We start from the raw sequence: 115,343 nt of genomic DNA on the forward strand, positions 1-115,343 counted from the left end.
GGATACCGCCCGTCGTCGTACCACCGGTTCTATGGATGCGCTGAAAGCCGCCGGATTCCCGGAAAAACAAATTTATCAAGTTCCTACCAAATCTAACGACATTCCAGGGGCGTTTGACGCCGCCAACTCTATGCTGGTTCAGCATCCTGAAGTTAAACACTGGTTGATCGTCGGTATGAACGACAGCACCGTGCTGGGTGGCGTACGCGCGACGGAAGGTCAGGGCTTTAAAGCCGCAGATATTATCGGTATCGGTATTAACGGTGTGGATGCGGTGAGTGAACTGTCAAAGGCACAGGCTACGGGTTTCTATGGTTCACTGCTGCCAAGCCCGGACGTTCATGGCTATAAATCCAGCGAAATGCTTTACAACTGGGTAGCAAAAGACGTTGAACCGCCAAAATTCACTGAAGTTACCGACGTGGTGCTGATCACGCGTGACAACTTTAAAGAAGAACTGGAGAAAAAAGGTTTAGGCGGTAAGTAATCTGCCGGAAAAATTCCCCTCTGCGTTATGCAGAGGGGGTGTAAAACGACCAGTGATTCACGGAGACGTTATGCAACAGTCTACCCCGTATCTCTCATTTCGCGGCATTGGTAAAACCTTTCCAGGCGTTAAGGCGCTTACGGATATCAGTTTTGACTGTTATGCCGGTCAGGTTCATGCGTTGATGGGTGAAAATGGCGCCGGAAAATCAACACTTTTAAAAATCCTTAGTGGAAACTATGCGCCAACCACGGGTTCTGTAGTGATTAATGGGCAGGAAATGTCCTTTTCCGATACCACCGCAGCACTGAATGCGGGTGTCGCGATTATTTACCAGGAACTGCATCTCGTGCCGGAAATGACCGTCGCGGAAAACATCTATCTCGGCCAGCTTCCTCATAAAGGCGGCATCGTGAATCGTTCACTGCTGAATTATGAAGCTGGGATACAGCTCAAACATCTGGGTATGGATATTGACCCGGATACGCCGCTGAAATATCTCTCCATCGGGCAATGGCAGATGGTTGAAATTGCCAAAGCTCTGGCACGTAACGCCAAAATTATCGCTTTTGATGAACCAACCAGCTCCTTATCCGCGCGTGAAATAGACAATCTGTTTCGCGTCATTCGTGAACTGCGAAAAGAGGGGCGGGTGATCTTATACGTTTCTCACCGTATGGAAGAAATTTTTGCGCTCAGCGATGCCATCACTGTTTTTAAAGATGGTCGTTACGTCAAAACCTTTACCGACATGCAGCAGGTAGATCATGACTCGCTGGTACAGGCAATGGTTGGTCGCGACATCGGCGATATCTACGGCTGGCAACCGCGCAACTATGGCGAGGAGCGCTTGCGTCTGGATGCGGTAAAGGCGCCAGGTGTGCGTACGCCAATAAGCCTGGCTGTTCGCAGTGGCGAAATCGTCGGCCTGTTTGGTCTGGTGGGGGCAGGGCGCAGCGAATTAATGAAAGGCATGTTTGGCGGTACGCAAATTACCGCTGGGCAGGTTTATATCGACCAACAGCCGATCGATATCCGTAAACCGGGCCACGCCATTGCCGCTGGCATGATGCTCTGCCCGGAAGATCGCAAAGCGGAGGGCATTATTCCAGTGCATTCGGTGCGCGACAATATCAACATCAGCGCTCGTCGCAAACATGTGCACGGCGGTTGCGTGATCAACAACGGCTGGGAAGCCAATAATGCCGATCACCACATTCGTTCTCTCAACATCAAAACGCCAGGTGCAGAGCAATTGATCATGAATCTTTCCGGCGGTAATCAGCAAAAAGCCATTTTGGGGCGTTGGTTATCCGAAGAGATGAAAGTCATTTTGCTTGATGAACCTACGCGCGGCATCGATGTGGGGGCTAAACATGAAATTTATAACGTGATTTATGCGCTGGCCGCGCAGGGCGTGGCGGTACTGTTTGCCTCCAGTGACCTGCCCGAAGTCCTTGGTGTCGCCGACCGGATCGTAGTTATGCGGGAAGGTGAAATCGCCGGTGAATTGCTACACGAGCAGGCAGATGAGCGTCAGGCACTAAGCCTTGCTATGCCTAAAGTCAGCCAGGCAGTTGCCTGAGTAAGGAGAATAAGATGTCTTCTGTTTCTACATCGGGTTCTGGCGCACCTAAGTCGTCATTCAGCCTCGGGCGTATCTGGGATCAGTACGGTATGCTGGTGGTGTTCGCAGTGCTTTTTATCGCCTGTGCCATCTTCGTGCCGAACTTTGCCACCTTTATTAATATGAAAGGGCTGGGACTGGCAATCTCCATGTCGGGGATGGTGGCTTGCGGTATGTTGTTTTGCCTGGCCTCAGGTGATTTTGACCTTTCTGTCGCCTCGGTGATTGCCTGCGCAGGTGTAACCACTGCGGTGGTTATTAACCTGACCGAAAGTTTGTGGATTGGCGTGGCGGCAGGTTTACTGCTGGGCGTTCTCTGCGGCCTGGTGAATGGCTTTGTTATCGCTAAATTGAAAATCAACGCCCTGATTACCACGCTGGCGACGATGCAGATTGTCCGTGGTCTGGCGTATATTATCTCTGACGGTAAAGCGGTGGGCATCGAAGATGAAAGCTTCTTTGCACTCGGTTACGCCAACTGGTTCGGCCTGCCTGCGCCAATCTGGCTCACTGTGGCTTGCCTGGTCGTCTTTGGTTTGCTGCTGAACAAAACCACGTTTGGTCGTAATACATTGGCAATTGGCGGTAACGAAGAGGCGGCACGCCTCGCGGGTGTACCGGTAGTCCGTACCAAAATTATTATCTTCGTTCTCTCTGGTCTCGTATCGGCGATTGCCGGGATCATTCTGGCTTCTCGTATGACCAGCGGCCAGCCAATGACGTCTATTGGTTATGAGCTGATTGTTATCTCTGCCTGCGTTTTAGGTGGCGTTTCTCTGAAAGGCGGCATCGGAAAAATCTCATATGTAGTGGCGGGTATCTTAATTTTAGGCACCGTGGAAAACGCCATGAACCTGCTTAATATTTCTCCGTTTGCACAGTATGTTGTTCGTGGCTTAATCCTGCTGGCTGCGGTGATCTTCGACCGTTATAAGCAAAAAGCGAAACGCACTGTTTAATGCTTCATCTGAACATTATTTAGTTCCAAAATCCTCCACAGCCAACCGCCACAACGGTTGGCTGTTCTTTTTGCCAATGGCGAGCCTCGTCACACTGTCTATACTTACATGTCTGTAAAGCGCGTTCTGCGCGAACAATAAAAAGATAAGGAGGAGTACCGGGTGACAGAACCGTTAACCGAACCCCCTGAACTATCCGCGAATTATGCCTGGTTTTTTGATCTCGATGGAACGCTGGCGGAAATCAAACCGCATCCCGATCAGGTCGTCGTACCTGAAAATATTCTGCAAGGACTCCAGCTGCTGGCAACCGCAAGTGATGGTGCATTGGCATTGATATCAGGGCGCTCAATGGTAGAGCTTGACGCGCTGGCGAAACCTTATCGCTTCCCGTTAGCGGGTGTGCATGGGGCGGAGCGCCGTGACATCAATGGTAAAACGCATATTGTTCATTTGCCGGAAGCGATTGCCCGGGATATTAGCGTTCAACTGCATACGGCTATCGCCAGGCTTCCCGGTGTAGAGGTTGAGGCTAAAGGGATGGCCTTTGCGCTGCATTATCGTCAGGCACCGCAGCATGAGGACGCCTTATTGACATTAGCGCAGCGCATTACCCAGATTTGGCCGCAAATGGAGTTACAACAGGGAAAGTGTGTCGTTGAGATAAAACCGAGACGTACCAGCAAAGGGGACGCGATTGCCGCATTTATGCAGGAAGTTCCCTTTATTGGCCGCAAGCCTATTTTTTTAGGCGATGACTTAACCGATGAATCTGGCTTCTCGGTCGTTAACAGGCTGGGCGGAATGTCAGTGAAAATTGGCACAGGCGCAACTCAGGCATCATGGCGGCTGGCGGGCGTGCCGGATGTCTGGCGCTGGCTTGAAATGATAACCAACGCATTACAACAACTAAAAAGAGACAATAACAGGAGTGATGACTATGAGCCGTTTAGTCGTAGTATCTAACCGGATTGCACCACCAGACGAGCACGCCGCCAGTGCCGGTGGCCTTGCTGTCGGTATACTGGGGGCGCTGAAAGCCGCAGGTGGACTGTGGTTTGGCTGGAGTGGCGAAACAGGGAATGAGGATCAGCCGCTAAAAAAGGTGAAAAAAGGAAATATCACCTGGGCCTCTTTTAACCTCAGTGAAAAGGATCTCGACGAATACTACAACCAATTCTCCAATGCTGTTCTCTGGCCCGCATTTCATTATCGACTCGATCTGGTGCAATTTCAGCGTTCCGCCTGGGAAGGCTATTTACGCGTGAATGCATTGCTGGCAGATAAATTACTGCCGTTGCTGGAAGACGATGACATTATTTGGATCCACGATTATCACCTGTTGCCATTTGCGCATGAACTCCGCAAACGTGGCGTGAATAATCGTATTGGTTTCTTCCTGCATATTCCTTTCCCGACGCCGGAAATTTTCAACGCGCTGCCGACTTATAACACGTTGCTTGAACAGCTTTGTGATTATGATTTGCTGGGGTTTCAGACAGAAAACGATCGCCTGGCGTTTCTGGATTGCCTTTCCAACCTGACGCGAGTCACGACGCGTAGTTCGCGCAATCATACGGCCTGGGGCAAGGCATTTCGCACCGAAGTTTACCCTATTGGTATTGAACCGGATGAAATAGCCAAACAGGCTGCCGGACCGCTGCCGCCCAAACTGGCGCAATTAAAAGCGGAGCTGAAAAGCGTACAAAATATCTTTTCTGTCGAACGACTGGATTATTCCAAAGGTCTGCCTGAGCGTTTTCTCGCCTATGAAGCCTTGCTGGAAAAATATCCGCAACATCATGGCAAAATACGTTATACCCAGATAGCGCCAACCTCGCGTGGTGATGTGCAGGCGTATCAGGATATTCGTCATCAGCTGGAAAATGAAGCTGGGAGAATTAACGGAAAATATGGGCAATTAGGCTGGACACCGCTTTATTATCTGAACCAGCATTTCGACCGTAAATTACTGATGAAAATCTTCCGCTATTCCGATGTCGGATTAGTGACGCCGCTGCGTGACGGGATGAATCTGGTGGCGAAAGAATATGTCGCCGCCCAGGATCCTGCCAATCCCGGTGTACTGGTACTTTCACAATTTGCGGGGGCGGCGAATGAACTGACGTCAGCGTTAATCGTTAACCCATACGATCGTGATGAAGTCGCGGCGGCGTTGAATCGGGCATTGACTATGTCGCTGGCAGAACGTATTTCCCGTCATGCAGAAATGTTGGAAATTATCGTGAAAAACGATATTAACCACTGGCAGGAGTGCTTTATTAGCGACCTAAAGCTGATAGTTCCGCGCAGCGCAGAAAGCCAGCAGCGCGATAAAGTTGCGACCTTTCCAAAGCTGGCGTAATTGCGCTTAATCTCCCTTAAGCGGAACCAACAGCACATCAACCTCACTTGAGGCAATCACACTTTTCGCAGAGCAGGATGCTCGCGAAAAGAAACTGTGATTATGATTACCGCAAATCACCAAATCGAATTTATGTTTACGGCATACCGCCAGAATATGTTCGCTCAACTCTCCGTAAGCTATAAACTTTTCTTCAACGGGATATCCAGCATCCTGAATTAATTTGTCCAGAAAGTTTTGTGTTTCTTCATGCATCACACTGCGTAAATCCTCAAGCATCGGCGCGGCTAATTGATTGTACATTTCTGGATCGGAAGCGAGGGTGATTAAACTGATACGCCCATTAACGGGACGGGCGATAGATACCGCTTTTGCTAACAGTTGCTGGCTTTCCGGTGAGACAGCAACGGCAACAAGAATATTGGCGTAACTCATAACCTGCTCCTTATTCTATGAACTTCAGGTGAGATCACAGCTTTACCCTGAATGAGCTATAGATGCAATAACAACTTTGTCAAAAACGCAAATATTAGCATGATCATTAATAAAGATAATTAATCAATATTGTAGTGTTACTATGTAGTCATGCGGGTGATGATGAGGAAGTGGAGAAATTGATTTCTCTCACTAAACAAATGGTTAATATTAATAAAACATCTTGTTAACATTGATATTGTTGGCAGCCTTAATTTTTTTTAAATGGCATATTATTATTTAATTGGCTGTTTTTTTAATGATTTACAGAGATCATAGATATTTATCCCATATCCGGGATATGGTTATTCACGGTGATTTATATTAACAGTGCGCAACATCTCAATTTTATCCCGCCACATCATTTTTGCTCACAGATAAGCTGAAAAACTTTTTAACAGAATGAAATATACGCAAAACAAAAGTATGACTTATACATCAATGTTAAGTAATTGAGTGTTTTGTGTGATCCGTGTCACACATTGTCGAAAATCGCAGCTCCGCTCCGTTGTATGTATGAGTGGTGACGAGTACAGTTGCGTCGAATTAGGAAAAATCTTAGATAAGTGTAAAAAGCATCACTCTGTGTAAGACGTGTTTCACCTCTTATGATGTCTGTGTGTTTTTTCGTTGATCGCTACTATTCCATTTTTATTTACTTTTTACCGGGATTTCCCGGCGACATCACGGGATGCGGTGATACCGCATAAAAAATAAAGTTAGTTATTCTGGGTGGGAATAATGCATACCTCCGAGTTGCTGAAACATATTTATGACATTAACTTGTCATATTTACTTCTTGCACAGCGTCTGATCGTTCAGGACAAAGCGTCCGCCATGTTTCGTCTCGGTATTAATGAAGAAATGGCTACAACGCTGGCGACGCTGACTCTTCCGCAAATGGTTAAACTGGCCGAAACCAATCAACTGATTTGTCAATTCCGCTTTGACAGCCACCAGACTATTAACCAACTGACGCAGGATTCCCGTGTTGACGATCTCCAGCAAATTCATACCGGCATTATGCTCTCCACGCGTTTATTGAATGATGTTAATCAGCCCGAAGAAGCACAACGTAAGAAAAGGGCCTGATCATGAGTGAAAAAAGCATTGTTCAGGAAGCCCGTGATATTCAACTCGCCATGGAGTTGATAACCCTGGGCGCTCGTTTGCAGATGCTGGAAAGTGAAACACAATTAAGTCGCGGACGCCTGATCAAGCTCTATAAAGAGCTGCGCGGAAGCCCGCCGCCGAAAGGGATGTTGCCGTTCTCTACCGACTGGTTTATGACCTGGGAACAAAATGTCCATGCGTCGATGTTCTGTAATGCATGGCAGTTTTTACTGAAAACCGGGTTATGTAATGGCGTCGATGCGGTAATCAAAGCCTATCGTTTATACCTTGAACAGTGCCCACAAGCCGAAAACGGACCACTGCTGGCGCTAACCCGCGCCTGGACTCTGGTGCGATTTGTCGAAAGCGATTTACTGCAACTTTCCAGCTGCAACTGCTGCGGCGGTAATTTTATCACTCATGCTCATCAACCTGTCGGCAGTTTTGCCTGCAGCTTATGTCAACCGCCATCGCGCGCCGTAAAAAGACGTAAACTTTCTCAGAACCCTGCCGATATTATCCCTCAACTGCTGGATGAACAGAGAATACAGGCTGTTTAACCCATACGGTGTGGCGAAACACTCCAGCAGCGGTAATTAATTGCCGCTGCTTATTTTTCTCCAGCCGTAAGGTAACGTCTGCCGACTGAACATCCTGTCATGGTCAACAGTGAAAGGATGATGTCGTGCTTATCTTATTAGGTTACCTGGTTGTTCTCGGTACAGTTTTCGGCGGTTATTTGATGACCGGTGGAAGCCTTGGAGCACTCTATCAACCCGCTGAACTGGTGATTATTGCCGGTGCAGGCATTGGGTCGTTTATCGTCGGCAATAATGGCAAAGCAATCAAAGGTACGCTTAAGGCGCTGCCATTGTTGTTTCGTCGCTCTAAATATACCAAAGCAATGTATATGGATTTGCTGGCGTTGCTTTACCGTCTGATGGCGAAATCGCGGCAAATGGGCATGTTCTCACTGGAACGCGATATTGAAAATCCACGAGAGAGCGAGATCTTCGCCAGTTATCCGCGCATCCTCGCGGATGCCGTTATGCTGGATTTTATCGTCGATTATCTGCGTCTGATTATCAGCGGCCACATGAATACCTTCGAAATTGAAGCCCTGATGGACGAAGAGATAGAAACGCACGAAAACGAGGCGGAAGTCCCGGCGAACAGCCTGGCGTTGGTCGGAGACTCTCTTCCTGCGTTTGGGATTGTTGCGGCCGTAATGGGAGTGGTGCACGCATTAGGATCAGCCGATCGTCCTGCTGCCGAATTGGGGGCGCTCATCGCACATGCGATGGTGGGGACTTTCCTCGGTATCTTATTGGCTTACGGATTTATTTCCCCGTTAGCGAGTGTTTTGCGCCAGAAAAGCGCCGAAACCAGCAAAATGATGCAGTGCGTCAAAGTTACACTGCTTTCTAATCTGAACGGTTACGCACCGCCTATCGCCGTTGAATTTGGTCGCAAAACGCTCTATTCCAGTGAACGTCCGTCGTTTGTTGAACTGGAAGAGCATGTGCGCGCGGTGAAAAATCCGCAACAACAGACGACAACCGAGGAAGCATGAAGAATCAAGCGCATCCGATTATTGTCGTCAAACGACGCAAAGCGAAATCCCACGGCGCAGCACATGGTTCGTGGAAGATTGCTTATGCTGACTTTATGACCGCGATGATGGCTTTTTTTCTGGTGATGTGGCTTATCTCCATCTCCAGCCCAAAAGAGCTGATTCAGATTGCGGAATACTTCCGTACGCCGCTGGCGACAGCGGTAACGGGCGGCGATCGAATTTCTAATAGCGAAAGCCCAATTCCCGGCGGCGGTGATGATTTCACCCAAAGCCAGGGGGAAGTGAATAAGCAGCCGAACATTGAAGAGCTGAAAAAACGCATGGAGCAAAGTCGGCTGCGGAAATTGCGTGGCGATCTCGACCAGCTTATTGAATCAGACCCGAAACTACGGGCGATGCGTCCACATCTCAAAATCGATCTGGTACAGGAAGGTTTACGTATCCAGATAATTGATAGCCAGAATCGCCCGATGTTTAAAACCGGTAGTGCTGATGTCGAGCCCTATATGCGCGACATTCTGCGCGCCATTGCGCCGGTGCTGAACGGTATTCCTAACCGTATCAGCCTTTCCGGTCATACCGATGATTTCCCTTACGCCAATGGTGAGAAAGGTTACAGCAACTGGGAGCTTTCCACTGAACGCGCCAATGCGTCGCGCCGTGAGCTAATGGTGGGAAGTCTGGCTGATGGCAAAATTTTACGCGTTGTCGGCATGGCGGCGACCATGCGCTTAAGCGATCGCGGCCCGGATGATGCCGTTAATCGTCGAATCAGTCTGTTGGTACTGAATAAACAAGCCGAACAGGCCATTTTGCATGAAAACGCCGAAAGTCAGAATGAGCCGGTAAGCGTCCTGGAAAAACCTGGGGTAACACCGCAGGTCAGTGTTTCCACAATGCCATCAGCCGAATCGAGGTGACAGCGTGAGCATGGATATAAGCGATTTTTACCAGACATTTTTTGATGAAGCGGACGAACTGTTGGCCGATATGGAGCAGCATCTGCTGAATTTACAGCCAGAAGCGCCAGATGCCGAACAATTGAATGCCATCTTTCGTGCGACCCACTCCATCAAAGGAGGGGCGGGAACCTTTGGCTTTAGCGTATTGCAGGAAACCACGCATCTGATGGAAAACCTGCTCGACGAAGCCAGACGCGGTGAAATGCTGCTTAACACCGACATTATCAATCTGTTTTTGGAAACGAAGGACATCATGCAGGAACAGCTCGACGCTTATAAACAGTCGCAAGAGCCGGATGCCGCCAGCTTTGACTATATCTGCCAGGCCTTACGTCAACTGGCAATAGAAGCGAAAGGCGAATCGACACCCGCCATGGCCCGGTTAAGTGTGGTTGCCAAAAGTGAACCGCAAGATGAACAGGGTAACAGTGAGTCGCCGCGACGAATTCTAATTTCGCGTCTGAAGGCGGGAGAAGTCGATCTACTGGAAGAAGAGCTGGGGCATCTGACAACGTTAACTGATGTGGTGAAGGGGGCGGATTCTCTCTCGGCAATATTACCGGGCGACATCGCCGAAGATGACATCAAAGCGGTGCTCTGTTTTGTGATTGAGGCCGATCAGATTACCTTCGAAAAAGTAGAGTCCGCGCCCAAAATATCCCCGCCACCGGTACTTAAACTGGCAGCCGAACAAGCACCAGCAGGGCGAGTGGAACGGGAAAAAACGTCGCGCGGCAGCGAATCTAGCAGCATCCGCGTGGCGGTTGAAAAGGTTGATCAGCTGATTAACCTCGTTGGCGAACTGGTGATTACTCAGTCGATGCTGGCCCAGCGCTCCAGTGAACTGGACCCGGTGAATCATGGGGATTTGATTACCAGCATGGGGCAGTTACAACGTAACGCCCGCGATTTGCAGGAATCAGTGATGTCGATTCGCATGATGCCAATGGAATATGTCTTTAGCCGCTATCCCCGGCTGGTGCGCGACCTGGCGGGTAAACTTGGCAAACAGGTGGAACTGACGCTGGTGGGCAGTTCCACCGAACTCGACAAGAGTCTGATAGAACGCATTATCGATCCTCTGACCCACCTGGTACGCAATAGCCTCGACCACGGTATTGAACTGCCAGAAAAACGACTCGCTGCGGGTAAAGATAGCGTTGGAAATTTAATCCTGTCTGCCGAACATCAGGGCGGCAACATCTGCATCGAAGTGACCGACGATGGCGCGGGGCTTAATCGAGAGCGGATTCTGGCAAAAGCCGCCTCGCAAGGTCTGAGCGTTAGCGACAACATGACTGACGACGAAGTGGCGATGTTGATATTCGCCCCTGGTTTTTCCACGGCGGAGCAGGTCACCGATGTCTCCGGGCGCGGCGTCGGCATGGATGTCGTCAAACGTAATATCCAGGAGATGGGGGGCCACGTTGAAATCCAGTCGAAGCAGGGCGTTGGCACCACAATCCGCATTTTACTGCCGCTAACGCTGGCGATCCTCGATGGCATGTCGGTACGCGTCGCTGACGAAGTTTTCATTCTGCCGCTGAACGCCGTCATGGAATCACTACAACCTCGTGAAGCCGATCTCCATCCACTGGCAGGCGGCGAGCGAGTACTGGAAGTGCGTGGTGAATATCTGCCCATCGTCGAACTGTGGAAAGTGTTCAACGTCGCAGGCGCGAAAACCGAAGCTACACAGGGGATTGTTGTCATTCTGCAAAGTGGCGGTCGCCGCTACGCCTTGCTGGTGGATCAGTTAATTGGTCAACATCAGGTGGTGGTTAAAAACCTTGAAAGTAACTATCGCAAAGTTCCTGGCATTTCTGCTGCAACCATTCTTGGCGACGGCAGCGTGGCACTGATTGTTGATGTCTCCGCCTTACAGGCGATAAACCGCGAACAACGTATGGCGAATACCGCCGCCTGATTGAGTAAAAAGGGAATAAATATGACCGGTATGACAAATGTAACAAAGCTGGCCAGCGAACCGTCAGGCCAGGAGTTTCTGGTATTTACCCTCGGTGACGAAGAGTACGGCATCGATATTCTGAAAGTGCAGGAGATCCGTGGCTACGATCAGGTTACGCGGATTGCCAATACACCCGCGTTTATCAAAGGCGTCACTAATCTGCGCGGCGTGATTGTGCCAATTATCGATTTGCGTATTAAGTTCAGCCAGGTGGATGTGGAGTACAACGATAACACGGTGGTTATCGTTCTGAACCTTGGGCAGCGGGTGGTCGGTATTGTGGTAGATGGCGTTTCAGATGTTCTTTCGTTGACGACGGAACAAATTCGCCCGGCACCGGAATTTGCTGTGACGCTTTCCACAGAATACCTCACCGGCCTGGGTGCGCTGGGCGATCGCATGCTAATTCTGGTTAATATCGAAAAACTTCTGAATAGCGAAGAGATGGCGCTGTTGGATAGCACGGCATCAGAAGTCGCATAATTTATCCAGCTGTACTCAAATGAAATGAGCCCGATGCCCTGCGCATTGGGTTTTTCATTTTAATATCGCCATGACTGGCATCAGAAATAAAGTTTCCCTCCTTCCTGCCGATAACGAAACCAACTTGTTTTCAGGAAGGTGCCTTATGATTAACCGTATCCGCGTAGTCACGCTGTTGGTAATGGTGCTGGGGGTATTCGCACTGTTACAGCTTATTTCCGGAAGTCTGTTTTTTTCTTCTCTTCACCATAGCCAGAAAAGTTTTGTGGTTTCCAATCAATTACGGGAACAACAAAGCGAGCTGACCTCAACCTGGGATTTAATGCTGCAAACGCGCATTAACCTGAGTCGTTCAGCGGTGCGGATGATGATGGATTCATCCAATCAACAAAGTAACGCTAAAGTTGAATTGCTTGATAGCGCCAGGAAAACATTGGCCCAGGCTGCAATCCATTATAAAAAATTCAAAATCATCGCACCGTTACCTGAAATGGTCGCTACCAGTCGTAATATCGACGAAAAATATAAAAACTATCACACAGCATTAACAGAACTGATTGATTATCTTGATTATGGCAATACCGGAGCCTATTTCGCTCAGCCAACCCAGGGAATGCAAAATGCGATGGGCGAAGCCTTTGCCCAGTACGCCCTCAGTAGTGAAAAACGGTATCAAGATATCGTCACTGACAACGCGGATGATTACCGATTTGCCCAGTGGCAACTGGCGGTTATCGCGCTGGTGGTGGTATTGATTCTGCTGGTGGCGTGGTACGGCATCCGCCGCATGCTACTTAACCCGTTAGCGAAGATCATTTCTCACATCCGGGAAATTGCTGGTGGCAATCTGGCGCATACCCTCAGCATTGCTGGACGCAGCGAAATGGGCGACCTGGCACAGAGCGTTTCACATATGCAACGCTCTCTGACTGACACGGTCAACCATGTGCGAGAAGGTTCAGACGCTATCTATGCTGGTACTCGTGAGATTGCTGCGGGGAATACCGATCTTTCCTCCCGTACTGAACAGCAGGCATCGGCGCTGGAAGAAACGGCCGCCAGCATGGAACAGCTCACAGCAACAGTGAAACAGAACGCCGATAACGCCCGTCAAGCCTCGCAACTGGCGCAAAGTGCCTCCGATACTGCTCAGCATGGTGGCAAAGTCGTGGACGGTGTGGTGAAAACCATGCACGAAATTGCCGACAGTTCGCAGAAAATTGCTGACATTATTAGCGTTATTGATGGCATTGCTTTCCAGACCAATATCCTGGCACTGAACGCGGCTGTTGAAGCCGCCCGAGCAGGGGAACAGGGGCGTGGTTTTGCCGTGGTGGCGGGCGAAGTGCGTAATCTCGCCAGTCGCAGCGCCCAGGCGGCAAAAGAGATCAAAGCGCTGATTGAAGATTCCGCCTCCCGCGTTGATACCGGTTCGGTGCTGGTAGAAAGTGCCGGGGAAACCATGACGAATATTGTCAATGCCGTCACCCGTGTTACCGACATTATGGGCGAGATTGCCTCTGCATCGGATGAACAGAGTCGCGGTATCGATCAAGTGGCGTTGGCAGTGTCGGAAATGGATCGCGTCACCCAACAAAACGCATCGCTGGTGCAGGAGTCTGCCGCGGCGGCGGCGGCCCTTGAAGAGCAGGCCAGCCGTTTAACGCAAGCAGTTTCCACATTCCGTCTGGCTGCAAGCTCGCAAACGATTAAACCACAATCCCGTCCAACCACTGAACAACCACCCGCACAGCCGCGACTGCGTATTACTGAACAAGATCCAAACTGGGAAACATTTTGATGAGTATTTACTCACTCGGTCATTTCAGCCAAATGGATCAGGTGATGCAACAAAACGTCGCACTGGCAGAAGAAGCGGCGGCAACGGCACAACGGGTGAATCAGTGGTTTCCTGAAGTGACTGAGAAGGCGCTATGACATCATCTCTGCCCTGCGGGCAAACGTCTTTATTGTTACAGATGACCGAGCGCCTGGCGCTTTCCGACGCGCATTTTCGGCGGATAAGTCAATTGATCTATCAACGTGCGGGGATAGTCCTGGCGGACCACAAACGCGACATGGTTTACAACCGCCTGGTGCGCCGTTTGCGCTCGCTGGGGCTTGCAGACTTCGGCCATTATCTGAATTTACTGGAATCTAATCAGCACAGCGGCGAGTGGCAGGCGTTTATTAATTCGCTGACCACAAACCTGACGGCATTTTTCCGCGAGGGGCATCATTTCCCATTGCTCGCGGAGCACGCCCGCCACAGCTCTGGCGAGTATCGCGTATGGAGTGCGGCGGCATCGACAGGTGAAGAACCCTACAGCATTGCGATGACGCTGGCGGATACGCTGGGCACCGCGCCCGGACGCTGGAAAGTATTCGCCAGCGATATCGACACCGAAGTGCTGGAGAAAGCCAGAAGCGGCATTTATCGCCATGAAGAGCTGAAAAACCTGACGCCGCAACAACTCCAGCGCTACTTCATGCGCGGTACGGGGCCGCATCAAGGGCTGGTGCGTGTGCGTAAGGCACTGGCGAACTACATCGATTTTTCCCCGCTGAATTTGCTGGCGAAACAGTACGCTGCGCCGGGGCCGTTCGATGCGATCTTCTGTCGTAACGTCATGATCTACTTCGATCAAGCGACCCAGCAGGAGATTTTGCGCCGCTTTGTACCGCTGCTTAAACCCGACGGATTATTGTTTGCGGGTCACTCTGAAAACTTTAGCCACCTTGAGCGCAGCTTCACATTGCGTGGACAGACGGTGTATGCGCTAAGTAAGGATTAACGATGAGCAAAATCAGGGTGTTGTCGGTCGATGACTCGGCACTGATGCGCCAGATAATGACAGAAATCATCAATAGTCATAGTGACATGGAAATGGTAGCGACGGCTCCCGATCCTCTGGTCGCGCGTGATTTGATTAAGAAATTCAATCCTGATGTGCTGACGCTGGACGTCGAAATGCCGCGTATGGACGGACTGGATTTCCTCGAAAAATTAATGCGTTTGCGACCGATGCCAGTAGTGATGGTTTCTTCTCTGACAGGCAAAGGTTCCGAAGTCACGCTGCGTGCTCTGGAGTTGGGGGCGATAGATTTTGTCACCAAACCGCAACTGGGGATCCGCGAAGGAATGCTGGCGTATAGCGAAATGATTGCCGAAAAGGTGCGTACGGCAGCAAGGGCAAGCCTTACTGCGCATAAACCGTTATCGGCACCGACAACGCTGAAGACCGGACCGCTCTTGAGTTCAGAAAAGCTGATTGCGATTGGCGCCTCAACGGGGGGAACTGAGGCGATTCGTCACGTATTGCAACCGTTGCCGCTTTCCAGCCCGGCACTGTTAATTACCCAGCATATGCCGCCCGGTTTTACCCGCTCTTTTGCCGACAGACTTAATAAGCTGTGCCAAATCGGCGTGAAAGAAGCCGAGGACGGAGAACGCGTCTTGCCGGGGCATGCCTATATCGCCCCGGGCGATCGGCATATGGAACTGGCGCGTAGCGGCGCGAATTATCAAATCAAAATTCACGATGGCCCGGCGGTTAATCGCCATCGGCCATCGGTAGATGTGTTGTTTCATTCTGTGGCCAAACAGGCGGGGCGTAATGCGGTTGGGGTGATTCTGACGGGCATGGGCAACGACGGCGCGACGGGAATGTTAGCAATGCGTCAGGCGGGGGCATGGACTCTTGCGCAAAATGAAGCAAGCAGCGTGGTGTTCGGCATGCCGCGCGAGGCCATCAATATGGGTGGCGTCTGCGAAGTGGTCGATCTTAGCCAGGTAAGCCAGCAAATGCTGGCAAAAATCAGTGCCGGACAGGCGATACGTATTTAAATCAGGAGTGTGAGATGGCGGATAAAGAGCTTAAATTTTTGGTTGTGGATGACTTTTCCACCATGCGACGCATCGTGCGTAACCTGCTGAAAGAGCTTGGATTTAATAATGTTGAGGAAGCGGAGGATGGCGCCGATGCTCTCAATAAGTTGCAGGCGGGAGGATATGGTTTTGTTATCTCCGACTGGAACATGCCCAACATGGACGGCCTTGAATTGCTGAAAACGATTCGTGCTGATGGCGCGATGTCAGCATTGCCGGTGTTAATGGTGACTGCAGAAGCGAAGAAAGAAAACATTATTGCCGCAGCACAAGCGGGGGCCAGTGGCTACGTGGTTAAGCCATTTACCGCCGCGACGCTGGAGGAAAAACTCAACAAAATCTTTGAGAAACTGGGCATGTGAGGATGCGACTATGATGCAACCATCAATTAAACCTGCTGATGAAAATTCTGCTGGCGATATCATTGCGCGCATCGGCAGCCTGACGCGTATGCTGCGCGATAGTCTGCGGGAGCTGGGGCTGGACCAGGCCATAGCAGAAGCGGCGGAAGCCATCCCCGATGCCCGCGATCGTTTGTACTACGTTGTGCAGATGACTGCCCAGGCTGCGGAAAGGGCGCTCAACAGTGTTGAAGCTTCACAACCGCATCAGGATCACATGGAGAAATTAGCAAAAGCGTTAACCCAACGCTGGGATGGCTGGTTTGCCGATCCCATTGATCTTGCCGACGCTCGCGAACTGGTGACCGATACACGGCAATTTCTGGCGGATGTGCCGACGCATACCAGTTTTACCAATGCGCAGTTGCTGGAAATCATGATGGCGCAGGATTTTCAGGACCTCACCGGGCAGGTCATTAAACGAATGATGGATGTCATTCAGGAGATTGAACGCCAGTTGCTAATGGTGCTGCTGGAAAATATCCCGGAACAGGATGCACGTCCGAAACGTGAAAGCCAGAGTTTGCTGAATGGACCACAGGTAGATACCAGCAAAGCCGGTGTGGTAGCCAGTCAGGACCAGGTCGACGATTTGTTGGATAGCCTTGGATTCTGATTTGTATTGCCTGATGTGACGCGGCCGCGTCACATCGATCTTCAAGGTTGGATAAGGCGTTTACGCCGTACCCGACAAACATGTCACCATGCCTGATGTGCTGTGGCAAAAGCCCTAAATCCCGCCTTTTTTACCCCTTACTCAAACCATTGAACGCTTTGCGCTCTGGCATCATTCACGCTTATTACTCTTTCCAGGATTGGCGACGTGTCTGACGAGAGCGACGACAAAACAGAAGCCCCCACACCTCACCGACTTGAAAAAGCGCGGGAAGAGGGGCAAATCCCGCGTTCCCGTGAATTAACGTCGCTGCTGATTTTGTTAGTGGGCGTGTGTGTTATCTGGTTTGGCGGTGTGTCGCTGGCTCGTCGATTGTCGGGCATGCTCTCCGCGGGATTGCATTTTGATCACAGTATTATCAATGACCCGAACCTGATCCTCGGGCAGATTATTTTGCTGATCAGAGAAGCCATGCTGGCGCTGCTGCCGCTGATTAGCGGCGTGGTGCTGGTGGCGCTCATTTCTCCGGTGATGCTGGGTGGGCTGGTATTTAGCGGCAAATCCTTGCAGCCGAAGTTTTCCAAACTCAACCCGCTACCGGGCATTAAACGGATGTTCTCGGCACAGACTGGCGCGGAGTTGCTGAAAGCGATACTGAAATCCATCCTGGTCGGCAGTGTGACGGGGTTTTATCTCTGGCACCACTGGCCGCAGATGATGCGCTTAATGGCCGAGTCTCCGATTACCGCCATGGGAAACGCCATGGATCTGGTTGGGCTATGCGCGTTGTTGGTGGTGCTTGGCGTTATTCCGATGGTGGGATTTGACGTCTTTTTCCAAATCTTCAGCCACCTGAAAAAGCTGCGTATGTCACGGCAGGATATTCGTGATGAGTTCAAACAAAGCGAAGGCGACCCTCATGTCAAAGGGCGAATCCGTCAGATGCAGCGAGCTGCGGCGCGGCGGCGGATGATGGCCGATGTGCCGAAAGCGGACGTTATCGTCAATAACCCAACTCACTACTCAGTGGCTTTGCAGTACGACGAAAACAAAATGAGTGCGCCAAAAGTCGTTGCCAAGGGCGCGGGGCTGGTGGCATTACGCATTCGTGAAATAGCCGCTGAAAATAACGTCCCGACCCTCGAAGCGCCTCCGCTGGCGCGTGCGCTGTATCGACATGCTGAAATCGGTCAACAAATACCTGGTCAACTCTATGCCGCCGTGGCGGAAGTGCTGGCCTGGGTCTGGCAACTGAAACGTTGGCGTCTGGCTGGTGGACAGCGCCCTGTACAACCAACTCATCTTCCGGTGCCGGAAGCCCTGGATTTTATTAACGAGAAACCGACCCATGAGTAATCTGGCCGCGATGCTGCGCCTGCCTGCAAATCTGAAATCGACACAATGGCAGATCCTTGCCGGACCGATTTTGATCTTGCTGATTTTGTCGATGATGGTGCTGCCATTGCCTGCATTCATTCTCGACCTGCTGTTTACCTTTAATATCGCGTTGTCGATCATGGTGTTGCTGGTGGCGATGTTTACCCAGCGTACGCTCGAGTTTGCCGCCTTTCCGACAATCCTGCTGTTCACCACGCTGTTGCGTCTGGCTCTTAACGTAGCTTCAACCCGTATTATTTTGATGGAAGGGCATACCGGCGCGGCGGCGGCTGGAAAGGTGGTCGAAGCGTTCGGTCACTTCCTCGTTGGTGGCAATTTCGCTATCGGTATCGTGGTGTTCGTCATTCTCGTGATCATCAACTTTATGGTCATTACCAAAGGTGCTGGGCGTATCGCGGAAGTGGGCGCGCGCTTTGTTCTCGATGGTATGCCGGGTAAGCAGATGGCGATTGACGCCGACCTTAACGCCGGATTGATTGGTGAAGATGAGGCGAAAAAACGCCGCTCCGAAGTGACTCAGGAAGCCGATTTTTACGGCTCAATGGACGGGGCAAGTAAGTTTGTTCGCGGCGATGCCATCGCCGGGATCCTCATCATGGTCATTAACGTTGTCGGCGGATTGCTGGTCGGTGTGCTGCAACATGGCATGAGCATGGGACACGCGGCGGAAAGTTATACGCTATTGACCATTGGCGACGGTCTGGTGGCTCAAATCCCGGCACTGGTGATTTCTACCGCCGCGGGGGTCATCGTTACGCGTGTCAGCACCGATCAGGATGTTGGCGAGCAGATGGTGAATCAGCTTTTCAGTAATCCAAGCGTTATGTTGTTAAGCGCCGCCGTGCTCGGTTTACTCGGGCTGGTGCCTGGAATGCCGAACCTGGTATTTTTGCTGTTCACGGCGGGATTGCTCGGGCTGGCCTGGTGGATCCGCGGACGCGATCAAAAAGCGCCTGCCGAACCAAAACCGGTAAAAATGGCAGAGAATAATGTTGTAGTCGAAGCAACGTGGAATGATGTGCAACTGGAAGATTCTTTGGGAATGGAAGTGGGCTATCGACTGATCCCGATGGTTGATTTCCAACAAGATGGCGAGTTGCTGGGCCGTATTCGTAGTATTCGTAAGAAATTTGCTCAGGAAATGGGCTTCCTGCCGCCAGTGGTGCACATTCGTGACAATATGGATCTGCAACCGGCCCGTTATCGCATTTTGATGAAAGGCGTAGAGATTGGCAGTGGCGATGCTTATCCGGGGCGCTGGCTGGCAATTAACCCGGGTACCGCTGCCGGGACGTTACCTGGTGAAGCGACCGTCGATCCGGCTTTTGGTCTGAACGCTATCTGGATCGAAAGTGCGCTAAAAGAACAGGCGCAGATTCAGGGGTACACCGTGGTTGAGGCCAGCACAGTGGTGGCAACGCATCTTAACCATCTCATTAGCCAGCACGCCGCAGAGTTGTTTGGTCGCCAGGAGGCGCAACAATTGCTGGATCGCGTCGCCCAGGAGATGCCAAAGCTGACGGAAGATCTCGTTCCTGGCGTCGTCACGCTCACCACGCTACATAAAGTGCTGCAAAATCTGCTCGATGAAAAAGTGCCGATTCGCGACATGCGTACCATTCTCGAAGCGCTGGCGGAGCATGCGCCCATTCAGAGCGATCCGCATGAATTAACCGCCGTCGTGCGCGTGGCGTTGGGGCGAGCGATTACCCAGCAGTGGTTCCCCGGCAAAGATGAAGTCCATGTTATTGGCCTCGATACACCGCTGGAACGTTTGTTACTACAGGCGTTGCAGGGCGGGGGCGGACTGGAGCCAGGGCTGGCGGATCGTTTACTGGCGCAAACTCAGGAAGCGCTATCCCGTCAGGAGATGTTGGGTGCGCCGCCTGTATTGTTGGTGAACCACGCGCTGCGACCATTATTGTCTCGCTTCCTGCGCCGCAGCTTGCCGCAGTTAGTGGTGCTGTCGAATCTGGAACTATCTGATAACCGACATATCCGCATGACGGCGACAATTGGCGGTAAATGATGAGAACCTTATTGGCTATGCTGTTATTTCCGGTGATTGCGCAAGCCGCCGGGGAGGGGATGTGGCAGGCAAGTAGTGTCGGAATTACGCTAAATCATCGCGGTGAGTCGATGTCTTCTGCGCCTCTTTCTTCGCGACAACCTGTTTCAGGATTGATGACGCTGGTGGCGTGGCGTTATCAGCTTATCGGTCCGACCCCCGCGGGACTGCGGGTACGTTTATGCTCACAATCTCATTGTGTCGAATTAGAGGGGCAGAGCGGAACCACCGTGGCCTTTTCCGGTATAGCGGCAGCAGAACCGTTGCGATTTATCTGGGAAGTGCCTGGCGGTGGGCGGTTAATTCCGCCACTGAAAGTACAACGTAATGAAGTGATTGTGAATTATCGGCGGTGATAAAAAAGCCGATGTCCGTAACTGCGACATCGGCCTTTGACACATAACGCGATTACATACGCTCTACAGTCTCAATACCCAGCGTATCCAGACCCAGCTTCAGCGTCTTCGCCGTCAGTTGTGCCAGTTTCAGACGGCTGTTACGCACTTCTTCGTTTTCTGCGCTGAGGATCGGGCAGTGCTCGTAGAAGCCAGAGAACAGACCAGCCAGATCGTACAGGTAAGCACACATCACGTGCGGCGTGCCTTCACGGGCAACCACGGTGAGGGTTTCTTCAAACTGCAGCAGACGAGCAGCCAGTTGCGCTTCACGATCTTCACGGATGATTACCGGAGCTGAAGCCAGTTGCTCTTCGTTAATTTCTGCTTTACGGAACACAGACAAAACACGCGTGTAAGCATACTGCATGTATGGCGCGGTATTACCCTCAAACGCCAGCATGTTGTCCCAGTCGAAGATGTAGTCGGTAGTACGGTTTTTGGAGAGATCCGCGTATTTCACCGCGCCGATACCCACCGCATTGGCCAGTTTTTCCAGCTCGTCAGCTGGCATATCCGGGTTCTTTTCTGCCACCAGACGACGTGCACGCTCCAGTGCTTCATCCAGCAGATCGGCCAGTTTCACCGTACCGCCCGCGCGGGTTTTGAACGGTTTGCCGTCTTTGCCCAGCATCATGCCGAACATGTGGTGTTCCAGCGGTACGGATTCCGGCACATAGCCTGCTTTGCGGACGATCGCCCATGCCTGCATCAGGTGTTGATGCTGACGGGAGTCGATGTAATACAGCACGCGATCGGCATGCAGTGTTTCATAACGATATTTCGCACAGGCGATATCAGTAGTGGTGTAAAGATAGCCGCCATCTTTCTTCTGAATGATCACGCCCATCGGTTCGCCTTCCTTGTTTTTGAACTCATCAAGGAATACGACGGTTGCGCCTTCGCTTTCTACTGCCAGACCTTTGGCTTTCAGGTCCGCTACGATACCCGGCAGCATCGGGTTGTAGAGGCTTTCGCCCATCACGTCATCGCGGGTCAGCGTCACGTTCAGACGATCGTAGGTGATCTGGTTCTGCGTCATGGTGATGTCGACCAGTTTGCGCCACATCTCGCGGAAGTATTCGTCACCGCTTTGCAGTTTTACCACGTAGTTACGTGCGCGCTCGGCGAACTCTTCATCTTCATCGTAATGCTTTTTCGCATCGCGGTAGAAACCTTCAAGGTCAGCCAGTTCCATTTCACCGGCGTTTTCCTGCTGCTGTTTTTCCAGCCACGCAATCAGCATACCGAACTGAGTACCCCAGTCGCCGACGTGGTTCGCGCGAATCACTTTATGACCGAGGAACTCCAGAGTACGCACTGCCGCGTCACCAATAATGGTAGAGCGCAGGTGACCGACGTGCATCTCTTTCGCCACGTTCGGTGCGGAGTAGTCAACCACAATGGTCTGTTTTTCTGGCGTAGCAACACCGAGACGATCGGACGCCAGCGCCTGCTGAACATGTTCAGCCAGGAATGCCGGATCAAGGAAAATGTTGATAAAGCCTGGACCGGCGATCTCAACTTTGCTGGCGATACCGTTAAGATCCAGATGAGTCAGCACCTGCTCTGCTAATTGTCGCGGTGCCATACCCAGTTTTTTAGCAACTGCCATCATGCCGTTAGCCTGATAGTCGCCGAACTGAACTTTTGCTGACTGACGAACCTGCGGTTCGCAATCCGCAGGCGCGCCTGCCGCAATCATGGCCTGACGGACTTTTTCTGAGAGAAGAGCCTGAATATTCACCGGAATACCTTACATTGATGAAGCGAGCAAAAATTGCCCGCACCAGTTAAAGAAATTAGGGCGGGAGTATACTGCAAATGGCTGTTTTCGTCAGCTACGTGCGCGCGGCGTATTGCCGTTTTCACTATTGCATCAGAAGCGGCGTGAAATCAGCGGTTGGTTGGCGCAGGGCAACAGGGTAAATTAACGCTTTTACTGAAAGACGAAGAGTGATTATGGCGAACTGGCAATCTATCGACGAGCTGCAGGATATTGCATCGGATTTACCGCGATTTACCCACGCATTAGATGAACTTTCCCGCCGTCTGGGATTGGATATCACTCCGCTGACTGCCGATCACATTTCTTTGCGTTGCCATCAAAACGCCACCGCTGAACGCTGGCGTCGCGGGTTTGAACAGTGCGGTGAACTCCTGTCAGAAAATATGATCAATGGCAGGCCGATTTGTCTGTTTAAATTGCATGAGCCGGTACAGGTTGCTCACTGGCAGTTTTCCATTGTTGAGCTACCGTGGCCCGGGGAAAAACGTTACCCGCACGAAGGTTGGGAACATATTGAAATCGTTCTGCCGGGCGAGCCAGAAACGCTGAATGCCCGTGCGCTGGCGTTGCTTTCTGATGAAGGACTCAGCCTGCCGGGGATCTCAGTTAAAACCAGTTCGCCAAAAGGTGAGCATGAGCGATTACCGAATCCGACGCTGGCGGTCACCGATGGCAGAACAACCATTAAGTTTCATCCGTGGTCCATTGAAGAGATCGTCGCCAGCGAGCAGTCGGCGTAATTAAGGAGCAAAAATGGCATTACTGGAAATTTGCTGTTACAGCATGGAGTGCGCACTAACGGCGCAGCAAAATGGCGCTGACAGAATTGAATTGTGTGCGGCACCGAAAGAAGGGGGCTTAACGCCGTCGCTGGGCGTGCTTAAATCCGTGCGCCAGCAGATAACGATTCCCGTACATCCGATCATCCGCCCGCGCGGTGGTGATTTTTGCTACAGTGACGGCGAGTTTGCCGCCATTCTTGAGGATGTTCGTACTGTCCGCGAATTAGGCTTTCCGGGACTGGTGACGGGCGTTCTCGATGTTGACGGTAATGTCGATATGCTACGAATGGAAAAAATAATGTCTGCTGCCGGTCCGTTGGCCGTTACTTTTCATCGTGCCTTCGATATGTGTGCTAACCCATTAAATACAATGAATAATCTTGCGCAATTGGGCATTGCCCGGGTACTGACTTCCGGGCAAAAATCAGACGCTCTGCAAGGTTTATCAAAAATTATGGAACTTATTGCCTATGGTGATACTCCAATCATCATGGCCGGAGCAGGAGTTCGCGCAGAAAACCTGCACCACTTCCTCGATGCCGGAGTGCTGGAAGTCCATAGCTCCGCGGGAGTGTGGCAAGCCTCACCGATGCGTTATCGTAATCAAGGATTGTCCATGTCATCAGATGCACACGCGGACGAGTATTCGCGTTATGTCGTAGACGGGGCGGCGGTTGCTGAAATGAAAGGAATCATTGAACGCCATCAGGCCAAATGATTTTTACCGTTGCATCATGTCGCCCAATATGATGCTTGCTCGTACCAGGCCCCTGCAATTTCAACAGGGGCCTTTTTTTATTCCCTGGCAGTATAAAAAACGAACGATTGCTGTGATGTGTAGAACGGGTGACAGTGCGCATAGCGTTGTGCTTAAAATGTTTTATATATTAACATTAATTATGTTATTTAAATTACTAAAACTGACAAATATATATTATAAATAACGGCTGGGTTATTCTTTCGCAATTAATGATTACATTGTAATAAATCATATTCTTTATCGATTATTTCAGGCAGTGTTGTGCCGAATTAAGCAAGTAGTCAATTCGTTGTGTATTTATTTATACAATGATTTCGGTGTCCTGGAATTTAATTAGAGGAATCTATGCGAGGGAAAAAACGCATTGGGTTATTTTTTCTGCTGATAGCGGTTGTGGTTGGTGGCGGCGGGTTATTGCTTGCGCAAAAAGCCTTACATAAAACGTCGGATACAGCATTTTGTCTTTCCTGCCACTCGATGAGTAAACCTTTTGAGGAATATCAGGGAACTGTCCACTTTGCGAACCAGAAAGGTATACGTGCGGAATGTGCCGATTGCCATATTCCAAAGTCAGGGATGGATTATTTATTTGCCAAATTAAAAGCATCTAAAGATATTTATCATGAATTTGTTAGCGGCAAAATAGACAGTGACGATAAGTTCGAAGCGCATCGTCAGGAAATGGCCGAAACAGTATGGAAAGAATTAAAAGCATCGGATTCTGCAACGTGCCGTAGTTGCCATTCTTTTGATGCGATGGATATTGCCTCGCAAAGTGAATCTGCGCAGAAAATGCATACCAAAGCGCAAAAGGAGGGTGAAACGTGTATTGATTGTCATAAAGGAATTGCCCATTTCCCGCCAGAAATAAAAATGGATGACAACGAGGCGCATGAACTGGAAAGTCAGGCTGCCACTTCTGTGACCAATGGCGCACATATTTATCCTTTCAAACCTTCCCACATAGGCGAACTGGCCACTGTGAATCCTGGTACCGATCTCACCGTCGTTGATGCCAGTGGCAAACAGCCGATCGTTCTGTTGCAGGGTTATCAAATGCAGGGCAGTGAAAACACGCTCTACCTGGCGGCAGGTCAACGTCTGGCGCTAGCCACATTAAGTGATGAAGGTATCAAGGCGATAACGGTAAACGGGGAATGGCAGGCTGACGAATACGGTAATCAATGGCGTCAGGCGTCATTACAAGGGGCGCTAATCGATCCCGTATTAGCGGATCGTAAACCGTTATGGCAATACGCTGAAAAACTCGATGACACCTATTGTGCTGGCTGCCATGCGCCTATTGCCGCTGACCATTACACCGTCAATGCCTGGCCCTCTATCGCCAAAGGAATGGGGGCGCGAACCAGCATGAGCGAAAACGAACTGGACATTTTGACGCGGTACTTCCAGTACAACGCCAAAGATATTACCGAAAAACAGTGATCCTCGTAGATTAGGGAGGAAGTTATGACATTAACAAGACGTGAGTTTATTAAACATAGCGGTATTGCTGCCGGGGCGCTGGTGGTGACATCGGCTACGCCGTTACCCGCATGGGCAGAAGAGAAGGGCGGAAAAATCCTCACCGCGGGTCGTTGGGGAGCGATGAACGTAGAAGTGAAGGACGGTAAGATTGTTTCTTCGACAGGCGCGCTGGCGAAGACTATCCCGAACTCGTTACAGTCTACGGCGGCGGATCAGGTACACACTACGGCGCGTATTCAGCATCCGATGGTGAGAAAAAGTTATCTCGACAATCCACTGCAACCGGCAAAAGGTCGTGGCGAAGACAGTTACGTTCAGGTGAGCTGGGAACAGGCATTAAAACTGATTCATGAGCAACACGATCGCATCCGCAAGGCCAACGGCCCTTCGGCCATTTTTGCAGGGTCTTACGGCTGGCGTTCATCAGGGGTGCTGCATAAAGCGCAAACGCTGATGCAACGTTATATGAATCTGGCGGGGGGATATTCCGGGCATAGTGGCGATTACTCTACCGGGGCTGCGCAGGTGATCATGCCGCACGTTGTCGGTTCTGTGGAGGTCTATGAACAGCAGACTTCCTGGTCGCTGATTCTGGAAAACAGTCAGCTGGTGGTGTTGTGGGGCATGAACCCGCTGAATACCTTAAAAATTGCCTGGAGCAGTACCGATGAACAAGGGCTGGAATACTTCCATCAGCTGAAAAAATCGGGCAAACCAGTGATTGCCATCGACCCTATCCGTTCCGAAACAATCGAGTTCTTTGGCGATAACGCGACCTGGATCGCGCCGAATATGGGGACCGACGTGGCGCTGATGTTAGGCATCGCGCATACCCTGATGACTCAAGGCAAACACGATAAAGCCTTCCTTGAGAAATACACCACCGGTTATCCGCAGTTTGAAGAGTATCTGACCGGCAAGAACGATAATACGCCGAAGAGTGCGGCCTGGGCGGCAGAAATTACTGGTGTACCGGAAGCGCAGATTGTCAAACTCGCTGAACTGATGGTGGCGAATCGCACGATGCTGATGGCTGGTTGGGGGATCCAACGCCAGCAATACGGCGAACAGAAACACTGGATGCTGGTGACGCTGGCGGCGATGTTAGGGCAAATTGGTACACCGGGCGGCGGTTTTGGTTTCTCTTATCATTACTCCAACGGTGGCAACCCTACGCGAGTTGGCGGCGTGCTGCCAGAAATGTCTGCGGCGATTGCCGGACAGGCAAGTGAGGAAGCTGATGATGGCGGAATGACCGCGATTCCGGTCGCCCGTATTGTCGATGCGCTGGAAAATCCTGGCGGCAAATATCAGCATAACGGTAAAGAACAAACGTATCCGAATATCAAAATGATCTGGTGGGCGGGTGGCGGTAACTTTACTCATCACCAGGATACTAATCGCCTGATTAAAGCTTGGCAGAAACCGGAGATGATCGTCGTTTCTGAATGCTACTGGACCGCAGCAGCCAAACACGCAGATATCGTATTACCGATCACCACATCGTTTGAGCGCAATGACCTGACGATGACCGGTGATTATAGCAACCAGCATATTGTGCCGATGAAGCAAGCTGTCGCTCCGCAATTTGAAGCGCGTAACGATTTTGACGTGTTTGCCGATCTTGCGGAATTACTGAAACCTGGCGGAAAAGAGATCTATACCGAAGGTAAAGATGAAATGGCGTGGCTGAAATTTTTCTATGATGCCGCCCAGAAAGGTGCGCGTGCGCAACGCGTGACTATGCCAATGTTTAATGCCTTCTGGCAGCAAAATAAACTGCTTGAAATGCACCGCAGCGAGAAGAACGAGCAATATGTTCGCTATGGCGATTTCCGCGCCGATCCGGTGAAAAACGCGCTGGGTACACCAAGTGGCAAAATTGAAATCTACTCAAAAACACTGGAAAAATTTGGCTATAAGGATTGCCCGGCACACCCGACCTGGCTGGCTCCTGATGAATGGAAAGGTACCGCCGACGAGAAGCAGTTGCAGCTTCTGACCGCGCATCCGGCACATCGTCTACACAGTCAGCTTAACTATGCGGAGCTGCGTAAAAAATATGCGGTTGCCGATCGTGAGCCGATCACAATTCACACCGAAGATGCAGCTCGGTTTGGTATTGCAAATGGCGATCTGGTCCGTGTCTGGAATAAACGTGGTCAGATCCTGACAGGCGCTGTGGTGACTGACGGGATCAAAAAAGGCGTTGTATGCGTGCATGAAGGTGCATGGCCGGATCTGGAAAATGGCTTGTGTAAAAACGGCAGTGCGAACGTGTTAACGGCGGATATCCCCAGCTCGCAGCTGGCGAATGCCTGTGCCGGTAACTCTGCGCTGGTGTATATCGAAAAATATACGGGCAATGCGCCGAAGTTAACGGCGTTTGATCAGCCAGCTATTCAGGCATAAGACGTGAAAAGCGCCCGGAAACGGGCGCTGAGGTTATGCAAACGCAAAACTGCCTGATGTGCTATGCTTATCAGGCCTACATAGTCCCTGCAATATACTGAATTAGCAAGACTTTGTAGGCCGGATAAGGCGTTCACGCCGCATCCGGCAGTATTACCAGACCTTTACGGCTTACGCGCAATTAGCACCGCGCGTTTAGGCGCAGGATAACCTTCTACCGTCTTACCCGGATCATGCGGGTCGAGAAAATCGGCCAGAGACTCGGTGACCATCCATTCAGTGCGTCGCTGCTCTTCTGTAGTGGTGACACTCACATCCGCAATGCGAATATCAACAAAACCACACTTCTTCAGCCAGTTTTTCAACGCCAGGGCCGACGGGATGAAATAAACATTACGCATTTGTGCGTAACGATCGCCTGGTACCAGCACCGTGTTTTCGTCGCCATCAATAACCAGTGTTTCAAGCACCAGTTCACCCTCATTCACCAGTTGATCTTTCAACTGCCACAGATGTTCCAGCGGTGAACGACGATGATAAAGCACGCCCATCGAAAAGACGGTATCAAAGGCTTTCAGTGCCGGAAGTTGTTCAATCCCTAACGGCAGCAGATGCGCCCGTTGGTCGTTACCCAACAGTTTACGCACTGCTTCAAACTGGCAGAGGAATAGTTGCGTAGGGTCGATACCCACCGCAAGGTGTGCGCCTGCGCCAATCATGCGCCACATGTGATAGCCGCTGCCGCAGCCGACATCAAGAATGGTGCGCCCGGTTAAATCAGAAAGATGGGGCAGAACACGATCCCATTTCCAGTCGGAACGCCACTCGGTATCGATGTTGACGCCATACAGTGAGAACGGCCCTTTGCGCCACGGCATCAGGTTGCGCATCAGAGTCTCAATGCGCTTAATCTGCCCGGCGCTCAGTGGCTCTTCGCTTTCCGCCGTCACGCTACGCAGTAAATCAAGACGATACGGTTTAATTTCAGGCAGAAATTCCACCGCGTTGGACCACTGTTTAAACAGACCGTGCTGCTGCTCGCGCTGCCAGTTAGCAATCTGCGCGGGCAGCGTTTCGAGCCAGTGTGAAAGATGATTTTTGGCAATCAGAGAATAAAAGTTACCAAAGTCGATCATGCAGCGTCCTCTGCTTTTAATGCCACCAGTGAACCAAAATTAAAGCACTGGAACCACAGCTCGCTATGCTCAAAACCGGCTTTATGCAGGCGTGCCTTGTGGGTTTCCACGGAATCGGTCAGCATGACGTTTTCTAACATGCTGCGCTTCTGGCTGATTTCCAGCTCGCTGTAGCCGTTGGCACGTTTAAAATCGTGGTGCATGTTGAACAGCAGTTCACCAACTTTGGCATCTTCGAAACTAAATTTTTCCGAAAGCACCAGCGCGCCGCCCGGGTTTAGCCCTTGATAAATTTTATCCAGTAACGCCTGGCGCTCGGAAGGTTCCAGGAATTGCAGGGTAAAATTCAGTACCACCATCGACGCGTTTTCAATGGCAATATCACGAATATCACCTTCAATAACATCAACAGGCGTAGGCGCTTTATAGGCGTCGATATGACGGCGGCAGCGTTCAATCATTGCCGGGGAATTGTCGATGGCGATAATTTTACAATTATCATGATGAATGTTGCGACGCACTGAGAGCGTCGCCGCGCCCAAAGAACAGCCCAGATCGTAAATCTGCGTACCCGGTTGAACGAAGCGTTCAGCTAACATACCAATCATTGAAATAATATTGGAGTAGCCGGGAACGGAACGTTGGATCATATCCGGGAAGACTTCAGCTACCCGTTCATCAAAGGTCCAGTCGCCCAGTCTGGCGATAGGGGCAGAAAATAGCGTGTCGCGGTGAGACATAACGTAAAAATCCGGGAAAAAGAAAGTGGCATATTGTGCGCTAACGTAGGGAGAAAACCAACTCCCAGGGCATATACCAAAGATTCGCCAGCACCATCAGCAATAGCGCACACCAGGTGGCGCTCATACCAGAACGTCGCCAGCGAAACAGACGGTGATGGAAACCGTAATAATGCATCAGACGACCAGCGAGCAAAACGAGGCCGCAAATATGCACCATCCAGGTTTCAGCACCATTCATTTCCATAAATAGCATCAATACAATCGCGATGGGAATATATTCCACCGCATTGCCATGAATACGAATAGCGCTTTGTAGTTCGCTAAAACCGCCGTCGCCATAGGCAACGCGATACTGCATTCGCAGGCGAACAACATCAAAAGAGAACTTCATTAATAACAACGCACCTAAAACGGCATACAGCGCGCTTACCATACAAACTCCCTTTAAAATGGCCGATGGCACTTGTCTATGATAGGTGGCAAATTCAGAAAAGAGAAGATTGCTGTGGAATAGCCGGGACTGCTCCGATCTCTGGAAGCATTTTACGTAAGTCTTCCCACAGTGTATGTACCAGCTCCGGTGCCTGGGCAATATCTGGCGTGTGCAGAAAAAGATAAGGCGTGGTGCTCTGCTGCCACTGCGCTAATTTCTGTAACCAGACCTGAAATAATTCCCTGTTTTGCGCCATATCATCGCTGCCGATAAAACGGATCAGCGGATTTGTCGCCGTTAGTACGGCATGTACCGGAACCTTCGGTTTCTTCCGTTGAGCGTCGCGTATGGCTTCATTATGCGGAGGTGCAGCATGAACTGGACGGCTATCTAAAATCACCCGATTAACGGCGCGCTGATGCAAACCGCGATTAAGCGTTTGTTCCGCTTCCCCTTTGGCGAAAAACAACGGATGACGCACTTCCACGCCATAGGGAAACTCGTCGGGAAGAGTATCGAGAAAATGCCAAAGCGCAGGCAAATCCTGTGGGCCGAAGGTGGCAGGCAGTTGCAGCCAGTATTGCCCAATGCGCGGAGCCAGCGGTGACATACGGGTCAAAAATTCACTGGTTAAATCATCGCAATGACGCAACGCTGCCTGATGCGAAATGGTCGCCGGAAACTTAAAACAGAAGCGGAAGTCATCTGTGGTCTGCTCCCGCCAGCGCAGGACAACCTCGGGTTTCGGCAGGGCGTATAGCGTGGTGTTGCCCTCCACGCAATTAAAGTAGCGGGCATACTCTTCCAGGCTGGTTATCCCCAACCGCACCCATTTAGGATGCGACCATTGTGGCAGACCGATATAAATCATAACGCGTTGAGGATCTCTTCCACGCTGCGCACACGGGCGATGCGTGGATAGATATGGTTGATGCTGTTATGGTGCTGCTCGGCACTGGCGGCGCTACAGGCATCTTCGGCAATCACCAGATTAAAACCGAGTTCCCAGGCATTGCGGGCGGTGGACTCAACGCCGATATTGGTCGAGATCCCACATAACACTATTGTATCGATACCTCGGCGGCGTAATTGCAACTCCAGATCCGTACCGTAAAACGCACCCCATTGACGTTTGATGATTTCGATATCGCTGTCGGTTGCACCTAATGCAGCAGGATGTTGCCACCAATTTTCGGGCAACACTTTGGCCGGTGAGGGCGCATCGACCGGCTGTTTCAATGCTTCAGCATAATCGGCAGACCAGCCAACACGCACCAGAAACACGGGCTGACCGCTCGCGCGAAATTTCGCCGCCAGTTTTCCTGCGCGATTCACCACGTCTTCGGCAGTATGCGGACCACCGGCAAAAGGCAAGATGCCTTCCTGTAAATCAATCACAACCAGCGCTGTGGTTTTGGCATTAAGTTCAAGCATGATCACTCCAGATAAAACAAAATTGTGCCTCTCACCTTAATGCGATTAGCCGATGGCGGAACGACAAATTTTGTTAATTTTTATGAGTTCGGGCAACACCTTTATAGCAAACTGGCGTAGAGTCTGATTTCAGGCCCGACATAAAGTGGTAACGAGGCGTTCCAGCGCGGGCCAGGCTCTTACGGTGCGGCAGAATTTCCAGTATAATAGCCGCCTTTTTTCATTCAGTTGTGACATACAGCTAACGCTGCGACTCAGGTCACCTGCACAGCAGGGGACATCCGCCAGCAGCTAAGTTAAGGGATATCTCATGCGTACAGAATATTGTGGACAGCTCCGTTTGTCCCACGTGGGGCAGCAGGTGACTCTGTGTGGTTGGGTCAACCGTCGTCGTGATCTTGGTAGCTTGATCTTTATCGATATGCGCGACCGCGAAGGTATCGTGCAGGTATTTTTCGATCCGGATCGTGCGGACGCGTTAAAGCTGGCCTCTGAACTGCGTAATGAGTTCTGCATTCAGGTCACGGGCACCGTACGTGCGCGTGACGAAAAAAATATCAACCGCGATATGGCGACTGGCGAAATCGAAGTGCTGGCTTCCTCGCTGACCATCATCAACCGCGCAGACGTTCTGCCGCTTGACTCCAACCACGTCAACACCGAAGAAGCGCGTCTGAAGTACCGCTATCTTGACCTGCGTCGCCCGGAAATGGCTCAGCGCCTGAAAACCCGTGCGAAAATCACCAGTCTGGTGCGTCGTTTTATGGACGACCACGGTTTCCTCGACATTGAAACTCCGATGCTGACTAAAGCCACGCCGGAAGGCGCGCGTGACTACCTGGTGCCTTCTCGTGTGCACAAAGGTAAATTCTACGCGCTGCCGCAATCCCCGCAGTTGTTCAAACAGCTGCTGATGATGTCCGGTTTTGACCGCTACTATCAGATCGTTAAATGCTTCCGTGACGAAGACCTGCGCGCTGATCGTCAGCCTGAATTTACTCAGATCGATGTGGAAACTTCTTTCATGACCGCGCCGCAAGTGCGTGAAGTGATGGAAGCGCTGGTGCGTCATTTGTGGCTGGAAGTGAAGGGCATTGATCTGGGCGATTTCCCGGTAATGACCTTTGCGGAAGCTGAACGCCGTTACGGCTCCGACAAACCGGACCTGCGTAACCCGATGGAACTGACCGACGTTGCCGATCTGCTGAAATCCGTTGAGTTTGCAGTATTTGCAGGTCCAGCGAACGATCCGAAAGGCCGAGTTGCCGCTCTGCGTGTTCCGGGTGGCGCATCGCTGACCCGTAAGCAGATCGACGAATACGGTAACTTCGTTAAAATCTACGGCGCGAAAGGTCTGGCTTACATCAAAGTTAACGAACGCGCGAAAGGTCTGGAAGGTATCAACAGCCCGGTAGCGAAGTTCCTTAATGCGGAAATCATCGAAGCCATCCTGGATCGTACTGCCGCGCAAGATGGCGATATGATTTTCTTCGGTGCCGACAACAAGAAAATTGTTGCCGACGCGATGGGCGCACTACGTCTGAAAGTGGGTAAAGACCTTGGCCTGACCGACGAAAGCAAATGGGCACCGCTGTGGGTTATCGACTTCCCGATGTTTGAAGACGACGGTGAAGGCGGCCTGACGGCAATGCACCATCCGTTCACCGCGCCGAAAGACATGACGGCGGCAGAACTGAAAGCTGCACCGGAAAATGCGGTGGCGAATGCTTACGATATGGTCATCAATGGTTACGAAGTGGGCGGTGGTTCAGTGCGTATCCATAATGGTGATATGCAGCAGACGGTGTTTGGCATTCTGGGGATAACCGAAGAGGAACAGCGCGAGAAATTCGGCTTCCTGCTCGACGCCCTGAAATACGGTACTCCGCCGCACGCAGGTCTGGCATTTGGTCTTGACCGTCTGACCATGCTGCTGACTGGCACCGACAACATTCGTGACGTTATCGCCTTCCCGAAAACCACGGCAGCAGCGTGCCTGATGACTGAAGCACCGAGCTTTGCTAACCCGACTGCACTGGCTGAGCTGAGCATTCAGGTTGTGAAGAAGGCTGAGAATAACTGATATGACTCAAATACACGAAATCATTCGCGTTGCATCGAGGCGGCAACTGAGTGAACTCCCATGAGCATAGATAACTATGTGAATGGGATGAGCGAAGGCAGTCAACGAAGAGGCAGCGTGAAGGTTAAAGTGTATAAGCGTCCCGTTTCGATCTTAGTGGTCATCTATGCACAAGATACGAAACGGGTGCTGATGTTGCAGCGGCGTGACGATCCCGATTTCTGGCAGTCGGTAACCGGCAGCGTGGAAGAGGGTGAAACCGCGCCGCAAGCTGCCATGCGCGAAGTAAAGGAAGAGGTCACCATCGATGTTGTCGCTGAACAACTGACCTTAATTGACTGTCAGCGCACGGTAGAGTTTGAAATTTTTTCACATTTACGTCATCGCTATGCGCCGGGCGTGACGCGCAATACGGAATCATGGTTCTGTCTTGCGCTCCCGCACGAGCGCCAGATTGTTTTCACTGAACATCTGGCTTACAAGTGGCTTGATGCGCCTGCTGCGGCGGCGCTCACTAAGTCATGGAGCAACCGGCAGGCGATTGAACAGTTTGTTATTAACGCTGCCTGAACAGGCAGGGCTATCTGGAGATATTTTTATGGCAGGTCATAGTAAATGGGCCAACACCAGACATCGTAAAGCTGCGCAGGATGCTAAGCGCGGTAAAATCTTCACTAAAATCATTCGTGAGCTGGTAACCGCGGCTAAGCTGGGCGGTGGCGATCCGGACGCTAACCCGCGTCTGCGTGCAGCAATTGATAAAGCACTGTCTAACAACATGACCCGTGACACCCTGAACCGCGCAATTGCACGTGGTGTGGGCGGTGATGATGATGCAAACATGGAAACCATCATCTACGAAGGTTACGGCCCTGGCGGCACGGCAATCATGATTGAATGTCTGTCTGACAACCGCAACCGTACCGTTGCTGAAGTGCGTCACGCATTCAGCAAATGTGGCGGTAACCTCGGTACTGACGGTTCCGTAGCCTATCTGTTCAGCAAAAAAGGCGTGATCTCCTTCGAGAAAGGCGACGAAGACACCATCATGGAAGCAGCACTGGAAGCAGGTGCTGAAGACGTTGTGACCTATGATGACGGCGCGATCGACGTCTACACTGCATGGGAAGAGATGGGTAAAGTACGCGACGCTCTGGAAGCGGCAGGTCTGAAAGCAGACAGCGCAGAAGTTTCCATGATCCCGTCAACCAAAGCCGATATGGATGCAGAAACTGCACCGAAACTGATGCGTCTGATCGATATGCTGGAAGACTGTGACGACGTGCAGGAAGTTTACCATAACGGTGAGATCTCTGATGAGGTTGCAGCGACCCTCTGATGAGGCCGGCTAAACAACAAAACGGAGACGCGTGATGTCTATTATTCTCGGTATTGACCCGGGTTCGCGCGTTACCGGCTACGGTGTTATCCGTCAGGTGGGCAGGCAACTGTCCTACTTGGGTAGCGGATGCATACGCACCAAAGTGGATGATTTACCGTCTCGTCTGAAACTGATCTATGCGGGCGTGACGGAAATCATCACCCAGTTCCAGCCCGATTATTTCGCAATCGAACAAGTCTTTATGGCGAAGAACGCTGACTCTGCCCTGAAACTGGGGCAGGCACGAGGCGTGGCGATTGTGGCAGCGGTGAATCAGGAATTGCCGGTGTTTGAATATGCTGCGCGTCAGGTGAAGCAAACAGTGGTGGGCATTGGTAGCGCCGAAAAAAGCCAGGTGCAGCATATGGTGCGTACCTTGCTGAAATTACCTGCTAATCCACAGGCGGATGCCGCCGATGCGCTGGCGATTGCCATCACCCACTGCCATGTCAGCCAGAATGCGATGCAGATGAGCGAATCGCGGCTGAACCTGGCGAGAGGGCGACTGCGCTAAATTATCACGCTTCAGTCAGTTCAGGCTGAGGCGTTTCTACTCCCTCCGCATGAATCAACATTAGACTCGGATGATGCCACAAACTCGCTGGCGTAACCGTTTTACGATCACACGGAATAGAACCTAAGAACCAGAATTTCCAGAAAGTGAGTTTTGCATTCGGATTGCTATTTAACAATTCTCCAAATGTCTCTATTTCACCCACCGGAATACATAGCGCCTCTTTATAAATATCAAAGACAAATTTTGAACAGAACTGGCGTGAAGATTCGTATTTAAAACCGGTGTGGTAGAGTTTGCGTAGCCGGGAGGGAACCTGTTCAACAATTCGTTGTTTTTGTTGTTCTGTTAGCCCTGCGTCTAATCGCTTTATAGCATAGCGTTGATTAGAAGAACGTTTAATAAAACGGGATAGCGTGGTGATGGTTGAAAGGGGAACCCGGCTTTCTGCAACCAGGAAGTCTTCACCGTTATGACCGATAATGATCCCGACGTGATTACTCCAGCAATTTGATGCTGCTGATATTTGACCAAATAAGGCAGCACCTATACATGTAAAGACGATATCACCAATTTCATATTCAGCAGGGTAATTAATATTCACGTTGTCATTCCATTGAAATAAATATGAATACACGTAATAACATAAAAAAGTTTATTTTTCAGGAGTCGAAATGTATATTTTTTTTACGCATTAACTCACTGAATATGTAATATTCAAATATTTGCTTCCAATATAACCTGTAGAATAAATTATACTGCGCCATTTTTCAGATCATCGGGACGCCTCGCAAGTTTTCTTCATCCTTCGCTGGATATCTATCCAGCATTTTTTTATCATACAGCATTATCTTTGATTCATTACGCAGGAGCGTCATGTGATAGGCAGACTCAGAGGCATCATCATTGAAAAACAACCCCCGCTGGTGTTAATTGAAGTGGGCGGCGTAGGCTATGAAGTGCATATGCCGATGACCTGTTTTTATGAGCTCCCTGAAGCGGGTCAGGAAGCGATCGTTTTCACCCACTTTGTGGTGCGTGAAGACGCGCAACTACTGTACGGTTTTAACAATAAACAAGAGCGCACGTTGTTCAAAGAGTTGATCAAAACCAACGGCGTCGGCCCCAAGTTGGCACTGGCGATCCTCTCCGGAATGTCAGCGCAGCAGTTCGTTAATGCCGTTGAACGTGAAGAAGTGGGAGCACTGGTGAAATTGCCGGGTATTGGCAAAAAAACCGCCGAGCGTTTAATTGTCGAAATGAAAGACCGATTTAAAGGTTTGCATGGCGATCTGTTTACGCCAGCCGCCGATCTGGTGCTCACGTCGCCTGCCAGCCCGGCAACCGATGATGCTGAACAGGAAGCGGTTGCTGCGCTGGTGGCACTGGGCTATAAACCACAAGAAGCCAGCCGGATGGTGAGCAAAATTGCTCGCCCTGACGCCAGCAGTGAAACATTAATTCGCGAAGCTCTGCGCGCCGCGTTATGAGGTAAAGGATGATTGAAGCAGACCGTCTAATTTCTGCCGGTACGACTTTGCCGGAAGATGTGGCAGATCGCGCCATTCGCCCCAAATTACTGGAAGAGTATGTTGGTCAGCCGCAGGTTCGTTCACAGATGGAGATTTTCATCAAAGCAGCGAAACTGCGCGGCGATGCCCTCGATCATCTGTTGATTTTTGGCCCTCCGGGTTTAGGTAAAACCACGCTTGCTAACATTGTCGCCAATGAAATGGGCGTTAATTTACGCACGACTTCCGGTCCGGTGCTGGAAAAGGCCGGCGATCTGGCAGCAATGCTCACTAACCTTGAACCGCATGACGTGCTGTTTATTGATGAGATCCACCGTCTTTCACCAGTGGTGGAAGAGGTGTTGTATCCGGCAATGGAAGACTACCAACTGGATATCATGATTGGTGAAGGTCCGGCGGCACGCTCCATTAAAATTGATTTGCCCCCGTTTACCCTGATTGGTGCAACCACGCGCGCAGGTTCGCTGACATCACCGTTGCGCGACCGTTTTGGTATTGTGCAACGTCTGGAGTTTTATCAGGTGCCAGATCTGCAATATATCGTCAGTCGTAGTGCGCGCTTTATGGGGCTCGAGATGAGTGACGATGGCGCGCTGGAAGTGGCGCGTCGGGCGCGTGGTACGCCACGTATTGCCAACCGCCTGCTGCGTCGAGTGCGTGATTTCGCCGAAGTGAAGCATGATGGTACCATCTCGGCAGATATCGCCGCCCAGGCGCTGGATATGCTGAATGTCGATGCTGAAGGTTTCGATTATATGGACCGCAAATTGTTGCTGGCGGTAATCGATAAATTCTTTGGTGGGCCTGTAGGTCTGGATAACCTGGCGGCGGCTATTGGCGAAGAACGTGAAACCATTGAGGATGTGCTGGAGCCTTATTTGATTCAGCAAGGCTTTTTGCAGCGTACACCACGCGGGCGTATGGCGACAGTGCGGGCGTGGAACCACTTCGGCATCACGCCGCCAGAAATGCCGTAGTTCAAATAAGGCGCTCGCGCCGCATCCGACACTGGCAATGTGCCTGATGCGACGCTGTTCGCGTTTTATCAGGTCTACCTGGTATAGCGAACCGTAGGTCAGATAAGGCGTTTGCGCCACATCCGACACTGGCAATGTGCCTGATGCGACGCTGTTCGCGTCTTATCAGGCCTGGCATGTATAACGAACCGTAGGTCGGATAAGGCGCTTGCGCCGCATCCGACAAATGTGTTCAGGCGAAATTAGCTGGCCTGTTTTTTCATCATACTCAAAATAAACAACAGAGCAGCACACAGCACCACGGACGGACCCGCAGGCGTATCGTAAAACGCTGAAAAAGTTAAACCACCGGTTACAGCAATCATCCCCACCAAAACAGCGACACCTGCCATCTGCTCCGGTGTACGGGCGAAACGACGTGCGGTAGCCGCCGGAATGATCAGCAGCGAGGTAATAATCAACGCCCCGACAAATTTCATTGCCACACCAATCGTCAATGCTGTTACCAGCATCAACAGCAATTTCACGCGCTGTAATTTCACGCCATCGACAAATGCCAGGTCCGGGCTAATGGTCATCGACAGTAAATTACGCCATTGCCAGAACAGAATTGCCACCACAATGACCACGCCAATGGCGATGGAGATGAGATCTTCCGGCGTCACTGCCAGCAAATCACCGAACAGGTATGCCATCAAGTCAACGCGAATGTTAGACATCAGACTGACAACGACCAGGCCCAGCGACAAGGCACTGTGCGCCATAATTCCCAATAACGTATCGATCGCCAGCTGTGGACGCTTCTCCAGCCATACCAGACCGCCCGCCAGCAGCAGCGTAACGGCAATCACTGCATAGAAGGGATTCACGTCCAGCAACAGACCAAAGGCCACTCCAAGTAAAGACGCATGGGCCAGCGTATCGCCGAAATAAGACATACGACGCCAGACAACAAAAGAACCCAAAGGACCTGCGGCACAGGCCAGCATAATCCCGGCTAACCAACCGGGAAATAATAATTCAATCATGAGCGATCACTTCCCCGACGCAGAACAATTCGCCCCTGTAAATCGTGGCGGTGATTATGATGATGGCGATAAATACCCAGCTGTTCAGCTCCACGAGGCCCGAACATCGAAATAAATTCCGGATGCAGGGAAACGACTTCTGGTGTGCCAGAACAACAGATGTGATGGTTAAGGCAAAGTACTTCATCGGTTTTTGCCATTACCAGATGCAGATCGTGAGACACCATTAAAACGCCACAATCCAGTTCGCGACGTAACTGGTCAATAAGGTCATATAACGCCACCTGACCATTCACATCCACGCCCTGGGTGGGTTCATCCAGAACTAATAACTGGGGCTGATTTAACAATGCGCGCGCGAGTAGTACACGCTGCGTTTCACCGCCAGAGAGCTTTTGCATTGGCGCGTCAATAAGATGCCCAGCCTGAACGCGTTTTAGTGCAGGCAGAATATCTTCCTTATGTGTTCTGGGGCGTAAGCGTAAAAAACGGTTTACGGTCAGTGGCAACGTGGTGTCGAGATACAGCTTCTGTGGCACATAACCAATGCGCAGTTTTCCGTGGCGCTTGATAACACCTTCATCTGGTGTTATCAGCCCGAGGACAACCCGAACCAATGTCGACTTACCTGCGCCGTTCGGCCCAAGTAAGGTCAAAATTTTACCAGGCTTGAGTTCCAGCGACACATCAGAGAGGACGCGGCGTTGGCCAAATGAAACCGAGACATTTTCCAGGGAAACCAGACTTGTCATGTTAATTTTAGTCTTGCAGTAGTCATGAAATGTTATAATATCACACTTCTTATATTCATTACGATGATTGGTCGCATTATGTTACATAAAAAAACGCTTCTTTTCGCAGCATTATCTGCTGCTCTCTGGGGCAGTGCAACTCAGGTAGCAGAAGCTGCCGTTGTCGCTTCGCTTAAACCTGTTGGATTCATCGCTTCCGCTATTGCTGATGGAGTAACAGAGACGGAGGTGTTACTTCCTGATGGGGCCTCTGAACATGATTATTCACTGCGTCCATCTGATGTAAAACGCTTACAGAACGCGGACTTAGTTGTCTGGGTTGGACCGGAAATGGAAGCGTTTATGCAAAAGCCCGTGAGTAAATTACCCGAAGCGAGGCAGGTAACCATTGCGCAGCTTGAGAGTGTAAAACCGCTGCTGATGAAAAGCATTCACGACGCTGATGATGATCATGACCACGCGGAAAAAAGTGACGAAGATCACCATCACGGCGATTTCAACATGCACGTTTGGCTTTCCCCAGAGATAGCGCGGGCTACAGCGGTTGCAATCCATGGAAAATTAGTGGAACTTATGCCGCAAAGTCGAGCCAAACTTGACGCCAACCTGATGGAATTTGAGGCACAATTAGCTTCAAGTAGGAAACAGGTTGGTAACGAGCTCGCGCCGCTCAAGGGAAAAGGTTATTTCGTTTTTCATGATGCTTACGGCTACTTCGAAAAACAATTCGGACTGACACCGCTTGGTCACTTTACCGTAAACCCAGAGATTCAACCTGGCGCGCAGCGTTTACATCAAATAAGAACACAGTTGGTTGAGCAAAAAGCAACTTGCGTTTTTGCTGAGCCACAGTTCAGGCCTGCGGTCGTTGAAAGCGTCGCACGAGGGACATCCGTTCGTATGGGAACGTTGGATCCCCTTGGGACGAATATCAAACTGGGCAAAACAAGCTATTCAGAATTCCTGAATCAATTAGCTAACCAGTACGCGAGCTGCCTGAAAGGAGATTAATGAGGAAGTGATTACGTGCAACAGATAGCCCGCTCTGTCGCCCTGGCGTTTAATAATTTACCGCGACCACACCGCGTTATGTTGGGGTCGCTCACCGTTCTTACACTGGCCGTCGCTGTCTGGCGGCCTTATGTTTACCACCGAGACGCCTCGCCTATTGTCAAAACCATTGAGCTTGAACAGAACGAAATTCGTTCTCTCTTACCTGAGGCCAGTGAGCCGATTGATCAAGCTGCGCAAGAAGATGAAGCCATTCCACAGGACGAACTGGACGACAAAATCGCTGGTGAAGCCGGCGTTCATGAATATGTCGTTTCTACGGGCGACACGTTAAGTAGCATCCTTAATCAATATGGTATTGAGATGGGTGATATCACCCAACTTGCTGCTGCTGATAAAGATCTGCGTAACCTGAAAATTGGTCAACAACTCTCCTGGACATTAACAGCTGATGGCGAGTTACAGCGTCTGACCTGGGAAGTGTCTCGCCGCGAAACTCGTACCTATGACCGCACCGCTGCTAATGGTTTTAAAATGACCAGCGAAATGCAGCAAGGGGAGTGGGTTAATAGTCTGTTGAAAGGAACCGTTGGGACAAGTTTTGTTGCCAGCGCCCAAAGTGCAGGTTTAACCAGCGCTGAAGTGAGCGCGGTGATTAAAGCAATGCAGTGGCAGATGGACTTCCGCAAAGTGAAAAAAGGTGACGAATTTGCGGTATTAATGTCACGTGAAATGCTTGATGGCAAACGTGAACAAAGCCAACTGTTGGGCGTGCGTTTGCGTTCAGAAGGCAAAGATTACTATGCTATTCGCGCTGAAGATGGCAAATTCTACGACCGCAACGGTACGGGCCTGGCGAAGGGATTCTTACGATTCCCGACGGCAAAACAGTTCCGCATTTCGTCTAACTTTAACCCGCGTCGTCTGAACCCGGTAACCGCTCGCATTGCGCCGCACAGAGGCGTTGATTTTGCGATGCCGCAGGGTACGCCGGTGCTTTCGGTGGGGGACGGTGAAGTGGTCGTTGCTAAACGCAGTGGCGCCGCTGGTTATTATGTCGCGATTCGTCATGGTCGCAGCTACACCACGCGTTATATGCATCTGCGTAAGATTCTGGTTAAACCGGGGCAGAAGGTGAAGCGTGGCGATCGTATCGCGCTTTCCGGTAACACCGGGCGTTCAACTGGGCCACATCTGCACTATGAAGTATGGATTAACCAACAGGCTGTGAACCCGTTGACAGCGAAACTGCCGCGTACTGAAGGGCTGACCGGTTCAGATCGTACCGATTTCCTGGCGAAGGCCAAGGAGATTGTACCGCAGCTACAGTTTGATTAATTAATACCCATTGGCAGCCGGTACGCAGTCAGTGCCGGCTTTTTTATTTGGTGCGGGGCAAGTTGCGCCGTTACACTACCACCAGATTGATTATTGCCTTATCCAAAACTGGAAAAGCATGGAAACGAAAAAAAATAATAGCGAATATATTCCTGAGTTTGATAAATCCTTTCGTCACCCTCGTTACTGGGGAGCCTGGTTGGGCGTGGCGGCAATGGCCGGTATTGCCTTAACACCAGCGAAATTCCGTGATCCCATCCTTGCGCGGTTGGGGCGTTTTGCCGGAAGACTGGGTAAAAGCTCACGTCGTCGGGCGTTGATCAATCTGTCTCTCTGCTTTCCAGAACGTAGCGAAGCCGAACGCGAAGCGATTGTTGATGAGATGTTTGCCACCGCGCCACAAGCGATGGCAATGATGGCTGAACTGGCGATACGTGGGCCGGAGAAAATCCAACCTCGCGTCGACTGGCAGGGGCTGGAGATCATCGAAGAGATGCGGCGTAACAACGAGAAAGTGATCTTTCTGGTACCGCACGGCTGGGCAGTTGATATCCCCGCTATGCTGATGGCCTCACAAGGGCAGAAAATGGCAGCGATGTTCCATAATCAGGGCAACCCGGTTTTTGATTATGTCTGGAACACGGTGCGTCGTCGTTTTGGCGGTCGTCTGCACGCGAGAAATGATGGTATTAAACCTTTCATCCAGTCGGTTCGTCAGGGCTACTGGGGCTATTATTTACCGGATCAGGATCATGGACCTGAACACAGCGAATTTGTTGATTTTTTCGCAACCTATAAAGCGACGCTGCCAGCAATTGGTCGCCTGATGAAAGTGTGTCGCGCGCGTGTCGTTCCGTTGTTCCCAATCTATGATGGCAAAACCCATCGTCTGACGATTCAGGTTCGTCCACCGATGGATGACCTGTTAGAGGCGGATGACGCTACCATTGCGCGGCGTATGAATGAAGAAGTTGAGATTTTTGTTGGTCCGCGACCAGAGCAGTACACCTGGATTTTAAAATTGCTGAAAACGCGCAAACCGGGCGAAATCCAGCCGTATAAGCGTAAAGATCTTTATCCCATCAAATAAAAAAAGCCTCTCGTGAGGAGAGGCTCTCGTCTAATGTTAAGTGCGCATTTATTCTATGCGCATGCCGGCCCTACAGGTTGATCGTAATTTATTGAATTATCACGGTCCTGTAGGCCGGATATGGCATTTATGCCGCATCCGGCAACTAACTTACTCTACCGTTAAAATACGCGTGGTATTCGTCGAACCCACGGTACTCATCACGTCGCCCTGGGTGACAATCACCAGATCACCAGACATCAGGTAGCCTTTATCGCGCAGCAGATTAACTGCTTCGCTGGCAGCAACCACGCCATCATTTGTACTGTCAAAATAGACCGGCGTAACACCACGATAAAGCGCAGTCAGGTTCAGCGTGCGTTCATGACGAGACATGGCGAAAATCGGCAGACCGGAGCTGATACGAGAAGTCATCAGCGCGGTACGACCAGATTCGGTCATGGTGATGATCGCGGTAACGCCTTTCAGGTGGTTAGCTGCGTACATTGCGGACATCGCGATAGCTTCTTCCACATTGTCGAACTGAACGTCCAGGCGGTGTTTAGACACATTGATGCTCGGGATTTTTTCGGCACCCAGGCAAACACGCGCCATTGCAGCAACGGTTTCAGATGGATATTGACCAGCGGCGGTTTCCGCAGACAACATTACGGCGTCAGTACCATCCAGAACGGCGTTCGCCACGTCCATGACTTCTGCACGCGTCGGCATTGGGTTGGTAATCATCGATTCCATCATCTGGGTAGCAGTAATGACTGCGCGGTTCAGCTGACGCGCGCGACGAATCAGCGCTTTCTGAATCCCAACCAGTTCGGGATCGCCAATCTCTACGCCGAGGTCGCCACGTGCGACCATCACCACGTCAGAAGCGAGGATGATGTCGTCCATTGCATCCTGGCTGCAAACGGCTTCCGCACGTTCAACTTTGGCGACAATTTTCGCATCACAACCTGCATCGCGCGCCAGGCGACGAGCATAATTCAGATCTTCGCCGCAGCGTGGGAAAGAGACAGCCAAATAATCTACGCCAATCAATGCCGCAGTTTTAATGTCTGCTTTGTCTTTCTCTGTCAGCGCTTCAGCCGACAGACCGCCGCCGAGTTTGTTGATCCCTTTATTGTTGGAGAGAGGGCCGCCGACGGTCACTTCGGTGAACACTTTCATGCCCTGAACTTCCAGCACTTTTAACTGTACGCGACCGTCGTCCAGCAGCAGAATGTCGCCAGGCACGACGTCAGAAGGCAGACCTTTATAGTCGATACCGACTTTTTCTTTATCGCCTTCACCTTTGCCCAGGTTGGCATCCAGCAGGAATTTATCCCCAATATTGAGGAAAACCTTACCTTCTTTAAAGGTAGATACGCGAATCTTTGGCCCCTGAAGGTCACCGAGAATAGCCACATGACGACCCAGTTTTGCGGCAATTTCACGAACTTTATCCGCGCGCATTTTATGGTCTTCAGGCGAGCCATGAGAAAAGTTCATTCGTACGACGTTTGCACCCGCTGCGATGACCTTTTCAAGGTTATTATCGCGATCGGTAGCCGGGCCTAACGTGGTAACGATTTTGGTTCTGCGAAGCCTTCTGGACATGTAATACTCCGTTGACTGAAACAACCAGGTGTTGCTTGAACATGAATTCGCATAAACTAAAACCATTATGGTTGTAATTTAAACACATGCGAATATCGTATAAAGATAGAACAGTGATAATCGATTTAGCGATCGTCACTCAATTTAAGTAACTGCTTATCAAAGCGCGATTCCTTGAGCGCTTCCTTGACCCGCTTCAAGTTATCTCTGAATTTTGTGCCGCGTCGCAAAGTAAATCCTGTTGCCAGCACATCTATCACGGTCAACTGCGCAAGTCGAGACACCATGGGCATATAAATGTCAGTATCTTCAGGTACGTCGAGGGTAATTGCCAGCGTTGCTTCCCGGGCGAGTGGCGTACCGGCGGAGGTGAGGGCAATTACCATCGCGTCGTTTTCCCGTGCTAACTGCGCCAGTTCAACCAGATTTTTGGTTCTTCCGGTGTGAGAAATCAGCACAACCACGTCTCCGTCGCTACAATTCATACAACTCATGCGTTGCAACACGATATCGTCGGAGTAAACCACTGGAACATTAAAGCGAAAAAACTTATTCATCGCATCGTGGGCGACGGCGGCAGAAGAGCCCAGACCGAAAAAGGCGATTTTTTTGGCCTGAGTCAGGAGATCGACGGCACGGTTGACAGCAGATTTGTCCAGCGAGTGACGGACGTGATCGAGCGTGGCCATTGCCGACTCAAATATTTTCCCCGTGTATGATTCAACGCTGTCATCTTCATTAACGTTGCGATTAACATAGGGCGTGCCATTTGCCAGGCTTTGTGCCAGATGAAGTTTAAAATCAGGAAAACCGCGGGTGTCCATGCTGCGACAGAAACGATTCACCGTTGGTTCGCTAACATTGGCCTCAAGCGCCAGAGCAGCAATACTCGAATGGATCGCGTTGTCAGGCGAAGCAAGAATGACCTCGGCGACTTTTCGTTCTGATTTGCTCAAATGTTCCAGTTGAGACTGGATTTTTTCCAGCATATTCATGATGTAAAGAGACTCACGGTAATGACGATTTCCACACTGAAAGAAATCGAAATGCAGTTTGGTCTGATATTACGCCTGTGTGTCGTATTAATGACAAAAGCGGATAAAAAAGTTGTCATTTTTTTTCATAACATGATCAGTGTCAGATTTTTACCCAATGGAAAACGATGATTTTTTTATCAGTTTTGTCGCACTTTGCGCGCTTTTGCCGTAATCGCACGGGTGGATAAGCGTTTACAGTTTTCGCAAGCTCGTAAAAGCAGTACAGTGCACCGTAAGAAAATTACAAGTATACCCAGGCTTAAGTACCGGGTTAGTTAACTTAAGGAGAATGACATGGCGGTAACGCAAACAGCCCAGGCTTGTGACCTGGTCATTTTCGGCGCGAAAGGCGACCTTGCGCGTCGTAAATTGCTGCCTTCCCTGTATCAACTGGAAAAAGCCGGTCAGCTCAACCCGGATACCCGTATTATCGGCGTAGGGCGTGCTGACTGGGATAAAGCGGCATATACCAAAGTAGTCCGCGAAGCGCTAGAAACCTTCATGAAAGAAACTATTGATGAAGGTTTATGGGACACCCTGAGTGCACGTCTGGATTTTTGTAATCTCGATGTCAATGACACCGCTGCATTCAGCCGTCTTGGTGCGATGCTGGATCAAAAAAATCGTATCACCATTAACTACTTTGCCATGCCGCCAGGCACTTTTGGCGCAATCTGCAAAGGGCTTGGTGAGGCGAAACTGAACGGCAAACCGGCGCGTGTGGTGATGGAAAAACCGCTGGGTACGTCGCTGGCGACCTCGCAGGAAATCAACGATCAGGTCGGTGAATATTTCGAGGAGTGCCAGGTATACCGTATCGACCATTACCTTGGTAAAGAAACGGTGCTGAACCTGTTGGCGCTGCGTTTTGCTAACTCTCTGTTTGTGAACAACTGGGACAACCGCACTATTGATCATGTTGAGATTACCGTGGCAGAAGAAGTGGGGATCGAAGGGCGCTGGGGCTATTTTGATAAAGCCGGTCAGATGCGCGACATGATCCAGAATCACCTGTTACAAATTCTCTGCATGATTGCGATGTCTCCGCCGTCTGATCTGAGCGCAGACAGCATCCGCGATGAAAAAGTGAAAGTACTGAAGTCTCTGCGCCGCATTGACCGCTCCAACGTACGCGAAAAAACCGTACGCGGGCAATACACTGCGGGCTTCGCCCAGGGCAAAAAAGTGCCGGGCTACCTGGAAGAAGAGGGCGCAAACAAAAGCAGTAACACGGAAACCTTCGTGGCTATCCGTGTCGATATCGACAACTGGCGCTGGGCTGGCGTACCGTTCTACCTGCGTACCGGTAAACGTTTGCCGACCAAATGCTCTGAAGTGGTGGTCTATTTCAAAACGCCAGAGCTCAATCTGTTTAAAGAGTCGTGGCAGGACCTGCCACAGAACAAACTGACTATCCGTCTGCAACCTGATGAAGGCGTGGATATTCAAGTGTTGAACAAGGTCCCGGGTCTGGATCACAAACATAACCTGCAAATCACCAAGCTGGATCTGAGCTATTCAGAAACCTTTAATCAGACGCATCTGGCAGATGCCTATGAACGCCTGCTGCTGGAAACCATGCGCGGTATTCAGGCACTGTTTGTACGTCGTGATGAAGTGGAAGAAGCGTGGAAATGGGTGGACTCCATTACTGAAGCATGGGCGATGGATAACGATGCGCCGAAACCATATCAGGCCGGAACCTGGGGACCGGTTGCTTCGGTGGCGATGATTACCCGTGATGGCCGTTCCTGGAATGAGTTTGAGTAATATTTGCACTCATCCTTTATGGTTATTTTACCGGTAACATGATCTTGCACAGATTGTAGAACAATTTTTACACTTTCAGGCCTCGCGTGGATTCACCCGCGAGGCTTTTTTTATTACACTGACTGAAACGTTTCTGCCCTATGAGCTCCGGTTACAGGCGTTTCACTCATAAATCCTCTGAATGAAACGCGTTGTGAATCATCCTGCTCTGACAACTCAATTTCAGGAGCCTTTATGAATCCACAATTGTTACGCGTAACAAATCGAATCATTGAACGTTCGCGCGAGACTCGCTCTGCTTACCTCGCCCGGATCGAACAAGCGAAAACTTCGACCGTTCATCGTTCGCAGTTGGCATGCGGTAACCTGGCTCACGGTTTCGCAGCTTGCCAGCCAGAAGACAAAGCCTCCCTGAAAAGCATGTTGCGTAACAATATCGCTATCATCACCTCCTACAACGACATGCTCTCCGCCCACCAGCCTTATGAACATTATCCAGAGATTATTCGTAAAGCACTGCATGAAGCTAATGCGGTTGGCCAGGTTGCGGGTGGTGTTCCGGCGATGTGTGATGGTGTCACCCAGGGGCAGGATGGTATGGAACTGTCGCTGTTAAGCCGTGAAGTGATTGCGATGTCTGCGGCGGTGGGGCTGTCCCATAACATGTTTGATGGCGCGCTGTTCCTCGGCGTGTGCGATAAGATTGTCCCAGGGCTGACGATGGCCGCGCTGTCGTTCGGTCATCTGCCTGCGGTATTTGTGCCGTCAGGTCCGATGGCAAGCGGGTTGCCAAATAAAGAAAAAGTGCGCATTCGCCAGCTTTATGCCGAAGGGAAGGTGGATCGAATGGCACTGCTGGAGTCAGAGGCTGCGTCTTATCATGCCCCTGGTACATGTACTTTCTACGGTACTGCCAACACCAACCAGATGGTGGTGGAGTTTATGGGGATGCAGTTGCCGGGCTCTTCTTTTGTTCATCCAGACTCCCCGTTACGTGATGCATTAACTGCAGCCGCTGCGCGCCAGGTTACACGCATGACTGGCAACGGTAATGAATGGATGCCGATCGGTAAGATGATCGACGAGAAAGTGGTGGTGAACGGTATTGTTGCGCTGCTGGCGACCGGTGGCTCCACTAACCACACGATGCACCTGGTGGCGATGGCGCGAGCGGCCGGTATTCAGATCAACTGGGATGACTTCTCTGATCTTTCTGATGTCGTACCTCTGATGGCACGTTTGTATCCAAACGGTCCGGCCGATATTAACCACTTCCAGGCGGCGGGTGGTGTACCGGTTCTGGTGCGTGAGCTGCTCAAGGCTGGCCTGTTGCATGAAGATGTCAATACGGTGGCGGGCTTTGGTCTTTCGCGCTATACCCTCGAACCATGGCTGAATAACGGCGAGCTGGACTGGCGCGAAGGTGCAGACAAATCGCTCGACAGCAATGTGATTGCTTCCTTTGAACAACCTTTCTCGCATCATGGCGGGACAAAAGTGTTAAGCGGCAACCTGGGCCGTGCCGTCATGAAAACCTCTGCAGTGCCGGTTGAAAACCAGGTGATTGAAGCGCCTGCTGTTGTTTTTGAGAGCCAGCATGACGTTATGCCTGCTTTTGAAGCGGGTATGCTGGACCGTGATTGTGTGGTTGTTGTCCGCCATCAGGGGCCAAAAGCGAACGGAATGCCAGAATTACATAAACTCATGCCGCCACTTGGTGTATTATTGGACCGGCGTTTCAAAATTGCGTTAGTTACCGATGGACGACTCTCTGGTGCTTCAGGTAAAGTGCCGTCAGCTATCCACGTAACACCAGAAGCCTACGATGGTGGGCTGCTGGCAAAAGTGCGCGATGGGGACATCATTCGTGTGAATGGACAGACAGGCGAACTGACGCTGCTGGTAGACGAAGCTGAACTGGCTGCTCGCGAACCGCACATTCCTGACCTGAGCGCGTCACGCGTGGGAACAGGACGTGAATTATTCAGCGCCTTGCGCGAAAAACTGTCCGGTGCCGAACAGGGCGCAACCTGTATCACTTTTTAAGACGACAAAATTTGTAATCAGGCGAGAGAAAACTCTGATGAAAAACTGGAAAACAAGTGCAGAATCAATCCTGACCACCGGCCCGGTTGTACCGGTTATCGTGGTAAATAAACTGGAACACGCGGTGCCAATGGCAAAAGCGTTGGTTGCTGGTGGGGTGCGCGTTCTGGAAGTGACTCTGCGTACGGCGTGTGCAGTTGATGCTATCCGCGCTATCGCCAAAGAAGTGCCGGAAGCGATTGTGGGTGCCGGTACGGTTCTGAATCCGCAGCAACTGGCAGAAGTAACTGAAGCGGGCGCACAGTTCGCAATCAGCCCAGGTCTGACTGAACCACTGCTGAAAGCGGCGACAGAAGGGACTATTCCTCTGATTCCAGGTATCAGCACTGTTTCCGAACTGATGCTGGGTATGGACTACGGCCTGAAAGAGTTCAAATTCTTCCCGGCAGAAGCTAATGGCGGCGTGAAAGCACTGCAGGCAATTGCGGGTCCGTTCTCTCAGGTTCGTTTCTGCCCGACTGGCGGTATTTCTCCGGCTAACTACCGTGATTACCTGGCGCTGAAAAGCGTACTGTGCATTGGTGGTTCCTGGCTGGTTCCGGCAGATGCGCTGGAAGCAGGCGATTACGACCGCATTACTAAGCTGGCGCGTGAAGCAGTAGAAGGCGCGAAGCTGTAACAGTCAAAATGCCCGATCGTGAATCGGGCATTTTTGTCGCGTTTTTGCCAGATTTAACCTTGTACTTTTACCTGTGCGGCGGCGTGCTTCGCGCGTTCAATCGCTTCATCAACACTTTCTGCTGTAGCCAGCGTAACCCCCAGACGACGGCTACCATCAATTTCCGGCTTACCAAATAAACGAATCTGCAAACCTGCGCCAACGGCCTCCTGCACGTTGTCAAACGTGACATTCTGGCTGGTCAGTTGCGGCAGGATAACGGCTGAAGCGGCAGGACCATACTGGCGAATCCCGCCCACCGGCAGTCCCAGGAAAGCACGCACATGCAGGGCAAACTCAGAAAGATCCTGAGAAATTAACGTCACCATCCCGGTGTCATGCGGGCGAGGGGAGACTTCACTAAAAATCACCTCATCACCACAGACAAACAACTCGACACCAAACAGACCATAACCACCCAGTGCAAGCACCACCTTGCGGGCAATCTCCTGCGCACGTTCGAGGGCCAGTGGGCTCATTTGCTGCGGTTGCCAGGATTCACGATAGTCACCATCTTCCTGGCGATGACCTACAGGCGCACAGAAATGAACACCATCCACCGCGCTGACGGTCAGCAGGGTAATTTCGAAATCAAACTTAACGACGCCTTCAACAATCACGCGACCCGCTCCGGCGCGACCACCTTGCTGGGCGTACTCCCATGCCTGAGCCAGTTGTTCGGCAGAGCGAATAAACGTCTGTCCCTTGCCGGAAGAACTCATCACCGGTTTAACAATGCAGGGATAGCCAATGGCGGCGACCGCATCGCGGAAAAGGTCTTCGCTATCAGCAAAACGATAAGTTGAAGTGGGAAGCTGAAGCTCTTCCGCCGCCAGACGACGGATACCTTCGCGGTTCATCGTCAATTGTGTTGCACGCGCGCAGGGGACAACATTTAGCCCTTCCTCTTCAAGCTGGATCAGCATATCGGTAGCAATAGCTTCGATCTCCGGCACGATATAATGTGGTTTTTCCAGTTCAACAACACGGCGCAATGCGTCGCCATCCAGCATATTAATGACATGGGCGCGATGCGCGACATGCATGGCGGGCGCGTCGGCATAGCGATCGACCGCAATCACCTCTACGCCGAGGCGTTGGCATTCGATAGCCACTTCTTTACCCAGTTCACCGGAGCCCAATAACATCACGCGAGTTGCTGCCGGACGCAGCGCAGTGCCTAATAACGTCATAACGAATATCCCCTGATTAATTCCGCGTGAAGTATAAACGAAAACGTTTGCGCGTGTCTTTATTGCTTGATTGCCTGCGTTGATTTCTCGACTGAAAAGAAATATACTGTATAAAATTACAGTTATGATGAGAGGCTGCAAATGGCGGTTGAAATTAAATACGTGGTCATTCGTGAGGGCGAAGAGAAGATGTCGTTTACCAGCAAAAAGGAAGCCGATGCTTATGACAAAATGCTCGATACAGCGGATCTACTCGACACATGGTTGGCGAATTCTCCGGTGACAATGGAAGACGAGCAGCGTGAGGCGCTTTCTTTGTGGTTGGCGGAACAGAAAGATGTGCTTAGTACCATTCTGAAAACCGGTAAATTACCTTCTCCTCAGGTGGTTGATACTGACACGGATGGGGAAGGTGAAACCCACGCCGCCTGAAGCAACTTGCGCTCCTGATAATTTGTACCATGCTTTCTCCTGAATCATTGTGCTATGGAGAAAAACATGAAAAAAAGAGGAGCGTTGTTGGGGCTGTTGTTGGTTTCCGCCTGTACATCAGTTTTCGCTGCCAATAACGAAACCAGCAAGTCGGTAACTTTCCCCAAATGTGAAGGTTTAGATGCAGCCGGAATCGCTGCGAGTGTAAAACGTGATTATCAGCAAAACCGCGTGGCGCGCTGGGCAGACGATCAAAAAATCGTCGGTCAGGCCGATCCGGTGGCGTGGGTTAGTTTGCAGGACATTCAGGGGAAAGATGATAAATGGTCGGTACCGCTGACCGTGCGTGGTAAAAGTGCCGATATTCATTATCTGGTTAATGTGGATTGTAAAGCGGGAATGGCGGAATATCAGCGGCGCTAATGGCTTCTGATAATTCGGCTGACCGTTGGCGGATGCGGCGCGAGCGCCTTATCCGCCCAACAATGTACCAGCCCCCACAAGCCTGATAAGAAGCGCCAGGTTCGCATCAGGCAATTACAATCAAATCTACAAGTTTCAAATTAATCACATCACCCGGCACCTTACATGACGTGAATTTCCTGTGAGGACTGCCTCCCGTCCCGCTTATTTGCGCATCTTTTGTCTCTATATACACTTTCTGACATCCTCATTCGCTATGCTGTTGCCATTAAAATAGTGAATCGAGGAGTAAATATGGCTAACTGGTTAAATCAACTGCAATCCCTTCTTGGGCAAAGCAGCGCTTCCTCTTCGTCTACAGATCAGGGATTGGGCAAACTTTTAGTACCCGGCGCATTAGGCGGGTTGGCAGGACTGCTGGTTGCCAATAAATCAGCACGTAAACTATTAACGAAATACGGTACAAACGCGTTGCTGGTTGGCGGCGGAGCGGTCGCTGGTACAGTACTGTGGAACAAATACAAAGATAAAATTCGTGCGGCGCATCAGAACGAACCGCAATACGGCACCCAAAGTACGCCGCTGGATGAACGTACAGAACGTTTAATCCTCGCCCTGGTTTTTGCTGCCAAAAGCGATGGTCATATCGATAGTAAAGAACGCGCGGCTATCGACCAGCAATTGCGTGAAGCTGGTGTTGAAGAGCAGGGGCGTGTACTTATCGAACAGGCAATCGAGCAACCATTGGATCCGCAGCGCCTGGCCCAGGGGGTTCGCAACGAAGAAGAGGCACTGGAGATCTATTTCCTGAGCTGTGCGGCTATTGATATTGACCATTTTATGGAGCGCAGTTACCTGAATGCACTGGGGGATGCGCTGAAAATTCCCCAGGAAGTCCGTGAAGGAATTGAACGCGATCTCGAACAGCAAAAACGCACTTTGTCTGAATAATATCTCACTCCGTATAGCCTGATATGCCTGTTTATCGGGCTATACAAAACCGCACAGCTATTTGAGCGAATTAATTTTCGCTGGCGACATCCTTTCGATTTTCACACCATTACCTGTCATCATCTATACAATGACCGCCCTGTTTCGCTTGCATCCCGGGTGAGTTTTGCCACCCTTATAAGATGTTTCAACCAGAAAGAACAATAACATGCTACCAAAAGCCGCCCGCATCCCCCATGCCATGACGCTTCATGGCGACACGCGCATCGATAATTACTACTGGCTGCGGGACGACACACGCTCGCAGCCGGAAGTGCTGGATTACCTGCAACAAGAAAATAGCTACGGTCATCAGGTCATGGCGTCGCAACAAGCTTTGCAGGATCGGATATTAAAAGAAATCATTGACCGCATACCGCAAAGAGAAGTCTCTGCACCTTACGTCAAAAATGGCTATCGCTACCGGCAAATTTATGAACCTGGTTGTGAATATGCAATCTACCAGCGTCAGTCGGCGTTCAGTGAAGAGTGGGACGAATGGGAGACTCTGCTCGATGCGAACAAACGGGCGGCGCACAGTGAATTTTATTCAATGGGCGGAATGGCGATTACGCCCGATAACACGATTATGGCACTTGCAGAAGATTTTCTTTCCCGACGCCAGTACGGTATCCGTTTTCGCAATCTGGAAACGGGCAACTGGTATCCCGAACTGTTGGATAACGTGGAACCCAGCTTTGTCTGGGCGAATGACTCCTGGACATTTTATTATGTTCGCAAGCATCCAGTGACGTTGTTGCCGTATCAGGTCTGGCGGCATGCCATTGGCACTCCAGCATCTGAAGACAAACTGATTTACGAAGAAAAAGACGATACCTTTTACGTCAGCCTACATAAAACGACGTCGAAACACTATGTGGTTATTCATCTTGCCAGCGCTACTACCAGTGAAGTTCGGCTGCTGGATGCAGAGCTGGCCGATGCCGAGCCGTTTGTCTTTTTACCGCGTCGCAAAGATCACGAATACAGTCTTGATCACTACCAGCATCGGTTTTATCTGCGCTCCAACCGCAACGGCAAAAATTTTGGCTTATACCGTACCCGTATGCGTGATGAGCAAGAGTGGGAAGAGTTAATCCCACCGCGCGATAACATCATGCTCGAAGGCTTTACGCTGTTTACTGACTGGTTGGTGGTTGAAGAGCGTCAGCGTGGGTTAACCAGTCTGCGGCAAATCAACCGCAAAACGCGGGAGGTTATCGGCATTGCCTTTGATGATCCGGCTTACGTTACCTGGATTGCCTATAACCCGGAACCTGAAACCTCACGATTGCGTTATGGCTATTCCTCCATGACTACGCCAGATACATTGTTTGAACTGGATATGGATACTGGAGAGCGTCGGGTATTAAAACAAACGGAAGTCCCCGGTTTCGATGCGGCGAATTACCGCAGCGAACACTTGTGGATCACTGCCCGTGATGGCGTCGAAGTGCCTGTTTCGCTGGTCTATCATCGCAAGCATTTCCAGAAAGGCCACAACCCGCTGCTGGTATATGGATATGGCTCTTACGGCGCAAGCATTGATGCCGATTTTAGTTTTAGCCGCCTGAGTTTGTTGGATCGCGGTTTTGTCTACGCCATTGTCCATGTCCGTGGTGGCGGCGAACTGGGGCAGCAATGGTACGAAGACGGTAAATTCCTGAAAAAGAAAAATACCTTTAATGACTATCTCGATGCCTGCGACGCATTGTTAAAACTGGGCTACGGTTCACCTTCACTCTGTTATGCGATGGGGGGCAGTGCTGGCGGTATGTTGATGGGCGTTGCAATTAATGAGCGCCCCGAGTTATTCCACGGCGTGATTGCCCAGGTACCGTTTGTTGATGTTGTAACAACGATGCTTGATGAGTCGATTCCTCTTACTACCGGCGAATTTGAAGAGTGGGGAAATCCGCAGGATCCGCAATATTATGAGTATATGAAAAGCTACAGCCCGTATGACAATGTCACGGCTCAGGCTTATCCGCATCTGCTGGTAACGACCGGATTACACGATTCACAGGTGCAATACTGGGAACCGGCAAAATGGGTGGCTAAGCTGCGCGAGCTTAAAACTGATAACCATCTATTATTGCTTTGTACCGACATGGATTCAGGGCATGGCGGTAAATCCGGACGTTTTAAATCCTACGAAGGTGTGGCGATGGAATATGCTTTTCTGATAGCCCTGGCGCAGGGGACATTACCAGGCCAATCAGCGGGTTAAACACTCTCCAGATAATGCTTCAAGGTTAAACGTAACTCCGGGCTCATACTGTCAAGGTTGTTAAACAACCAGCGCAGATAGCCCGGATCGCGCTTTGCAACGTCTGATACGGCTTTACCGCGATACTTGCCAAACGTGAACGTCGTCAACAACGACGGCCGCCCGGTGATATCCGCCATCTGCTCCGCCGTCCAGCCTGATGTGTTCATAATATCGATAAGCAGGGCTGCGGTAATATAGCAATCATACAGCGCGCGGTGGTGATGCAGACCCGATGGTGTCTGGACATTCAGCTTGCGCGATTTATACAGTGCCATATTGCTGTACTTGATTCCTGGCCACAAACGACGAGCCAGTTTCATGGTGCAAATCCACTCACCGGGCATTTCTGGCAATACCCGGCGGTCAAAACTGGCATTGTGGGCGACATACCATTCGCTACCGTAATAGTGCGGGATAACTTCTTCAATCCACGGTTTGTCGGCAACCATGGACTCTGTGATACGGTGAATCGCCATGGCTTGTGGACTGATGGGACGGTCGGGACGCACCAGGTGGCTCATAGGGTTGACGATTTTCCCGTTAACAACATCAACAGAGGCAATTTCAACGATCCCTCCCTGCAAACCGCAGGTTTCTGTATCGATAATGCGCAACATGGTCATGCTCCAGGAAGAAAACGCCTAGCGTAATGGAATGATATCGCCTTGCCAACCCTGCGAAGAGCGCTGACCAACCAACAAAAGAGAACCGCGATCGGCGCGGACAATAAGGCGGCCATGTTCATCCCATAGCGCGCTGTTCCCGCGGGCGTTCGCCATTAGCACAGCGATGGAGTATTGATGTGAGAAAAACTCTAAGCGTCGGGTCGATGCCAACAGGTCAGGTTCACCGATGCATTGCCCGGTTGTAAAGAGTGAACAACTCGGGTCCATATCAATACCTTCCGGTTGGCCATCCACTACAGTGATGGTTTCGGAACGTTGACCCAGGCATGCACCATGACTTTGATGATAAATTCCTGGCGTTTTCATCCAGGGGGCGAATACTGCAATACCGCGAATAAACCGCTCATTATATTCAACGGGAAGGCCAGCAATAATGGTCATTCGCGAGGTTGTTGCTGCATAACAAAGCGGGTCTAAAAGCGAGAGATCGGGCGGAGACGGAAGCGGACGACGTTTGTAATCGCATCCCAGTAGAGAAAGTGAGGGAAAAACCAACAGTTCGCACTGGTGCTTGGCGGCAGCCCTCACGAACTCCAGATGATGGGCTACCTGTTCAGTGAGTGAAGCATTACGAGGCTCATATTGTGCTGCTGCAACTTTCCAGTACGACATGATGACTTCCTTTTCATAGTGTCTGCGAATAATGGCGTGTATGAGAAAATACTTATAATTTAGCAGCCACCATGTAAGAAAGTGTAACTTAATATAAGGTTTATTTAAGTTTGGGCTCGTAAGGTAAACGTGACAGATTTACAGAGGCGAGACGGTGGGCGATAAGGCGCTCACGAAACCAGCCACGCAAGTGCTCCGGTTGTTCACGTTCAACCGCTTCAGCAATCACCGGCATATTGTACCGTTCTTTAAATGCCACTCCGGCAGCGGCCAGATCGACATTTACTTTATCCATTTCAGTTTGATCCAGTTTGGCCAGATTCTTCAGCATACGGTGTCTCCTCGTTAATTGCGGGCAAAAGTTACTAAGAGTCAGCCAGGATGGCAAGCCTGAATTGATGATCCTCGACTCTCTCATTAGACAAGGTTATGCTCTGTAAAAAACTCATTACAAAAAGGAATAGATAATATGGTTTCAACTGCGCGTTCTCTTCGTTATACACTGGCAATAATTGCCGGTTCGCTGGCGGCCCCTTCCGTCTGGGCTCATGCGCACCTGACTCACCAGTATCCTGCGGCGAATGCGGCGGTCACCGCTGCCCCACAGGCCATTACTTTAAATTTCTCTGAAGGTATTGAACCTGGATTCAGTGGGGCCAAAATCATCGGCCCGAAGAATGAAAATGTTAAAACATTACCCGCGAAACGTAATGAACAAGACAAAAAGCAATTGATCGTTCCGCTTGCCGATGCCCTGAATCCCGGAAGTTATACCGTTGACTGGCATGTTGTTTCGGTGGACGGACATAAAACCAAAGGGCAGTACACCTTTACAGTGAAATAAAGCATGCTAGCGCTTACCTGGGTCACACTGCGATTTATCCATTTTATCTCTCTGATGCTGGTTTTTGGCTTCGCGATGTACGGGGCATGGTTGGCACCAGTGACGATTCGTCGATTATTGACGAAGCGTTTTTTGCGTTTACAACAGCACGCAGCCGCATGGAGTTTGATCAGTGCCGCAGCGATGTTCGCCGTTCAGGGTGGGTTGATGGGGGCGGGATGGCCAGATGTCGTTTCGCTGAGCATCTGGCAGTCGGTGTTACAAACGCACTTCGGAGGCGTCTGGATCTGGCAAATCGTTCTCGCTCTCGTTACGTTGACCGTCGTTCTGATGCAACCACGGAATATGTTGCGGTTACTGTTCATGCTGACTACCGCGCAATTTATCCTGATGGCGGGTATGGGACACGCGACATTAAATGAAGGATTAACCGCAAAAATTCATCAGACCAATCATGCCGTACATCTTATCTGTGCTGCAGCATGGTTTGGAGGGCTACTGCCGGTTGTCTGGTGTATGCGGCTGGTGAAAGGGCGCTGGAGACGCCCGGCCATTCATGCGCTGATGCGTTTTTCCTGGTGCGGACATTTTGCTGTCATTGGCGTGCTAGTGAGTGGTGTGCTCAATGCATTACTCATCACGGGATTTCCCCCCACGCTTGCCTCTTACTGGGGCCAGCTCTTATTGCTCAAAGTCATACTGGTTATGATTATGGTGGTTATCGCGCTGGCAAATCGTTATGTTCTGGTCCCGAGAATGCGGCATGATGAAGTCCGGGCTGTTCCCTGGTTTGTATGGATGACTCAACTCGAATGGGCGATAGGCGCGGTGGTACTGGTGATTATCAGCCTGCTAGCGACTCTGGAACCGTTTTGATGGATTACGATAAATGATGAAAAAAAGTATATTGGCGTTTTTGTTGCTCACCAGTTCCACTGCGGCGCTGGCGGCTCCTCAGGTAATTACCGTCAGCCGTTTTGAAATTGGCAAAGACAAATGGGCGTTTAATCGCGAAGAAGTGATGTTGACATGCCGACCAGGTAATGCGCTGTATGTCATTAACCCCAGCACCCTGGTGCAATACCCTTTGAACGATGTTGCGCAAAAAGAGGTTTCCAGTGGGAAGACTAAGGCCCAGCCTATTTCAGTGATCCAGATTGAAGATCCCAACAAACCCGGTGAAAAAATGAGCCTGATGCCATTTATAGAACGAGCTGAAAAACTTTGCTGATTACCTGAATTAGTCTTTTGATTTGCCAAAAAAAACGCCCAGGATCTTTTATCAGATCGGGCGTTTTTTTACTTTTAAAACGATGATTAAGACGCTTTTTTCTGACCACTTTTCGTGTGGACTGGAAAACCTGGCGTCGTCATCTATTCTTAAAGGGCTAGGCAACTAAGCCTGCATTAATGCCAACTTTTAGCGCACGGCTCTCTCCCAAGAGCCATTTCCCTGGACCGAATACAGGAATCGTATTCGGTCTCTTTTTATCTATTAAGCCAGCGGATGAATACATCACTGTTTTCCCTGTGCTGACTTCACAATCAACCATAACACACACTCTACTGCTTCAGTCCAGCCTTTTTTAACATTTATGTTAAAATAATGTGACCTTCTGCGCGGGAGTAAAAAATTGATGAAAGAGGCAGGCCGCACCTATCAGAAAATTGATGGCAGCCATTGGCGACATATCTGGTTGGTGGGGGATATTCATGGCTGCCTTGGGCTACTGCGTATCAAATTATGGCATTGCCGTTTTGACCCGTGGCAAGACTTATTGATCTCGGTAGGTGATGTTATTGATCGTGGTCCGGAGAGTTTGCGTTGTCTTCAACTACTGGAGCAACGCTGGGTCAGAGCGGTAAGAGGCAATCATGAGCAGATGGCGATAGATGCACTGGCCGCGCAGCAGATGTCTTTATGGTATATGAACGGTGGCGACTGGTTTGCTGCGCTGGCAGATAAGCAACAGAAGCAAGCAGAAAGGGCGCTTAGCAAATGCCAGCATTTGCCTTTTATTCTTGAATTAAACAGTCGCACTGGCAAACACGTTATTGCCCATGCTGATTATCCTGACGACGTTTATCAATGGCAAAAGGACGTCGATTTGCACCAGGTATTGTGGAGTCGTTCGCGATTACGTGAAGGCCAAAAAGGGCAGGGAATTACCGGTGCTGACCATTTCTGGTTTGGTCATACGCCGTTACCTCATCGAGTAGATATTGGAAACTTGCATTATATAGACACTGGCGCCGTCTTCGGAGGGACACTCACCGTGGAACAACTCCAGTAATTAAAAGTCACTGTACTCCTGCGCGGGCCGCCAGAACCCATCAATAAAATCCTCAACAGGAAAGCAGCCGCCGTGGCGGATCCGTTGATCGTCCATTGAGTAGACGCACTGCTGTTCCGTGTTGTAAACATCAACAACAATATCTTCACAGCCAGCGTCCAGATAGCAAACAAAAAGTACCAGCGCGAACATTTCATCCTCGAAGTGTGGTGCCGTACCGTTAAGTTTAGGAGAGGATTTTACTTCGGGGAAATAACCAGAATAAATAACCCGTCATGCCGACGGGTTCTTTTTGGATCAGGCAAGACGCATAATCCAGGCATCAGACTTTTGATCGTAGCGGGTACGGTACAGGACAGAGTGTTCGCCGTTTAGTAGAGCTGGAATGCTGGTTTCGGCGTCCCAGGCATCAAGTTGCATACATAAATCGGGGTCAGATTTACAAGGAATTGTTAATGTTCGATCACCTGGCGATTCGCCGTGTAACTCGCCGTCATCGATTTCAAAAGCGCCTATGCGCACACTGGTTTTCATCTTCGTGCTCTCCATTTATCTGCCGGTTGTGGTACGACCAGTCCGATCGCACCATTTTTCAGCGTAGTTGAGGCAGGCGAATGTGCCAGTCAAAAAGTGCGCTTTTTTTGTGCGCTATCAGGCGTTACCGGTAAAAAGTTTCCCATCGCGCACCAGTTCACGCGGGTAACTGTTTTTCAGTCGCGAGCCAATACGTTTGGCTAAACCTATTGGCTGATGCTGGAAGGTTACCAGCACATCATCCGTAGTTGGCACGGTTTGCGGGTAAACATCGCGCCCGCGATACCACTCTTCCGCTTCCTGAGGCGTCAGTTCGAAAGCGTTCGTATGGTTGGGGGAGGCCAGGGCAATAACCGCTTCATGCTGCCAGCGATAACCTTTGTTATGCGTTTCAGCAAGCTTAATTCCCAGACGGGAAAATCGGACTTTACCGATCAGGGCTTCAATACCCGCAGGGAACAGCCAGAGTTCTTTATCGCGCTGCCAGAGGTGCAGATTTTCATCCCACTGTAAGCCAACGGCAGTCGCCGCCTGGCGAATTTGTGCGGCTTCGCGATCTTTGATTGGGCTAAACGGGAAATTACCCACTTTGTATTTCGGTGCGGGTAAGGCGGGAATCGACTGTGTTTTGCGTAACCGGGCAACGAAGAAGCCTTCGCAGTCGTAAATTTGCGGGAAAACGTGCAAAAAGCCTTCTTCGGTGAGTGCCTTGTCCGCACCAGGGAAGAGATCGCCCAGCGGTAAAAACTCTACTGCATCGGGGTAAGTCTCTTTCAGCCACAAGCAAACGGCTTCGTTTTCTTCCTTGTTTAAGGTACAGGTCGAGTAAACCAGCGTACCGCCAGGGCGTAATGCATGAAAGGCACTGTCGATCAGTTCCCGTTGGGTGGCAGCAATTTCCTGATTGCTTTCTGGTGACCAGTTTTTCAGTGCGTCGGGATCTTTACGCACCACCCCTTCGCCAGAGCAGGGGGCGTCCAGTAAAATGGCATCGAACATTTCTGGTAACGCCGCACCAAAGACGCGGCCATCAAAATGAGTCAGAGAGACGTTACGGATACCGCAGCGACTGATATTGGCATGTAACACTTTTACCCGGCTGGCGGAAAATTCATTGGCAAGAATCGCCCCTTCGTTATTCATGCGAGCGGCAATTTGTGTGGTTTTTGAACCAGGCGCGGCGGCGACATCCATCACCCGCTGTGGGGTATTATCGTCGGCAAACAATGCGGCAACGGGCAACATTGAACTGGCTTCCTGAATATAAAACAGGCCGCTTAAATGCTCGGCGGTACTGCCCAACGGCAAGGTTTCTTCATCATCGCGTTCAATCCAGAAACCTTCTTCACACCACGGAATCGGCGTTAGCGTCCAGCCGTAAGGGGCGGTTAATTGCAGGAAATCAGCAACGGAGATTTTCAGGGTATTTACGCGAATGCTGCGGCGCAACGGGCGCAGACAGGCGGCGAGAAAATCATCAAAAGAGAGCGTCGAAGGCATGGCTTCGCGCATTTGTGTCAGAAAGGCGTCCGGGAAATAAACGGTGTGTTGGGCCACGAGCATGTACCACTGGCAAAAAAACAGGCGCGCAGTTTAGCATAAACGCTCCGGCGCAGGCACGCCGGAGCAATGTGGCTTATCGGGGGAGTGCTGTTCCCCATTCACGCCACTCTTTCGGTTCACTTTCCTGCAACAGGAAGTGTTTGCCTTCCTGGGCTTTCGGTGCCAGCGGTGTACCTGGAGGCGTGGCGAAGGCGATACCCCCACGGATAAACTGGTTAAAGGTACCGGTTTTCACCACGCCGCCCGTCAGACCGAAGTCCAGACTGTAGCCCGAAGCTAGCCAGAAGACGGAATTGTTACGTACCAGGTGCTGGTAACGTTTACTGATGCGCATCGCAATCATCACGCGATCTGACAATGTCCCCAGCGTCATTCCGGTGACTGTACCTACTTCCAGACCACGGAACAGTACTGGCGTACCAACACCTAACGAACCGGCTTCCGGCGCTTCAACAATAATGCTTAAGCCATCAAGGTAACGCGAATCAGTAATGGTAGCTTCTTGCAATTCAAAGTCACGGCGAGGATTACCCCGACCTGGTTCGACGTTGATATACGGCTGGAGGATCGTATCAAGATGCTCAACGCCTGCTGCCGAAATTTGCGGTGTGACCACTGAGAAGCGTGTACCACCGCGCGCAAAGGTCTGGACATATTCAGGATAGAGCACCGCCTTTGCCTGTACTTCATTGCGCGCGGTGATCAGATCCAGAGTCTGGATTTGCCCGATATCAATACCGAGATAGCGAATTGGCATACCGACCGCCAGTTTTCCGGCATCGAAAGCGTGGAGCGTAATCTGCCCGCCAACCGCACGAGCCGCTGTTTCGGAAGCATACAAAATCCGCTTATCGCCTTTACGTTGGCTGGCGCTGGCACCGCTGAGATTATCGAAGCTGATGGCTCCCTTTAACGCCCGCGAAAGCGGTGACGCCTGAACGGTCAGGCCGCTGCCGTTAAGTTGAACTTTCGCGCCACCTTCAGCCCAGAACACGCTGTTGCTGGTCAGCAGGTTGCGATATTCCGGTTTAATGTGCAGATCGATATCGAACGCATTGGCCCGTGGACGTACGGTAATCACTTCACCGACCTCAAATTTACGGTACAGCACTACCGACCCTGCCTGCACATCCGGCAGTGTCTCCGCACTTAAACTCACGGTCGTGGTAGGTAAATCGCTAAGACTATTTTCGAGGGCTTTTTCCAGATTGGCGTACAGTGGGTAACTGGTTTTCATCTCACCTTTGTCGCCTGGCAGAATACGGATCCCGCCGTTGAGCCATTCTGAGGCGCTGGCACCGAGAAACTCGACACCATCCAGACCCACTTTCACGTCGACACGACTATTAACGACAAATTTGCTGTCGCCTTTTACCAGTTCGCGATGCTGGGGTTCGATAGCGACGGTAAATGTCACGCCTTTGCTGGTGAGTTTACGGTCGATAACCTGACCTACCTGTACGCCGTGAAGAATGAGCGGCTGACCGGCATCAATTCCATAGCTTTCTGGTGCTGTCAGGGTTAGCGTCAGAACATCGGGTTCATGCAGTAAAGCTTTCTCGCCAGGCACAACGACAAACTCTTTGCGTGGTTCGCCATCACCCGGTACCAGTTCGAACGTTTTGCCGGTCAGCAGGGCGCTGAGATTGGCATCGCTGAGGGATAACTTCGGGTTACGTAATTCGATGCGGGTGTTTTCACGAAGCAGAGTGACGACGCTGGGATCAACGGTCATTTCTCCGGTGACTTTGCCACCTGGGTTTAAATTCAGTTTGGTCAGTTGCCCGACTTCCAGTCCCTGGTACATGAGCGGCGTTGAATCGGCGTTTAATCCGGCTCCACCTGGTAGATCCAGCTTTATGATCACCCCACGCTGGCTGTGGGCGAGATCCTCATACAGACCAAAGGTATCTTCCGGATCGGCAGGTTTCGACTCTTCTGGTGAATCGAAGGCAATCGCACCGTTAACCAGGGCAGCCAGACTTTCCAGTTTTACCTTCGCGCCACTGATACTGACATTGGCATCAACGCCGGAAACGTTCCAGAAGCGGCTGCCTTTTTTCACCAAATCGGTGAAACGCCGCTCAATCAGGACATCAATCACCACGCCTTGCTTATTGGGATTGATTGCATAGTCATAGACGCGTCCCACCGGAATTTTACGGAAATAGACCAGCGAACCGCTGTTCAATGAACCGAGATCGGGGGCTTGCAGGTGGATCATCAGATCACCATTATCCAGCCGATACTTTGGCTGGGTATCGAGCGCCACAAAGTGATCCTGCTCTTTACCTTTACCCGGCATCATGCCGATATAGTTACCGCCGACCAGCGCATCCAGCCCGGAAACACCTGCCAGTGAGGCTTTCGGCGTCACCAGCCAGAACTGTGTCTCTTCGCGCAGGGCATCTTTCATATCGGACTTGATGCTGACCTTGACTTCAATCTTTCGTAGATCGTCGCTGAGGCTGACATCCTGCACCGTGCCGACTTCAACGCCCTGATAACGAACAGGCGTGCGACCCGGAACAATGCCGTCTGCCGACATAAAGTCGATGGTGACGGTATTGCCTCTATCCTGATAACTACCCCAAATCAGCCAACCGGCAATCATTAGCGCGATGAACGGCAACAGCCAGAAAGGTGAGATACGGCGTTTAGTTTTAATTTGCGCTTCAGTCGTCGAAGCGGGCGTTTCCTGACTCATGTGCATCCCAAAGTAAGCGACTGTCCAGCCATTCCACAGCAAGAATAGTCAAAATAACCGCTGCGCCGAAATAAAACGCAGCGGGTCCCATAGTAAAAGCGAGGATCTGATCGCGATTAATCAGCGACATGGTTAATGAAATGACAAACAGATCGAGCATCGACCAGCGGCCAATCCAGGTCACCATCCGCAATAGCAAAATCCGCGTGCGTAAGCCTTGCTGGCATTTAAAATGAATGCTTACCAGTAAAGTAAACATGACGATCACTTTGGTGAACGGCACCAGGATACTGGCGATAAAAACAATGCCGGCAACTGCAATATTGCTGTTCGCCAGCGACATAATTCCGGAAAGAATCGTATCTTCTTGTCGTCCACCGTTCAGGTAGATGATCGAAATAGGCAGCAGGTTGGCAGGTAACAACAAGACAATTGAAGCCAAAAGAGCAGCCCAGCATTTTTGAATACTATGATGGCGACGCAAGCGAAGTGGGATATGGCAACGGGGACAACGACCGCGCGGATCGGGATAGCCGGTAAAGTGACAACCCAGGCAAACGCGTAATTTCTCGTCCCTACGCGTGGCAGGGCGCTGCGGATAAAATCGCTCCCACAGCTGTTCAACATTAAGATGTGACAACGTCACCGTTGTTAAAATCACCAGCGCGAAAAAAGAGAATAGCCCGACGCCCGCCTGGATATGGGCGTAATCCTGTACCTTTATAGAAGCAACGCCAATGCCGACCAGATAGATATCCAGCATTACCCACTCTTTTAGTCGCTCCAGCATCAGCAACACCGGGCGTAAATTCATTCCCAGCCGATTGCCAAACCATAAATAAGCAATAGAGGTCACCAGTATGAGAGGTGCACCTATAACGCAGAAAAACACCATTGCGCCGGTTATCGCATCGCCCTGTTTGGTCATTTGCCAGATGCCTTGCATTACATTGGCGTCGATACGGATACCTAACAGCCAGATATGTAATAGAGGTTCGCCCCAGGCAAACGGCATAAGCAACAACATAGTAAAAGCCATTGCAGCCAGCCTTGTGAGCGACCAGTCACGCCCATCGCGAATTTTCGCCTGACAGCGCGGGCAATAGGCACTCTGGTGAGAATTTATCTCGGGCAGGCTAAACAGCATGTCACATTGCGGGCAACGCTGATAATCACCACGCGGTAGTTCCTCGCCAATTGCGCTCACTGTTATCTTTTTTGTCGGCGTAATTTGTGGGGTGTTAAGAGCCATGACATGCCAAATGTGATAAGAATTAACATTTATCTTAACCCATGATGGGAATGATCTTGAGCATTAACGCATTTAATGCTTATTTTAATAGGCTGGCAGTTCCAGGTAAGACAACTAAGTGATTATATAATGAACAAAACAGAATTTTACGCGGACTTAAACCGCGACTTTAATGCGTTGATGGCGGGAGAAACCAGTTTTCTGGCAACGCTGGCGAATACCAGTGCTTTGTTATACGAGCGTCTGACTGACGTAAACTGGGCTGGGTTTTATTTACTTGAGGACGATACGCTGGTACTCGGGCCGTTTCAGGGCAAAATTGCCTGCGTACGGATCCCGGTAGGGCGTGGCGTGTGTGGCACTGCAGTTGCCCGCAATGAAGTACAGCGAATCGAGGATGTTCACGCCTTTGATGGGCATATCGCCTGTGATGCGGCGAGTAATTCTGAAATCGTTCTGCCGTTGGTGGTGAAAAATCAGATTATTGGCGTTCTCGATATCGACAGTACTGTCTTCGGTCGCTTTACAGACGAGGACGAGCAAGGCTTACGTCAGCTTGTGGCACAGCTTGAAAAGGTGCTTGCAACGACGGATTACAAAAAATTCTTTGCGAGCGTCGCAGGATAATCAACGGATAACGTAGCATTTACTGATGACGTCATTATAATGACGCCTGTTCATGCCTGCGCTTGTTGGCTACGTCCGTTGTAATCAGGAAATTTCATGGAAAATCAACCTAAGTTGAATAGCAGTAAAGAAGTAATCGCGTTTCTGGCCGAACGTTTTCCCCACTGTTTCAGTGCGGAAGGTGAAGCGCGTCCGCTGAAAATCGGTATTTTTCAGGATTTGGTCGATCGCGTTGCTGGGGAAATGAACCTTAGCAAAACGCAACTGCGATCCGCTTTACGTCTCTACACTTCGAGCTGGCGCTATCTGTATGGCGTTAAACCAGGCGCGACGCGTGTCGATCTCGACGGCAACCCATGCGGTGAGCTGGACGAGCAGCATGTAGAACATGCTCGCAAGCAGCTTGAAGAAGCGAAAGCGCGCGTCCAGGCGCAGCGTGCCGAACAGCAGGCGAAAAAACGCGAAGCTGCCGCAGCTGCAGGTGAGAAAGAAGACGCACCACGCCGCGAACGCAAGCCACGTCCTGCCGCGCAACGCCGTAAAGAAGGCGCCGAGCGCAAACCTCGCGCGCAGAAACCGGCTGAGAAAGCGCCAAAAACAGTAAAAGCACCTCGCGAAGAACAGCACACCCCAGTTTCTGACATTTCAGCTCTGACTGTCGGACAAGCCCTGAAGGTGAAAGCTGGTCAAAATGCGATGGATGCCACCGTATTAGAAATCACCAAAGACGGCGTCCGCGTCCAGCTGAATTCGGGTATGTCTTTGATTGTGCGCGCAGAACACCTGGTGTTCTGAAACGGAGGCCGGGCCAGGCATGAACATGTTTTTTAGGCTTACCGCGTTAGCTGGCCTGCTTGCAATAGCAGGCCAGACCTTCGCAGTAGAAGATATTACGCGTGCTGATCAGATTCCGGTATTAAAGGAAGAGACGCAGCATGCGACGGTGAGTGAGCGCGTAACGTCGCGCTTTACCCGCTCCCATTATCGCCAGTTCGACCTCGATCAGGCATTCTCGGCCAAAATCTTTGACCGCTACCTGAACCTGCTTGATTACAGCCACAATGTGCTGCTGGCAAGCGATGTTGAACAGTTCGCGAAAAAGAAAAATGAGCTGGGCGATGAACTGCGCTCCGGTAAACTTGACGTTTTCTACGATCTTTACAATCTGGCGCAAAAACGCCGTTTTGAACGTTACCAGTACGCCTTATCGGTACTGGAAAAACCGATGGATTTTACCGGCAACGACACTTATAACCTGGACCGCAGCAAAGCGCCCTGGCCGAAAAACGAGGCCGAGTTGAACGCGCTGTGGGACAGCAAAGTCAAATTCGACGAGTTAAGTCTGAAGCTGACAGGAAAAACGGATAAAGAAATTCGTGAAACCCTGACTCGGCGCTACAAATTTGCCATTCGCCGACTGGCGCAAACTAACAGTGAAGATGTGTTCTCGCTGGCAATGACAGCGTTTGCGCGCGAAATTGATCCGCATACCAACTACCTTTCCCCGCGTAATACCGAACAGTTCAATACTGAAATGAGCTTGTCGTTGGAAGGTATTGGTGCGGTGCTGCAAATGGATGATGACTACACCGTTATCAATTCGATGGTGGCAGGTGGCCCGGCAGCGAAGAGTAAAGCTATCAGCGTTGGTGACAAAATTGTCGGTGTTGGTCAAACCGGCAAGCCGATGGTTGACGTGATTGGCTGGCGTCTTGATGATGTCGTCGCCTTAATCAAAGGGCCGAAAGGCAGTAAAGTTCGTTTAGAAATTTTACCTGCCGGTAAAGGGACTAAAACTCGTACGGTAACACTGACGCGTGAACGCATTCGTCTGGAAGACCGCGCAGTTAAAATGTCCGTGAAGACCGTCGGCAAAGAAAAAGTGGGCGTACTGGATATTCCAGGCTTCTATGTTGGCTTGACAGACGATGTCAAAGTTCAGTTGCAGAAGCTGGAAAAACAGAATGTCAGCAGCGTCGTCATCGACCTGCGTAGCAATGGCGGCGGGGCGCTGACCGAGGCAGTATCGCTCTCTGGTTTGTTCATTCCTTCCGGTCCGATTGTTCAGGTCCGTGATAACAATGGTAAAGTCCGCGAGGACAGTGATACCGACGGCCAGGTGTTCTATAAAGGCCCGCTGGTGGTATTGGTTGACCGATTCAGTGCTTCGGCTTCAGAAATCTTTGCCGCCGCGATGCAGGATTACGGTCGCGCGCTGGTTGTGGGCGAACCAACATTCGGCAAAGGCACTGTCCAGCAGTATCGTTCTCTGAATCGTATCTACGATCAGATGTTACGTCCTGAATGGCTGGCGCTGGGGTCAGTGCAGTATACAATCCAGAAATTCTATCGCGTTAACGGTGGCAGTACCCAACGTAAGGGGGTGACGCCTGATATCATCATGCCGACGGGCAATGAAGAGACGGAAACGGGAGAGAAATTCGAAGATAACGCGCTGCCGTGGGATAGCATTGATGCTGCAACCTATGTGAAATCAGGCGATTTATCGGCGTTTGAGCCGGAATTGCTGAAGGAACATAATGCGCGCATCGCGAAGGATCCTGAATTCCAGAACATCATGAAGGATATTGCTCGTTTCAATGCCATGAAGGACAAACGCAATATTGTTTCTCTGAATTACGCTGTGCGTGAGAAAGAGAACAATGAAGATGATGCGATGCGTCTGGCGCGCTTGAACGATCGCTTTAAACGCGAAGGCAAACCGGAGTTAAAGAAACTGGATGATTTGCCAAAAGATTACAAGGAGCCAGATCCGTATCTGGACGAGACAGTGAATATCGCACTCGATCTGGCGAAGCTGGAAAAATCCAGACCAGCGGAACAGCCCGCTCCCGTCAAGTAACATCAATCAGGCACAAGAAATTGTGCCTGATTTTTTAACAGTGGCAAGATGCCGTAAATCAGATGCTACAAAATGTAAAGTTGTGTCTTTCTGGTGACTTACGCTCTATCCAGACTTGAAAATAGTCGCGTAACCCATACGATGTGGGTATCGCATATTGCGTTTTGTTAAACTGAGGTAAAAAGAAAATTATGATGCGAATCGCGCTCTTCCTGCTAACGAACCTGGCCGTCATGGTCGTTTTCGGGCTGGTACTGAGCCTGACAGGGATACAGTCGAGCAGCGTTCAGGGGCTGATGATTATGGCCTTGCTGTTCGGTTTTGGTGGTTCCTTCGTTTCGCTTCTGATGTCCAAATGGATGGCATTACGATCTGTTGGCGGGGAAGTGATCGAGCAACCGCGTAACGAAAGGGAACGTTGGCTGGTCAATACTGTAGCAACCCAGGCCCGTCAGGCGGGGATTGCTATGCCGCAAGTAGCTATCTACCATGCGCCGGATATCAACGCCTTTGCGACAGGTGCTCGTCGTGATGCCTCTCTGGTTGCTGTCAGCACCGGTTTGCTGCAGAACATGAGCCCGGATGAAGCCGAGGCGGTAATTGCCCACGAAATTAGCCACATTGCGAATGGTGACATGGTTACCATGACGCTGATTCAGGGCGTGGTAAACACCTTCGTTATCTTTATTTCACGTATTCTGGCGCAGCTTGCCGCGGGCTTTATGGGCGGTAACCGTGATGAAGGTGAAGAGAGCAACGGCAACCCGCTGATCTACTTTGCGGTTGCGACGGTGCTGGAGCTGGTATTTGGTATTCTGGCGAGCATTATCACCATGTGGTTCTCGCGTCACCGTGAATTCCATGCCGATGCAGGTTCAGCCAAACTGGTTGGTCGTGAGAAAATGATTGCTGCGCTGCAGCGTCTGAAAACCAGCTATGAGCCGCAGGAAGCAACCAGCATGATGGCTTTTTGTATCAATGGTAAGTCCAAATCGCTGAGTGAGCTGTTCATGACTCACCCGCCGCTGGATAAACGTATTGAAGCCCTGCGTACCGGTGAATACCTGAAGTAATTTGCAGTAAATTATAAAAAAGCGCGTCCTGGTTGACGCGCTTTTTTTTAGCCTTGTGCGCGCGGTTGGGTAATGCGTAAACCACTGACACAGGCGGCGATCACTGCCAGAATAGCCGCAGCCGTCAGCGAGACGTGCGTACCATTATCACCAAACTGATTCAACATCAGCGCCACCAGAGCTGCACCGCTACTCTGACCAAGCAGACGCGCTGTACCCAACATTCCACTGGCACCACCGCTACGCTCACGCGGGGCGGAGGTAATAATGGTGTGATTATTGGGGGACTGGAATAACCCAAAGCCTGCACCGCATAAGATCATCGGCCAGATGATATTGATATCGGCAGGCGAAGCTGGCAACAGGACCAGAGAAAAAAGTCCCGCGGCCATGATGAACAGCCCTAAAGCACCAAGCAATCCTGCATGGACGCGCTCTATCAAATAACCTGCCAGCGGAGCCATTACCATCGTTGCCAACGGCCACGGGGTCAGGAGCAAACCTGTCTCAACTTCACTACGTCCAAGTACGGTTTGCAAATAAAAAGGCAGGGAAACCATCGCCAGCATTTGCGCGCAGAAAGAACAAATGGAGGTACAAATTGATAGTGTAAACAGCGGAATACGCAGTAAATCCACCGGTAGCAGTGGAACAGGAAGGGAAAGCTGGCGGCGAATAAAGAAAATACCAACAATAATCATTACCGCCAGTTCAGCACCGATCAGCGTCAGTGATTGCCCCTGAGCAAAACCACTCAATGCAGTAATAAGCAGGCCAAATGTCAGCGCATTCATCACGGCGCTGGGCAGGTCAAACCGCGGCTTACTGGCACGAGAACCATTTGGCGGCAGAAAACGCATTGCCAAGAGTAGGGCGATAATACCCAACGGTACGTTAATTAAAAATAACCACTTCCAGGACGCAATTGAAAGAATTGCGGCGGCGATCGTCGGCCCGGCAGCGGAGGAGACGGCGACGATAAAAGAGTTAATTCCCATCCCTCGCCCCAGAAAACGTTGTGGGTAGATTAAGCGGATGAGTGCAGTATTGACGCTCATTAACGCCGCGCCGCCAAAACCTTGTATTACACGCGCCAGGGTTAGCATTTGCAGTGAATCAGAAAGAGCGCAGAACAACGATGAGAGCAGAAAAACCACCAGACCGAATTTATAAATTCGTCGATAGCCAAACATATCGCCCAAAAAAGAGAACGAGAGTAAGGAGATAACAATCGCGATTTGGTAGGCATTCACCACCCAGATGGAACTGGCTGGTGTGGCGTGGAGATCGGTTGCAATGGTTGGCAAGGCGACATTAGCGATAGCGCCGTCGAGAACCGCCATCGAAATACCAATAATAATGGTTAATATTGCGCCGTACCGCTGAGGCAACGGCAGGCCATCGGCCTGAACTTTTGGCATAGGAATTTTATATCTTTTGGTAATAATCAACAGGGGTATGATTTTAGCACTGATATTCACGGTGAATGTCGCAGAATTGTAACTAACCGGCAAAAGATGGATTGCGACCACCCTGGCGCGAAATTATAATAAAAAACAGTTCTAATTTTTATAAAACACTCGCAATGAGGTGATAAATGGCTAACGCAGATCTGGATAAACAACCTGATTCTGTATCTTCCGTACTGAAGGTTTTTGGCATTTTGCAGGCGCTGGGCGAAGAGCGCGAAATAGGGATAACCGAGCTGTCACAGCGCGTCATGATGTCAAAAAGCACCGTTTATCGCTTTTTACAGACCATGAAAACCTTGGGCTATGTCGCGCAGGAAGGGGAGTCGGAGAAATACTCTCTGACCCTGAAATTATTTGAGCTGGGCGCTCGTGCGCTACAAAACGTCGATCTTATTCGCAGTGCTGATATCCAGATGCGTGAGATCTCCCGTTTGACCAAAGAAACCATTCATCTTGGCGCACTGGATGAAGACAGTATCGTTTACATCCACAAAATTGACTCTATGTACAATTTGCGCATGTATTCACGGATTGGCCGTCGTAATCCGCTGTACAGCACTGCGATTGGTAAGGTGCTGCTGGCATGGCGCGATCGCGATGAAGTGAAGCAAATTCTTGAGGGCGTGGAATATAAACGCAGCACCGATCGGACCATCACTAGCACAGAGGCGTTATTACCCGTGTTAGATCAGGTCCGTGAGCAGGGATACGGCGAAGATAACGAAGAGCAGGAAGAAGGGCTGCGCTGCATCGCCGTTCCGGTGTTTGACCGCTTTGGCGTGGTGATTGCCGGCTTGAGTATTTCCTTCCCGACGCTGCGTTTTTCTGAAGAACGTTTGCAGGAGTATGTGGCCATGTTGCATACGGCAGCGCGCAAAATATCCGCACAAATGGGGTATCACGACTATCCATTCTGATTAAAATAAGAACCTGTCTGCATAAAATTCAGACAGGTTCTTCATTTAGCGTGGATTAAATAATGTTAATAGTGATATCGTTCGAGCAGAAGATGAAAGTACTTTATATCCATTAGTTTTGATGTGGATATTTGTACCGTTATCTATCAATCATTATCGACGACGATATTGCTTTTACGTAGCAGCGGGCAATCTGTAATCCCCAAAAATCCACTTTTAGTATGAAGATATTGCACCGTGCTTGTGCTTCGGGCGGTGAGATATGTGCATTGCAGCCCTAACCCGGCAGCATTTTCCTTGCTTCCAATCAGAACGCCATATCCGCTGAGTAATAATCCTGTCCATACCAGTGCTATCAAGATAATTGTGCGAATGATGAATCGCATTACGACCTCTTCTCTTTTTGTTTGCTTAATCGTAGCGGCAATATGGACTGAAGCAAGCGTATCATTCCGAAAAAGCACGAATATCGACATGGTTAGACGTTGTTTAACTAACGCATGATAGTTTAAAGGCAGAAGATAGGTTAAACGGAGATTGGAGTGAAAAAGTTTCGATGGGTCGTTCTGGTTGCCGCTGTGCTGGCTTTCTTGCTGCTATGGATGCAGGTATTCAACATAATGTGCGATCAGGATGTGCAATTTTTCAGCGGAATTTGTGCCATCAATCAGTTCATCCCATGGTGATATCATTTTTTCATCAGTAGATTTCCTTCCTGCGTAGCAGTGGTAAAATGGCGCCTCTACTTAGAGGTGGTTAAATGAACGAAGTTGTAAATTCAGGCGTGATGAACATTGCGTCTTTGGTTGTATCGGTAGTAGTTCTTATTATTGGGCTCATCTTGTGGTTTTTCATCAACCGTGCCAGTTCCCGGACTAACGAACAGATTGAACTGCTTGAGGCATTGCTGGATCAGCAAAAACGGCAGAATGTACTGTTACGCCGCTTGTGCGAAGCTAACGAACCTGAAAAAGCCGATGAAAAGGTTACTGAGAACCAAAAAACGGGTGAAGATGAAGATATTATTCGTCTGGTAGCAGAACGGTAATCCTTCCTGCAATTTGAGTAACCCTGTGTTGATGGGTTACTCATCTCATCATTCTTACATGCACTATAATGATGCAATTGATTAAAATTAATCCTTTATTGGATTTTGATTATTTTCTCTGTTATTTATTCATTTATTTTGACATCAGAAAAAGTTATTTTTTGTACTTGCTGATTGGGATGTTTGCATCGGAATATTGATTAATTACAGCATTGTTTATAAGCGAAACGTTTCTCTTCTCATTTTTTATCATTCATCATTTTTTCTTATTTTACATTATTAATATGCTTTGAATATGGCATCGGCATTGCATCTATGTATGTTGTTAACTGACTGTTTTATGAGATAAAGTTATATAACACTTTATCATTACATAGTATAAAAAGTGATATCACACACATTGTGGAATTAAATTGTATTTCTGAACTGGAAGATTAGAACTTATTGAACTATGTTAGAAACCACATCAGTTCAGGCATCTGTTTGTACTGGTATGCTTAAGTGTCTCGATATATCGACACGCAGTTCGTTGCATAAATGTGCAAAAAAAGTGGAAGGCGCATCGAGATTTGTGCAGCTGATCGAGACATGTTTAAAAATGGCTTGCCATAATTAACGTTGTATGTGATAACAGCTTTGGGTTAAACGAGGTACAGTTCTGTTTATGTGTGGCATTTTCAGTAAAGAAGTCCTGAGTAAACACGTTGTCGTTGAATACCGCTTCTCTGCCGAACCTTATATTAGTGCCTCAAGCAGTAATGTGTCAGTTTTATCTCTGTAATGCCTGCGGGCGAAGAAAACAATCTAAGGAATTTTTCAAATGGCAAAGATTAAAGGTCAGGTTAAGTGGTTCAACGAGTCTAAAGGTTTTGGCTTCATTACTCCGGCTGATGGCAGCAAAGATGTGTTCGTACACTTCTCCGCTATCCAGGGTAATGGCTTCAAAACTCTGGCCGAAGGCCAGAACGTTGAGTTCGAAATTCAGGACGGCCAGAAAGGTCCGGCAGCTGTTAACGTAACCGCTATCTGATCGAATTCACTGATCTGAAGTGTTAACGCACTTCAATCTCGCTATAAAGCCTCGTCGAAAAAGCGAGGCTTTTTACTTTGTTTAATGCTCGCTTACGACCTTCGAATATTTGCCCGCAGCGCGATTCGCGCTACACTTGCGGCATTTAGTATCCCGCCGGAGTTTTCATGTCGTTTTCCTGTCCACTTTGCCATCAGCTTCTATCTCTTGAAAAAAATAGCTATATCTGTCCGCAGCGGCATCAATTTGATATGGCGAAAGAGGGATATGTCAATCTGCTACCCGTTCAATATAAACGATCCCGCGATCCGGGAGACAGCGCGGAAATGATGCAGGCGCGACGTGCGTTTTTAGATGCCGGTCATTACCAGCCGCTTCGTGATGCGATAGTCGCTCAATTGCGTGGATGTCTTAATGAGCACGCAACAGCGTTACTGGATATTGGCTGTGGGGAAGGGTATTACACTCATGCTTTTGCCGATGCCTTGCCAGTAGTGACAACCTTTGGTCTTGATGTCTCTAAGGTCGCAATTAAAGCTGCGGCGAAACGCTATAAGCAGGTTACCTTTTGTGTCGCTTCCAGCCACCGTCTGCCTTTTGCCGATGCCAGTATGGATGCCATTATTCGCATCTACGCGCCATGCAAAGCAGAAGAGTTAGCGCGTGTCGTCAAACCGGGAGGGTGGGTAATTACCGTTACTCCAGGGCCACGACATTTAATGGAGTTGAAAGGGCTGATTTACGACGAAGTACTTCTGCATGCCCCCCATACTGAACAACTGGAAGGTTTTGCATTACAGCAGAGCGATGAACTGCGGTATCCGATGCGTCTTCGCGGCGATGAAGCTGTTGCATTGTTGCAGATGACGCCGTTTGCCTGGCGTGCGAAGCCTGATGTCTGGCAAACGTTGGCGGCAAAAGAAGTATTCGACTGCCAGACGGACTTTAATATTCACCTCTGGCAGCGAACAAATTAACCGTGGTAGTGCGTCCAGAGGATCTGGACGCCGATGCCGATCAGTACCAGCCCGCCGAGAATTTCCGCTTTTTTCCCAATAATTGAGCCGATAAAGCGACCAACCATCATCCCTAATGTCGACATAATCAAGGTTGCACAACCAATGGCCAATGCGGTCGCGATAATGTTGACCTGCAGGAAGGCAAGACCTACACCAACAGCCATGGCATCCAGGCTGGTGGCAATCGCGGTGGTTACCAGTAGCCAGAAACCGTGTCGACGGCGCGGTTCTTCATCTTCATCATCTGCGCCACGAAAACCCTCAATAATCATTCGCCCGCCGAGGAATATCAGCAGCACAAACGCAATCCAGTGGTTCCATTCGAGGACAAAGCGGCTGGCTAACATGCCCATACCCCAGCCGATCAGCGGCGTCAGGGTTTCGACGGCACCAAAAATAAGGCCGGTTCGCAACGCTTCAGAAAATTTCGGTTTATGGAGGGTGGCACCTTTACCGATTGATGCAGCAAATGCATCCATCGACATACCAAACGCAAGAAGAACAGTAGCAGTGATATTCATGACAACGTCCTGACCGGGGTATCCATAAAACACATCTTCGCCCCCCGCAAACATGCACACATGAACGACAAGAGGCGCTCATGCAGGCATAGCGATTGATGTGCATATGGTCTCGCCTGACTGAAAATGTTCAGTCCGTACGTGCCACGTTTTGCAACGAGTATGTTGACACGTACATTTCCGGAGTCTGGAAATCGGCTACTCCCCAAATGAGGGCGCAACCTTAACATATTTTGAGAATATAAAACAACTGTTGGAATATATTATTTCATTACTTCATTGATAACGATTTTCATTTAGATTTATATATAAATGAAACGTTAAAATAAATAACAAATGATCGAAGAGATAATATAGCCTAAGCTATGTCTGGTTATTAAAAACACACTTAACATAGCTTTGGCTAAAGATATAACCTATTGAGTTGAAATAAGAAGTTTATAAATCTTTTCCAGATCGTCGATATTTCGAACGCGGATTAACAACCGACGCTGTTCTAATTGCATAACCAGGACACCATCTTCCGATAAGTTCATTGCTTTTATCCGGCTATATTCAATCCAGACATTGGCGAAGAAAAAACCTTTCTGTTTAAAGATGATCTTCGGAACGCGGATCCAGAATATATAAAAACCCATCAGCGCCAGAGCACTTAATAACCAGGTGGTAATTTGTGCGCCATGACTGGTCACATTATTGTAGATAAGAATGACAATCAGCCCGACGAAGATAACGCTGTCGATGCGACCGCGCCGCAGCAAAGGAATTGCCAGCAGGGTGGGGCCATTGCGGCGGGGCATAATGAACTGATCGTATATCGCAAAGGCAAGCAGTGCGGCGATGAACAGAATCAGCACCAGTTCCGTGATGGTCATTAATCCTCCAGATAAAAAAACGGGGCCAAAAGGCCCCGGTAGTGTACAACAGTCTTACAGTCCAAGCAGGCCGCAAGCGTAACCAGCGATACCGATGACGAAGAAGCCAACGATGATCCACAGCGGGTTCACTTTTTTGCGCAGCAGCCACATACAGGCGAAGGTCAGCAGCAGCGGTACCAGGCCCGGCATTAACTGGTCAAGAATGGTCTGTACAGTGGTAACGTGCTCTTTACCCGTCTGGTCAGTGATGCGTGAGACGACCAGCGGGATATTGACATGTGTCCACTTGTTAACCAATGCCCCCATGACAAACAGGCCGAGAATAGACGCCCCTTCCGTCAGTTTTTGCAGGAAGCCGCCGCCCATATCTTTAACGATATCGATGCCCTTGGAGTAACCATATGCTACGCCGTAGTAACGCGTTGCCAGACGCACCAGGTTAAACAGGATAAAGAACAGCAACGGACCTAACAGGCTGCCGCTCATCGCGATACCGGCGCCCAGCGCTGCAAATACCGGACGTACCGTACCCCAGAAGATTGGGTCGCCTACACCTGCCAGCGGACCCATCAGACCTACTTTGATACCGTTGATTGCACCATCGTCGATCTCTGCACCGTTAGCACGCTGTTCTTCCAGCGCCAGGGTTACGCCCAGAATTGGCGCCGCCACGAACGGTTGGGTGTTAAAGAATTCGAGGTGACGTTTAATCGCCTGTTTACGGGCATCGTTATTTTCCGGGTAGAGGCGACGAATCGCCGGCACCATAGAGAAGCAGAAGCCCAGCGCCTGCATACGCTCGAAGTTCCATGAACCCTGGAAGAGGTTAGAACGCAGGAAGACGCCACGAATATCACTCTTAGTGAGTTTTTTCTCAGTGGTAGTTTGAGTTGTATCAACCATTTCGCTCACCTGTTAGTCCAGTTCGTTGTCGAGATCGTTGTTACCAGCAGCCTGAACTGGCGCACCGGCGACACGGTTATATTTCGGGCTCAGCTGAATGTAGAGCACCGCCATAACGGTACCGATGACACCCAGAGCAACCAGGTTAAAGTTGGTGAATGCTGCGGTTACGAAGCCGAGGTAGAAGAACGGCATCAGGTAGCCAGCACGCATCATGTTGATAACCATCGCATAACCAACTACCACGATCATGCCACCGGCAATGTTCAGACCATTGGTCACCACTTCCGGAATGGCGTTCAGCATGTTTTGAACTTCACTGGTACCAACAGAAAGCGCAACGATAACGGCCGGAATAGCCACACGCATAGCTTGCAGGAACAGAGACGAAACGTGGATCCATGAAATCGCCGTCAGGTTACCGTTTTCAGCTGCTTTATCCGCAGCGTGCTGGAAGGCAACGGTAATAGTACGAACGATAATGGTAAGAACCTGGCCTGCTGCTGCCAGAGGGATTGCCAGCGCGATACCGGCACCGATGCTCTGATGACCAGCAATAACCAGAATGGTAGAAATAATAGAAGCCAGGGCGGCGTCAGGTGCAACAGCGGCACCGATGTTCATCCAACCCAGCGCGATCATTTCAAGGGTACCACCGATAATAATACCGGTTTTCATATCCCCAAGAACGATACCCACCAGGGTACACGCGATTAGCGGACGGTGAAACTGAAATTCATCGAGGATTGATCCCATACCTGCGATACAGGCTACGATAAATACCAGCACAATTTGAAGAGCGGTAATCTCCATTGTACTTCTCCTGTTTACGTAAGACTTAAGTGTGAAAACTGAGTGATAATCAACACAATACGTTACTTATCGATTTTGCTGATCAGATCCATCATTTTCAGTTTCTGGTCGGTGGAAACCTTACGGACTTCCAGCTCGATACCGCGCGCATTCAGTTTCTTGAACGCTTCGATATCTTTTTCATCAACCGAAACCGCGTTATTCACCTGAGTTTTGCCCTGACGGAATGCCATACCACCGACGTTGACTGAGGTGATTTTCACGCCGCCTTCAACGAGACGCTCAACATCTGTCGGGTTGGTAAATAACAGCATCACGCGTTCGCCCGCATATTTCGGGTTGTTGTAGACGCGAATCATTTTGGCGACATCAACTACATGCGCTGTTACGCCGGGAGGTGCAACCTGGGTGAGTAGTGTCTTACGAACGGTATCCGCAGCCACTTCGTCACTAACTACGATGATACGGGAGACATTAGTTTCTTTGGTCCAGCGGGTAGCAACCTGACCGTGAATCAAACGATCGTCGATACGCGCGAGGCCAATTACCATATAGTCGTTTGGTCCCATCGGTTTTGCCGGTGCAGGAGCCGCTTTCGGTGCCGCTGCGGCGGGGGCAGGTGCTGCTTTTTCAACTGGTTTCGCTTTCAGTGCTTTCACACCTTCGCGGCCTGTTTCTACGGCCAGTGCTACCAGTTCGTCAAAGCCTGGGTCATCATCACGAGCCATTAACGTTTCCACTAACATTGGAATGTTAACGCCTGCGATCACTTCATAATGCTCTTTGTCGACGACAATGCGGCTGGCAGCATTGAACGGACTGCCTCCCCATGTATCAACGAGAAACAGCACGCCTTTAGTGGTGTCGAGTTTTGCCAACTGAGCGTTGTACTTTTCGATTAGCGTTTCGGCATTTTCGCCAGGAACAAAATCGATCCAGCCAACGTTTTCCTGCTCGCCTAACAGCATCTCTGCCGTTTTAAGCAACTGCTCTGCAGCCCAACCATGTGTGCCTATAACAATAGCAATGGTCACTTGCTACCTCCTTATTATTGTTAACATCTCAACGTGCCAGATGTATTTTTGAATCGTCGTCCACAATCGAATCGATTCAGATAAGGGCTACAACCAGAAACCCCCTGTGCCTCGCGATTTATTTTAGATATCGAAAAAAATATTTTATGTGATGAAGATCCGTAAATTAACTTTGAATTGACAAAATTCCGAAAGAGTAAAAAATGTTGTCACATTCATTTGCAAAGGAAGGTAAATCTTTGCCAAATCAGAGATCTCTCTGATATGTTTAACTCCCGTTTAACAACCAAGGAGTATAGGGCTGCAGCCCGCAGTATGGATCGTCACCGACGTCACTTCAGCATCAGGCCATATAGCGCCTGCCTTCCTGGCATTTTTTGCCGTACCTTTTGTTTGTATTTTCTCGTTTCGCCTGCATTATTTCTGGCGCCGATTAGCTATTCCTTAAGCAGGAGCTTGTCATGGAATTCTTAATGGACCCCTCGATTTGGGCGGGGCTGCTCACGCTTGTCGTCCTTGAAATCGTGCTGGGTATCGATAACCTGGTTTTTATCGCCATCCTTGCCGATAAACTGCCGCCGAAACAACGTGATAAAGCGCGTTTGTTGGGGCTGTCACTGGCGTTGATTATGCGCCTGGGGCTGTTATCGCTGATTTCATGGATGGTCACGCTGACCAAACCACTATTTACCGTAATGGATTTTTCTTTCTCCGGGCGCGATCTGATTATGTTGTTCGGGGGGATATTCTTGCTGTTCAAAGCGACAACCGAGTTGCATGAGCGGCTGGAAAACCGCGATCATGACTCTGGTCACGGTAAAGGTTATGCCAGTTTCTGGGTGGTCGTCACACAGATTGTCATCCTTGACGCTGTCTTCTCGCTGGATGCAGTGATTACTGCCGTAGGGATGGTCAACCATCTACCGGTAATGATGGCTGCGGTAGTGATTGCGATGGCAGTTATGCTGCTGGCATCGAAACCGCTGACGCGATTCGTTAACCAGCATCCAACAGTTGTAGTGCTCTGTTTGAGCTTCCTGTTGATGATTGGTCTGAGCCTCGTAGCTGAAGGTTTTGGTTTCCATATTCCAAAAGGCTACCTGTATGCAGCAATTGGTTTCTCGATCATCATCGAAGTGTTTAACCAGATTGCGCGGCGTAATTTTATTCGCCATCAGTCGACTTTACCGCTGCGTGCGCGTACCGCCGATGCCATTCTGCGTTTGATGGGGGGTAAACGTCAGGCAAATATTCAACACGATGCTGATAACCCGGTGCCAATTCCGGTTCCAGAAGGTGCCTTTGCCGAAGAAGAGCGTTATATGATTAACGGCGTACTGACTTTGGCGTCACGCTCTCTGCGCGGCATTATGACGCCACGCGGTGAGATCAGTTGGGTAGATGCTAACCTTGGCGTTGATGAAATCCGCCAGCAACTGCTCTCTTCACCGCACAGCCTGTTTCCGGTGTGTCGTGGTGAGCTGGATGAAATCATCGGTATCGTGCGTGCCAAAGAACTGCTGGTGGCACTGGAAGTCGGTGTCGACGTGACGGCAATTGCTTCGGCTTCTCCGGCGATAATCGTTCCGGAAACCCTCGACCCGATCAACCTGCTGGGCGTGTTGCGTCGTGCTCGCGGTAGTTTTGTTATCGTCACCAACGAGTTTGGTGTGGTGCAAGGTCTGGTTACGCCGCTGGATGTACTGGAAGCCATTGCTGGTGAGTTCCCGGATGCAGATGAAACGCCGGAAATTGTTATCGATGGCGACGGTTGGCTGGTAAAAGGTGGTACAGACTTACATGCCTTGCAGCAGGCGCTTGATGTTGAGCACCTTACCGATGATGATGATATTGCGACGGTTGCAGGTCTGGTAATTTCGGCAAATGGTCACATTCCTCGCGCAGGCGACGTGATCGATGTTGGACCGCTGCATATCACCATCGTAGAAGCCAATGATTATCGTGTTGATCTGGTTCGCATTGTTAAAGAGCAACCGGCGCACGATGAAGACGAGTAAGCGTTAACGTAACGGTATAATGGGTGTGATGCGCCCATTATGCCGGGTGGGCGGCGGTTGGCTGCCCGCCAGCCATTTCGGGAAATCACGCAGCGGCATGGGTTGCGCGTACAAATACCCTTGTAAAATATGCACGCCATGACGGCGCAAATACTTCGCTTGTTCTTGCGTTTCCACACCTTCTGCCACCAGTTCAATATTCAGTCTTTGCCCCAGCGCGATGATGATATCGGTCACCGTTGAGTTAACCGCGTCAGAACCGATAGCTGCGGTAAATGACTTATCAATTTTCAGCACGTCAGGACGTAACGTTTCCAGCCAGGAAAACGAACTGTTGCCGGTGCCGAAGTCATCAATCGCCAGTTTGACGTTTTTACGATGCAGTTCGCGGGCAATCCGATAATCAACATCCAGTAAGGCATCGCGCTCGGTAATTTCGAGGATTAGTGGCTGAATCGGGTTAGCACTAAACCAGTAACGATTGAGATCTTTTAACAATACGCCACGGCGAAAATGGCTGGGGGCGACGTTAATGCCGATGTGGAACTGGCTGCTCATTGGAAAAACGTGGAGTTGACGGATGGTTTCCATCATCACATAACGGGTAAGTGGCACTATCAGGTGATGTTCTTCCGCAATGGGGATAAAAACATCCGGCGAGATCCATCCCTGACGCGGATTATTCCAGCGCAGCAATATCTCTACACCAATACATTGCTGCGAGCGCGCGTTGAGTAGAGGCTGACAAAATAACTCAAATTCGCGCTGCGCCAGCCCGAGATTTATCTCGCGTGAAAAGCTCATTCTATGGGCCGTGGCCAACCATGCGATGTACCCCACCAGTAAACTCAACAGTACCGCTAGTGGAAACTGGCTGGGAAGATATTGCAACGCCAGCGCTGTCGCACCAGGTCCACTAACGCTGATGATAAAAGGAAAATTCTGCGATGAAACCTGGTAACGTTCATTGCCATTAAGCGGAGGTAAAGAATCAACCAGACCATCATCATAGAGTAAATGGCGATCGGCTACCGTCAGGCTGGCCGTTCTTATTTGCGGTAATTGCGGCTCCAGCAACATTGCCATCAACAGGTCGATGTTGATCATCTCCATCACGCCATCTCGACCATTGCCCGGTAAAGGTGTCCACTGAATCAATACCGGGCTGTCTTTAATTAATACGCGGTCGGTAGTTAAGCGTAAAAGGGGCTGCGGCGCGGGTAAATCAGCCTGGATATCTTCAGCAGGAACATTGCGATAACCAAAAATGCTGGAACAATAAAGCGTGCCGTCTTGCACCAGGCCAATTGACCGTACAGTTTGCAGTTTTGCCGCCTGTTTGCGTAAGGGGAGATGGGCGACTGAGCAGGGGAGTCCAATCAGGGGAAGCAGTACGTTGTTACCCGCCTGAAGTGGAAGCAGGACTTTGTCTAATTCCTCAACGGCGTGATTGGCAAAGAGCACTACCCGCTGCTGATTTAAGTTCCGCTGTGAAATAAATCGCACGCTCAGTGTTGCCACAAACGTAAAGAGTGCGCAAATCGTACAAACAATCATTCGATTACGGCGATAGGTTTTAATGATCCGTTGTGCTTTTTGCATGCGGGCCACCCGGTAAGCGTATGGCGACAAACGCCTGACGCAACAGTGGAAGTGTAGTGGGGAAAATTACAGCAGACGAGAAAGCGAGGATAAATTCGCCCATCCGTTGCAGATGGGCGAGGATAAAGTATTAGTCACACTGGACTTTAATCGCCAGACCACCGCGTGAGGTTTCGCGATATTTAGCGTTCATATCCTTTCCTGTTTCGTACATCGTTTCGATGACTTTATCCAGTGAGACGCGTGGTGCACTAGTACGACGCAGAGCCATCCGCGCGGCGTTAATCGCCTTCACTGATGCAATAGCGTTACGTTCAATGCACGGAACCTGAACCTGACCCGCAACCGGGTCGCAAGTCAGACCAAGATTGTGTTCCATGCCAATTTCTGCCGCCACGCAAACCTGTTCAGGGCTACCGCCCAACAGTTCTGCAAGACCCGCCGCAGCCATTGAACAGGCAACGCCCACTTCGCCCTGGCAACCGACTTCCGCACCGGAAATAGACGCGTTCATTTTGTACAGTGCGCCAATCGCTCCGGCCGCCATAAAGTAGCGGGTATAAATATCAGGGCTGACCGATTCAATGAAGTGGTCATAGTATGCCAGCACTGCCGGAACGATGCCGCAAGCACCGTTAGTCGGTGCAGTTACCACACGCCCCCCCGCTGCGTTTTCTTCGTTAACTGCCAGCGCAAACATGTTTACCCAGTCGATGACATTCATCGGATCGTTAGACAGTTTATCGCTGGAAACCAGCATACGGCGCAGGGCAGACGCACGGCGCGGAACACGCAGCGGGCCAGGCAATACGCCTTCGGTGTTCATGCCGCGATCGATACATGCCTGCATGGTTTGCCAGACATGAGCGAAATACTCGTCGATCTCTTTCTTACTGTGCAGCGCCAGTTCGTTCTGCATTGCCAGACCGGAAAGGGAATAACCGGTTTCATTACAGTATGCCAGCAGCTCGGTGGCGGATTTAAACGGATACGGCACACTGACTTCGTTGGCGGCATCGTGACCAAAATGTTCTTCATCGACGATAAAACCGCCGCCGATGGAATAATAAGTTTTGCTGTAAACAACTGTATCGCCGTTATACGCGTGGATTTGCATGCCGTTTTCATGCAGCGGCAGGTTACCGTTATGAAAACGCATCCCGTTATCGCGTGGGAAATCCACTTCATGCCGTCCCTGTGCCAGCAGCAGACGTTCGCGCTCTTCTACGTCGCGAATAAAACCGGGAATACTGTCGATATCCACGGTGGCAGGTTCGTTACCTGCAAGGCCCATAATAATGGCGATATCGGTGTGGTGGCCTTTACCCGTCAGCGACAGTGAACCATAAACGTCCACGGCAACGCGGGTAACGCTATCCAGTAAGCCTTTTTCGACCAGATCATCGACGAACTGTTTACCCGCCTTCATAGGCCCTACAGTATGGGAAGATGAGGGACCAATCCCCACCTTAAACATGTCGAATAGACTAATCACGATAATACTCCTGACAAGGTGACTGGACTTCCAGTAACGAACGAATAACAGCGCATAGTGTAAGAGGGAACGCGGCGACAGGCTTAACTATTCACATGAATTAAACTAATCAAAAACCGCGATTTAACTAATATTGCGATGATTGTCTCAAGTAGTGTTTTGTAGATGTAAAGATAAGTATAGTCAGGGTTTCACACCAATTTGCAGCGCCAGTTCACGAATTATGCCTGCGGTCATTCCCCATACAAAATACTGTTCGTACCAGGAAAGCCATACCCGATGCGAATCGCCACGGCGGTAGATATCCAAAGGATGATAACGGCCCAAATGTAACGCCTGGGCGAGCGGCATTTCAAATACTGCGGAGACTTCATCTTCACTGGCGCGATACGGTAAATCAGGCGGGATAATGCCGACCACGGGAGTGACCTGGTAGCCCGTTACGCTATCGACAGGGGGTAACACGCCGATAACCTCAACGGCTGAAGGCGGTATGGCGACCTCTTCTTCGGCTTCACGCAGCGCAGCGGCGATAACTGACGCGTCCGTGTCATCGACTGCACCTCCAGGGAATGCGACTTGTCCAGCATGTTTGCGCAGATGAATGGAACGCTGAGTCAGCAGCAAGCCTGGTTGCGGTCGGCGGACAATGGGGATTAACACGGCAGCCTGACGATGATTTAAGGTTTCCCGGTTAATTTGCGGACGCAATAGTTGAAATCGCGATAAAAAATCATCAAGCGTCAGGCCACGGTATTCCACGTCTTACTTCTCCAGTTGCTTCAGGATACGATTAACTTTATCAAAAGTTTCCTGATATTCCGCTTCTTCCTGGCTATCAGCAACGATGCCGCCACCAGCGGAACAGTAAATCTGCCCGTTAACCGCCGTTAGCGTGCGGATGGTGATGCTGGTATCCATATTGCCGCAGAAACTTAAATAGCCAATGCTGCCGCACCAGGCATTGCGTCGCTGCGGTTCCAGTTCATCAATAATCTCCATTGCCCGCACTTTCGGCGCGCCAGTTATTGAACCACCAGGAAAAGCCGCGCGCAGCAGATCGCTGGCGTGTAACTGTTCTGGTAGTCGCGCCGTTATGGTGCTAACCAGATGATGCACGGCAGGGAAGGGTTCTACAACAAACAGTTCAGGCACTTTTACTGAGCCTGGTACGGCAACGCGACCGATGTCATTGCGCATTAAATCGACAATCATCAGGTTTTCGGCGCGATCTTTCGGTGAGTTCGCCAGTTTTTCAGCTTGTTTGCTATCTTCCTGAGGATCGGACAAGCGTGGGAGCGTGCCTTTAATCGGGCGGGTCTGGATCTCACCACCATCACAAAGAATGAACCGTTCTGGTGAAAGGCTTAAAATCACGCCTTGCTCCAGACGCAGGAAGGCACTGAACGGTGCGCGGTTGGCCTGATTAAGCTGAACGAACGCCTGCCATTCATCGCCAGAATAGGTCGCGTGAAAACGCTGGGCGAGATTCACCTGATAGCAATCGCCGCTGTGCAGATATTCCTGTACCTGGCGAAATTTCTCGCCATACTGCTCGCGGTTCATATTGGATTGCCAGGCGGATGTTAACTGGAAATCTTGCTGTGGTGCTATTTGCTGGCTGTCCAGCCACGCCAGACGAGCATTGATATCACGATGGCTGAGTAGCGAAATACGCTGGCGCTGGTGATCGACGATCAGCGCCCAGTCGTAGATACCAACCGCCATATCAGGCAGGTCGATATCTCTCAGCGCCACTTCCGGCAGTGACTCAAAACGGCGGCCCAGATCGTAGCCAAACAGCCCCAGTGCGCCGCCCTGAAATGGCAAATCACCATTATGCGACGGGTGAATGTTTGCTCGGTCCAGTGCCTGCTGGAGCGCTTTGAGCGGATCGTCAGTGGTCGTTGTGCTGATTTCTCCTTCACATACCACGGTTTCATTATCGTGAGTGGTTAAAGTGTAAACGGGGTCAGCCACCACAATATCAAAGCGACTATGCGGATGGTCGGCATAGCCGGAGTGCAACAACATCGCCCACGGCAGGTGACTTAAGCGGGAGAAATAAAATTCAGCGGCGTCCTGACGCCAGGGTAAAGTAATCACAGCGGGAGATAACGTCTTCATCAGTCCTGACTCTACTGGCTATGTGCCGGGTAGCATGAAATAATTAGCGCCAACAATTTAGCAGGAGTTAACAATGTTTGCAGGTTTACCTTCACTCACCCATGAACAGCAGCAAAAAGCCGTTGAGCGTATTCAGGAACTGATGGCACAGGGGATGAGCAGTGGTCAGGCCATCGCACTGGTAGCCGAAGAGCTGCGCGCCAACCATACCGGCGAGCAAATAGTGGCGCGTTTTGAGGATGAGGACGAGTAACACAAAATGATCCGTATCGATTTCGTCACGGATGACGTCCTGTATCTTGATACGGATAGCCTCATCGGCTGGGATTTTTCCGGCATGAACTTACATCGTGCCATTTTTGACGGTATGAGCCTGGACGGCGCGCGTTATGACAATGGTCCGCTGTGTTGAAACAAAAATCACGGGGCCATATCTGTTGATTAATTTTGGCTGTGTTTATGATGACGAGAAAAAAGGACGCTTTTTTGAGGACAATGAAAGCGTCCGGATTGATTTTTAAAGCTGGAGTTTTAACTCACACAAGGGCTTTAAGTTCTTCCTGCATATAAGACGAGAAGTATTCAGGGTTTTTAATCACCACGCGTTCGTCAGAATCCATCTTTTTTGCCCATCCCACCATTTTTTCCGTGAATCCAGGATTCCAGCCTTCCTGTTCAGCTCGCGCAGTAATATCGGCGGTACTCGCGGGGACTCCCAGGTCATGCAAATATTTAAATATTCCTTTCGCCGTACTTTCATTCATCGAGCTTGGTGTTGATGCTGATACATCCATGGCACTAATGAAATCCAGGGCTTTATCTATTGCAGCAGGCATATTCTTGTCCTTAAATTAACCACGTTTTTGATAAGGCTATATATGACCTTAAATTGCATCTAATATCAAAGGGATTATAACGATATCTCATTAGTTAACCTGTTGACATTCAGGTAGTTTAAAGGTAGCAGGTCATGGCGGGTTTTCTAGTGATATGGCAAAAAATTAACGGTAAATCGCCGCGCTCCAGCCAGATTGTTAAGGGCAGAAAAGTCAGAGTAAACGGCTCGGGGAGTTAACAGAATGGTTTAATTTGGGTGATTAATATCATTTTTGTATAGATGCAGTTGAAATCATAAAAATAAGTTACCTGACGGATTTCATTATTTATCTAAAGTATCCTCTTAAACACTGGCCGATTTGTTTATAACCGACCAGTATTTTCGAACAATTATCGTCTGATTTTTACTTTGATAGAATTCTTTTTCAGGAATTAAACCGCAGCGATAATCTTAATTTCAACCTTGTACTGCGGATTCATCAGCCCCGCCTGCACCGTGCAGCGCACCGGCGCGTGACCCGCTACAACCCAGGCATCCCATGCTTTATTCATTGCCGCAAAGTCGTTTTTATCGGCAAGGAAAATGGTGGCATCCAGAATGCTCGATTTATTGCTGCCCTGTTTTTCCAGCACGGCGTCAATTTGCGCCAGCGTGTTGGCGGTTTGTTCAAAAGCATCGGCATCGAGGTTTTCTGGTACGCCAGTGTAGTAGAGCGTGTTGTTGTGGATCACCACATCAGACCAGCGGGCTTCAGCGTCGATACGAACGATAGTCATCATTATGTCCTCATTAACTTTCCATTTTTGTGCTGCAAAGACTGCCACAATGTGAGGTTGCCGTCACCACTTCAACTGGCGAAAACCAGCCTGGCCTGACATAATCCCTGTTCAAATCAACAGGGGGTAGTGTGACGGACGATTTTGCACCAGACGGTCAACTGGCGAAAGCGATACCTGGTTTTAAGCCGCGTGAACCACAGCGACAGATGGCAGTCGCTGTGACCCAGGCGATTGAAAAAAGCCAGCCGCTGGTGGTGGAAGCGGGAACCGGTACGGGTAAAACCTATGCCTACCTTGCTCCTGCACTGCGGGCGAAAAAGAAAGTCATCATCTCAACTGGCTCAAAAGCGTTGCAGGATCAGCTCTACAGCCGCGATTTGCCGACGGTGGCAAAGGCGCTGAAATACACTGGCAACGTGGCGTTGCTGAAAGGGCGCTCAAACTACCTCTGCCTCGAACGACTGGGACAGCAGGCACTGGCGGGCGGAGATTTGCCAGTACAAACCTTAAGCGATGTGATCCTCCTGCGTTCATGGTCAAATCAGACGGTAGATGGCGATATCAGCACCTGCGTTAGCGTGGCGGAAGACTCGCAGGCGTGGCCGCTGGTCACCAGCACCAACGACAACTGTCTTGGCAGCGACTGCCCGATGTATAAAGATTGCTTTGTGGTCAAAGCGCGTAAAAAAGCGATGGATGCTGATGTGGTTGTGGTGAACCATCATCTGTTTCTGGCGGATATGGTGGTGAAAGAAAGTGGATTTGGCGAGTTGATCCCGGAAGCAAACGTGATGATCTTCGACGAAGCCCACCAGCTGCCGGACATTGCCAGCCAGTACTTTGGACAGTCGCTCTCCAGCCGACAACTGCTCGATCTGGCAAAAGACATCACCATCGCCTATCGCACCGAATTAAAAGACACTCAACAGTTACAAAAATGCGCCGACCGTCTTGCCCAGAGCGCGCAGGATTTTCGTCTGCAACTCGGCGAGCCAGGTTATCGCGGTAATCTGCGCGAACTGTTAGCCAACCCACAAATTCAGCGGGCGTTTTTACTGCTCGATGACACCCTTGAACTCTGTTACGACGTGGCGAAACTGTCTTTGGGGCGTTCCGCCTTGCTGGATGCGGCATTTGAACGCGCCACGTTATATCGTACACGTCTGAAGCGGCTGAAAGAGATCAACCAACCAGGCTACAGCTACTGGTACGAATGCACTTCGCGCCATTTTACTTTGGCGCTCACGCCGCTTAGCGTGGCGGATAAATTTAAAGAGCTAATGGCGCAAAAGCCCGGAAGCTGGATCTTTACCTCGGCAACGTTGTCGGTGAATGACGATCTGCATCATTTCACCTCGCGGCTTGGCATCGAACAGGCCGAGTCGTTGCTGTTACCCAGCCCCTTTGATTACAGCCGCCAGGCGTTACTCTGTGTGCCGCGCAACCTGCCGCAAACCAATCAACCAGGTTCCGCACGGCAACTGGCAGCAATGTTGCGACCGATCATCGAAGCCAACAACGGTCGTTGTTTTATGCTTTGTACCTCGCACGCCATGATGCGCGATCTGGCCGAGCAGTTCCGCGCTACCATGACGCTTCCCGTTTTGTTGCAGGGGGAAACCAGCAAAGGCCAACTGTTGCAGCAGTTTGTCAGTGCCGGTAACGCGCTTCTTGTGGCAACCAGCAGCTTCTGGGAAGGGGTGGACGTGCGTGGCGATACATTGTCATTGGTGATTATCGACAAATTGCCGTTTACCTCGCCGGATGACCCACTGTTAAAAGCGCGCATGGAAGATTGCCGTTTGCGTGGTGGTGACCCGTTCGATGAAGTACAACTACCAGATGCCGTCATTACTCTCAAACAGGGAGTAGGGCGACTGATTCGCGACGCCGACGATCGCGGCGTGCTGGTGATTTGCGACAATCGGTTGGTGATGCGCCCTTATGGCGCCACTTTCCTTGCCAGCCTGCCGCCCGCGCCGCGTACCCGTGATATTGCCCGTGCGGTTCGTTTCCTTGCGATACCATCCTCCAGGTAATTTGTGATGGAGTATGGTATGATGCGCGCCTTTTTATTGATCTAAGCACGAAGACCCATGCGAATTCTGGCTATCGATACCGCGACAGAGGCCTGCTCTGTCGCCCTGTGGAACGACGGTACTGTCAATGCTCATTTCGAGCTTTGCCCACGTGAACATACTCAACGAATCTTACCGATGGTGCAGGATATCCTGACCACCAGCGGAATCTCCCTGACTGACATTAACGCTCTGGCTTACGGGCGCGGCCCCGGTAGTTTCACCGGCGTACGCATCGGTATTGGCATCGCGCAAGGACTGGCACTTGGTGCGGAGCTACCGATGATTGGCGTCTCCACGCTAATGACGATGGCGCAAGGGGCGTGGCGCAAAAACGGCGCAACCCGCGTGCTGGCAGCCATTGACGCGCGAATGGGCGAAGTTTACTGGGCCGAATATCAGCGAGATGAAAACGGTGTCTGGCATGGTGAAGAAACCGAAGCCGTACTCAAACCAGAACTCGTTCATGAACGGATGCAACAGCTTTCCGGTGAATGGGCGACCGTGGGTACAGGCTGGCAAGCCTGGCCGGATCTCGGTAAAGAGAGCGGGCTGGTTTTGCGCGATGGCGAAGTGTTACTGCCCGCTGCAGAAGATATGCTGCCGATTGCCTGTCAGATGTTTGCCGAGGGTAAAACGGTGGCGGTGGAACATGCCGAGCCGGTTTATTTGCGTAACAACGTCGCGTGGAAGAAACTTCCGGGCAAAGAATGAATCTTAAGAGTATGCCCTGAGAAAAAAAGGAGTCGCATCATGGCGGTTCAAAACAATGTTATCAAAGGCATACTGGCAGGTACGTTTGCGCTAATACTGAGCGGTTGTGTCACTGTGCCGGACGCCATTAAAGGCAGTAGCCCAACGCCGCAACAAGATTTAGTTCGGGTGATGAATGTGCCGCAGCTGTACGTTGGTCAGGAAGCGCGATTTGGCGGTAAAGTGGTTGCGGTGCAAAACCAGCAAGGGAAAACCCGCCTGGAAATTGCCACTGTACCACTCGACAGCGGAGCAAGGCCGACGCTGGGAGAACCGTCGCGTGGGCGCATTTATGCCGATGTGAATGGTTTTCTTGATCCGGTCGATTTCCGAGGCCAGCTGGTGACAGTTGTCGGGCCAATCACCGGTACGGTTGACGGAAAAATCGGCAACACGCCATATAAATTTATGGTAATGCAGGCAACGGGTTACAAACGTTGGCATTTAACCCAGCAGGTGATTATGCCGCCACAGCCGATTGATCCTTGGTTTTATGGTGGGCGAGGCTGGCCCTATGGCTACGGCGGATGGGGCTGGTATAATCCCGGCCCCGCGAGAGTACAAACAGTTGTAACTGAATAATTGCTTGTTTTTAAAGAAAAAGAAACAGCGGCTGGTCCGCTGTTTCTGCATTCTTACGGTAAAGATAAAAATAAATAGTGACGCGCTTCGCAACCTTTTCGTTGGGTAATTATCAAGCTGGTAAGATGAGTTAATATTATGTTAACAACATGTTTATCACTTGGGGTTGCGATGACGACGAACACGCATTTTAGAGGTGAAGAATTGAAGAAGGTTTGGCTTAACCGTTATCCCGCGGACGTTCCGACGGAGATCAACCCTGACCGTTATCAATCTCTGGTAGATATGTTTGAGCAGTCGGTCACGCGCTACGCCGATCAGCCCGCGTTTATGAATATGGGGGAGGTAATGACCTTCCGCAAGCTGGAAGAACGCAGTCGCGCGTTTGCCGCTTATTTGCAACAAGGGTTGGGGCTGAAGAAAGGCGATCGCGTTGCGCTGATGATGCCTAACTTATTGCAATATCCAGTGGCGCTGTTCGGCATTTTGCGCGCCGGGATGATTGTCGTAAACGTCAACCCGTTGTATACCCCGCGCGAGCTTGAGCATCAGCTTAACGATAGTGGCGCATCGGCGATTGTTATCGTGTCTAACTTTGCTCACACCCTGGAAAAAGTGGTTGATAAAACTGCAGTCCAGCACGTTATTCTGACCCGTATGGGCGATCAACTTTCTACGGCAAAAGGCACGGTAGTCAATTTCGTTGTTAAATACATCAAGCGTCTGGTGCCGAAATACCATCTGCCAGATGCCATTTCATTTCGTAGCGCCCTGCATAACGGCTACCGGATGCAGTACGTCAAACCCGAACTGGTGCCGGAAGATTTAGCCTTCCTGCAATATACCGGCGGCACCACAGGCGTGGCGAAAGGCGCGATGCTGACTCACCGCAATATGCTGGCGAACCTGGAACAGGTCAACGCCACCTATGGGCCGTTGCTGCATCCAGGTAAAGAACTGGTAGTAACGGCACTGCCGCTCTATCACATTTTTGCACTGACCATTAACTGTCTGCTGTTTATTGAACTGGGCGGGCAGAACCTGCTTATTACTAACCCACGTGATATTCCGGGGCTGGTGAAAGAGCTGGCAAAATATCCGTTTACCGCTATCACCGGCGTAAACACCTTGTTCAATGCGTTGCTGAACAATAAAGAGTTCCAGCAACTGGATTTCTCCAGTCTGCACCTTTCCGCAGGCGGTGGGATGCCTGTTCAACAAGTGGTGGCAGAACGCTGGGTGAAACTGACCGGACAGTATCTGCTGGAAGGTTATGGCCTGACCGAGTGCGCGCCGCTGGTCAGCGTTAACCCGTATGATATTGATTATCATAGCGGTAGCATCGGTTTGCCGGTGCCATCGACGGAAGCCAAACTGGTGGATGACGACGACAACGAAGTACCACCGGGTCAACCGGGTGAGCTTTGTGTCAAAGGACCGCAGGTGATGCTGGGGTACTGGCAGCGTCCGGATGCTACCGATGAGATCATCAAAAATGGCTGGTTACACACTGGCGACATCGCGGTGATGGATGAAGAAGGATTCCTGCGCATTGTCGATCGTAAAAAAGACATGATTCTGGTTTCCGGTTTTAACGTTTATCCCAACGAGATTGAAGATGTCGTCATGCAGCACCCTGGCGTACAGGAAGTCGCGGCTGTTGGCGTACCTTCCAGCTCCAGTGGTGAAGCGGTGAAAATCTTCGTAGTGAAAAAAGATCCATCGCTTACCGAAGAGTCACTGGTGACCTTTTGTCGCCGTCAGCTCACGGGCTACAAAGTACCTAAGCTGGTGGAGTTTCGTGATGAGTTACCGAAATCTAACGTCGGAAAAATTTTGCGACGAGAATTACGTGACGAAGCGCGCGGCAAAGTGGACAATAAAGCCTGAGCGTTAAGTCAGTCGTCAGACGCCGGTTAATCCGGCGTTTTTTTTGACGCCCACTAAAGAGAATACAATTTGAATTACCAAATGATTACCACGGACGATGCGCTGGCTTCTTTGTGTGAAGCCGTCCGTGCCTTTCCGGCGATAGCCCTGGATACTGAATTTGTTCGTACGCGCACCTATTACCCGCAGCTGGGGTTGATTCAACTTTTCGATGGCGAGCATCTGGCGCTAATCGATCCGCTCGGGATCACCGACTGGTCACCGCTGAAAGCGATCCTGCGTGATCCGTCCATTACCAAATTTCTCCATGCGGGCAGTGAGGATCTGGAAGTGTTCCTCAATGTCTTTGGCGAATTACCACAACCCCTGATTGACACGCAAATCCTCGCTGCTTTCTGCGGACGCCCGATGTCGTGGGGATTTGCTTCCATGGTGGAAGAGTACACCGGCGTTACGCTCGACAAGAGTGAATCGCGCACCGACTGGGTGGCAAGACCGCTAACCGAACGTCAATGCGAATACGCGGCAGCGGACGTCTGGTATTTGTTACCGATCACCGCAAAGCTAATGGTAGAAACGGAAGCCTCTGGCTGGTTACCTGCGGCACTGGATGAATGCCGCCTGATGCAAATGCGTCGTCAGGAAGTCGTTGCGCCGGAAGATGCCTGGCGTGATATCACCAATGCCTGGCAGTTACGCACACGCCAACTGGCCTGTCTGCAACTGTTAGCCGACTGGCGCCTGCGTAAAGCGCGGGAGCGCGATCTGGCGGTTAACTTTGTCGTGCGTGAAGAGCATTTGTGGTCGGTGGCGCGTTATATGCCGGGGAGTTTGGGCGAGCTGGGCAGTCTGGGTTTATCCGGTAGCGAAATCCGCTTTCACGGTAAAACGCTGTTGGCGCTGGTGGAAAAAGCGCAGGCATTGCCGGAAGAGGCCTTACCGCAGCCGATGCTTAACCTGATGGATATGCCCGGTTATCGCAAAGCGTTTAAAGCGATTAAGTCGCTGATCACTGACGTGAGCGAAACACACAAGATCAGCGTCGAATTGCTGGCATCGCGTCGGCAAATCAACCAACTGCTGAACTGGCACTGGAAACTGAAACCGCAGAACAATTTGCCGGAGCTGATTTCCGGCTGGCGCGGTGAGCTGATGGCAGAAGCATTGCACAATTTATTGCAGGAATATCCGCAGTAAAACCTTCCTGAGCCGGACAGGTGCGTCCGGCTTCAGGCAAACTACAAATCCAACACCAGGCGTTTACCCTTCGCGCGTGAACAACAGATCAACATACTTTGCTGGCTGGCGCGTTCTTCATCGCTAAAATACTGGTCCCGATGGTCAGCTTCACCTTCCAGAATCGCCGTTTCGCAGGTTCCGCATACCCCTTCACGACATAAACATTCCACTTTTGCCGCTTTATTATTTTCAATAACCTGCAAAATGGTCATCTCTTCCGGCACCACAAACTCTTTACCGGAACGGGCGAGCACCAGTGTAAACGCATCGCCGGTTTTGTCTTCAATAGCAAACTGCTCAAAATGCAGCGTATCGGCGGCGATGTCCAGACGTGCAGCTTCACTTCTTACCGCTTCATTTAGCGCCTCGGGGCCACAGGTATAAACGTGTGTGCCAGGTTCGATATCCGCCAATAATCGCGCTAATTCAAGTCGCGTTCCGATCGATGAGTGATGAAAATGGATTTTATCAGTCTGCGGATGCTGGACTAGCTCATCACGAAATGCGCAACTTTCTGGATTTCGCGAGCAGTAATGTAGCTGCCAGTCGACGTCGCTGTGTTGCAACTCTGCCATATGCGACAGGAAAGGGGTGATACCAATACCGCCCGCGATAAACAGATGCTTTCTGGCCGAGGGAATTAGCGCAAACAGATTATTAGGCGTCGAAATGGTCAACAGATCGCCAGCTTTCACCTGCTGATGCAAAAAGCGCGAACCACCGCGCGAGTTTTCTTCCAGTCGAACGGCAATCTGATAATGAGTTGTATCGAGCGGCGAACTCAGCAGCGAATACGCATTGCTGTACTGGTTATCACCATCGCTCATCTGCACAATGACGTGACTTCCTCCGGTGAACGCAGGTAATGGTTTGCCATCGGTTGTCACCAGCGTGAAGCGTTTCACCCGTTCGGTAAGCGGTTCCACCTGACTCACCTGTACTTCAAACATTTGATAGTCTGACATTGCTGTACTCCATCAAAAATCAGCCCGGCGGCGGAATAGACCGCCGCCGATGTCATTAGTCCTTAAATACCTGCGCCAGCAGATTATGGAAATGGGCGATACCGTGTTCGGAAATCCCGCTACCGCTACTGTCGGCCATGATGCGCCCCTGACCACGATAGCCACGCGATTTCAGCCCTTTCTGTACGCTTTCAACCAGACGTAAATCCTCCGGACGGAACACATCGCGATACCACTCAATCAGCGATTTTTGCTCGTCGGTTAACTCTTCATTGGTGAAGTAAATATCGTAGTTTTGCAGGGTGGTTTCAGAATCCACCGGGAATTCATAAATGACCGTCATCATCCCTTTGATCGGTGTGACGTTCAGCATAGTGCACGGCCACAGCCAGAAACCGTGGAATGCCGCATCCGTACCCTCTTCAAATTTAAACGACTGTTCTGACGGTTTGGCGAAACCGTATTGCAGTGTCCAGTTGCCGTGCATGGTGTGCCAGTAACGATCAACCTGAACGGAGTCGGAGAAACCTGGATGCGCCGGACCACAGTGATAGCACTCGAGATAGTTATCGACAATGTTCTTCCAGTTGGCAGGCGTGCGGGTGGTAAAGCGGGCCGCCAGTTTCAGGTCGTGGACTTCCGGGCAGGCTTCCAGCACTTTCGCGCCCAGACCGGGTAACTGATCTTCAACGCTGGTGGCGTTGGGGTCCATGTTGATGAAGACGAATCCGGCATATTCTTCCAGACGCACCGGGACCAGTTGCGCTTTGTCGCTGTCGAAATTAGCGACGTTTTCACAGTTACGTGCGTGGGCCAGGTTGCCATCGAGTTTGAATGCCCATGCGTGATACGGACAGGTAATCACATTTTTTGCTTTTCCTTCACCGCTCAACAACTGATGACCACGGTGCGGACACACGTTATAGAACGCGCGCAAAACCTTATCACGACCGCGTACCAGAACAATGCTTTCGCCAATGATCTCACGCGTCACGTAATCATTCGCATTCGCCAGTTCGCTACTGTGGGCGACGCAAATCCAGCTTTTGGCGAAGACGTTCTCTTTTTCGTGTTCAAAGGCGTTCTGATCGGTATAGAAACGGGCCGGAATAGTCCATGCCTCTTGCGGGTTAGCGCAAAAATTTTCGGGTAGTACTAAGTCAGGGCTCAGATTGCTCATAGGGATACCTTTATCGTTAGGATGATGGCGTTCAGTTGTCGCCTTTGAATACCGTTCCTGCCGGGATCAGCGGATCTTTTTCCGATGCTTCTACCGGTGTCTGCGGGAGATAATGTTCAACTTGATGAGCCGGAATGTCGGCGTAATCCTGTTTCAGCCAGCGAAGAAATCCGCCGACTTTCACCAGTAAAATGACGAGGAAGGGAAGGGCTGTGAGCACGACGGTGGTTTTCATCGTTTCCAGCGACGCGCCGGTGAACAGAATTGAAAGCGGGATCAGTGTGATCACCACGCACCAGAAAAGACGCAGCCCACGGTCAGGATCGTCACCTTCCTGGAGATTTCGCGTACTGGTCGCCGCCATGGTGTAGGCCACCGCATCCATATGCGAGGCAAGGAAAATAATCATCACGCCCAGGTATGCGGCGAGGAACAATTTACCGGCTGGCAACGACATCAGAACTTGTTGAACGGCAGTTTCACCGCCCAGTGTTTCCAGCACCTGTGGGACGTTGATTACGCCATTGATAAACTGATGAATGGCATAGCTTTCCATTACACCGAAGAAGAACCAGCAACCGACGGTGCTGCCGAGGATCAAGCCCCAGATAACTTCTTTAATCTTACGACCGCGCGAAACGCGGGTGACAAACATTGCCACACCGGGCGTGTATGAGATCCACCACAGCCAGTAGAAAACGGTCCAGTTGCGGGTAAATGAACCATCGCCAAGCGGATCGGTAAATAAGCTCATTTGCAGGAAGTTTTGCGTGGTCAGGCCGATGGCATTGATGATGCTGTTGGTAATAAATTCGGTTGGGCCGACAATCAGAACCAGCAATGGCAGCAGGAAGGCGCCCCAGCCAACCATTTTGCTCAGACGTTGCAAACCGTTGTTGATACCAATCCACGAGCTAAGGCAAAAAATGCCGCCGGAAAGCAGGATCACAAATGCCTGCACGGTGAAGTTATCCGGTAAACCGGTCAGCGCGGAAAGCCCACGGGTAAAGGTTGCGGCGGTGACGACCAGGGAAATGGTCAGTGCGCCGACAGTGGCGATCAGGAACATCAAATCGACCAGTTTTCCCCACGGACCTTGCGGGCGAACGCCGGTAATAGCAGCAATAATGCCGGAAAGGCTCAGCCCTTTATTTTTCCGCACATGAAAGTGGTAAGCCATGATTAATGAGGCCAGCGTATAAGTTGCCCAGGCGCTGATGCCCCAATGGAAGAAGGAGTAGGGAACGCTAAATTCGAGTGCCTGTTGTGAACGCGGCGCGATATTTAAACCAGGCGTTTGATAATAATAGGCCCACTCAGCAACCCCCCAATAAAGCGTAGAAGAACCTAAACCGGCACAAATAAACATAAACAGCCAGGAGAGCGTGCTGTATTCCGGTTTTCCTTCGCCAAGACGAATATTGCCGTATTTACTGGTGGCTAAATAAATCACCAGTCCCATTGCCAGCAAAACCAATACCTGTACGGCGGAACCTAACGTACGCGTGACAAAAGTGAATATTGCGTTGGCCGCGTCGGCCGATTGTTGTGGGAAAAGGCTTAATGCAGCTGCGATGAAAAGAATGGCCACCAGGCTGATGCTTATCAGCGGCACATCTTTTTTCTTAACATTGCTCATCATGAGTCATCTCCTAGGCATAAAAGCCCGTCTCTGGCTTTTGCCAGTTGTAATTATGTGCAGGGTAATGAATTGCATGTTGTGTTTAACAAATTGATTATTTGCATGTTACATAAATTAAACAATTAAGAATACGGAAAGCCATAAAACACGAAACGGAAACAATAAAAGGTGAAATGACGCAGGTTATTTACTGAAGAGAATGAATAAAAAAACCGCGTCAGTGACGCGGTTCAAATAAACTGGTTTGACCTTAACGCAAAATAATTTTGCAAATCGCGTCGGCAACCTGTGGCGTGGTGGCATTGCCTTTCATATCGGGTGTTTTCGGCCCGTGAGCAATCACTTCTTCAATCGCTGCCAGAATAGCGTTATGCGCTTGCTGGAAACGCTCATCGCCATTGCCGAGGAAATCGAGCATCATTGCACCGGCCCAAATCGTGGCGATAGGGTTAGCAATATTTTTCCCGTAGATATCCGGCGCAGAACCGTGGACAGGCTCGAAGAGCGACGGGAAAGTACGTTCCGGATTCAGGTTGGCGGATGGGGCAATGCCGATGGTGCCGGTGCAGGCCGGGCCAAGGTCGGAAAGGATATCGCCAAACAAATTGGATGCCACCACCACGTCAAAACGTTCTGGTTGCATCACAAAGCGAGCGCAGAGAATATCAATATGCTGCTTGTCCCAGCGGATCGCCGGGTAATTTTCTGCCATTGCTTCCACGCGTTCGTCCCAGTACGGCATGCTGATGGCTAAACCGTTCGATTTAGTGGCAGAAGTTAGCGTCTTACGTGGGCGGCTTTGTGCAAGTTCAAAGGCATAACGCAAAATACGGTCGACGCCACGGCGGGTAAATACCGATTCCTGGATGACAACCTCATGCTCCGTTCCTTCGTTTAGCCGTCCACCCAGAGACGAGTATTCGCCTTCCGTGTTCTCGCGCACTACGTAAAAATCGATATCGCCAGGTTGTTTCCCCGCCAGTGGGCAAGGTACGCCAGGAAAGAGGCGGACCGGACGCAGGTTAACGTATTGGTCAAATTCACGGCGAAATTTCAGCAGCGATCCCCATAACGAAATATGGTCCGGAACGGTATCTGGCCAGCCGACGGCACCAAAGTAGATAGCGTCGAAACTGCTGAGTTGTTCATGCCAGTCGTCCGGCATCATTTTGCCGTGATGGCTGTAATATTCGCAACTTGCCCATTCCATCTGCTCAAAGCTTAAGGCAAAGCCCCAGCGTTCAGCGGCAGCCTGTAACACACGAATCCCTTCAGGAAGGACTTCTTTGCCGATTCCATCCCCGGGTATTGCAGCGATCCGAAACGTTTTCATCATTGGGTTCTCACTTCCTGACCATCAAAATTGACAATACCCTCATCCTATAATTGACTGAAAAGGAATTAATCCCCGCAACTGGTGAAACATAAAACACGAATCATGAATAATTTACCGCTGCTGAACGATTTGCGCGTCTTTATGCTGGTGGCTCGCCGGGCTGGTTTTGCTGCTGTAGCAGAAGAAATGGGTGTTTCTCCGGCTTTCGTTAGCAAGCGTATCGCCTTACTGGAACAAACGCTGAACGTGGTGTTATTACACCGCACCACTCGTCGCGTGACGATCACCGAAGAAGGTGAGCGGATTTATGAGTGGGCGCAGCGCATATTGCAGGATGTCGGGCAGATGATGGATGAACTCTCCGACGTGCGCCTCGTGCCACAAGGGATGTTGCGTGTTATCAGTAGTTTTGGGTTTGGACGGCGAGTTGTAGCTCCGGCATTATCGGCGCTGGCAAAGGCTTATCCGCAACTGGAATTACGCTTTGACGTGGAAGACAGACTGGTCGACCTGGTCAATGAAGGCGTCGATCTCGATATTCGTATTGGTGATGACATTGCACCTAACTTAATCGCCCGCAAACTGGCGACCAATTACCGTATCCTCTGCGCGTCGCCGGAATTTATTGCACAACATGGTGCGCCGAAACATTTCACGGACCTTTCAGCGTTACCTTGTCTGGTTATAAAAGAGCGCGATCATCCATTTGGCGTCTGGCAATTGCGCAATAAAGAAGGAAACCACGCCATTAAAGTCACTGGCCCGCTAGCGTCTAATCATGGTGAAATAGTGCATCAATGGTGTCTCGATGGTCAGGGTATTGCGCTGCGCTCCTGGTGGGATGTCAGCGAAAATATTGCCAGTGGCCATTTGGTGCAGGTACTACCGGAGTATTATCAGCCCGCGAATGTCTGGGCGGTGTATGTATCCAGGCTGGCAACATCAGCGAAGGTGCGGATAACGGTAGAGTTTTTACGCCAGTATTTTGCCGAGCACTACCCGAATTTTTCACTGGATCACGCCTGATTAATGATTCAATTATCGGGTTATTATCAGGTTAAAACCTGATTTTCTCCTTTCTAAGCCACTACAGATTGGTTAGCATATTCACCTTTAATCGCGCATTTCCCAAAGAAAATTAAAGAGGTTAACGTGTTCGCTGAATATGGGGTTCTGAATTACTGGACCTATCTGGTTGGGGCCATTTTTATCGTGCTGGTGCCTGGGCCGAATACTTTGTTTGTGCTTAAAAATAGCGTCAGCAGTGGAGTGAAAGGTGGTTATCTTGCAGCCTGCGGCGTATTTATTGGTGATGCGGTATTAATGTTTCTGGCGTGGGCAGGTGTGGCAACGTTGATTAAGACCACACCGATATTATTCAACATCGTACGTTATCTTGGCGCGTTTTATTTGCTCTATCTTGGGGGTAAAATTCTTTACGCCACCCTGAAGGGCAACAATAGCGAGGCCAAATCGGATGAACCGCAATATGGCGCTATTTTCAAGCGCGCACTAATATTGAGCCTGACCAACCCGAAAGCTATTTTATTCTACGTGTCATTTTTCGTGCAATTTATCGACGTTAATGCGCCACATACGGGTATTTCGTTCTTTATTCTGGCGATGACACTTGAGATAGTCAGCTTCTGTTATTTGAGCTTCCTGATTATTTCCGGCGCCTTTGTCACGCAGTACATTCGCACTAAAAAGAAACTGGCAGAACTAGGCAACTCTCTGATTGGTTTGATGTTTGTCGGTTTTGCCGCTCGACTAGCGACGCTGCAATCTTAATGCTTTCCGCCCGCGATGCCGCGGGCTTCCCTCCTGAACGCTACCGCGACTGGGCGTTGACGCAGTGCTAAAAAGTAACCAATAAATGGTATTTAAAATGCAAATTATCAGGCGTACCCTGAAACGGCTGGAATAAACGGTTTTCAGCGCATTTACCGAAGGAGGGAGAAGGATGCTACAAATCCCACAGAATTACATTCATACACGCTCAACACCTTTCTGGAATAAACAAACCGCACCTGCCGGAATATTCGAACGTCATCTTGATAAAGGAACTCGTCCCGGGGTTTACCCTCGATTGTCCGTTATGCATGGGGCGGTCAAATATCTCGGCTATGCTGATGAACACAGCACAGAACCTGATCAGGTGATCCTTATCGAAGCGGGGCAATTTGCGGTGTTCCCGCCGGAAAAATGGCACAACATTGAAGCCATGACTGACGATACTTATTTCAACATCGACTTCTTCGTTGCCCCTGAAGTCCTGATGGAAGGCGCAAAACAACGGAAAGTCATTCATACCGGGAGATGAATTATGGGCAAAGCAACGTATACCGTAACCGTCACCAATAACAGTAATGGTGTCTCTGTTGATTACGAAACAGAGACACCGATGACATTGCTGGTGCCAGAAGTTGCGGCGGAAGTGTTAAAAGATCTTGTTAACACGGTGCGCTCTTATGACACAGAAAACGAACATGATGTTTGTGGCTGGTAATTTTACCTGATAGAAAAATTCGCCATTTTATGCGCCATCGCAAAAAAAATATGCGTGATGCTCATCACAATTTTTACTTCTTTGATGTTGTGCTATGCTTTTTATTAGCGACCAACTCGCTAATACAAAACAGATAAGGAAGGATAAAATGGGCATTCTGTCATGGATTATTTTTGGGCTTATTGCTGGTATTCTGGCTAAGTGGATTATGCCAGGTAAAGATGGTGGTGGATTCTTCATGACTATCCTGTTGGGGATTGTCGGCGCCGTGGTCGGCGGATGGATCAGTACACTGTTTGGTTTTGGTAAAGTCGATGGCTTTAACTTTGGCAGCTTCGTGGTTGCGGTGATCGGTGCGCTTGTCGTGCTGTTTATCTACAGAAAAGTCAAAAGCTAACGCTCAAATAAAACAAAGGCTGCTTTTTCGCAGCCTTTGCTATTTTTACAGATGCAGTGTTACCACCATCCTAACTCGGTACCAAGGACGACAATAATCGCAACACCCATCATAATAATCGTTGTTTTTTTCATCTTTATGCTCCCGGGGCAGCATAGCCGCCAATAAAAAACCACGCTAAAAATACGACTGCCGTAATAAAGATTACGACAGGGAAAATAATACCGATTCGCATGTTATCACCAATCAAAAGGATGTGAATACGCCTCAGGAATCCAGAGCTGAATGCGCGACAAAAGGTTTTTTCTCTTTGTGTTTTTTCTCCTGGTACATTGCGATATCTGCGGCATGCAGGGCGCTGTCGGCATCAGTTGTTTCAGGATCCACTTCAATAATGCCGAGGCTGGCGCCAGGATAAAACAAGTCAACATCACCTAAGTGATATTCACCGCGTATTTGCTGCTGAATACGCTCACGCAATGACGGGATATCGGCATTTTCATCGGCCAGCGACGCGACCAAAAATTCATCACCGCCGAGACGACCAATAATCTCGCTATTCTGATGTAGTGTGTTAAGGCGCTGGCCAACCTGAATAAGAAACAGATCGCCGCTATTATGACCAAAACGGTCATTGATTAATTTGAAGTTATCCAGATCGATAAAGGCAATAATTGCTTTACGTTTCAGATGCCGCGCGAGAGAAAACAGTGTCGTCAGATTATCGAAAATTGCCCTTCGATTCGGCAGTCCCGTCAAAGAGTCAGTATAAGATTGCGCAATCAACGCCGCATTAGCTTCACGCAGTTGCTCAACCAGCGCCTCTTTTTGGATGTATTGTGTAATAAGCCCGGCGAATAACTGCAAAACTTGCTCCGCGCGTTCGCTCCACGGGCGTTTCTCGCTGCTGGCGGCGCAAAGCGTGCCGTAGAATGAGCCATCCGGTAAGTGAATCGGCGTGCTCAGAAATGTCGTGATCCCAAGATTGCGTGCCGCAATGCAGTCGCCCCAACGGTCAGGGACTTCATCGCTGAAAAAACAGTTCTCATCAATTGCGCGTTTGCACAATGAGTGATCCCAGGAAACGGTAAAATTCTCCGGGATGTGCATTTTCTGGCTATTACGGGCATACAAAATGTGTTGCAGGTGCGCGTCAATATCCACTTTTGTCAGATACGTCGACTCCATGTCGGTAACCATTTCTAGCATCTCCAGAAGTTGCCGGACCAGACTTTCCAGAGACTGTTCCGAGGCGAGTGACTGCGAGACGCGGGCAATGATCTGATCTGACACGAAAGAACTCCAGGTGGTGGTAGGTAAAATGCTGAATATTTAATCTTTACAGGCATGATAAAACATCATCAACAAAGATGAAACCAGACGTAATATATTTCGAATGAATGTAAAAGAAATAGTGCTGCAAAACATAACGATACCGCGATACTCTAAAGTGTAGATAAACGAGTGAGATCACTATATGAAAATTATCCGTTTTGCTTTGCCTTGCCTGTTAGTCCTGGCGGGGTGTTCAACTGCTTCTCAACCCGAAGCGCCTAAACCGCCACATGTTGGAATGGCTAATCCTGCATCGGTATACTGCCAGCAAAAGGGAGGTACGCTTATTCCGGTACAAACAGCGCAAGGGGTCAGCAACAATTGCAAATTACCGGGCGGCGAAACGATTGATGAATGGGCATTATGGCGCAGGGATCATCCGGCTGATAGAAAATAACAACCGGATGCTGGGCGAGAATTACAAACTGCGTAGCCAATCGGCCAGCACCAGAGCATGGTTTTGCGTGGTATTTTTTGCCGAATAGAGTAGGGTTAGTGTCTGCTGGCGGGCAATATCCGCCAGTCGTTTCCCTTCTTGCTCATGCTGCGCCAGTTCTGCAAGATATTGTTCGCGAAAGGTTTCAAAATCGATCACTTCGCCGTGAAAGGCTTTGCGTAATTCCGTTGAAGGCGTGATGGTTTTGTCCCATTCATCAAGTGCTAAATCTGTTTTTTTGATACCACGCGGCCAGAGACGATCGACCAGTACGCGATAACCATCGCCTTGTTCAGCCGGATCATAGACGCGTTTACACTGAATATTCATCGTGTTTGTTCTCCCTTTCACGCAACATTGCCACGCCACTATAGCACTTTGTTTTTATGCTTATGGCGGCTGCGGCAAAAACTACTGCTTACCAATAATCAGCGAAACCAGGCCAGCAGCAATAAGCGGGCCGACGGGCACACCGCGAAAAAGCGCTACGCCTAAAACCGTACCCATCAGCAATCCGGCTACCAGTTGTGGCTGACTACCCATTAACGTGACGCCGCGTCCGCCAAGCCAGGAAACAATCACGCCTACGGCAATAGCGACTAATGATTTCCAGTTCAGAAACGAGTGAACAAGTGTTGATGGTGGCAGCGTCCCGCTGGCGATTGGCGCCATAACACCGATGGTGAGAATAATTATCCCGATACTCAACCCTTGTTTTTCAATCCAGGGGAAAAAGGTGCTCAACGGTGTGACGCGGACAATGATCAACACCAGAATTGAAACGGCGACAGTGGTGTTGTGGCTGACAAAGCCCAGCGCAGCTAATCCGAGGAGGATTAACAAAGTGACATCAAACATCGTGGTTTCCTTGCCAAAAAATAATTATCCCTCGTACTTTACGCTTGCTGAGGGCAGGAATCAGACATTAATTACACTTTTTGCATAAAAAATAGGGAGAATTGTCATCAAACTGCCATTTGCGTACGCTAACAATAACGTGAAAACAGTTATCTCCAGGGGTAAAACCATGAACGATCAAATGTTCATTGAGACACTGATTATCACGTCATCGTTTTTTGCCATTGCGGTTGTGCTGGTACTGTCAGTTTTGCTACTTGAACGGACCAGCTAGTTATACAGTACGGCGGAAATGGACCAGCTCTGGTTGCGCAATGCGTAAATAATCTGCGGTGTTAAGAATAACTGATTTATCCAGCATGCCTGCGTTGAAGGCAATTTCATCGAATCGCTCGAAGAGTAGTGGGTCAGCGACCAGTTTGAGTTTGGGGTGGAAGCTGAAAGGCGGGATGGCGCCAAAAACGCAGCCCGTGAGTTCATCGACCTCCGCCGGGCTGGCAAGCGAGGCGCGTAACCCGCCAATGTGACTGGCGAGTTGGCTCAGATCGGCCTGTTGATCGGCAGGAAGTATCGCTAATACATGTTGATTAACGCCATTACCTTTGACTTTACATACCAGCGCCTTAGCGCCCTGACCTAAAGCGGTGCCGCGAATTTCTGACACCGCTTCACATTTGCCCACCGCTTCATGGGTGACGATGCGGAAGTTAGCGCCTTCTTGTGATAATAAAGCGATTAAGCGCTGATGCGTCACGCTTCCTTTAGCCATTTCAGTCATTTCACGCTCCTGGATTTATAACTAAACAACCACAGAAGATTATCATGAACTGCTGTTTTTGTTCTGTTTATTGACATACAGACGTTCGTCGGACGCTTTATAAGCATCGTGAATCGTATCGGTTTCTTTCATCGCGTAAATACCGGAAGAGAAGCCGATCTCTTTTTGCGGCGCGATATGTTGCAGGCGTTTTTCGATACGGTCAGGCAATTGCGCAGCAATTTGTGGCGTCGAATCGACCAGGATAATGCAAAATTCATCACCGCCGAGACGGATAGCATAATCGCTTTTACGAATCGACTGTTTAATCGCCTGTGCCAATAAAGTAATCGCTAAATCACCTTCCTGGTGGCCGAGTGTGTCATTAATTTGCTTTAACTTGTCCATGTCAATAGCAATAAACATGACTGCAGAACCTGCCTGAACCAGGCGCTGCAAGCGTTGCTGCAACTCAGGAGTCAATATTTTGCGGTTATACAATCCGGTCATCGCATCGCTAATATTTTCGCGAGTCACGTTTTGGTACAAGCGGAAGTGCATGCGCACCATATTCAGTAATATCAATGCCGTCAGCAGCCAGAAGACAACGCTTTTCCATGAAGATGTAATAAAGTAAAGAATATCAATGGATAATGTAACGCGAATTCCGCCAGGTAAGTCATGGACGTAACTGACATACTGAAACAGATTGTCTTCACTCTGGTTGATAATAATGTCCCGACCCGAATCTACATCGGTAAGCGTAACATTGAGAAAACGCCAGAGGAGAGGGCGGTCATGAGTGTAAAAGATATTCCGCAGGTTGTTTTTATTGATATCCAGCAGCACTATCCCTTTAAGTTGACCTGCGAGATAAACCGGCGTCAGCAGGCTCATCACATTCTGTTTGGTACGCTGATCCTGGTAAATGCTCGATAACACGGTGCGACCGGTAAACACCTTTTCAATATCTTTACGGTTAATGCCAATGCTTCCTGATTGCAAAAACGACCAGTTATTCATGGCGAAGTATTCAACATTGACCGGCTCATAAAAATAGACATAGCGGTCATTGAGATCGAGATAATAGTGAAATTTCTCTTCAGCCATCCCAAGACCGGAACCATATTCATCTTGATGGCGATTGCCTTCCACCGCTTGATCAAATGCGGGTAATAGCGCCGCTGCTTCCACAATTGTGTCACAGTCATCGGATGCGCTCTGTAATGTCCCGCGCAAGCCAGAATAAGTATGGGCCGTCAGATTTAATCCATGAGTATTATTGGCCGTTTCAAAAGCCTCGCAGATAGCACGTCGCTGTTCTGGCGACACCTCTGACTGCTCAGCAGCAAGTGCGCGCATGACATGTGCGGCAATACTCTGATTTTGATACTTATCATAGAGAAAGGAGGAATCCGCTTTCTGGACGATATAGCGCAAGTAGGCGCTCATCGCTCTGTCGCTGGCGACAAGTTCAAAAATAAGGAAGGAAGATGTCAGCACAATGACACTTGCGGCGATAAAATGCCGGAGCATTCTATGGTGCAATTTCATGATAAATGGCACTCCTTCGGTTAGTGAAATGAGAAAACCAGTTAAAGTTCGATTGCGGCCTGGCACAGGGGCGCTAATTATACTCATCTCTGTGCCGTTGGGGAGGAGAAATTTAGTGGTATTAGATATTAATTGTATGCAAAAGCCACGCAAAAAGCATGGCTGTGAATATTTTTGCACTCAAAGACGATGAATAATCACTTTGTTGCCTCCCTCGCTTTTCGCCTCACGTAAGGCTTTATCTGCTTCTGTCATGACAAGTGAAAGATTGTGCGTATCTCCGGTGGAAAAAACACTGCCAATGCTGATAGTCATTGGTTCAGGAACAGCATACCTGTTACTAAAGCCGGTCAGGAGTTCGACATTTTTACGCACACGTTCAGCAATAATTTTTGCCTGGGCAGCATTGAGTTCGGTAAATAGCAGGCCAAATACTTCCCCCTCAAGACGGGCTAAAATGTCATCGGGGCGGATACTTTGCTGGATAATATCGACAATTGAAACCAGCACTTTATCACCCACATGATGCCCCCATTGGTCATTGATGCGTTTGAACTGGTTAATATCTACCAGCATGATACAAAAATCCTTCACAACAGGTCGCGACAATAATGACTCTACGCTGTTGAAAAAGTAACGGCGATTATAAATATTGGTCAACACATCATGAACTGCCAGTTTGCTGGAGAGTTGCAGTTCCTGAAAAATGTTATAAATCAGAAAAGCAACAACAAACAGTTTGCTGGAAACTTCGATACCACGACTGATGTACCAAATGGTGTAATTGTATTCATCCAGAGTCAGCAGAAGTAAGTTACAGCAGAGCGATGCCAGACATAATAACGCTATTGACGGCCAAAGTTCGCTTGCTAGTCGTGTGCGCATGATAATAAAGAACAGCAAAAATGCCCACAGACAAACCAAAATTTTTGTGTAGTTAATTCCCCAGCTCGCAGAATGGCTATCCGGACAGTAATCTACGACGTATAAGGAATAGTCAGGATTATAACTGCTCAGGTTGTGTGCCAGTAAGGGAAACAACATGAAAGGTATCAGCGCCAACAACAGGATGCAGGTTTTTTTCTTGTTGTTCGTTAGAATACTGTTTCGGTCATAACAGAAGAGAGCTAACGCTGTTAAGCAAATGAAACTTAGCTGGCGAAACAGATATAATATGGAAACATCATTTGATTTAGCCTGAATAAGCGTACTGTCACTGATAGGTTTATGAATAATGACAATGGTTTCAGTTAAATAGAAAATGCCACTTAAAAATGCAAGGCTTAAAATGAGTGTTGGTAAAATTTCACGGTTAGTGAAATATTTCATTAGCATGAATAGAAAAATGACGGCGTTAAGGAAAAACAAAGCCACAACAACCATCAGGTAATTCATCTGCGGGATGAGTTTTACATTGGTGTTTTCGTTATATAAGGTGGTGATGCAAAATAAAATCAATGTCAGCAGTAAACTGAAAATAAAAAAGCTTTGTGCTTTTAGCTTTTGTGTACACATAGAAATCATAAAAAGGAGAGCAATGTGAGTGCTGGATTTTATTGATGCTCGAGATATATAGTTTTGACCAGGATCAATTTTCACTATCAATAAAAAATAATTAAAGAATAACCCCGGGAAAATACGTGTTAACCGAATCATTTTTCCGAATGATTGTTTTCTGGAACTAAATTGTGTAAAGGTTGCGCTGTCATATTTAAAGCAATTGTAAGCTAACGTATGTAGTAAATTAAATAATTTATAGCAAGCTAAAAATCAGCCAGGTAATAATGACCTGGCTGATGGTATTAGTCTTTAGTAGTTGCGTTTTGCTTATGAAACAGTTCACGGAATACCGGATAAATATCATCCTGATCGCGGATATGCTGCATCGCAAAGTTTTCGAAAGTAGATTGCAGGTGCTCATATTCTCGCCACAATGTCTGATGCGCACGACGGGTAATTTCGATATAGCTGTAATAACGAACAACTGGCAGTAATTTCTTCGCCAGTATCTCATGGCACAGCGGAGAGTCATCAGCCCAGTTGTCGCCGTCCGATGCTTGCGCAGCATAGATATTCCACTGCGCCGGGTTATAACGCTCTTTTACCACATCATCCATCAGTTTCAGTGCGCTGGAAACAATGGTGCCGCCCGTTTCCTGTGAGTAGAAAAACTCATGTTCATCAACTTCTTTCGCCTGGGTATGATGGCGAATGTAAACGACTTCTACGTTCTTGTATGTTCTGCTCAGGAACAGATACAGAAGAATGTAAAAACGTTTGGCCATATCTTTGGTGGACTGATCCATCGAGCCAGAAACGTCCATCAGGCAGAACATTACTGCCTGGCTGGAGGGATCGGGCCGTTTCTCATAATTTTTGTAGCGTAAATCGAAAGTGTCGATGAAAGGAACACGTTCAATTTTAGCTCGCAGTTCGGCAATTTCTTTGCGCAAGCGTTCCTCTTCCAGCAGTTGCGCAGGTTCAGTATTGCTGATTATCGCTAAATCTTCTTCCAGCGCGTGCAGTTCCCGCCGCTTGCCCGCGGTCATCGCGGTACGTCGCGCCAGCGAATTTTGCAATGAGCGTACCACGCTAATATTGGCCGGAACGCCGTTAGCGGTATAACCCGCGCGATGCGTTTTAAATTCGGTCAACTGGCGTTGCTGGTTTTGTTTCAGATTTGGTAAAGCCAAATCTTCAAACAGCAGATCGAGATACTCATCTTTCGAAATCTGAAAGACGAATTCATCCTGACCTTCACCGTCCTGGCTGGGCTGGCCCTGACCGCTACCAGAACCACCGCCGCCGCCTTGAGGCCGCTCAATACGGTCGTTCTGTACGAAATGGTCGTTGCCCGGATGAACGCGATGGCGCAAGCCGCCACGCCCCTGATGAAACAGTGGTTCGCTGATATCTTCCGTTGGAATGGAAACGGACTCGCCGCTGTCGACATCGGTCACCGAACGCTTATTAATGGCCTCGGAGATCGACTGTTTAATTTGCGCTTTATAACGGCGTAAAAAACGCTGGCGATTCACCATGCTTTTATTTTTGCCGTTCAGACGCCGGTCAATAAACCAGGTCATATGCCCCCCGTACTGCATTTGCCAACTGTATGCTACGCCTGTGTTGCCGCCTGTCTGGCCCACGGTTCGCTGTCGTTGTAGGCCCGGCGCATGCGCACCGGGCCGTTGTTGTTAAGACGATTTACGTACGCGCAAATACCATTCGCACAGTAAACGTACCTGTTTACGGGTGTAGCCTTTTTCCATCATACGGTCGACAAAATCGTCGTGTTTCTTCTGCTCGTCGGTTGAGGTTTTGGCGTTAAACGAAATGACCGGCAACAACTCTTCGGTATTGGAGAACATTTTCTTCTCAATGACCGTGCGCAGTTTTTCGTAACTGGTCCAGTTCGGATTGCGTCCACTGTTATTCGCTCTGGCACGCAGTACAAAGTTGACGATCTCGTTACGGAAATCTTTCGGATTGCTGATCCCCGCCGGTTTTTCGATTTTCTCCAGCTCGGCGTTCAGCGACTCGCGATCAAACAATTGACCAGTATCCGGGTCGCGATACTCCTGATCCTGAATCCAGAAATCCGCATAGGTGACATAACGGTCGAAAATGTTCTGCCCATATTCAGAATAGGATTCAAGGTAGGCCGTCTGAATCTCTTTGCCGATAAACTCGGCATATTTCGGGATCAGATAGCCTTTCAGGAACTCCAGATAGCGTTCGGCCTGTTCTTGCGGGAACTGCTCGCGTTCAATCTGCTGTTCAAGAACGTAGAACAGATGAACCGGGTTAGCCGCCACTTCCACGTGATCGAAGTTGAACACGCGGGAGAGGATCTTAAACGCGAAACGCGTAGACAGACCGTTCATCCCTTCATCGACGCCCGCGTAATCACGATATTCCTGATATGACTTGGCTTTCGGATCGGTATCTTTCAGGCTTTCGCCATCATAAACGCGCATCTTCGAATAAATGCTGGAGTTTTCTGGCTCTTTCAGGCGCGAAAGAATGGAAAAACGTGACAATGTTTCCAGCGTGCCTGGCGCGCATGGCGCGTGGGTCAATTCACTATGATTAAGTAATTTCTCGTAGATTTTGATCTCTTCGGAAATACGCAAGCAATATGGCACCTTCACGATATAGACACGGTCGAGGAAGGCTTCGTTGTTTTTATTATTACGGAAAGTCACCCATTCAGATTCGTTCGAGTGGGCGAGAATAATCCCGTTGAACGGCAGGGCGGAGATACCTTCCGTCCCGTTGTAGTTACCTTCCTGAGTGGCGGTTAATAGGGGATGCAGCACTTTAATCGGTGCTTTGAACATCTCAACAAATTCCATGATCCCCTGGTTGGCTCGGCACAGCGCACCGGAATAGCCGTAGGCATCCGGATCGTTCTGGGCGTGGTGTTCGAGTTTACGAATATCCACTTTCCCCACCAGCGCGGAAATATCCTGGTTGTTCTCATCGCCCGGTTCAGTTTTGGCAATGGCAATCTGTTGCAGAATAGACGGCCACACTTTGACCACGCGGAATTTAGTGATGTCGCCACCAAATTCATGCAGACGTTTTGCCGCCCACGGCGACATAATGGTGCCAAGGTAGCGGCGAGGAATGCCGTACTCTTTTTCAAGGATCTGCGCATCTTCCTGTGGATTGAACAGACAGAACGGATGATCGTTAACCGGGCTTCGCTCACCGTTGGCGCTCAATACATAAATAGGCACGCGTTGCATTAATGATTTCAGTCGTTCAGCAAGTGACGACTTACCCCCACCCACAGGCCCCAGCAGATACAGGATTTGTTTCTTCTCTTCCAGCCCCTGAGCCGCGTGTTTCAGATAAGAGACAATCTGTTCAATCGCGTCTTCCATGCCGTAAAACTCTTCAAATGCCGGATAACGTGCGATGACCCGGTTAGAAAAGAGTCGAGAAAGTCTGGGCTCCTGGGCTGTATCGACCATGACAGGCTCACCAATAGCCATCAATAGCCGCTCTGCCGCGTTGGCATAAGCACTGCGATCTTGCCGACAAATGGTAAGAAACTCCTGCAGTGTGAACTCTTCGTCCTTGGCAGCTTCATATCGCTGGCGATAGTGATCGAATATATTCATGGTATGCCGTCCTTTCGTTTTTTAGCACAGGTTAAGAGCCGTTCATATGAATAGTAGAGGCTCCCGGAAGAGGTAAACTGAACGACGTCTCTTGCTAAAACACAGCAACTCTCATGCCATCCTGCCGACCATGAGAACAACGTGCCCGGTGATACACCTTCAAAATTAAGCGTAGATGGCAATTGAGAAACTTGCCTGCACGGCTTTCTGAATTTCAATGGCATATCAACAACTCATCCATAAAAATTGCATAACTAATGTAAAGAATAATGCCTCCATTAACGCAAAATTCATTCAGCTGTAAGCGCCGCGTCATCAGCGTCAGGAAAATTAAACAGTTACCTTTTGAAATGAAAACGCAAAAAGTTTGGGTTTCGTTGTATTGACGGGTAAACTTTGTCGCCCGCTAAACATTTGTTTAAGGAATAATTAATTGTGACCAAACTCAAACTTCTGGCACTTGGAGTGCTTATCGCAACGTCTGCAGGCGTAGCACACGCTGAAGGTAATTTTTCCCTGGGCGCAGGCGTAGGTGTCGTTGAACACCCTTATAAAGATTACGATACCGATGTTTACCCAGTACCAGTAATCAACTACGAAGGCGATAACTTCTGGTTCCGTGGCTTAGGTGGTGGTTACTACCTGTGGAATGATGCAACGGATAAACTTTCGATTACCGCTTACTGGTCGCCGCTCTACTTCAAAGCCAAAGACAGTGGCGATCACCAAATGCGTCACCTGGATGACCGTAAGAGCACCATGATGGCAGGTCTGTCTTACGCTCACTTTACCCAGTATGGTTACCTGCGTACCACCCTGGCTGGCGATACCCTGGATAACAGCAACGGCATTGTCTGGGATACTGCCTGGTTATACCGTTACACCAATGGTGGTCTGACTCTGACCCCGGGTATCGGTGTTCAGTGGAACAGCGAAAACCATAACGAATACTATTATGGCGTATCGCGTAAAGAGTCCGCTCGCAGCGGCCTGCGTGGCTATAACCCGAATGACAGCTGGAGCCCGTATCTGGAGCTGAGCGCCAGCTACAACTTCCTCGGCGACTGGAACGTTTATGGCACCGCGCGCTATACCCGCCTGTCTGACGAAGTTACCGACAGCCCGATGGTGGATAAATCCTGGACTGGCCTGATTTCTACCGGGATCACCTACAAATTCTGATAATGCATCTTTCCAGGGCATTTTGTGCAT

General features: G+C 50.0%; 119 protein-coding genes and 1 pseudogene (1 of these 120 only partly in view). 72 read left to right on the forward strand and 48 right to left on the reverse strand.

Translation table 11 applies throughout. From position 1 onward, the window contains the following. The 5 genes from araF to otsA all read left to right on the forward strand — a co-directional run. Positions 1–487 carry the 3' end of an arabinose ABC transporter substrate-binding protein AraF gene (gene araF / locus FEK43_RS12135; RefSeq protein WP_130208541.1) on the forward strand. The gene continues 503 nt to the left of window position 1, outside the view, so 487 of the gene's 990 nt are visible here — the last part of the coding sequence; the start codon falls outside the window, past its left edge; the stop codon is at positions 485–487. Between the two features lie 70 nt (positions 488–557). Then, positions 558–2,072, forward strand: coding sequence for an arabinose ABC transporter ATP-binding protein AraG (araG, locus tag FEK43_RS12140; RefSeq protein ID WP_130259923.1), 1,515 nt, complete (start codon positions 558–560; stop codon positions 2,070–2,072). Between the two features lie 14 nt (positions 2,073–2,086). Next, positions 2,087–3,073 (forward strand): arabinose ABC transporter permease AraH, encoded by a 987-nt coding sequence (gene araH / locus FEK43_RS12145; RefSeq protein ID WP_130208537.1) that lies wholly within the window; start codon positions 2,087–2,089, stop codon positions 3,071–3,073. Positions 3,074–3,235: 162 nt separating this feature from the next. Beyond that, positions 3,236–4,039, forward strand: a complete 804-nt coding sequence (otsB, locus tag FEK43_RS12150; RefSeq protein WP_135407086.1) for a trehalose-phosphatase — start codon at positions 3,236–3,238, stop codon at positions 4,037–4,039. Continuing rightward, on the forward strand, positions 4,014–5,438 hold the full coding sequence (gene otsA / locus FEK43_RS12155; RefSeq protein WP_130208533.1) for an alpha,alpha-trehalose-phosphate synthase: 1,425 nt from the start codon (positions 4,014–4,016) through the stop codon (positions 5,436–5,438). Before otsB ends, otsA begins: the two co-directional genes overlap by 26 nt. A gap of 6 nt (positions 5,439–5,444) precedes the next feature. Here otsA and uspC read toward each other — a convergent pair whose 3' ends face one another. After that, positions 5,445–5,873: a universal stress protein UspC gene (uspC, locus tag FEK43_RS12160; RefSeq protein WP_130208531.1), complete on the reverse strand. Its 429-nt coding sequence runs from the start codon at positions 5,871–5,873 to the stop codon at positions 5,445–5,447. 780 nt (positions 5,874–6,653) lie between these two features. On the opposite strand from uspC, the gene flhD reads away from it, so the two are divergent. The 15 genes from flhD (at position 6,654) to flhe (ending at position 20,743) form a co-directional block, all read left to right on the forward strand. After that, positions 6,654–7,004 carry a flagellar transcriptional regulator FlhD gene (gene flhD, locus FEK43_RS12165; protein WP_130208529.1) on the forward strand — a complete coding sequence of 117 codons (351 nt, stop codon included), beginning with the start codon at positions 6,654–6,656 and terminating at the stop codon, positions 7,002–7,004. 2 nt (positions 7,005–7,006) lie between these two features. Further along, positions 7,007–7,585 (forward strand): flagellar transcriptional regulator FlhC, encoded by a 579-nt coding sequence (gene flhC, locus FEK43_RS12170; RefSeq protein ID WP_064529301.1) that lies wholly within the window; start codon positions 7,007–7,009, stop codon positions 7,583–7,585. Between the two features lie 125 nt (positions 7,586–7,710). Next, positions 7,711–8,598, forward strand: coding sequence for a flagellar motor stator protein MotA (gene motA, locus FEK43_RS12175; protein ID WP_130208527.1), 888 nt, complete (start codon positions 7,711–7,713; stop codon positions 8,596–8,598). Beyond that, a complete protein-coding gene (gene motB / locus FEK43_RS12180) occupies positions 8,595–9,521 on the forward strand; it encodes a flagellar motor protein MotB (RefSeq protein ID WP_131161115.1) in 927 nt (308 codons plus the stop codon). The genes motA and motB overlap by 4 nt, the downstream gene beginning before the upstream one ends. A gap of 4 nt (positions 9,522–9,525) precedes the next feature. Next, a complete protein-coding gene (gene cheA, locus FEK43_RS12185; RefSeq protein ID WP_138158561.1) occupies positions 9,526–11,490 on the forward strand; it encodes a chemotaxis protein CheA in 1,965 nt (654 codons plus the stop codon). A 21-nt stretch (positions 11,491–11,511) separates the two neighbouring features. Continuing rightward, positions 11,512–12,015, forward strand: a complete 504-nt coding sequence (gene cheW, locus FEK43_RS12190; RefSeq protein WP_130218676.1) for a chemotaxis protein CheW — start codon at positions 11,512–11,514, stop codon at positions 12,013–12,015. 145 nt (positions 12,016–12,160) lie between these two features. Next, positions 12,161–13,816 (forward strand): methyl-accepting chemotaxis protein II, encoded by a 1,656-nt coding sequence (tar, locus tag FEK43_RS12195; RefSeq protein WP_135407084.1) that lies wholly within the window; start codon positions 12,161–12,163, stop codon positions 13,814–13,816. Then, a complete protein-coding gene (locus FEK43_RS22835; RefSeq protein WP_165383289.1) occupies positions 13,816–13,953 on the forward strand; it encodes a hypothetical protein in 138 nt (45 codons plus the stop codon). Before tar ends, FEK43_RS22835 begins: the two co-directional genes overlap by 1 nt. Beyond that, entirely contained in the window at positions 13,950–14,810 is an 861-nt protein-coding gene (gene cheR, locus FEK43_RS12200) for a protein-glutamate O-methyltransferase CheR (protein ID WP_130208517.1), read from the forward strand. The genes FEK43_RS22835 and cheR overlap by 4 nt, the downstream gene beginning before the upstream one ends. Positions 14,811–14,812: 2 nt before the next feature. After that, on the forward strand, positions 14,813–15,862 hold the full coding sequence (cheB, locus tag FEK43_RS12205; RefSeq protein WP_130208515.1) for a protein-glutamate methylesterase/protein glutamine deamidase: 1,050 nt from the start codon (positions 14,813–14,815) through the stop codon (positions 15,860–15,862). A 14-nt stretch (positions 15,863–15,876) separates the two neighbouring features. Beyond that, complete coding sequence (gene cheY / locus FEK43_RS12210) at positions 15,877–16,266, forward strand: chemotaxis response regulator CheY (RefSeq protein ID WP_000763855.1); 390 nt, start codon at positions 15,877–15,879, stop codon at positions 16,264–16,266. Positions 16,267–16,276: 10 nt separating this feature from the next. Next, a complete protein-coding gene (gene cheZ / locus FEK43_RS12215; protein WP_135407081.1) occupies positions 16,277–16,921 on the forward strand; it encodes a protein phosphatase CheZ in 645 nt (214 codons plus the stop codon). A gap of 207 nt (positions 16,922–17,128) precedes the next feature. Beyond that, positions 17,129–18,277: a flagellar biosynthesis protein FlhB gene (flhB, locus tag FEK43_RS12220; protein ID WP_130208511.1), complete on the forward strand. Its 1,149-nt coding sequence runs from the start codon at positions 17,129–17,131 to the stop codon at positions 18,275–18,277. Beyond that, complete coding sequence (gene flhA / locus FEK43_RS12225) at positions 18,270–20,348, forward strand: flagellar biosynthesis protein FlhA (protein ID WP_138158563.1); 2,079 nt, start codon at positions 18,270–18,272, stop codon at positions 20,346–20,348. Before flhB ends, flhA begins: the two co-directional genes overlap by 8 nt. Next, positions 20,348–20,743, forward strand: a complete 396-nt coding sequence (flhe, locus tag FEK43_RS12230) for a flagellar protein FlhE (RefSeq protein ID WP_167850475.1) — start codon at positions 20,348–20,350, stop codon at positions 20,741–20,743. Before flhA ends, flhe begins: the two co-directional genes overlap by 1 nt. A 52-nt stretch (positions 20,744–20,795) precedes the next feature. On the opposite strand, the gene argS is transcribed toward flhe, so the two are convergent. Next, positions 20,796–22,529: an arginine--tRNA ligase gene (gene argS, locus FEK43_RS12235; protein ID WP_130208507.1), complete on the reverse strand. Its 1,734-nt coding sequence runs from the start codon at positions 22,527–22,529 to the stop codon at positions 20,796–20,798. Between the two features lie 215 nt (positions 22,530–22,744). Between argS and FEK43_RS12240 the strand changes: the two genes are divergently transcribed. From FEK43_RS12240 to torZ, 4 genes are all read left to right on the forward strand, one after another. Further along, positions 22,745–23,311, forward strand: a complete 567-nt coding sequence (locus FEK43_RS12240; RefSeq protein ID WP_130208505.1) for a VOC family protein — start codon at positions 22,745–22,747, stop codon at positions 23,309–23,311. Positions 23,312–23,324: 13 nt separating this feature from the next. Next, entirely contained in the window at positions 23,325–24,071 is a 747-nt protein-coding gene (gene cutC / locus FEK43_RS12245; RefSeq protein WP_135407076.1) for a copper homeostasis protein CutC, read from the forward strand. Between the two features lie 387 nt (positions 24,072–24,458). Further along, positions 24,459–25,559, forward strand: a complete 1,101-nt coding sequence (locus FEK43_RS12250) for a NapC/NirT family cytochrome c (RefSeq protein ID WP_138158565.1) — start codon at positions 24,459–24,461, stop codon at positions 25,557–25,559. A 24-nt stretch (positions 25,560–25,583) separates the two neighbouring features. After that, positions 25,584–28,013 carry a trimethylamine N-oxide reductase TorZ gene (gene torZ, locus FEK43_RS12255; RefSeq protein ID WP_135407074.1) on the forward strand — a complete coding sequence of 810 codons (2,430 nt, stop codon included), beginning with the start codon at positions 25,584–25,586 and terminating at the stop codon, positions 28,011–28,013. Positions 28,014–28,177: 164 nt separating this feature from the next. Here the strand turns inward: torZ and cmoB are convergent, their stop codons facing one another. From cmoB to FEK43_RS12280, 5 genes are read right to left on the reverse strand one after another with little or no spacing between them, the layout of a single operon-like run. Beyond that, complete coding sequence (gene cmoB, locus FEK43_RS12260) at positions 28,178–29,149, reverse strand: tRNA 5-methoxyuridine(34)/uridine 5-oxyacetic acid(34) synthase CmoB (protein WP_135407071.1); 972 nt, start codon at positions 29,147–29,149, stop codon at positions 28,178–28,180. After that, on the reverse strand, positions 29,146–29,889 hold the full coding sequence (gene cmoA, locus FEK43_RS12265; protein ID WP_130208500.1) for a carboxy-S-adenosyl-L-methionine synthase CmoA: 744 nt from the start codon (positions 29,887–29,889) through the stop codon (positions 29,146–29,148). Before cmoA ends, cmoB begins: the two co-directional genes overlap by 4 nt. A gap of 40 nt (positions 29,890–29,929) precedes the next feature. Next, the gene (locus FEK43_RS12270) at positions 29,930–30,325 is read right to left on the reverse strand and encodes an MAPEG family protein (protein WP_130208499.1); all 396 of its coding nucleotides are present in this window, start codon (positions 30,323–30,325) and stop codon (positions 29,930–29,932) included. A gap of 52 nt (positions 30,326–30,377) precedes the next feature. Then, positions 30,378–31,196: a DUF72 domain-containing protein gene (locus FEK43_RS12275; protein WP_135407068.1), complete on the reverse strand. Its 819-nt coding sequence runs from the start codon at positions 31,194–31,196 to the stop codon at positions 30,378–30,380. Further along, positions 31,193–31,759, reverse strand: coding sequence for a hydrolase (locus tag FEK43_RS12280; protein ID WP_130259909.1), 567 nt, complete (start codon positions 31,757–31,759; stop codon positions 31,193–31,195). Before FEK43_RS12280 ends, FEK43_RS12275 begins: the two co-directional genes overlap by 4 nt. A gap of 310 nt (positions 31,760–32,069) precedes the next feature. Here FEK43_RS12280 and aspS point away from each other — a divergent pair, with 310 nt between their 5' ends. The 4 genes from aspS (at position 32,070) to ruvC (ending at position 35,737) form a co-directional block, all read left to right on the forward strand. Beyond that, the gene (aspS, locus tag FEK43_RS12285; RefSeq protein ID WP_130208496.1) at positions 32,070–33,842 is read left to right on the forward strand and encodes an aspartate--tRNA ligase; all 1,773 of its coding nucleotides are present in this window, start codon (positions 32,070–32,072) and stop codon (positions 33,840–33,842) included. A 117-nt stretch (positions 33,843–33,959) separates the two neighbouring features. Beyond that, positions 33,960–34,412, forward strand: coding sequence for a dihydroneopterin triphosphate diphosphatase (gene nudB, locus FEK43_RS12290; protein ID WP_131161209.1), 453 nt, complete (start codon positions 33,960–33,962; stop codon positions 34,410–34,412). Positions 34,413–34,440: 28 nt separating this feature from the next. Next, positions 34,441–35,181 carry a YebC/PmpR family DNA-binding transcriptional regulator gene (locus FEK43_RS12295; protein ID WP_000907234.1) on the forward strand — a complete coding sequence of 247 codons (741 nt, stop codon included), beginning with the start codon at positions 34,441–34,443 and terminating at the stop codon, positions 35,179–35,181. A gap of 34 nt (positions 35,182–35,215) precedes the next feature. Further along, the gene (gene ruvC, locus FEK43_RS12300; protein WP_010350951.1) at positions 35,216–35,737 is read left to right on the forward strand and encodes a crossover junction endodeoxyribonuclease RuvC; all 522 of its coding nucleotides are present in this window, start codon (positions 35,216–35,218) and stop codon (positions 35,735–35,737) included. 4 nt (positions 35,738–35,741) lie between these two features. On the opposite strand, the gene FEK43_RS12305 is transcribed toward ruvC, so the two are convergent. After that, the gene (locus FEK43_RS12305; protein ID WP_135407066.1) at positions 35,742–36,341 is read right to left on the reverse strand and encodes a YebB family permuted papain-like enzyme; all 600 of its coding nucleotides are present in this window, start codon (positions 36,339–36,341) and stop codon (positions 35,742–35,744) included. Positions 36,342–36,411: 70 nt separating this feature from the next. On the opposite strand from FEK43_RS12305, the pseudogene yobI reads away from it, so the two are divergent. From yobI to ruvB, 3 genes and pseudogenes are all read left to right on the forward strand, one after another. Beyond that, positions 36,412–36,477, forward strand: a pseudogene (gene yobI / locus FEK43_RS12310) (stress response small protein YobI). Between the two features lie 138 nt (positions 36,478–36,615). Beyond that, positions 36,616–37,227, forward strand: coding sequence for a Holliday junction branch migration protein RuvA (gene ruvA, locus FEK43_RS12315; RefSeq protein WP_000580323.1), 612 nt, complete (start codon positions 36,616–36,618; stop codon positions 37,225–37,227). An 8-nt stretch (positions 37,228–37,235) separates the two neighbouring features. After that, entirely contained in the window at positions 37,236–38,246 is a 1,011-nt protein-coding gene (gene ruvB, locus FEK43_RS12320) for a Holliday junction branch migration DNA helicase RuvB (protein WP_000568522.1), read from the forward strand. A 242-nt stretch (positions 38,247–38,488) separates the two neighbouring features. Here the strand turns inward: ruvB and znuB are convergent, their stop codons facing one another. Together znuB and znuC are read right to left on the reverse strand one after the other, a co-directional pair. Next, complete coding sequence (znuB, locus tag FEK43_RS12325; protein ID WP_130208494.1) at positions 38,489–39,274, reverse strand: zinc ABC transporter permease subunit ZnuB; 786 nt, start codon at positions 39,272–39,274, stop codon at positions 38,489–38,491. After that, positions 39,271–40,026 (reverse strand): zinc ABC transporter ATP-binding protein ZnuC, encoded by a 756-nt coding sequence (gene znuC / locus FEK43_RS12330; protein ID WP_135407062.1) that lies wholly within the window; start codon positions 40,024–40,026, stop codon positions 39,271–39,273. Before znuC ends, znuB begins: the two co-directional genes overlap by 4 nt. A gap of 78 nt (positions 40,027–40,104) precedes the next feature. Here znuC and znuA point away from each other — a divergent pair, with 78 nt between their 5' ends. From znuA to lpxM, 3 genes are all read left to right on the forward strand, one after another. After that, positions 40,105–41,037 (forward strand): zinc ABC transporter substrate-binding protein ZnuA, encoded by a 933-nt coding sequence (gene znuA, locus FEK43_RS12335; protein ID WP_138158578.1) that lies wholly within the window; start codon positions 40,105–40,107, stop codon positions 41,035–41,037. Positions 41,038–41,052: 15 nt separating this feature from the next. Next, a complete protein-coding gene (gene mepM / locus FEK43_RS12340; RefSeq protein WP_130208492.1) occupies positions 41,053–42,375 on the forward strand; it encodes a murein DD-endopeptidase MepM in 1,323 nt (440 codons plus the stop codon). 118 nt (positions 42,376–42,493) lie between these two features. Continuing rightward, positions 42,494–43,465 carry a lauroyl-Kdo(2)-lipid IV(A) myristoyltransferase gene (gene lpxM / locus FEK43_RS12345; RefSeq protein ID WP_130208491.1) on the forward strand — a complete coding sequence of 324 codons (972 nt, stop codon included), beginning with the start codon at positions 42,494–42,496 and terminating at the stop codon, positions 43,463–43,465. A gap of 150 nt (positions 43,466–43,615) precedes the next feature. Here lpxM and pyk read toward each other — a convergent pair whose 3' ends face one another. After that, on the reverse strand, positions 43,616–45,058 hold the full coding sequence (gene pyk, locus FEK43_RS12350; RefSeq protein ID WP_130208490.1) for a pyruvate kinase: 1,443 nt from the start codon (positions 45,056–45,058) through the stop codon (positions 43,616–43,618). A gap of 125 nt (positions 45,059–45,183) precedes the next feature. Further along, the gene (gene hexR, locus FEK43_RS12355) at positions 45,184–46,053 is read right to left on the reverse strand and encodes a DNA-binding transcriptional regulator HexR (RefSeq protein WP_105289041.1); all 870 of its coding nucleotides are present in this window, start codon (positions 46,051–46,053) and stop codon (positions 45,184–45,186) included. 336 nt (positions 46,054–46,389) lie between these two features. Here hexR and zwf point away from each other — a divergent pair, with 336 nt between their 5' ends. The 3 genes from zwf to kdgA all read left to right on the forward strand — a co-directional run bounded on the left by zwf (position 46,390) and on the right by kdgA (position 50,590). Further along, positions 46,390–47,865: a glucose-6-phosphate dehydrogenase gene (gene zwf, locus FEK43_RS12360; RefSeq protein ID WP_130208489.1), complete on the forward strand. Its 1,476-nt coding sequence runs from the start codon at positions 46,390–46,392 to the stop codon at positions 47,863–47,865. Positions 47,866–48,099: 234 nt separating this feature from the next. After that, the gene (gene edd, locus FEK43_RS12365; RefSeq protein ID WP_130208487.1) at positions 48,100–49,911 is read left to right on the forward strand and encodes a phosphogluconate dehydratase; all 1,812 of its coding nucleotides are present in this window, start codon (positions 48,100–48,102) and stop codon (positions 49,909–49,911) included. A 37-nt stretch (positions 49,912–49,948) separates the two neighbouring features. Continuing rightward, complete coding sequence (gene kdgA, locus FEK43_RS12370) at positions 49,949–50,590, forward strand: bifunctional 4-hydroxy-2-oxoglutarate aldolase/2-dehydro-3-deoxy-phosphogluconate aldolase (protein WP_064529269.1); 642 nt, start codon at positions 49,949–49,951, stop codon at positions 50,588–50,590. A gap of 53 nt (positions 50,591–50,643) precedes the next feature. On the opposite strand, the gene purT is transcribed toward kdgA, so the two are convergent. Next, complete coding sequence (gene purT, locus FEK43_RS12375; RefSeq protein WP_135407060.1) at positions 50,644–51,822, reverse strand: formate-dependent phosphoribosylglycinamide formyltransferase; 1,179 nt, start codon at positions 51,820–51,822, stop codon at positions 50,644–50,646. Positions 51,823–51,963: 141 nt separating this feature from the next. Between purT and yebG the strand changes: the two genes are divergently transcribed. From yebG to ptrB, 4 genes are all read left to right on the forward strand, one after another. Continuing rightward, complete coding sequence (gene yebG / locus FEK43_RS12380) at positions 51,964–52,254, forward strand: DNA damage-inducible protein YebG (RefSeq protein ID WP_130208483.1); 291 nt, start codon at positions 51,964–51,966, stop codon at positions 52,252–52,254. Positions 52,255–52,320: 66 nt separating this feature from the next. Next, a complete protein-coding gene (gene yebF / locus FEK43_RS12385; protein WP_130208481.1) occupies positions 52,321–52,677 on the forward strand; it encodes a protein YebF in 357 nt (118 codons plus the stop codon). Positions 52,678–52,971: 294 nt separating this feature from the next. Then, a complete protein-coding gene (locus FEK43_RS12390) occupies positions 52,972–53,628 on the forward strand; it encodes a tellurite resistance TerB family protein (protein WP_135407058.1) in 657 nt (218 codons plus the stop codon). Between the two features lie 208 nt (positions 53,629–53,836). Further along, positions 53,837–55,897, forward strand: coding sequence for an oligopeptidase B (gene ptrB, locus FEK43_RS12395; RefSeq protein ID WP_130208477.1), 2,061 nt, complete (start codon positions 53,837–53,839; stop codon positions 55,895–55,897). Here ptrB and exoX read toward each other — a convergent pair. From exoX to holE, 3 genes are all read right to left on the reverse strand, one after another. Further along, entirely contained in the window at positions 55,894–56,556 is a 663-nt protein-coding gene (exoX, locus tag FEK43_RS12400) for an exodeoxyribonuclease X (protein WP_130208475.1), read from the reverse strand. The genes ptrB and exoX overlap by 4 nt on opposite strands. Before the next feature lie 24 nt (positions 56,557–56,580). Continuing rightward, positions 56,581–57,237, reverse strand: a complete 657-nt coding sequence (yobB, locus tag FEK43_RS12405) for a carbon-nitrogen hydrolase family protein YobB (RefSeq protein WP_135407055.1) — start codon at positions 57,235–57,237, stop codon at positions 56,581–56,583. 100 nt (positions 57,238–57,337) lie between these two features. Continuing rightward, positions 57,338–57,568: a DNA polymerase III subunit theta gene (gene holE, locus FEK43_RS12410; RefSeq protein WP_000916758.1), complete on the reverse strand. Its 231-nt coding sequence runs from the start codon at positions 57,566–57,568 to the stop codon at positions 57,338–57,340. A 138-nt stretch (positions 57,569–57,706) separates the two neighbouring features. On the opposite strand from holE, the gene yobA reads away from it, so the two are divergent. The 4 genes from yobA (at position 57,707) to pphA (ending at position 60,375) form a co-directional block, all read left to right on the forward strand. After that, the gene (gene yobA, locus FEK43_RS12415; RefSeq protein ID WP_130208471.1) at positions 57,707–58,081 is read left to right on the forward strand and encodes a CopC domain-containing protein YobA; all 375 of its coding nucleotides are present in this window, start codon (positions 57,707–57,709) and stop codon (positions 58,079–58,081) included. A gap of 3 nt (positions 58,082–58,084) precedes the next feature. Beyond that, a complete protein-coding gene (copD, locus tag FEK43_RS12420; protein WP_135407053.1) occupies positions 58,085–58,957 on the forward strand; it encodes a copper homeostasis membrane protein CopD in 873 nt (290 codons plus the stop codon). A 13-nt stretch (positions 58,958–58,970) separates the two neighbouring features. Then, positions 58,971–59,312 carry a YebY family protein gene (locus FEK43_RS12425; protein ID WP_130208467.1) on the forward strand — a complete coding sequence of 114 codons (342 nt, stop codon included), beginning with the start codon at positions 58,971–58,973 and terminating at the stop codon, positions 59,310–59,312. A 406-nt stretch (positions 59,313–59,718) separates the two neighbouring features. Next, positions 59,719–60,375 (forward strand): protein-serine/threonine phosphatase, encoded by a 657-nt coding sequence (gene pphA / locus FEK43_RS12430; RefSeq protein ID WP_135407048.1) that lies wholly within the window; start codon positions 59,719–59,721, stop codon positions 60,373–60,375. On the opposite strand, the gene FEK43_RS12435 is transcribed toward pphA, so the two are convergent. The 5 genes from FEK43_RS12435 to yebS all read right to left on the reverse strand — a co-directional run bounded on the left by FEK43_RS12435 (position 60,376) and on the right by yebS (position 66,431). Continuing rightward, positions 60,376–60,567, reverse strand: coding sequence for a YebW family protein (locus FEK43_RS12435; RefSeq protein ID WP_130208463.1), 192 nt, complete (start codon positions 60,565–60,567; stop codon positions 60,376–60,378). A gap of 105 nt (positions 60,568–60,672) precedes the next feature. Beyond that, the gene (locus tag FEK43_RS12440) at positions 60,673–60,909 is read right to left on the reverse strand and encodes a YebV family protein (protein ID WP_002431586.1); all 237 of its coding nucleotides are present in this window, start codon (positions 60,907–60,909) and stop codon (positions 60,673–60,675) included. 117 nt (positions 60,910–61,026) lie between these two features. Then, a complete protein-coding gene (gene rsmF, locus FEK43_RS12445; protein WP_135407046.1) occupies positions 61,027–62,466 on the reverse strand; it encodes a 16S rRNA (cytosine(1407)-C(5))-methyltransferase RsmF in 1,440 nt (479 codons plus the stop codon). Between the two features lie 79 nt (positions 62,467–62,545). Beyond that, positions 62,546–65,179: a lipid-binding membrane homeostasis protein YebT gene (yebT, locus tag FEK43_RS12450; protein ID WP_131161133.1), complete on the reverse strand. Its 2,634-nt coding sequence runs from the start codon at positions 65,177–65,179 to the stop codon at positions 62,546–62,548. Beyond that, on the reverse strand, positions 65,148–66,431 hold the full coding sequence (gene yebS / locus FEK43_RS12455) for a membrane integrity lipid transport subunit YebS (RefSeq protein ID WP_130223519.1): 1,284 nt from the start codon (positions 66,429–66,431) through the stop codon (positions 65,148–65,150). The genes yebT and yebS overlap by 32 nt, the downstream gene beginning before the upstream one ends. A gap of 129 nt (positions 66,432–66,560) precedes the next feature. Here yebS and msrC point away from each other — a divergent pair, with 129 nt between their 5' ends. The 4 genes from msrC to htpX all read left to right on the forward strand — a co-directional run bounded on the left by msrC (position 66,561) and on the right by htpX (position 70,994). After that, positions 66,561–67,058, forward strand: a complete 498-nt coding sequence (gene msrC / locus FEK43_RS12460) for an L-methionine (R)-S-oxide reductase (protein ID WP_130208455.1) — start codon at positions 66,561–66,563, stop codon at positions 67,056–67,058. Between the two features lie 96 nt (positions 67,059–67,154). Further along, a complete protein-coding gene (gene proQ / locus FEK43_RS12465; protein WP_000431365.1) occupies positions 67,155–67,853 on the forward strand; it encodes an RNA chaperone ProQ in 699 nt (232 codons plus the stop codon). A 19-nt stretch (positions 67,854–67,872) separates the two neighbouring features. Further along, complete coding sequence (prc, locus tag FEK43_RS12470; protein WP_135407043.1) at positions 67,873–69,921, forward strand: carboxy terminal-processing peptidase; 2,049 nt, start codon at positions 67,873–67,875, stop codon at positions 69,919–69,921. A 191-nt stretch (positions 69,922–70,112) separates the two neighbouring features. Beyond that, positions 70,113–70,994: a protease HtpX gene (htpX, locus tag FEK43_RS12475; protein ID WP_000984517.1), complete on the forward strand. Its 882-nt coding sequence runs from the start codon at positions 70,113–70,115 to the stop codon at positions 70,992–70,994. A 47-nt stretch (positions 70,995–71,041) separates the two neighbouring features. On the opposite strand, the gene FEK43_RS12480 is transcribed toward htpX, so the two are convergent. Next, positions 71,042–72,415: an MFS transporter gene (locus tag FEK43_RS12480; protein WP_130208451.1), complete on the reverse strand. Its 1,374-nt coding sequence runs from the start codon at positions 72,413–72,415 to the stop codon at positions 71,042–71,044. A gap of 176 nt (positions 72,416–72,591) precedes the next feature. Here FEK43_RS12480 and kdgR point away from each other — a divergent pair, with 176 nt between their 5' ends. Next, complete coding sequence (kdgR, locus tag FEK43_RS12485; protein ID WP_096849880.1) at positions 72,592–73,383, forward strand: DNA-binding transcriptional regulator KdgR; 792 nt, start codon at positions 72,592–72,594, stop codon at positions 73,381–73,383. A 146-nt stretch (positions 73,384–73,529) separates the two neighbouring features. On the opposite strand, the gene FEK43_RS12490 is transcribed toward kdgR, so the two are convergent. Beyond that, complete coding sequence (locus tag FEK43_RS12490) at positions 73,530–73,769, reverse strand: YobH family protein (protein WP_130208729.1); 240 nt, start codon at positions 73,767–73,769, stop codon at positions 73,530–73,532. Positions 73,770–73,925: 156 nt separating this feature from the next. Here FEK43_RS12490 and mgrB point away from each other — a divergent pair, with 156 nt between their 5' ends. From mgrB to rlmA, 5 genes are all read left to right on the forward strand, one after another. Next, complete coding sequence (gene mgrB / locus FEK43_RS12495; protein ID WP_130208449.1) at positions 73,926–74,069, forward strand: PhoP/PhoQ regulator MgrB; 144 nt, start codon at positions 73,926–73,928, stop codon at positions 74,067–74,069. A 74-nt stretch (positions 74,070–74,143) separates the two neighbouring features. Beyond that, complete coding sequence (locus FEK43_RS12500; protein ID WP_130208447.1) at positions 74,144–74,431, forward strand: YebO family protein; 288 nt, start codon at positions 74,144–74,146, stop codon at positions 74,429–74,431. Positions 74,432–75,095: 664 nt separating this feature from the next. Further along, on the forward strand, positions 75,096–75,212 hold the full coding sequence (locus FEK43_RS12505; protein ID WP_064529246.1) for a DUF2627 domain-containing protein: 117 nt from the start codon (positions 75,096–75,098) through the stop codon (positions 75,210–75,212). A 39-nt stretch (positions 75,213–75,251) separates the two neighbouring features. Further along, positions 75,252–75,461 (forward strand): transcription antiterminator/RNA stability regulator CspE, encoded by a 210-nt coding sequence (cspE, locus tag FEK43_RS12510; protein ID WP_001062678.1) that lies wholly within the window; start codon positions 75,252–75,254, stop codon positions 75,459–75,461. 167 nt (positions 75,462–75,628) lie between these two features. Continuing rightward, positions 75,629–76,438, forward strand: a complete 810-nt coding sequence (gene rlmA / locus FEK43_RS12515; RefSeq protein ID WP_135407041.1) for a 23S rRNA (guanine(745)-N(1))-methyltransferase — start codon at positions 75,629–75,631, stop codon at positions 76,436–76,438. Here the strand turns inward: rlmA and mntP are convergent. From mntP to manX, 5 genes are all read right to left on the reverse strand, one after another. Next, a complete protein-coding gene (gene mntP / locus FEK43_RS12520; RefSeq protein WP_001353153.1) occupies positions 76,435–77,001 on the reverse strand; it encodes a manganese efflux pump MntP in 567 nt (188 codons plus the stop codon). The genes rlmA and mntP overlap by 4 nt on opposite strands. A 416-nt stretch (positions 77,002–77,417) precedes the next feature. Beyond that, the gene (locus tag FEK43_RS12525; RefSeq protein WP_130236649.1) at positions 77,418–77,876 is read right to left on the reverse strand and encodes a DUF986 family protein; all 459 of its coding nucleotides are present in this window, start codon (positions 77,874–77,876) and stop codon (positions 77,418–77,420) included. Positions 77,877–77,930: 54 nt separating this feature from the next. Beyond that, a complete protein-coding gene (gene manZ, locus FEK43_RS12530) occupies positions 77,931–78,782 on the reverse strand; it encodes a PTS mannose transporter subunit IID (RefSeq protein WP_130208438.1) in 852 nt (283 codons plus the stop codon). Between the two features lie 12 nt (positions 78,783–78,794). Further along, on the reverse strand, positions 78,795–79,595 hold the full coding sequence (gene manY / locus FEK43_RS12535) for a PTS mannose transporter subunit IIC (RefSeq protein ID WP_064529241.1): 801 nt from the start codon (positions 79,593–79,595) through the stop codon (positions 78,795–78,797). A 62-nt stretch (positions 79,596–79,657) separates the two neighbouring features. After that, positions 79,658–80,629 (reverse strand): PTS mannose transporter subunit IIAB, encoded by a 972-nt coding sequence (gene manX, locus FEK43_RS12540; RefSeq protein WP_135407039.1) that lies wholly within the window; start codon positions 80,627–80,629, stop codon positions 79,658–79,660. A gap of 315 nt (positions 80,630–80,944) precedes the next feature. Between manX and FEK43_RS23335 the strand changes: the two genes are divergently transcribed. Further along, complete coding sequence (locus FEK43_RS23335) at positions 80,945–81,103, forward strand: hypothetical protein (protein WP_276320326.1); 159 nt, start codon at positions 80,945–80,947, stop codon at positions 81,101–81,103. Next, positions 81,091–82,647 carry a CNNM family cation transport protein YoaE gene (gene yoaE, locus FEK43_RS12545; RefSeq protein ID WP_131161137.1) on the forward strand — a complete coding sequence of 519 codons (1,557 nt, stop codon included), beginning with the start codon at positions 81,091–81,093 and terminating at the stop codon, positions 82,645–82,647. Before FEK43_RS23335 ends, yoaE begins: the two co-directional genes overlap by 13 nt. A gap of 3 nt (positions 82,648–82,650) precedes the next feature. On the opposite strand, the gene FEK43_RS12550 is transcribed toward yoaE, so the two are convergent. The 4 genes from FEK43_RS12550 to pabB form a co-directional block, all read right to left on the reverse strand. Then, positions 82,651–84,249 (reverse strand): cyclic diguanylate phosphodiesterase, encoded by a 1,599-nt coding sequence (locus tag FEK43_RS12550; protein ID WP_130259894.1) that lies wholly within the window; start codon positions 84,247–84,249, stop codon positions 82,651–82,653. Positions 84,250–84,379: 130 nt separating this feature from the next. After that, positions 84,380–85,744 carry an L-serine ammonia-lyase gene (gene sdaA, locus FEK43_RS12555; protein WP_130208430.1) on the reverse strand — a complete coding sequence of 455 codons (1,365 nt, stop codon included), beginning with the start codon at positions 85,742–85,744 and terminating at the stop codon, positions 84,380–84,382. A 183-nt stretch (positions 85,745–85,927) separates the two neighbouring features. Further along, positions 85,928–86,506: a CoA pyrophosphatase gene (locus tag FEK43_RS12560; protein ID WP_064529235.1), complete on the reverse strand. Its 579-nt coding sequence runs from the start codon at positions 86,504–86,506 to the stop codon at positions 85,928–85,930. Positions 86,507–86,509: 3 nt separating this feature from the next. After that, positions 86,510–87,871 carry an aminodeoxychorismate synthase component 1 gene (gene pabB, locus FEK43_RS12565; RefSeq protein ID WP_135407037.1) on the reverse strand — a complete coding sequence of 454 codons (1,362 nt, stop codon included), beginning with the start codon at positions 87,869–87,871 and terminating at the stop codon, positions 86,510–86,512. Between the two features lie 73 nt (positions 87,872–87,944). Here pabB and FEK43_RS12570 point away from each other — a divergent pair, with 73 nt between their 5' ends. Together FEK43_RS12570 and FEK43_RS12575 are read left to right on the forward strand one after the other, a co-directional pair. Beyond that, a complete protein-coding gene (locus FEK43_RS12570) occupies positions 87,945–88,124 on the forward strand; it encodes a YoaH family protein (protein ID WP_130218763.1) in 180 nt (59 codons plus the stop codon). A gap of 6 nt (positions 88,125–88,130) precedes the next feature. Beyond that, entirely contained in the window at positions 88,131–88,283 is a 153-nt protein-coding gene (locus FEK43_RS12575) for a hypothetical protein (protein ID WP_240783022.1), read from the forward strand. A gap of 124 nt (positions 88,284–88,407) precedes the next feature. Here the strand turns inward: FEK43_RS12575 and FEK43_RS12580 are convergent, their stop codons facing one another. Together FEK43_RS12580 and FEK43_RS12585 are read right to left on the reverse strand one after the other, a co-directional pair. Further along, entirely contained in the window at positions 88,408–88,707 is a 300-nt protein-coding gene (locus FEK43_RS12580; protein WP_135407035.1) for a DUF1889 family protein, read from the reverse strand. Positions 88,708–89,140: 433 nt separating this feature from the next. Then, a complete protein-coding gene (locus tag FEK43_RS12585; protein ID WP_010376144.1) occupies positions 89,141–89,485 on the reverse strand; it encodes a RidA family protein in 345 nt (114 codons plus the stop codon). Between the two features lie 131 nt (positions 89,486–89,616). Here FEK43_RS12585 and FEK43_RS12590 point away from each other — a divergent pair, with 131 nt between their 5' ends. The 5 genes from FEK43_RS12590 (at position 89,617) to rnd (ending at position 95,988) form a co-directional block, all read left to right on the forward strand. After that, positions 89,617–91,527 (forward strand): ATP-dependent DNA helicase, encoded by a 1,911-nt coding sequence (locus FEK43_RS12590; protein ID WP_138158567.1) that lies wholly within the window; start codon positions 89,617–89,619, stop codon positions 91,525–91,527. A gap of 57 nt (positions 91,528–91,584) precedes the next feature. Beyond that, positions 91,585–92,280, forward strand: a complete 696-nt coding sequence (tsaB, locus tag FEK43_RS12595) for a tRNA (adenosine(37)-N6)-threonylcarbamoyltransferase complex dimerization subunit type 1 TsaB (protein ID WP_135407033.1) — start codon at positions 91,585–91,587, stop codon at positions 92,278–92,280. Between the two features lie 39 nt (positions 92,281–92,319). Continuing rightward, entirely contained in the window at positions 92,320–92,901 is a 582-nt protein-coding gene (yeaY, locus tag FEK43_RS12600; protein ID WP_135407031.1) for a Slp family lipoprotein YeaY, read from the forward strand. Positions 92,902–93,105: 204 nt separating this feature from the next. Then, complete coding sequence (gene fadD / locus FEK43_RS12605) at positions 93,106–94,791, forward strand: long-chain-fatty-acid--CoA ligase FadD (protein ID WP_135407029.1); 1,686 nt, start codon at positions 93,106–93,108, stop codon at positions 94,789–94,791. An 81-nt stretch (positions 94,792–94,872) separates the two neighbouring features. Further along, the gene (rnd, locus tag FEK43_RS12610; protein WP_135407027.1) at positions 94,873–95,988 is read left to right on the forward strand and encodes a ribonuclease D; all 1,116 of its coding nucleotides are present in this window, start codon (positions 94,873–94,875) and stop codon (positions 95,986–95,988) included. Positions 95,989–96,029: 41 nt separating this feature from the next. Here the strand turns inward: rnd and yeaX are convergent, their stop codons facing one another. From yeaX to dmlA, 4 genes are all read right to left on the reverse strand, one after another. Beyond that, complete coding sequence (yeaX, locus tag FEK43_RS12615) at positions 96,030–96,995, reverse strand: carnitine monooxygenase reductase subunit YeaX (protein WP_135407025.1); 966 nt, start codon at positions 96,993–96,995, stop codon at positions 96,030–96,032. A 55-nt stretch (positions 96,996–97,050) separates the two neighbouring features. Beyond that, positions 97,051–98,175, reverse strand: a complete 1,125-nt coding sequence (yeaW, locus tag FEK43_RS12620; RefSeq protein WP_033869918.1) for a carnitine monooxygenase, oxygenase subunit YeaW — start codon at positions 98,173–98,175, stop codon at positions 97,051–97,053. Between the two features lie 31 nt (positions 98,176–98,206). Then, positions 98,207–99,817 (reverse strand): BCCT family transporter YeaV, encoded by a 1,611-nt coding sequence (yeaV, locus tag FEK43_RS12625; RefSeq protein WP_130259886.1) that lies wholly within the window; start codon positions 99,815–99,817, stop codon positions 98,207–98,209. Between the two features lie 250 nt (positions 99,818–100,067). Beyond that, positions 100,068–101,153 carry a multifunctional D-malate/3-isopropylmalate/tartarate dehydrogenase gene (dmlA, locus tag FEK43_RS12630; RefSeq protein WP_131161143.1) on the reverse strand — a complete coding sequence of 362 codons (1,086 nt, stop codon included), beginning with the start codon at positions 101,151–101,153 and terminating at the stop codon, positions 100,068–100,070. A gap of 102 nt (positions 101,154–101,255) precedes the next feature. Between dmlA and dmlR the strand changes: the two genes are divergently transcribed. The 5 genes from dmlR (at position 101,256) to FEK43_RS12660 (ending at position 104,059) form a co-directional block, all read left to right on the forward strand. Further along, positions 101,256–102,179 (forward strand): DNA-binding transcriptional regulator DmlR, encoded by a 924-nt coding sequence (dmlR, locus tag FEK43_RS12635; protein WP_130223483.1) that lies wholly within the window; start codon positions 101,256–101,258, stop codon positions 102,177–102,179. A 126-nt stretch (positions 102,180–102,305) separates the two neighbouring features. Next, positions 102,306–102,944, forward strand: coding sequence for a leucine efflux protein LeuE (leuE, locus tag FEK43_RS12640; protein WP_138158569.1), 639 nt, complete (start codon positions 102,306–102,308; stop codon positions 102,942–102,944). Positions 102,945–103,125: 181 nt separating this feature from the next. Continuing rightward, the gene (gene yeaR / locus FEK43_RS12650) at positions 103,126–103,476 is read left to right on the forward strand and encodes a DUF1971 domain-containing protein YeaR (protein WP_240725503.1); all 351 of its coding nucleotides are present in this window, start codon (positions 103,126–103,128) and stop codon (positions 103,474–103,476) included. A gap of 3 nt (positions 103,477–103,479) precedes the next feature. Then, positions 103,480–103,662: a DUF1869 domain-containing protein gene (locus tag FEK43_RS12655; protein ID WP_064529220.1), complete on the forward strand. Its 183-nt coding sequence runs from the start codon at positions 103,480–103,482 to the stop codon at positions 103,660–103,662. A gap of 148 nt (positions 103,663–103,810) precedes the next feature. Continuing rightward, entirely contained in the window at positions 103,811–104,059 is a 249-nt protein-coding gene (locus FEK43_RS12660; protein WP_064529219.1) for a GlsB/YeaQ/YmgE family stress response membrane protein, read from the forward strand. Between the two features lie 59 nt (positions 104,060–104,118). On the opposite strand, the gene yoaJ is transcribed toward FEK43_RS12660, so the two are convergent. From yoaJ to FEK43_RS12675, 3 genes are read right to left on the reverse strand one after another with little or no spacing between them, the layout of a single operon-like run. Then, positions 104,119–104,193: a protein YoaJ gene (gene yoaJ / locus FEK43_RS12665; protein ID WP_001386836.1), complete on the reverse strand. Its 75-nt coding sequence runs from the start codon at positions 104,191–104,193 to the stop codon at positions 104,119–104,121. 2 nt (positions 104,194–104,195) lie between these two features. Next, complete coding sequence (locus FEK43_RS12670) at positions 104,196–104,294, reverse strand: YoaK family small membrane protein (protein WP_001219350.1); 99 nt, start codon at positions 104,292–104,294, stop codon at positions 104,196–104,198. Positions 104,295–104,326: 32 nt separating this feature from the next. Then, the gene (locus FEK43_RS12675) at positions 104,327–105,352 is read right to left on the reverse strand and encodes a sensor domain-containing diguanylate cyclase (RefSeq protein ID WP_135407023.1); all 1,026 of its coding nucleotides are present in this window, start codon (positions 105,350–105,352) and stop codon (positions 104,327–104,329) included. 184 nt (positions 105,353–105,536) lie between these two features. Between FEK43_RS12675 and FEK43_RS12680 the strand changes: the two genes are divergently transcribed. Then, complete coding sequence (locus FEK43_RS12680) at positions 105,537–105,791, forward strand: DUF333 domain-containing protein (protein WP_135407021.1); 255 nt, start codon at positions 105,537–105,539, stop codon at positions 105,789–105,791. Between the two features lie 21 nt (positions 105,792–105,812). Here FEK43_RS12680 and FEK43_RS12685 read toward each other — a convergent pair whose 3' ends face one another. Next, complete coding sequence (locus FEK43_RS12685; RefSeq protein WP_064529217.1) at positions 105,813–106,160, reverse strand: DUF488 domain-containing protein; 348 nt, start codon at positions 106,158–106,160, stop codon at positions 105,813–105,815. Between the two features lie 81 nt (positions 106,161–106,241). Continuing rightward, entirely contained in the window at positions 106,242–106,688 is a 447-nt protein-coding gene (locus tag FEK43_RS12690) for a DUF441 domain-containing protein (protein ID WP_130208396.1), read from the reverse strand. Between the two features lie 169 nt (positions 106,689–106,857). Between FEK43_RS12690 and yoaI the strand changes: the two genes are divergently transcribed. Next, a complete protein-coding gene (gene yoaI / locus FEK43_RS12695) occupies positions 106,858–106,962 on the forward strand; it encodes a small membrane protein YoaI (RefSeq protein ID WP_130218789.1) in 105 nt (34 codons plus the stop codon). On the opposite strand, the gene yeaK is transcribed toward yoaI, so the two are convergent. From yeaK to yeaG, 5 genes are all read right to left on the reverse strand, one after another. After that, entirely contained in the window at positions 106,963–107,466 is a 504-nt protein-coding gene (gene yeaK, locus FEK43_RS12700; protein ID WP_135407018.1) for a mischarged aminoacyl-tRNA deacylase, read from the reverse strand. A 42-nt stretch (positions 107,467–107,508) separates the two neighbouring features. Next, entirely contained in the window at positions 107,509–108,999 is a 1,491-nt protein-coding gene (dgcJ, locus tag FEK43_RS12705; RefSeq protein ID WP_130257813.1) for a diguanylate cyclase DgcJ, read from the reverse strand. Positions 109,000–109,179: 180 nt separating this feature from the next. After that, on the reverse strand, positions 109,180–110,655 hold the full coding sequence (locus FEK43_RS12710; protein WP_138158571.1) for a GGDEF domain-containing protein: 1,476 nt from the start codon (positions 110,653–110,655) through the stop codon (positions 109,180–109,182). 146 nt (positions 110,656–110,801) lie between these two features. Then, entirely contained in the window at positions 110,802–112,085 is a 1,284-nt protein-coding gene (locus tag FEK43_RS12715) for a YeaH/YhbH family protein (RefSeq protein ID WP_138158574.1), read from the reverse strand. Positions 112,086–112,196: 111 nt separating this feature from the next. Beyond that, positions 112,197–114,131: a protein kinase YeaG gene (yeaG, locus tag FEK43_RS12720; RefSeq protein WP_064529211.1), complete on the reverse strand. Its 1,935-nt coding sequence runs from the start codon at positions 114,129–114,131 to the stop codon at positions 112,197–112,199. 435 nt (positions 114,132–114,566) lie between these two features. On the opposite strand from yeaG, the gene mipA reads away from it, so the two are divergent. Then, complete coding sequence (mipA, locus tag FEK43_RS12725) at positions 114,567–115,313, forward strand: scaffolding protein MipA (protein ID WP_130208388.1); 747 nt, start codon at positions 114,567–114,569, stop codon at positions 115,311–115,313. The last annotated feature ends 30 nt before the right edge of the window (positions 115,314–115,343 follow it).

It is taken from the genome of Escherichia sp. E2562 (assembly GCF_005781075.1).
Classification (GTDB): domain Bacteria; phylum Pseudomonadota; class Gammaproteobacteria; order Enterobacterales; family Enterobacteriaceae; genus Escherichia.

What these genes read in the sequence shown, in the direction of transcription:
- araG (WP_130259923.1), top strand. Translation starts at nt 558, where the DNA reads ATGCAACAGTCTACCCCGTATCTCTCATTTCGCGGCATTGGTAAAACC.
- araH (WP_130208537.1), top strand. Translation starts at nt 2,087, where the DNA reads ATGTCTTCTGTTTCTACATCGGGTTCTGGCGCACCTAAGTCGTCATTC.
- otsA (WP_130208533.1), top strand. Translation starts at nt 4,014, where the DNA reads ATGAGCCGTTTAGTCGTAGTATCTAACCGGATTGCACCACCAGACGAG.
- uspC (WP_130208531.1), bottom strand. Translation starts at nt 5,873, where the DNA reads ATGAGTTACGCCAATATTCTTGTTGCCGTTGCTGTCTCACCGGAAAGC.
- flhD (WP_130208529.1), top strand. Translation starts at nt 6,654, where the DNA reads ATGCATACCTCCGAGTTGCTGAAACATATTTATGACATTAACTTGTCA.
- flhC (WP_064529301.1), top strand. Translation starts at nt 7,007, where the DNA reads ATGAGTGAAAAAAGCATTGTTCAGGAAGCCCGTGATATTCAACTCGCC.
- motB (WP_131161115.1), top strand. Translation starts at nt 8,595, where the DNA reads ATGAAGAATCAAGCGCATCCGATTATTGTCGTCAAACGACGCAAAGCG.
- cheW (WP_130218676.1), top strand. Translation starts at nt 11,512, where the DNA reads ATGACCGGTATGACAAATGTAACAAAGCTGGCCAGCGAACCGTCAGGC.
- tar (WP_135407084.1), top strand. Translation starts at nt 12,161, where the DNA reads ATGATTAACCGTATCCGCGTAGTCACGCTGTTGGTAATGGTGCTGGGG.
- FEK43_RS22835 (WP_165383289.1), top strand. Translation starts at nt 13,816, where the DNA reads ATGAGTATTTACTCACTCGGTCATTTCAGCCAAATGGATCAGGTGATG.
- cheR (WP_130208517.1), top strand. Translation starts at nt 13,950, where the DNA reads ATGACATCATCTCTGCCCTGCGGGCAAACGTCTTTATTGTTACAGATG.
- cheB (WP_130208515.1), top strand. Translation starts at nt 14,813, where the DNA reads ATGAGCAAAATCAGGGTGTTGTCGGTCGATGACTCGGCACTGATGCGC.
- cheY (WP_000763855.1), top strand. Translation starts at nt 15,877, where the DNA reads ATGGCGGATAAAGAGCTTAAATTTTTGGTTGTGGATGACTTTTCCACC.
- cheZ (WP_135407081.1), top strand. Translation starts at nt 16,277, where the DNA reads ATGATGCAACCATCAATTAAACCTGCTGATGAAAATTCTGCTGGCGAT.
- flhA (WP_138158563.1), top strand. Translation starts at nt 18,270, where the DNA reads ATGAGTAATCTGGCCGCGATGCTGCGCCTGCCTGCAAATCTGAAATCG.
- flhe (WP_167850475.1), top strand. Translation starts at nt 20,348, where the DNA reads ATGAGAACCTTATTGGCTATGCTGTTATTTCCGGTGATTGCGCAAGCC.
- FEK43_RS12240 (WP_130208505.1), top strand. Translation starts at nt 22,745, where the DNA reads ATGGCGAACTGGCAATCTATCGACGAGCTGCAGGATATTGCATCGGAT.
- cutC (WP_135407076.1), top strand. Translation starts at nt 23,325, where the DNA reads ATGGCATTACTGGAAATTTGCTGTTACAGCATGGAGTGCGCACTAACG.
- FEK43_RS12250 (WP_138158565.1), top strand. Translation starts at nt 24,459, where the DNA reads ATGCGAGGGAAAAAACGCATTGGGTTATTTTTTCTGCTGATAGCGGTT.
- torZ (WP_135407074.1), top strand. Translation starts at nt 25,584, where the DNA reads ATGACATTAACAAGACGTGAGTTTATTAAACATAGCGGTATTGCTGCC.
- cmoB (WP_135407071.1), bottom strand. Translation starts at nt 29,149, where the DNA reads ATGATCGACTTTGGTAACTTTTATTCTCTGATTGCCAAAAATCATCTT.
- cmoA (WP_130208500.1), bottom strand. Translation starts at nt 29,889, where the DNA reads ATGTCTCACCGCGACACGCTATTTTCTGCCCCTATCGCCAGACTGGGC.
- FEK43_RS12270 (WP_130208499.1), bottom strand. Translation starts at nt 30,325, where the DNA reads ATGGTAAGCGCGCTGTATGCCGTTTTAGGTGCGTTGTTATTAATGAAG.
- FEK43_RS12275 (WP_135407068.1), bottom strand. Translation starts at nt 31,196, where the DNA reads ATGATTTATATCGGTCTGCCACAATGGTCGCATCCTAAATGGGTGCGG.
- FEK43_RS12280 (WP_130259909.1), bottom strand. Translation starts at nt 31,759, where the DNA reads ATGCTTGAACTTAATGCCAAAACCACAGCGCTGGTTGTGATTGATTTA.
- aspS (WP_130208496.1), top strand. Translation starts at nt 32,070, where the DNA reads ATGCGTACAGAATATTGTGGACAGCTCCGTTTGTCCCACGTGGGGCAG.
- FEK43_RS12295 (WP_000907234.1), top strand. Translation starts at nt 34,441, where the DNA reads ATGGCAGGTCATAGTAAATGGGCCAACACCAGACATCGTAAAGCTGCG.
- ruvC (WP_010350951.1), top strand. Translation starts at nt 35,216, where the DNA reads ATGTCTATTATTCTCGGTATTGACCCGGGTTCGCGCGTTACCGGCTAC.
- ruvB (WP_000568522.1), top strand. Translation starts at nt 37,236, where the DNA reads ATGATTGAAGCAGACCGTCTAATTTCTGCCGGTACGACTTTGCCGGAA.
- znuB (WP_130208494.1), bottom strand. Translation starts at nt 39,274, where the DNA reads ATGATTGAATTATTATTTCCCGGTTGGTTAGCCGGGATTATGCTGGCC.
- znuC (WP_135407062.1), bottom strand. Translation starts at nt 40,026, where the DNA reads ATGACAAGTCTGGTTTCCCTGGAAAATGTCTCGGTTTCATTTGGCCAA.
- znuA (WP_138158578.1), top strand. Translation starts at nt 40,105, where the DNA reads ATGTTACATAAAAAAACGCTTCTTTTCGCAGCATTATCTGCTGCTCTC.
- lpxM (WP_130208491.1), top strand. Translation starts at nt 42,494, where the DNA reads ATGGAAACGAAAAAAAATAATAGCGAATATATTCCTGAGTTTGATAAA.
- pyk (WP_130208490.1), bottom strand. Translation starts at nt 45,058, where the DNA reads ATGTCCAGAAGGCTTCGCAGAACCAAAATCGTTACCACGTTAGGCCCG.
- hexR (WP_105289041.1), bottom strand. Translation starts at nt 46,053, where the DNA reads ATGAATATGCTGGAAAAAATCCAGTCTCAACTGGAACATTTGAGCAAA.
- zwf (WP_130208489.1), top strand. Translation starts at nt 46,390, where the DNA reads ATGGCGGTAACGCAAACAGCCCAGGCTTGTGACCTGGTCATTTTCGGC.
- edd (WP_130208487.1), top strand. Translation starts at nt 48,100, where the DNA reads ATGAATCCACAATTGTTACGCGTAACAAATCGAATCATTGAACGTTCG.
- kdgA (WP_064529269.1), top strand. Translation starts at nt 49,949, where the DNA reads ATGAAAAACTGGAAAACAAGTGCAGAATCAATCCTGACCACCGGCCCG.
- purT (WP_135407060.1), bottom strand. Translation starts at nt 51,822, where the DNA reads ATGACGTTATTAGGCACTGCGCTGCGTCCGGCAGCAACTCGCGTGATG.
- yebG (WP_130208483.1), top strand. Translation starts at nt 51,964, where the DNA reads ATGGCGGTTGAAATTAAATACGTGGTCATTCGTGAGGGCGAAGAGAAG.
- yebF (WP_130208481.1), top strand. Translation starts at nt 52,321, where the DNA reads ATGAAAAAAAGAGGAGCGTTGTTGGGGCTGTTGTTGGTTTCCGCCTGT.
- FEK43_RS12390 (WP_135407058.1), top strand. Translation starts at nt 52,972, where the DNA reads ATGGCTAACTGGTTAAATCAACTGCAATCCCTTCTTGGGCAAAGCAGC.
- ptrB (WP_130208477.1), top strand. Translation starts at nt 53,837, where the DNA reads ATGCTACCAAAAGCCGCCCGCATCCCCCATGCCATGACGCTTCATGGC.
- exoX (WP_130208475.1), bottom strand. Translation starts at nt 56,556, where the DNA reads ATGTTGCGCATTATCGATACAGAAACCTGCGGTTTGCAGGGAGGGATC.
- yobB (WP_135407055.1), bottom strand. Translation starts at nt 57,237, where the DNA reads ATGTCGTACTGGAAAGTTGCAGCAGCACAATATGAGCCTCGTAATGCT.
- holE (WP_000916758.1), bottom strand. Translation starts at nt 57,568, where the DNA reads ATGCTGAAGAATCTGGCCAAACTGGATCAAACTGAAATGGATAAAGTA.
- yobA (WP_130208471.1), top strand. Translation starts at nt 57,707, where the DNA reads ATGGTTTCAACTGCGCGTTCTCTTCGTTATACACTGGCAATAATTGCC.
- copD (WP_135407053.1), top strand. Translation starts at nt 58,085, where the DNA reads ATGCTAGCGCTTACCTGGGTCACACTGCGATTTATCCATTTTATCTCT.
- FEK43_RS12425 (WP_130208467.1), top strand. Translation starts at nt 58,971, where the DNA reads ATGATGAAAAAAAGTATATTGGCGTTTTTGTTGCTCACCAGTTCCACT.
- pphA (WP_135407048.1), top strand. Translation starts at nt 59,719, where the DNA reads ATGAAAGAGGCAGGCCGCACCTATCAGAAAATTGATGGCAGCCATTGG.
- FEK43_RS12435 (WP_130208463.1), bottom strand. Translation starts at nt 60,567, where the DNA reads ATGTTCGCGCTGGTACTTTTTGTTTGCTATCTGGACGCTGGCTGTGAA.
- FEK43_RS12440 (WP_002431586.1), bottom strand. Translation starts at nt 60,909, where the DNA reads ATGAAAACCAGTGTGCGCATAGGCGCTTTTGAAATCGATGACGGCGAG.
- yebT (WP_131161133.1), bottom strand. Translation starts at nt 65,179, where the DNA reads ATGAGTCAGGAAACGCCCGCTTCGACGACTGAAGCGCAAATTAAAACT.
- yebS (WP_130223519.1), bottom strand. Translation starts at nt 66,431, where the DNA reads ATGGCTCTTAACACCCCACAAATTACGCCGACAAAAAAGATAACAGTG.
- msrC (WP_130208455.1), top strand. Translation starts at nt 66,561, where the DNA reads ATGAACAAAACAGAATTTTACGCGGACTTAAACCGCGACTTTAATGCG.
- proQ (WP_000431365.1), top strand. Translation starts at nt 67,155, where the DNA reads ATGGAAAATCAACCTAAGTTGAATAGCAGTAAAGAAGTAATCGCGTTT.
- prc (WP_135407043.1), top strand. Translation starts at nt 67,873, where the DNA reads ATGAACATGTTTTTTAGGCTTACCGCGTTAGCTGGCCTGCTTGCAATA.
- htpX (WP_000984517.1), top strand. Translation starts at nt 70,113, where the DNA reads ATGATGCGAATCGCGCTCTTCCTGCTAACGAACCTGGCCGTCATGGTC.
- FEK43_RS12480 (WP_130208451.1), bottom strand. Translation starts at nt 72,415, where the DNA reads ATGCCAAAAGTTCAGGCCGATGGCCTGCCGTTGCCTCAGCGGTACGGC.
- kdgR (WP_096849880.1), top strand. Translation starts at nt 72,592, where the DNA reads ATGGCTAACGCAGATCTGGATAAACAACCTGATTCTGTATCTTCCGTA.
- FEK43_RS12490 (WP_130208729.1), bottom strand. Translation starts at nt 73,769, where the DNA reads ATGCGATTCATCATTCGCACAATTATCTTGATAGCACTGGTATGGACA.
- FEK43_RS12500 (WP_130208447.1), top strand. Translation starts at nt 74,144, where the DNA reads ATGAACGAAGTTGTAAATTCAGGCGTGATGAACATTGCGTCTTTGGTT.
- FEK43_RS12505 (WP_064529246.1), top strand. Translation starts at nt 75,096, where the DNA reads ATGTGTGGCATTTTCAGTAAAGAAGTCCTGAGTAAACACGTTGTCGTT.
- cspE (WP_001062678.1), top strand. Translation starts at nt 75,252, where the DNA reads ATGGCAAAGATTAAAGGTCAGGTTAAGTGGTTCAACGAGTCTAAAGGT.
- rlmA (WP_135407041.1), top strand. Translation starts at nt 75,629, where the DNA reads ATGTCGTTTTCCTGTCCACTTTGCCATCAGCTTCTATCTCTTGAAAAA.
- mntP (WP_001353153.1), bottom strand. Translation starts at nt 77,001, where the DNA reads ATGAATATCACTGCTACTGTTCTTCTTGCGTTTGGTATGTCGATGGAT.
- FEK43_RS12525 (WP_130236649.1), bottom strand. Translation starts at nt 77,876, where the DNA reads ATGACCATCACGGAACTGGTGCTGATTCTGTTCATCGCCGCACTGCTT.
- manZ (WP_130208438.1), bottom strand. Translation starts at nt 78,782, where the DNA reads ATGGTTGATACAACTCAAACTACCACTGAGAAAAAACTCACTAAGAGT.
- manY (WP_064529241.1), bottom strand. Translation starts at nt 79,595, where the DNA reads ATGGAGATTACCGCTCTTCAAATTGTGCTGGTATTTATCGTAGCCTGT.
- FEK43_RS23335 (WP_276320326.1), top strand. Translation starts at nt 80,945, where the DNA reads ATGGATCGTCACCGACGTCACTTCAGCATCAGGCCATATAGCGCCTGC.
- yoaE (WP_131161137.1), top strand. Translation starts at nt 81,091, where the DNA reads ATGGAATTCTTAATGGACCCCTCGATTTGGGCGGGGCTGCTCACGCTT.
- FEK43_RS12550 (WP_130259894.1), bottom strand. Translation starts at nt 84,249, where the DNA reads ATGCAAAAAGCACAACGGATCATTAAAACCTATCGCCGTAATCGAATG.
- pabB (WP_135407037.1), bottom strand. Translation starts at nt 87,871, where the DNA reads ATGAAGACGTTATCTCCCGCTGTGATTACTTTACCCTGGCGTCAGGAC.
- FEK43_RS12570 (WP_130218763.1), top strand. Translation starts at nt 87,945, where the DNA reads ATGTTTGCAGGTTTACCTTCACTCACCCATGAACAGCAGCAAAAAGCC.
- FEK43_RS12575 (WP_240783022.1), top strand. Translation starts at nt 88,131, where the DNA reads ATGATCCGTATCGATTTCGTCACGGATGACGTCCTGTATCTTGATACG.
- FEK43_RS12580 (WP_135407035.1), bottom strand. Translation starts at nt 88,707, where the DNA reads ATGCCTGCTGCAATAGATAAAGCCCTGGATTTCATTAGTGCCATGGAT.
- FEK43_RS12585 (WP_010376144.1), bottom strand. Translation starts at nt 89,485, where the DNA reads ATGACTATCGTTCGTATCGACGCTGAAGCCCGCTGGTCTGATGTGGTG.
- tsaB (WP_135407033.1), top strand. Translation starts at nt 91,585, where the DNA reads ATGCGAATTCTGGCTATCGATACCGCGACAGAGGCCTGCTCTGTCGCC.
- yeaY (WP_135407031.1), top strand. Translation starts at nt 92,320, where the DNA reads ATGGCGGTTCAAAACAATGTTATCAAAGGCATACTGGCAGGTACGTTT.
- rnd (WP_135407027.1), top strand. Translation starts at nt 94,873, where the DNA reads ATGATTACCACGGACGATGCGCTGGCTTCTTTGTGTGAAGCCGTCCGT.
- yeaX (WP_135407025.1), bottom strand. Translation starts at nt 96,995, where the DNA reads ATGTCAGACTATCAAATGTTTGAAGTACAGGTGAGTCAGGTGGAACCG.
- yeaW (WP_033869918.1), bottom strand. Translation starts at nt 98,175, where the DNA reads ATGAGCAATCTGAGCCCTGACTTAGTACTACCCGAAAATTTTTGCGCT.
- yeaV (WP_130259886.1), bottom strand. Translation starts at nt 99,817, where the DNA reads ATGATGAGCAATGTTAAGAAAAAAGATGTGCCGCTGATAAGCATCAGC.
- dmlA (WP_131161143.1), bottom strand. Translation starts at nt 101,153, where the DNA reads ATGATGAAAACGTTTCGGATCGCTGCAATACCCGGGGATGGAATCGGC.
- dmlR (WP_130223483.1), top strand. Translation starts at nt 101,256, where the DNA reads ATGAATAATTTACCGCTGCTGAACGATTTGCGCGTCTTTATGCTGGTG.
- FEK43_RS12655 (WP_064529220.1), top strand. Translation starts at nt 103,480, where the DNA reads ATGGGCAAAGCAACGTATACCGTAACCGTCACCAATAACAGTAATGGT.
- FEK43_RS12660 (WP_064529219.1), top strand. Translation starts at nt 103,811, where the DNA reads ATGGGCATTCTGTCATGGATTATTTTTGGGCTTATTGCTGGTATTCTG.
- FEK43_RS12670 (WP_001219350.1), bottom strand. Translation starts at nt 104,294, where the DNA reads ATGCGAATCGGTATTATTTTCCCTGTCGTAATCTTTATTACGGCAGTC.
- FEK43_RS12680 (WP_135407021.1), top strand. Translation starts at nt 105,537, where the DNA reads ATGAAAATTATCCGTTTTGCTTTGCCTTGCCTGTTAGTCCTGGCGGGG.
- FEK43_RS12685 (WP_064529217.1), bottom strand. Translation starts at nt 106,160, where the DNA reads ATGAATATTCAGTGTAAACGCGTCTATGATCCGGCTGAACAAGGCGAT.
- FEK43_RS12690 (WP_130208396.1), bottom strand. Translation starts at nt 106,688, where the DNA reads ATGTTTGATGTCACTTTGTTAATCCTCCTCGGATTAGCTGCGCTGGGC.
- yoaI (WP_130218789.1), top strand. Translation starts at nt 106,858, where the DNA reads ATGAACGATCAAATGTTCATTGAGACACTGATTATCACGTCATCGTTT.
- yeaK (WP_135407018.1), bottom strand. Translation starts at nt 107,466, where the DNA reads ATGACTGAAATGGCTAAAGGAAGCGTGACGCATCAGCGCTTAATCGCT.
- dgcJ (WP_130257813.1), bottom strand. Translation starts at nt 108,999, where the DNA reads ATGAAATTGCACCATAGAATGCTCCGGCATTTTATCGCCGCAAGTGTC.
- FEK43_RS12710 (WP_138158571.1), bottom strand. Translation starts at nt 110,655, where the DNA reads ATGATTCGGTTAACACGTATTTTCCCGGGGTTATTCTTTAATTATTTT.
- FEK43_RS12715 (WP_138158574.1), bottom strand. Translation starts at nt 112,085, where the DNA reads ATGACCTGGTTTATTGACCGGCGTCTGAACGGCAAAAATAAAAGCATG.
- yeaG (WP_064529211.1), bottom strand. Translation starts at nt 114,131, where the DNA reads ATGAATATATTCGATCACTATCGCCAGCGATATGAAGCTGCCAAGGAC.